The organism is Leeuwenhoekiella parthenopeia (assembly GCF_020782115.1).
Lineage (GTDB): Bacteria > Bacteroidota > Bacteroidia > Flavobacteriales > Flavobacteriaceae > Leeuwenhoekiella > Leeuwenhoekiella parthenopeia.
Genome location: NZ_JAJGMW010000002.1, coordinates 230686 through 340565, shown reverse-complemented (window position 1 = coordinate 340565; position 109880 = coordinate 230686). Strand labels below are relative to the sequence as shown.

Genomic DNA, 109880 nt, shown 5'->3' with positions numbered 1-109880 from the left:
GAGCCAAAGTCAAAGAAATCACTTTGGATATGGCTAATTCAATGAAGACCATTGCAAGAAAATGTTTCCCAAAAGCAATACAGGTTACAGACCGATTCCATGTACAGAAACTGGCACTGGAAGCCTTACAGGATATAAGGATCAAACACCGATGGGATGCTATAGATATGGAGAACGAACAAATTAAACAAGCCCGGTTAAAGCAGAAAAGTTTTACTCCCAAAACCTTTGACAATGGGGATACCAAAAAACAGTTATTAGCCAGGAGCCGTTATCTGCTCTATAAAGCACCTTCAAATTGGACAGAAAACCAATACCAGCGAAGTAAAATACTCTTCGAGCACTATCCAGATATAAAGTTGGCATTTAAGCTCACACAAAGACTTAGGGATATATTCAACAAAGCAAAATCAGTAGAAGTGGCTTATACAAAACTGGCTCATTGGTATAAAGATGTAGAGAACACAGGATTTAAGGCATTCAATACCATTGCTAATACCATAAACATTAATTATAGATCAATACTCAATTACTTTATAAACAGAAGTACTAACGCTTCAGCTGAGTCCTTCAATGCAAAGATCAAAGCATTTAGAAGCCAATTTAGAGGAGTAAAAAACATAGAATTCTTTCTATACAGATTAACTACAATTTTTGCTTAAACACAACAATTAGGATTGATCCTAAAAAAGGGCTCGGTTTAAAACACATCGAGATCATTTAATCCCATAAAAAAATCCGAACAGTTCTGTTCGGATTTTTTTGTTGGCCTACTAGGGCTCGAACCTAGACTCTTCTGGACCAAAACCAGACGTGTTGCCAGTTACACCATAGGCCATTGACCTGTATTCTTACAATCACCTGACTTGCGAATGCGGCTGCAAATTTAAAACAAACTTTGAGTTCACCAAACAATTTTTTCAGAAAAATTAGGTTTCCTGAAATTTTCGGGCATTTACCGCGTTAGCCCATTGCTGCCTTACCGCTAAAGGAGACTCTAAAAACGTATTGCTCAAATAAAAGGAAAACCATTAGCGTATTAATTCATAAATTCGCTGCTCGTTAAATTTGCCTTATGACACACTTCAATTTCCCGAAGTACAATAAAATTTTTGGCTGGCTTGCCTTTGCAATAGCCCTTATTTGTTATGCACTCACTGTTGAACCTACTGCCAGTTTCTGGGATGCCGGGGAATACATATCCACTTCATCCAAGCTAGAGATAGGCCACCCTCCCGGAGCGCCGCTATACCAGATGCTGGGTGCTTTTTTCTCTGTATTCGCTCCCGACACCACCTATATTGCCCTGTGTGTCAACTTTATGTCGTGCCTGGCTTCGGCATTTACCATACTCTTCATGTTCTGGTCAATCTCTTTATTAGTACGCAAATTACTGAAGCGCAATAAAGAGACTTTAACCACCACAGATCAAATGGCTGTTATTGCAGCCTCTTTTACAGGCTCGTTAGCATTTGCATTTACAGACAGTTTCTGGTTCAATGCCGTAGAGGCTGAAGTATATGCGATGGCGATGTTTATGCTTTCGGCTTTATTTTATATAGCACTGCTTTGGGAACGGGATATGTTTAAACCCCGTGGCAACCGCTGGCTGATGCTTATCTGCTTTATCATTGGTCTCTCTTTTGGGGTTCATTTTATGGCTTTGCTCACCATTCCGGCAATCGGATTTTTATATTTCTTTAAAAACTATAAGAAAATCACGGTTAAGAATTTCATTCTGGCCAATGTGATTGTGGTAGCCATCCTGATGTTTATATTCAAGTTTCTACTACCCTACACGCTTAGCTTTTTCGGCTATGCCGAAGTATTTTTTGTAAACACAATCGGACTTCCGTTTAACAGCGGGACCATTATCGCCGGCCTTGTATTTATTGCCATTTTTTATTTTCTGCTTAAATACACCCGTAAAAAATCGTATTACCAGCTCAACACCCTAATCCTTTCGATCCTGTTTATTTTTATAGGATTTTCGAGCTGGCTGATGCTTCCCATACGCGCTAACGCAGGAACTACCATCAACGAAAACAACCCGAATAACGCCCGGGAGCTTCTCGCCTATTACAACCGCGAGCAATACCCCGAAACCCACTTATTCTACGGCCCACAGTTTACCGAGATTTTTGGCGGACTCGATGCACAGAATCCCTATGTAGACGGCAAGCCCAATTACGAAAAAGATGAAGAAAGCGGCAAGTACATTATCGTAAACGAATGGAAAAACGCCGTTCAGAATTCTGAAGACCGTCATAAAGTATTTTTACCCCGTATGTGGAGTACCGATCATATTGCAAATTATATGCAATTTACCGGTCCGCTTGATTTTCAGGTAAAACCTGAATATGCAGACAATCAGGAGTTGCAGCAGGCCGTTGCCCAGTTTAAATCAGATTATGCTCAGGGGCGTATTGATAACGAAGGGTTTCAGTCTTTCCTGATGCGTATACGACAGTATGTTGATGTAGAACCGCCATCATTTGGGGACAATCTGGCCTATATGTTTGACTTTCAGTTTGGCTATATGTACTGGCGCTATTTTATGTGGAATTTCACCGGGCGTCAGGACGATATTCAGGGGAAATACGATGACATACACGGCAACTGGCTCAGTGGAATCCCTTTTGTTGATGAAGCCCGCCTGGGGCCTCAGGACAGTTTGCCTACTGATGCACTGGACAACAAAGCCCGAAATACTTATTTCTTCCTACCTCTTATTTTAGGTCTCTTAGGCCTGGTTTTTCAGGCCAGTAAAGACAAAAAAAGCTTCTGGGTACTTCTGGTTCTTTTCCTGTTTACAGGGATCGCCTTAAAGATTTACCTTAATGAGCGTGCCTTTGAACCGCGCGAGCGGGACTATGCACTGGTAGGATCATTCTACGTGTTTGCGATGTGGATTGGCTTTGGTGTTTATGCGCTTTATGATTTGCTTAAAGAAAAGGTGAGTTCTAAAGTAGTGCTACCCATAGTTACCGTATTCTGCCTGCTGGCAGCCCCCGTCATACTGGCTGCTCAGAACTGGGACGACCATGACCGCTCCGGGCGTAAAACTGCACTCGCAATGGCCAAGATGTACCTGGACAGTTGTGATGAAAATGCTATTTTATTTACCATTGGGGATAATGACACCTTCGCGCTATGGTATGTACAGGAAATTGAAGGCTATCGCCGCGATGTGCGCATTGTAAACACCAGCCTCTTCCAGACGGCCTGGTATATCGATGATATGAAGCGCAAGGCGTACGAAAGCGACCCCATCCCATCACAACTTACTCACGACAAGTATGTCGCGGGTAACCGGGATGCAGTCATTTATAATGAATTGAGACCCAATGACACCCTCGACATCAAGACCTGGATGAACTGGATTGCCAGCGACGACCCAAGAACTATGAGCGAGTTGCAAAGCGGAACCATGGTCCACACCTTCCCTACTAAATTTGTAAGGATACCCGTAGACAAAAACACCGTTATCGCTAAGGGCATCGTACCGCAAAAAGATGCAGATCTTATTGTTTCGGATATCGTTATTGAAATAAAAGATACCTGGCTTTACAAAAATCGCCTGCTGATGCTTGATGTGATTGCAAACAACAACTGGGAGCGTCCTATTTATTTTACGGGCGGAAGCTTTGGGGATGACGACTATTTGTGGATGAAAGATTACCTGCAGCTGGATGGCGTTTGCTACAAGCTAGTGCCGATTCAAACACCTATAGATCCGCAGGCGCCTTATGATATGGGACGTATTGATACCGAAAAATTCTATGATATCGCGATGAACTGGTATTGGGGCAATAGCGGTGATCCCGATATTTACCACGACACCGAAACCCGCAGAAATGGAATTACCTATCGCGGTAATCTCGCCCGCCTTATCGAAAAACTGATAGCTGAGGGGCAACTCGACAAAGCCAAAAATGTGCTCGATCTGGCCATGGAAAAAATGCCGGTAGATATTTTTGAGTACTACACCTTACTCGAACCTTATGTAAACGGTTACTACGAGGTTGGCGAACAGGAACGCGCCCGTGAATTGTGGAATCAGGTGGCCAAAAAATATCAGGAAAAACTCGATTACTGGAGCACGCTCGATCTTAACAGACAGTATCAGTATGCACAGGATATCATTACCGATATCGAGCGCTACCGCAGTCTGGTCGATCTGCTGATCATCAATCAGGATCAGGAGATTTTACCGGAGAAGGCACGCGAATTCAATACGTATCTGCGTAAGTTTAGCCAGTTTTACGGGGAAGATGAGACCGAACCGGAGACTGCTCCTTCTGTAGAGCCTACACGAGATACGTCTTTAGCAATTCCGGCAGAAACAGATACGCTTGAGTAAACTTTTTAAAATAGACTTACCCGTAAAGACGCCTAAGTGGCTTAAGCGTCTTTACCCGGGTTATGTCTGGGATCAAAAAGACAACCCGGAAACTAAAAGGCTGTACCTCACTTTTGACGACGGCCCCATCCCGGAGGTGACACCCTGGGTACTTGAAACCCTTAAAAGTTATAATGCAAAGGCAACGTTTTTTTGCATTGGCGAAAACATTACAAAACATCCAGAAATCTTTGAACAACTGCTTAAAAGCGGAAACAGCATAGGCAACCACACTTTTAATCATTTAAAAGGCTGGAGTACTAAAGAGGATGTTTATCTGCAAAACACCACGAAGACCGAAGCCCTGCTGGAGCAAGCCGGTATTCACAACAAGCTCTTCCGGCCGCCTTATGGCAAGATCAAACGCGGGCAGGCCAAAAGGCTGAAGAAATTAGGGCATCAAATAATTATGTATGATGCCATTGCATACGACTGGGACGCAACAATTTCGCCTGAGCAATGTGCCCTAAATATTATAAATAATGCAGAGCCCGGAAGCATCCTGGTGTTTCACGACAGTTTAAAAGCAGAAAAAAATATGAAAGCTGCACTAACCCGGGTTTTGGAGCATTTTAGCAGCCTGGGGTATACGTTTGCCCCGCTTAAATGAATTTTTGTACGATAGCAATCAGGGAGTTAGCATCCTGCTCTCCGCTTTGGCGCCACTTCATCTCGCCTTTTTTGTAAATCACAAGCGTAGGAAGTCCTTTAATACGTAAAGCTTCGGCCAGCTCCGGATTTTTGTCAATATCAATTTTGATAACCTTAGCCTTATCTCCCAATGCTGCAGCTACATCACGCATTACCGCGTGCATAGTATTCGATTCTTCATTCCATTCCGTATAAAAATCAAGAAGAACCGGAATATCAAGGTCAATGAGTGCTCCAAATTTTGACATAGTCACGCTCTTTAGTGCCCTAAATATAAGGTTAAAAGCCAAATTGCCATTGATTTAAGAAAATATTAATTACGCGGGGCGCTTATTTGATATTTACATTCAGCGAAAACACAACAATATTTGTAGCGCTATTAACTCCGCCTGTATTGGTAACCAGTCTTTGCCCCCATATCTCTATAAAATCATTTGGTGCAAGCTCAACCGTACCCGAGATAGAATTACTCACCACGTCTGCAGTTGTATTTACTCTCATAATGGTATTGGTTTCAGTAAGTGTCGTAGTGCCGTTCTTTCTGATAAAAAAAGCGTAGAAGCTTCCCACGTTATCATTGCCCCGAACAGAAAGCGAAGCATTTACCTGAAAAGTACGCGTTCTCTTCCCCATGTAGGTAAGCCGGTTATTTTGCGGCGAAGACATTCGGAACAAATTCACCGCAGTTGTTGAATTTGAATTGGAATTTCCCTGAAGATTGAAGGCGTTTTGATTATTTACCGTCTGGAGAAAACCTGTCGTAATAGTCCCGTTATAGTACACGTTTCCGGTTGCAACGTTGTCTGACTCCACAGGAATACCGGGACAATTTATGGTCCACGCATTGGTGAAGTTATATCCGGTATAAGACCCCGTTGTATACTTACTTACATAAGGATTTGAAGAAGTTCCCGAAAAAACAGTACTCAAAATAACGCCGTTGCTCACGGAAGGATTTGCACTTACATCAAAAGCTATGGCCGAACCGGCAACGGTGCTAAAACCACTTACTTTTTGAACCAGGCCAAATGTTCCGGTTAGTTTCTCAAATGTGCCGGCATTTGAACTAAACCATGCCTGATTATTAAGCAAAAGGTTCCCAACATTAGCGTAGGTTATTCCATTGCTGTTAGAAATAAACTGCACAACATTTCCAAAGAACAATCCTATATTTGAGATAGATCCCACGCCGGTGGTCATTCCGGCAATTACTGTATTTTGAAGTAAAATAGATTCTACACCGGTGCCGGTAATATCAAATGCTTTGGCACCGGTAAGCGTAACATTACGAATACTACCCCCTGAACTACCCGTAAAAATAGTTCCTCCGGGAAAGCTTAATACATCTTCAGTAGCATCGAGTCCCGAAATGTACGCACCGTTTAAATTTATTGATGCAGACAGATTTATCACACCATTAATCTCATAATAAGTGTTTTCATCAAGCGTTATGACACCCCCGGATACGGCGGGCAAATCAGTTACACTTTTTACCAGAATATAATTATCCCGAGCCATTGCCCCCTTAAGTTGAGACCATGCAGAACCCAAGTAGTAGTAAAAAGAAGACTCATCGGTATCATAAACCAATAAACCGGTAGCAGGAGCTGCTATTGCAAGACGTTGAGCGGTGGTTAATCTCGGCGTTAGGATTCCCTGAGTTTCAGATTGCATATCGAGCAATGCTGAGGGATCAGGAGCAGTGGTTCCAATACCAACCTGAGCCTGTGTAACGCAGTTAAATAATAAAATATTTAAGACGAAAAATACTCTAAAAATCTTCATAGGGGTCAGGTTTAGAACCTAACCAAAATATGCATTTAGAAGATATAAATAGTTCTTTCGTAGAACTTTAACACGATTTGAATTTATTACAAGTAAGAAATAGCTTACCTATTTTAATCGTCTGCGCAGCTCTATAACAGTCACCTCGGGCCAAATACCCACGCGTCCGGGGTAGCCTAAATATCCGAAACCACGATTTACATTAAGAACCTTTCCTGCTTCTTTATAGATTCCGGCCCAATTATCATAACGGTACTGTACAGGACTCCATCGAATAAAGCCCGGAATCTCAATACCAAACTGCATCCCATGGGTATGTCCGCTTAGGGTTAACTGGTAATTATTAGGATCATTTTTAAGTCGCTCTGACCAATAGGTAGGATCATGACTCATTACCACTTTAAAATCTTGAGGCATTAAGCCGTTTGAAGCTTTGTCAATATCGCCGGCCTGCTTAAACCCTGCACCCCAGTTTTCAACACCAACAAGAGCAATACGTGAGTTCCCCCGCTCTAAAAAAACGTGTTCATTGAGCAGCAGCCTCCAACCCATATCCCGCTGCAATTTATTAAGGGTATTCAGGTTTTCGGTCTTGGCAGCCTGAGATTCCCAGTCTGCATAATCGCCATAATCATGATTGCCCAAAACCGAATAGACCCCATCCTTTGCTTTCAGTTTTGAAAAAAGACCCGTCCAGTCTTTCATCTCGTGAGCAAAATTATTGACCAAATCACCTGTAAAAAGAATGACATCACTTTTCTGCTCATTAATAAGATCAATACCGTAAATGATTTTTTCGGCATCGTCAAAGCTTCCGCTGTGAATATCACTTATCTGAGTAATACGGTATCCTTCAAAAGCTTCCGGCAGGTCTTCAAATTCTAAGCTGTAACTCAATACTCGATAGCGGTACTTGCCCCGGTACATCCCATATATTAAAGACGCGAACGGAATGGCCGCAACACCCAAAGCGAGTGCGCTTATAAATTTTCGCCTGGATGGCAATTCAAAAGAGGTCTGCTCTGTAAAAAAGCGGTTGTAAGATGCAACAAGCAATCGCAGGATATCTTCACCAAACATGAGCAGCACCAGTATCAATTTCGGCACAAAAAAAGCCAGAAACCAACCCAGCATATACATCTCACGCACTTCGATACCCCTCGAGCGGTCGAGTGTGGAAAGTGTATAGATAAACGCAGCTAGAAAGGCTAGCGATATAAAAACATAAATGACGGAAAGAACGGCGCTTTTAGAAAAAGTTCTAATCGCCTGAAACGCATAGACATCTACTAAAATGTAGATCAAAATAAAAATGAACCAACGCATAAGAGTTGTTTAGGGCCCTAATATTACTGAAGTAAACCCGGAGATTCCCTAAATAAAACCTAATTTTTTATGCTCATTCCGCTGAAATTAATAGCAGGCTTAGTAAATTACACCCTCTTACAGCATTCACTATGAAAAGACGCAACTTTTTGACCTCAGGAGCATTAAATACGCTGGCCCTGGGTTTTGGGCTTTCGGGACTGGCCAAACCTAATTTAAACCTGTCTTCCTCATCAAAATCAAGAACCAAAAAATCAAAAGCTTCGGGACCTGTAGCTATTTGCACCTGGGAGTTTACCCAGGCTAATGCTACTGCCGGAAAATTGCTGGACGAAGGTTACAATGCCCTTGATGCAGTAATACAGGGGGTAGCGGTTGAAGAAGAAAATATTAAAAATACAACGGTTGGAAAAGGCGGCTCTCCAGATCGGGAAGGCAATGTTACCCTAGACGCCTGTGTAATGGATCATACCGGCAACTGCGGGGCCGTGATGTGCGTAGAAGATATTACACATGTGGCGGCACTGGCCCGCAAGGTGATGGAAGACACTCCGCACGTGATCCTTGCAGGAGAAGGCGCTAAAGAATTTGCGCTAAATAGTGGATTTGAAGCTGAAAATTTATTGACGGAAGCCTCTGAAAAAGCCTGGAAGGAATGGCTGAAAGAATCAAAATACCAGCCCATCATCAATATTGAGAATCACGACACCATTGGGATGCTGGCTCTTGATGCGAAAGGGAATATATCTGGCGCCTGCACCACATCGGGACTCGCGTATAAGATGAAAGGACGTGTGGGTGACAGCCCCATTATAGGAAGCGGACTCTTTATAGACAATGCGATAGGCGGTGCAGTCGCAACCGGAATGGGCGAAGAAGTTATCAAGACCGTAGGCAGTTTTTTAATTGTTGAATTGATGCGAAACGGGATGAGTCCTCAGGAAGCCTGCGAAGAGGCCGTGCGACGTATTGTGACTACCAATCCCAATCACGTGAATTTTCAGGTGGCCTATATTGCCATTAACAAGGAAGGAGAAACCGGTTGCTATTGCATACACCCCGGCTTTAAGATGATGAAGTACGAAAAAGGTGCTAATAATCCGATAGTTGCGGGAAGCTATTTACAGAAAAATTAATTTCCTCGATTTTAACTGTATTTGAACTAACTCTTTTTTAAAGTGCTAACTAATTATACTATGTTTGCACCGTGCTGAAAAGCGGAAAATATTTAAGACTGTTGTAATTGACTTGTAATAATCAATTATGATTTGGGGTGAAAGCCAGCTCTCAGAGCTGGCTTTCTTTGTTTATATGCCGTTACCCAAATCATAAAGGGGTGGCGAGCGAGGGTTAAACCCATTTTTGATCCTTTTACTGAATATCAAAACCCGAAGCGAGGGGTTTCTATCTTAAACCGAAGAACCGGATTTCTTTGTTTACATACTTCAACCCAAATCATAAAGGGGTGGCGAGCGAGGGTTAAATCCATTTTTAATCTTTTTACTGAATATCAAAACCCGAAGCGAGGCATTTTATCTTAACCCGAAGAACCGGATTTCTTTGTTTATATACCGTTACCGCAAATCAAAAGGGGGTGGCGAGCGAGGGTTAAACCTATTTTAGTCTTTTTACTGAATATCAAAACCCGAAGCGAGGGGTTTCTATCTTAAACCGAAGAACCGGATTTCTTTGTTTATATACCGTTACCCAAATCATAAAGGGCTGGCAAGCGAGGGTTAAACCCATTTTAATCTTTTTACTGAATACCAAAACCCGAAGCGAGGCGTTTTATCTTAAACCGAAGAAACGGATTTCTTTGCTTACATACTTCAACCCAAATCATAAAGGGTTGGCGAGCGAGGGTTAAACCCATTTTTGATCTTTTTACTGAATATCAAAACCCGAAGCGAGGCGTTTTATCTTAAACCGAAGAACCGGATTTCTTTATAGCGCTACATACAATGAACTTGAAGAAGAATGAGAAATTAAAGAATTCTACTTTTGAAGCAATTACAATCACCTTAAAAACTCCCGCTAAAGATTCTACATAACAGACCGACGGGATTCTGCAGTATTGTAAAGATGCAATACTATTCTGAGGGTATTATTTTTTCAGATACAAACATTCGTACTGATAGTCTATAACAGCCTTTCCCTGTTTTAATATATCTGCGCCAATAATTCCACTTACGGGCTGGGCCTTATGATTGGTCAATGCCGTATTAACATGAGATAAATCAAACAGAACAATAGAGGCCTTTTTGGTAGACCATTCTCCAATTTCGATTTTATTATTCTGCGATAATTGAGTCAGCATATCTATAGCACCGGCACCGGCAGCCTTAATATCACTATCTTCCGCAAACAGCTTAAAACGTTCCAGATCTTCAAAACCTATACATGTATTAGACGCACCTGTGTCTAAAATAAACTCGCCTGCGACTCCATTGATTCGTGCATCAAATTTAAGATGTCCGGTACCTACAGTTTTTAAGGGAACTCTTATGTAATCTTTTTTGGTAAGATGTCGGCGCAATGAACCCATTTTCAATATAGATTTTTTCAAACTTAGACTAAATAAAACAGGAAGGTTTTAAATATTCACTAAAGTTTTGTGCTTAGGCTTACCCGAAATTTTAAATTTGCCAACTTATGTTTATAGACACCCATACCCATTTATACAGCGAGTCCTTTAAAGACGATCGCGATGAAGTCATAGAACGTGCGCTTGAAGCCTCAATTAAAAAATTTGTGCTTCCGGCCATAGATTCTACTTACACAAAAGCCATGTGGGACCTCAAAGCACAATATCCGGAATCCATGCACCTTATGACCGGTCTTCATCCTACACATGTTGATTCCGAAACCATTCAGGCTGAAATGAAACATGTAAAAGAAGAACTCAATTCAAAATCCTATTGCGCAGTAGGTGAAATTGGCATTGATTTATACTGGGATCGCTCTACCGAAGCCCTGCAAAAAGAGGTTTTTGCCGAACAGATCCAATTGGCTAAACAATATGACCTGCCCATTGCCATACATTGTCGGGACGCATTTGACGAGGTTTTTGAAGTACTGGAAGCAGAAAAGAGTGATGCGCTTCGCGGAATTTTTCACTGCTTTACCGGAAACCGGGAACATGCCCAAAAAGCTATAGATCTTAATTTGCTGTTGGGCATAGGAGGCGTGGTCACATTTAAAAACGGGAAAATCGACCAGTTTATAAATGAGATTGATCTGGAGCATATCGTTCTGGAGACCGATGCTCCCTATCTTGCTCCCACTCCCTACCGCGGTAAACGCAATGAAAGCAGCTATCTTATTGAGGTTGCACAAAAATTAGCTGCTATTTATGATTTACCCGTTGGGCAAATCGCAGAACAAACAACCCATAATGCTAAAAAACTGTTTAGACTTGACTGATCCCTAAAATAGTTCGTTATTTACCCTAAAACAAAAGAGCACGTGTCACAATTTGACTCCATAAGACCGTATTATGATTCTGAAGTCCACGAGACTTTGCAGGAATTTCAGAAGCACCCGATGTTTCTGGCCTTACTTCAGTTCACATTTCCTGAAAAAACGGAACAGGAGATCAAAAGTATCCTGAATAGTTGTCATTCTATTTACGATTTTCAAACCCGCATCATCTATCAATCGATACAGCGGGTAATGGAAAAAAGCACCGATGGTTTTTCCACTTCCGGCTTTGATGACTTGGAACGCAACAAGGCCTACTTTTTTCTGTCCAATCACAGAGACATCATTTTAGACACATCGTTTATAAACGTGGCACTTTACGACCACGACTTAGTGATGACTGCGTCAGCTATAGGAGATAACCTTGTTAAAAAATCATTTCTACTGGCACTTGCCCGGCTCAACCGAAGCTTTATGGTGCAACGCAGCCTGAGTCCTCGGGAAATGCTGGTAAGTTCCAAGAAACTTTCTGAATACTTAGCCTATTTGCTTGAACAAAATCAGTCGATCTGGATGGCTCAACGGGAAGGCCGCACCAAAGACGGCAGCGACAAAACACAGCAAGGTGTTCTTAAAATGGCAGCAATGGCGCGGGGAAATGTACCGGTGATGACTTATTTAAAAAGTTTGAATATTCGTCCGGTCGCTATTTCCTATGAATTTGACCCTACAGACATATTAAAAGTACCCGAACTTATCGCAAAAAGCGAGGACATAGCCTACATAAAAACCAACAATGAGGACTTTAACAGCATCATGCGCGGCGCTTTGGGCAACAAAAAGAGAATACATATAGCAGCAGGTAAATTAGATTCTTCAATATTCGACAAATTAGAAGCCAGCGACCTATCTGACAATGATAAACTCCAGGAGCTTGCCAAAAAAATAGATCACGAGATTTATCGTATTTACAAGCTGTGGCCTTCCAATTTTGTAGCCTATGACCTTTATCACAAAACAACAGACTTTGCACACGCTTATACCGACCGTGATAAACGCAATTTTGAACGCCGTATAGAGCGCAGGGTAAATCCCGATAGCGCAATAGCGATGGAAAGCTTCTTACTTATGTATGCAAATCCAGTAATCAACAAGCTAAAGAGTCTTGAGCCAGCAAACTAAAATTCTTCTTATTTATACCGGGGGTACCATCGGGATGATTAAAGATTTTGAGACCGGTGCCTTGAAGGCATTTGACTTTAAAGATTTGCTCGAAAAAATTCCTGAGTTACGCCTGCTCGATTGCGAAATCAGCACAACCGGATTTAACAAGCCCATCGACAGTTCAAACATGAATCCGGCTTTATGGGTTCAATTGTGCCAGATCATAAAAGACCATTACGATTCGTATGATGGTTTTGTGATTTTGCACGGGAGTGACACTATGAGCTATACCGCATCGGCATTGAGCTTTATGCTCGAAAACTTAAGCAAACCCGTTATTTTTACCGGTTCACAACTACCCATTGGCGATTTGCGTACCGACGCTAAAGAAAATCTCATTACTGCGATCCAGATCGCCGGGCTCAAAAAAAGAAACCGTCCTTATATAAGTGAAGTATGTCTGTATTTTGAATATAAGCTCTATCGGGGCAACCGCAGTTCAAAGATAAGCGCTGAGCATTTTGAAGCGTTCAAATCGCCCAATTACCCACCACTGGCAACATCAGGTGTGCATTTAACTATCGAAGATGATAAGCTTTTGCCTTACAAACGGAAAAAACTTGTTGTTCATGAAGACCTGAAAACCGACATTTTGGTCCTGCACCTCTATCCCGGAATTCAAAAAGAACTGTTAACAGACACCTTTGAAAAGTTAAAGTTTAGCGGAGTGATTTTGCTCACCTTTGGCTCTGGAAACTGCTCTACAGAAGAATGGTTCTTAAAATTAATTCAAAAAAATATTCAAAAAGGGATACCTGTGGTTAACATTACACAGTGTACCTGGGGAAGTGTTCAAATGGGTAATTATGAGACGAGTACGACGCTTAAAAAAATCGGGGTTATTTCGGGAAGGGATTTAACCATTGAAGCAGCAGTAACCAAAATGATGTATCTAAATAGCCAAAACTTGTCATTAAAGGTCTTTAAGACTATATTTGAAACCTCTCTAAGGGGAGAGATGAGTTGACAGAAACAATGAGCCGTTGGTATAAAACCTTTTGGAAATCGATATTTTTTTTGTTAATTGGCTCCCCATTGAAGACAAAGGCTGCGGCCTACTAAAGAGAGGTGGCCGAGTGGTCGAAGGCGCACGCCTGGAAAGTGTGTATACGCCAAAAGCGTATCGAGGGTTCGAATCCCTTCCTCTCTGCTAATTTTTAATAATTGAATAATTAATTTTATATCTTTATCACTTTACTAACTAAATTTTTAAGATCAAAGCAATGAAAAGAGTATTTTCTATTCTAGTAATCACAGCTGTAATGGCGTTAAGCAACCTAACGGCTCAAGCAAATACTGCAACTCTAATGACTGCTAACGCAGCAGTGATTACAGCAGTTCAAGATGAACCGGCTGATGATGCAGCAGCACCGGCTGATGATGAAGCAGAATCAGTTTCTTTCACTCAAGAGTTAAAAAAGCGTTTTATTGAAGGTGGTCCTGGCTTTATGGGTATCGTACTTTTATGTTTGATATTAGGTCTTGCTATCGCAATTGAGCGTATTATTTATTTAAATCTTGCTACTACAAACACAACCAAACTAGCGCAGGATGTTGAAGACGCATTAAACAGTGGTGGTATCGAGGCTGCAAAAGAAGTTTGCCGCAATACCAGAGGCCCTGTAGCTTCTATATATTATCAAGGTCTTGACCGTGTAGACGAAGGCGTTGAAGCAGCTGAGAAAGCAGTTGTAGCTTACGGCGGTGTTCAAATGGGTCTTCTTGAGAAAAACGTTTCTTGGGTATCTTTATTTATCGCACTTGCACCGATGCTTGGTTTCATGGGTACGGTAATTGGTATGATCCAGGCATTTGATAAGATTGAGGCTGCCGGTGATATGCAACCATCTCTTGTTGCGGGAGGTATTAAAGTAGCACTTTTGACTACCGTATTTGGTCTTATCGTGGCGATTATTCTTCAGATTTTTTACAACTATATCATTGCTAAAATTGACAGCATCGTTAATGATATGGAAGATGCTTCTATCACTTTGATAGATATGCTTGTACGTTACAAGAAGTAATAATTCCCACTTTAAATACACAGACTCATTATGTTACATAAAATATTAAAAATTGTCGCTTTAATACTGTCGGTACTTGGAGCTATCTGGCTTGTAAGAATTCTATTGGCAGGTGATACAGCGATTACAGATTCAGCAGATTTACAGAGCAGTCTGGTAACTCCTATTATCTATATTGCTTACGTGACTATCGCAATAGCTATTGTCTTTGTACTGGTATTTGTTCTTAAAAACCTATTCAGTAGTGGCTCTTCCTTGAAGAGTACTCTGATAGGAGTTGGTGCATTTCTTGCAATAGTTGTTATCTCTTACGTTCTGGCTTCAGGAGAAGAAGTAACTATGCGTGATGGCGAAGTAGTATCTGCTAGTGCATCCCGATGGATTGAAGCAGGTATCTATATGTTTTATATTCTTGCTTTAGTTGCAATTGGTTCAATGGTATTTTCAGGAGTTAAGAAATTAGCTAAATAAGAAAAATTATGGCAAAAAGAGCAGCACCAGAAGTAAATGCAGGATCGATGGCAGACATTGCGTTCTTACTGCTTATTTTCTTCCTGGTAACCACAACAATCGAAACAGATAGCGGTATTAGCCGTAAACTACCTCCCGAGCAGGAAGAGAATCAACCTCCTCCACCTGTAATTAAAGAGCGTAACCTATTTACAGTAATCGTAAACAGCAACGACGAGTTGTTAGTTGAGGACGAGGTAATGCAATTAAAGGATTTAAGAGCTGCAGCAGTAGCATTTTTAGACAATGGAGCTGAAGATTGTTCCTATTGTCAGGGTGCCAAATCTGAGACCTCTTCTGTAAATCCACAAAAGGCCATTATTTCTCTGGTTAACAACCGCGGTACTACCTATAAAAGATATATCGCAGTTCAGAATGAACTCGTTGCAGCTTACAATGAGCTACGGGATCGTGAAGCACAAAGCAAATACGGAGAGTCTTTTGTTTCTATGGAAAAAAGATACAATGACCCCCGTACTTCAGAACGTGATAAGGAGCGCTTAAAGCCTCGTGTTGAGGAAATACGCGAACTCTATCCGGAGAAACTTTCTGAAGCTGAGCCTAAGAAAAACTAAAAACTTTTAAACCTATAATTTATGTCTAAGTTTAATAAGAAAAAAAGTGGTGATCTACCGGCTATTTCGACAGCTTCGTTGCCTGATATCGTTTTTATGTTACTTTTCTTCTTCATGGTTGCTACCGTAATGCGTCAAAATACCTTAATGGTTAAAAATGACTTACCAACAGCTAACCAGGTTGAGAAACTTGATAAAAAAGATCTTGTAATGTATATCTATGCCGGTGAGCCTGTAGAGCGTTATCAAGGTACTTATGGTACTTCTGCAAAAATTCAGCTTAATGATAAATTTGCAGATGTTTCTGAAATACAGGATTTCATCTATCAGGAACGCGCCAGCAAACGCGAGGAAGTAGTTCCATTTTTGACCACCGCTTTAAAAGTTGATGGGGATAGCAAGATGGGTCTTATTTCAGACATTAAACAGGAACTTCGCACAGCGAATGCATTGAAAATTAATTATGTTACCAAAAAAGGTGACGCTGTTGAAAACAACAATTAATACTCGATTAGATTTATTGCATATCTCTTAAAATTAATTTGAAAAAACGCTCTGTACTATTCAGAGCGTTTTTTTGTTATTTTATAGTATAGCGAAAACCCACAACATATGAGGCTTAATCATTTTCTTATTGTAATCGTCTTGCTGATGAATTCCGGTTTATATGCTCAGGAATCTATTGAAAATGATTCGACTCGCGTAGATGACCGCTATAGGGAAGATCAGTTCTATTTGGGGGTGACCTTTAACCTGCTCACCAACAAGCCTGAAGCGATGGAGCAAAACGGCTTCAGCGGCGGACTTCATTTGGGCTATATACGGGATATGCCTATTAATGAGGGTAGAAATTGGGCTATAGGAGTAGGCGCCGGCTTATCTATGAACACCTACAACCAAAACCTCTTCGTTGGGGAAATGCCTTCAGAAGAAACTATATTCCGAATTATTGATAATCAAATTGACTACGACAAGAACTGGTTTAGCACCTATCTGGTTGAAATGCCCATACAACTGCGCTGGCGCACTTCTACAGCCTCAACGTATAAGTTCTGGAGGATTTACAGCGGTCTGCAATTGGGATACGTTTACGCGTACAAATTCAATTTTGAGCAGCAGGGAAATCAGGTAATTCAGACCGATGTTCCCGAATTTGAACGCTATCGCCTGGGTTTAACCTTTTCCTTTGGGTACGACACCTTCAATTTTTTCTTTTACTACAACATCAATCCCTTTTTCTCTGATGCTGTAAGTCTTGAAGGAAGTCCGGTTGAACTAAACAGCTTAAAGCTGGGACTCATGTTTTACATCTTATAAAAAACAAAGAGCAGGATCTGCGGAAGTCCACCTACTACTAAACCCGCAAGTAACTCGGGCATCGTATGAGCCTTAGACTGAAGACGGGAAGCTGCTGTAAAGCCAATTGAAAGGACCAGGAAACCGATGAGCAGCAAAAAATTAGACTGGTACAGCATACTTAAGCCCATTACAAAGAGTAAAACACCACTCACCCCTATCATATGCAGACTTACCTTGAAGCGCAGTACAGCGCATAAAAATGCAAAAGCCGCTGCTATTAATATCCCAAAGAAAAACAAATAGAGTTCGGGAAACTCATAGCCATTGATGATCAGTTTTAAAATAAGCAGCGTAATGGCTACCTGTATCAATAAAGGTACACGTCTCTCTTTCACCAAAGCAAGTTCTTTGTCTGAGACCACATTTACACTTTCTAACAAAAAATAAAAAAGAACCGGCACTACGATAGTCAATATGCTCAACGCAAATAATTTGGCATACATAAAGGACTCGGGCACAAATTTTGGCGTAACATAAAAGTAAATCACCACTCCAAGAATAGGCATTAGGAGTGGATGCATCAGGTACGAAAAAAAACGAAGCACTATTCTCATTAAATTTCTTTACGCAAACGTGCCACCGGCAAATCAAGCTGTTCCCGGTATTTAGCAACTGTTCTCCTCGCGATGGGATACCCCTTTTCTTTAAGTATCTTAGCGAGTTTATCATCGGTAAGCGGTTTACGCTTATTTTCTTCCTGAATGGTAATCTCAAGGATTTTCTTGATCTCTCGTGTAGAAACTTCCTCGCCCTGATCATTGGTCATACTTTCGCTAAAGAATTCCTTGATCAGTTTGGTACCATAAGGTGTATCTACATACTTACTATTTGCAACCCTTGAAACGGTAGAAACATCCATATCAATCTCATCGGCTATATCCTTTAAGATCATTGGCCTTAAATTACGCTCATCACCGGTAAGGAAGTACTCCTTCTGATAGTTCATAATTGAGCTCATCGTGACGTAAAGCGTTTGCTGGCGTTGCTTAATAGCTTCAATAAACCATTTTGCGGCATCGAGCTTTTGTTTGATGAACATCACCGCATCTTTTTGCGATTTACTTTTCTCCTTCGCGGCTTTATAGCCTTTTAGCATATTGGTATATTCCTGCGAAACGTGCATTTCGGGAGCATTGCGGCCATTGAGCGTTAACTCGAGTTCTCCGTCGTTTATTTTTATGGTAAAATCTGGAATTACATGCTCAACAATCTTGGTATTTCCGGCGTATGAACCTCCCGGCTTTGGGTTGAGATGTTCTATTTCGTCAATAGCATCGCGAAGCTGATCTTCGTTGATATCAAACTTCGATAATAACTTAGTGTAATGTTTTTTGCTGAAGTGATCGAATGCCTCTTCCAGAATATCTATTGCCAAAGAAACCGCGGCGGTCTCGTCTTTTCGGCGGAGCTGAATCAATAAACATTCCTCCAGGCTGCGCGCCCCTACTCCTGCGGGATCCAGATTTTGAACCACCTTAAGGATTTTGGTCACCTGCTCTTCTGAAGTATAAATATTTTGAGTAAACGCCAGGTCGTCAACCAAATCAACCAGATCACGACGTATATACCCACTTTCATCAATGCTTCCAATTAAAAACTCGGCAATCTCCATCTGCTCATCAGTAAGCCTGTAGGTATGCAGCTGGCTCATCAAATGCTGGGTAAATGAGGTTCCACCTGCGTAGGGTATCTGGCGTTCCTCATCATCTGCACTGTAGTTATTGGTATTTAAGCGATAGCTGGGAATCTCATCATCAGAGAGGTAATCATCAACATCAATCTCTGTTTCAATCTTTTCTGAATCGTAGTCTTCTTCCCCACTGTTATCAAACTCCTCATATTCATCCTTTATCTCTTCCTTGCCACTATCCAGTGCAGGATTTTCTTCAAGCTCCTGCTTTACGCGCTGCTCAAAAGCCTGCGTAGGAAGTTGAATAAGTTTCATCAGCTGTATTTGCTGAGGCGAAAGCTTTTGAGATAATTTAAAATTGAGTTGTTGTTTAAGCATAAGTTATAGCCATCTGTACCTACAAAAGTAACGAAATTGACTTTAGAAAGATATATCAAACTTTTGTTAATACAGTGCCGAAGGGTTTTTAATATCCCCGGTTAGGGTACGAAAATCTTATTCTTAATCGCATAAATCACAAGACCGGTTCGGTTTTTAAGTCCTAGTTTTTGAAAAACAGACTCCCGATAACCTTCTATGGTCTTGGGGCTCAAAAACATAAGCTCGGCGATTTCCTTGTAGGTCATTTCGGTGCAAGCATGCTTTATAAATTCAAGCTCCCGCTCCTTTAAGGTAACTTCATCCTCATGCGCTGCCTCATTACGTTTAACCAGTTTTTCAACCGTATTGGTATAGTAAAAGCCGTGTGTCAACACCTCATTGAGCGCCTGCTCGAGGATCGCTTTACGCGTGTCTTTAAGCAAATACCCTTTTGCCCCGGCACGAATCATTTGCAACACTACACTCTCCTCCTCTTCTATAGAAAGCGCAAGCACTTTAATATCCGGATGGTGTTTGCTAAGGTGTGTAGTGGTTTCGACACCACCCATAACCGGCATATTTACATCCATCAGCACTATGTCGGGCTTAACTGCCTGATCGGAATTAAGGTAATCAACAAACTCCTTTCCATTTAGGCCAATATACACCACCTCAAAATTATCAAACTGACGTACCAGTCCGGCGATAGCTTCAGACAAAAGGGTGTGATCATCTACAAGGGCAACTTTATACATAGTTTTATTTTAATGGATAGGTTAACACTAAACGCGTACCGGCACCGGGAATAGAGCTTATCCTGGCTTTTGCTCCTATTAGTTCTGCGCGTTTATCAATATTACTCAGGCCGATACCTTTTTCAGCCAATTTATCGGCATCAAAACCCACACCGTTATCCAATGCGGTAATTTCAAGTGCTTCGACCTTAAACTGAACACTGATTTTAAGGTTTGCAGCCTTAGAATGCTTCATGGTATTGGTCATAAATTCCTGTACAATACGGAATAATACTATTTCTACTTTAGGATCCATGGCAATAGGATCGCCCAGCAACTCATAATCTGCAGAAAGGTATTTTAAACGATTAAAACGGGCTACCTCCACCTCCAGAGAATGAATAAGCGATTGACCGTTAATCGCTTCGGGATTAATAGACTTTGAAAGTGCGCGTAACTCGTTTAAACCTGTACCAATGGTTTCTGCTACCTCCAGCATTTCTTCGCCGCCTTCAATGTTTTGAGCTTTAATTTTGGCCAGGGTGAGCAACTGACCAATATTGTCGTGCAATTCCCAGCTGATGTTGCGCAGGGTTTCTTCCCGAATCTCGATCTGAGTCTCCGCAATGGCGCGCTCGTAGCGCTTTTCGGCTTCTATCTGCTCTCGTAACAGGGCATTCTTACGCTTCATAAACACCCAAAACAAAACAAATACGATGACCGCCAGTAAAAATAAGACCAGCAAAACCACTAAAATCACTAAAAGTTGCGTTCCCTGATCCATTTAACTTTTGACCTCTTGAGGTTTTGCCTTGTAAAAACCAAAAGCAAAAATGCCATACATCAAGGAGTAAGACCAGAAGCTAGTGTTTCTGATAATACTATAAAATGTATTTAGGCTATTAGAAACTTCTGTAAGGTTCAACCATCCCTTATAATTTATTATAGACACGGGAAGTTGTATAACCGTACTTATTAATAGTCCCACACTTATATAGATTAATGGCAGGTCTTGTATTCTACTGAGATCTGCATTTTTAATTGTTTCAATTAAATAAAACAGAATAATTATAATTAAGAAAAAATCACCCGTTACAGCGGAAAACACTGGTTTTTGTATCACAAAATTACTTGTCAGCACAAAATAAAAGAGAGTAATAAGCCAAGTAAAATATAGAACTACAACTGTTTGCTTATACAATTGATATTTTAAGTATTTATAATAAATCCAGTAAATAGCAGAGAAATAGAAAAGATATCTTAAATTATAAAATACAGTCGTTCTATTAAGAATTCCTGTCACGTTTATTGCGGCAGCGATCATTTCATTAAAGAAATTATAACCTAAAAAAATGATAAAAACTATTATTGGAGAACCAGTAAATTTTTTCCAATATGCTAATCCTGAAATAAATGCTAATAATTCAAAGATATTCATGGCAATCAAGGCATGATTACCTAAAATGAGATCTAATCTTTCTGTAGAAATCTGAATATCCAATTTATGTATTCAAAATTAGACTTATTAAAAGTCTTCAGAGCTTATTGGAGGAGGAGGCATCTCGTGACCTATGTTTTCGGATAATGAGGTGACATTTTCTTCACTTAGACCTGAGTCTGAAGTTAATCCGTTTAGAACAGAACCTACGGTTACAGCCTCTTTGCTTCCGTCAGCTTTATTAAGGATCGCAAAACTTACTGTATCTCGCGTGCCATCTGCCTTAACAAACTCAGTTGCAGGATTAAAAAATACGGTTCCTTTGTTTGATTTATTCTTATTCTTAGGATTCTTACCATATTTACCAAAATACACACGCAGTTCTGTGATCTCAACACCTGCAGAATCCGCCTGCTGCTCGATATATGCCATATATTTTTTCATCTCCGCAAATGAAAAACTAACCAGACGGGTGGCCTGTTTGTAATTCGCATCTTCTTTAGGGATGGTATCGCCTTCTTCGGTGATGTTTTCAGCCATTTCGATTAAAGAAACGCGGCTGTTACCGTAGTTTTTGTAGAGGGAATCTGCAACCTGTAAAGGAATAATATTACCCGGAACTCCGGCGGTTGGCTCCTCCAACTCCTGACAATCACAAGGTTTATCGCAGGAAGTGACTAAAAATGCAGCAAAAAGGGCTGCCGTAAAAAAAGTAATTTTTCGCATAAGGGTTTGTTTTAATGAATGGCTGAAATTAAGCATTATTTAACATAACCGTCTATTTCCCCTGAAAAAAGGGGGTTTATCCCCGTAACTTTTTTCGGCTGGAGCCAAAAAAACCCGATTGTTGAAATCGGGTTGTTCTTTAGTTTAGGTTTACCACTAGAATTCAGCATTTTGCGGAAAACGCGGATACGGAATCACATCCCTAATGTTTGTCATACCCGTGGCAAAAAGCACCAAACGCTCAAAGCCCAGGCCAAAACCACTGTGTACGCAGGTACCAAAACGACGCGTATCGAGATACCACCACAATTCTTCTTCGGGGATATCAAGCGCAGCCATCTTTTCCTGAAGTACTTCTAAACGCTCTTCCCGCTGTGAACCTCCTACGATCTCCCCAATTCCCGGGAAGAGAATATCCATGGCACGTACAGTCTTCCCGTCTTCATTTAAACGCATATAAAACGCCTTGATGTTTGCGGGATAATCAAACAGGATAACTGGGCACTTAAAGTGTTTTTCAACCAGAAAACGCTCATGCTCACTTTGCAGATCGGCACCCCACTCTTCAATGATGTAATTGAATTTTTTCTTTTTATTGGGTTTTGAATCCTTGAGAATATCAATCGCTTCGGTGTAGCTTACGCGTTTAAAGTTGTTTTCGAGTACAAACTTCAACTTTTCTCGAAGCGGCATAGGCGCGCGTTCTGCTTCTGGCTTGGCCTTATCTTCCTGAATGAGTCGGTTTTCTAAAAACTCGAGATCATCCTGCCCATTATCCATCACATACTGAATCACGTATTTGATGAAGTCTTCCGCCAGGTCCATATTGGCATCCAGATCGTTAAAAGCCACCTCCGGCTCAATCATCCAGAACTCAGCCAGGTGACGACTGGTATTGGAGTTTTCAGCTCTAAAGGTTGGCCCAAACGTATAAATTTGCCCCAAACCTAAGGCATAAGTCTCTCCTTCCAACTGCCCGGAAACCGTCAGATTGGTTTCCTTTCCGAAGAAATCTTTTTTATAATCGATGTTTCCGTCTTTATCTTTTGGCGGATTCTTAATGTCTAAGGCCGTAACTTTAAACATCTCGCCAGCACCCTCTGCATCACTACCGGTAATGATGGGTGTATTTACATAATAAAAACCTTCTCTTTGAAAATACTGATGCACGGCAAAACTCAGTTGCGAACGCAGACGCATCACCGCACCAAAGGTATTTGTACGCACGCGCAGGTGAGCCTGCTCACGCAGCTTCTCGAGTGTATGACGCTTGGGCTGCAAGATGGTGCGCTTTACCTCTTCAGGATCTGCATCGCCAAGTATTTTAACCTCCTTAACGTCAACTTCAACCGCCTGACCACCGCCCTGACTGGCTACCAAATTTCCGGTAACAGCGATTGCGGCACCTACCGTGATGCGTTTCAGTAAAGACGGATCTGTATTTTCGAAATCAACCACACACTGTAAATTATTGATAGTTGACCCGTCATTAAGCGCTATAAAGCGGTTTGCGCGAAATGATTTAACCCAACCTTTAACCGTGAGCTCCTGCTCTTTTGGTTCGTCTTTTAAAATGTGTACGATTGTTTTTTTCATCTAATTCTATTTTAGAAAGATCCCGCTAAGGTTCTTTTACTTTTAAGTTTAATTGTATTGTCGGCAAAGATAAATTTTACGGCAGTTCCAGTCAAAAAATGGGCTTTTAATTACTATCGCGATTAAACTCTTCCAGATCGTCCTCATCAACCTCGTCCAAAATTTGAATGGCGGGTTTCTTAAAGTCTTCTTTGTTGGCGATATTTCGCTCCAGCGAAAGCAATAAAGACGGCAGTAATACCAGATTGGAAAGCATGGCAAATATCAGCGTTACCGAAACCAAACCTCCCAGCGCTACGGTTCCCCCGAAGCTACTGATCATAAAGACCGAAAAGCCGAAAAACAAAACAATCGAGGTATAAAACATACTTACGCCTGCTTCTTTAACCGAAGCATAGACCGAACGCTTGATTTTCCAGCCGCTGCTGCGCAGTTCCTGACGGTATTTGGCCAAAAAGTGAATCGTATCATCTACTGAAATTCCAAACGCGATACTAAACACCAAAATGGTAGAGGGTTTTATGGGGACGCCCAAAAAGCCCATAAGTCCGGCGGTGATAAGCAGCGGCAACAAATTCGGGATCAGGGAAACCAAAATCATCTTAAGTGACCGAAACATAAAAGCCATAAACAGAGCGATAAGCAAAATAGCCAGCGAAAGGCTGATAACCAGATTATTGATCAAATAATCGGTGCCCTTCTGAAAAACCAACGCTTTACCGGTGAGGGTAACGTCAAACTTATCTTCAGGAAATAGGATATTGATCTTGTTGTACAGGTTTTCTTCAATGATTTCCATACGGTCTGTGCCGATGTCCTGCATAAAGGTCGTCATTCGAGCATACTGCCCCGTAGAATCTACATAACTGTCCAGCAAACCGGCTTCGTTTGAAAAACTCTGGGCGTAGGGCAAAATAAAATTGCGCTCGTTTGAAGTAGGCAATTGATAGTATTGCGGGTCGCCATTGTAAAACGCCTGCTTCCCGTACTTCACCAGATTCACTATTGAAACCGGCTTGGAAAGCTCCGGTGTTTCAGAAATCGTGGTTGCCAGTTCATCCATCCGTTTTAGGGTAGGCAGCTTCATCACGCCTTTGGGACGTTTGGTATCAATAAGAATCTCGAGCGGCATAATGCCGTCAAATTCGGTTTCAAAAAACTTAATATCCTTGTAAAACGCGGTTTTCTTCGGCATATCTTCAATAAGACTTCCCGAAACGCGAATGTTGTAAATCCCAATCATACTGGCGATAAGCAAAACCAAAGCCACACAGTACACGGTCACGCGCTTGTTGCGTACCAAATGCTCAATCCAGTTCACAAAACCTTCAATCCAGGTTTTACCCAGGTGTTTGAGGTGACGCTCTTTGGGCGGAGACATATAGCTGTAAATGATGGGAATGATCAACAGGCTCAGCAAAAAGATCGCGATAATATTGATAGACGCGACAATACCAAATTCCTTCAACAACGAACTTTGCGTCAAAATAAAGGTCGCAAAACCCGAAGCCGTAGTGATATTGGTCATAAGGGTGGCGTTACCCACTTTAGTAATCACCCGCTGCAACGCGCGAATTTTATTACCGTGATTTTTATATTCCTGCTGGTATTTATTGATCAAAAAGATACAGTTAGGAATCCCGATTACAATAATCAAAGGCGGAATCAGCGCGGTAAGAACCGTGATTTCATAACCTAAAAGTCCCAGAAACCCAAAGGCCCACATAACGCCAATTACCACCGTAATCATAGAAATAAACGTGGCGCGATACGATCTGAAAAAGAAGAAAAAGATAAGCGAGGTGACCAAAAGTGCACCACCTACAAAATAGCCGATTTCCCCAATAATGGTTTTGCTGTTGAGTGTGCGTATGTAAGGCATCCCACTCGTGTGAACCGTAATGCCGGTCTCGTCTTCAAAATCCTGAATCAGCGGGATCAGGTCATCAAGAATGAAATCTTTTCGCGCTGCGGTATTGACAATGTCTTTTTTAAGGTAGACCGCAGTACGTACCGTACCCGTCTCTTTGTTGTAGACGAGTCCCTCGTAAAAGGGCAGGTCTGTAAAGAGTTTTTTCTTTAAGGCTAACGCCTGAAGTTTGGTATTAATATCGCCTTCAATAAAAGGCTCCAGATCAAAACGCTGGGGGTCTTCTTCTTTCTGAAGGATTTTTAAATCTTTTAAGGAAACCGAAAGCGCGACTGCGTCAAATTGATTGATAGAGTCTGAAAGCGCATTCCATTTATTGAGAATTTCGGGCGTAAAAAGCGTGGAATCTTTTATACCGAAAACCACCAGATTGCCTTCTTCCCCAAACTGATCGAGAAAGCGGTTGTATTCGAGGTTTACCTCGTGATCATCGGGCAGCAGATTGGCCTCGGTATAGGTAAAGCGCATATACTGCCATTGCGTTCCCAGAAATACTGTAAAACCGGCAATAAGAAAAAGAATAAATAGCCGATTGCGTAAAATAAGACGCGCGACGCCGTTCCAAAATCCGTACCCCAAAAGCTTGGTCATCGTTCTAATTTAAGAGGGCGCAAAGGTACTCAATATAAGCCGATTTTAGCGCAAAGCAACAGGAAAAGAGGTGCTGCTAACAGCCAAAAGTGTTGATTGAATCACAATTGGAGATTGAAGGTGAATTTAAAAGCAAGATTGTCTGCAGTTCCGGGCAAATGATACGCTCCATATCTGTAGGTCAGACTGATACCAAAACCAAAGAGAATCTTATTGATCTCCAGGCCAGATTCGGTATAGCCTTTATTCAACCTGCCGAAACTAACATCCTGATGCCTTTCCATATTTGAAATATCACCTATAGCATAGCGTGTAATCAAAACCATTTCAGGTTTAAACTTTTCGCCTAAATCTAAAGGTCGCAAGCGATGTTTGATTTGCAAAGTCGCGAGACGATCTGAAAAGAACTCCCCAAAATACATCGTTTCAAAACTGTTTACCCCGGCCACCGAAAAGCGCTGCATTACCGTTTCTTTAGTTGGCGCATTCGGGTAAGCGTGAAATAAATGCGTTAGTGGCACCTCTCCAAAAGCCATCTTCCCCTCGATTAAAAATTCGGTGGTTGATTTATTAAGTCGTTCTACCTGATAAAAAAACTTGGCGCCTAAACGGGTGAAGTCAAAATCTCCATTAAGCAAGCCTGAGATTCCTCTGGAAACCTGTGCGGTTACCTTAGGATAGCCATCATAAATCTCAACCGTACCTTTTTCAGAGCGCATAATTTTGCTGGAAGGGCTCCAACGCAATCCAAAAGTAGCTTCGGTGATGTCGTATTCGCTATACGATTCATCATCGAGCACAAAGGTATAATCCTGAGTTTGCAGCACGTTTGTCTTGGCAAACTGAAACTCCGAAAGGATTTTTGGCGTGATTTGATATTCCTGATTCAGTCTTAGGGTTTTGTAGTCAAAAAACTGGGTGATGTTGACCAGCCGGGGCTCGAAAAGCGAATAGACACGACGGTCTGTAAGGTAATTGAAGCTTCCCACTTCCTGTAAATCGTCGTTGTAAGTGAGACTTAGCCATGCACCGTGCGATTTGTTGAGCATAATACCGCCACCTATACCGTATTTCCAGGTATGGTCTTTAAAACCATATGCAGTATAGCCTTCCAGCCGGAAACGCTCACTAAAATCGGCATTGGTGACGCCGCCCAAGCCCAGGCGCAAACCTTCGTAATTGTTGAATTTAACCGGATAGGTCAGATCAAAATCAAAGAAATCAAGCGTGTAATAACCGATCCCGAAATTGTTAATGACTGCGAGGCGACGCTCAATATTTTCAGTCTTGACAACATCATTCAGGTATTTAAAACTGTTCAAATCCCGCTGGGAAAGAGCCTGATCGCGGTATTCTTCCCAAAACGTTTCCGGTTTTGAGCCTGCATCTTCCAGTACTTCGATTGCCAGATTGGGGTGTGTGATTTTTTCGCTTTGCGAAAAGTTAAAAGCCGAATTGTACGAGGTAGATAAGAGATAGCGCCCTTCAATTGCTTCCTTAACCGGACTGTTTTCTAGCGTTCCTACGGAAATTTTACCTCTGAAAAAAGAAAGGCGTTTTGAAGTATCGCCTTTTTCGATGTACAGCTTATTGGACGCCGGCATATAAATATCCTCCTGTGCAAAGTAGCGGTATTCCTGCTCAATACGGGCTATCAATTCATCCTGAATCGCAATTTGCATTTTTTGAATGGCAAGCGTTTGAGCATCCAGATATAAAACTCCGCTCAGACCGGGAATGGTTTCAGGTCGCTGCGGCCAAAACTCGATCATCAAACTCGACCGGTTTAGAATCATGGTATCTTTTACAAAAGCGTAGTAGTAATTTTTGAGTCCGCGGGTAGATAAAGGGCCGGCGTAGCGGTAATTAAAAATCTCGTAATCTTCATCGTAAAATGAGCGGGATTGCAGGGTGATTCCCAAAACCTCATAACGCGGCTCAGTAAAACCGGCCATGTTAAACCCCAAAACTTCTTCCTTAAAACCAGCAGTCTCATCGTATTGATTTTCTGAAACCTTCTCTGCAAAAAAGGCGTGCGCATTGTTCTCGCGCTCGAGCGAATCGGTAATAATTGTTTTCTCGTACGTGGTATAACTAAAATACGGTAGTGCCTGCTGTGGATTGTTTTTTGAACGATTGGCAATCGCCTTTTTAATCACTGAATCTGTATAGGTCATTTGCTGTTGCGCAAAGCCAGAAGCCAGGCAGAGAGCAAAAAAAGAGCAAAAAAATAGGATTTTATGCATTACAGAACGGGCAGATTAGTGTGCATTACAGAGTGTAATTCAAGCCAAATGTCTAAAATTAGGATAAAAAAAGCGACCCTTGGGTCGCTCTTAGGAGTAGTTTAACGTCTGTTATACGGTAAGAATTTCTTTTTCCTTTACCGCAAGCAGCTCGTCTATTCTTTTAATATGAATATCGGTAAGCTCCTGAACATCTACTTCGGCATTACGGCATAAATCTTCTGCCAGACCTTCTTTCTCGAGTTTTTTAATCTCATTATTGGCATTCTTACGATCGTTACGCACCCCGATTTTAGAATCTTCGGCTTCTGCTTTGGCTTGTTTTACCAGGTCTTTACGACGTTCTTCAGTAAGTGGCGGTACGTTGATGATCACACTCTCCCCGTTATTCATTGGGTTAAAACCCAGGTTTGAGTTCATAATCGCCTTTTCAATTTCAGGAATCATCGCTTTTTCCCAGGGCTGAATAGACAACGTACGACCATCCGGAGTGTTTACGTTGGCCACCTGCGTAAGCGGAGTCTGGCTGCCGTAATAGTCAACCATCACACTACCCACCATCGACGGACTGGCCTTACCTGCGCGAATGTTTGCAAATTGCTTCTTCAGGTGAACGATGGCATTTTCCATCGCTTCTTTAGCCTCGTCTAGTATAAATTGAATGTCTTCGTTCATAGCTTTTAGAATTTTAGCTTTTTAAAAAAACCAGTCAAAAATAGTAAAATCATTTTGGTAATAACCGCTGCGCAAAAAAATGCACGGTTTTTAATTCGTGATTTGGCCTGTTAGAGGTTTACGGTAGTACCTATGTTTTCGCCCTCAACCACTTTAAGCAGATTGCCCTGTTTGTTCATATCAAAAACGATAATAGGCAATTCATTTTCCTGACTTAATGTGAATGCTGTGGTATCCATTACTTTCAGGCCTTTTTGCAGCACATCTTCAAAACTGATGAAGTCAAACTTCACGGCTTTGCTGTCTTTCTCCGGATCACTGGTATAAATACCGTCTACACGGGTTCCTTTAAGGATCACGTCTGCATTGATTTCTATAGCGCGCAATACCGCAGCAGAATCGGTTGTAAAATACGGGTTACCCGTACCCCCACCAAAAATCACCACACGTCCTTTTTCCAAGTGACGTATCGCACGACGGCGGATAAACGGCTCTGCCACTTCATTTATTTTTATAGCACTTTGCAGACGGGTTTGAATACCGGCTTCTTCAAGGGCGCTTTGTAAGGCCAAACCGTTGATTACGGTTGCCAGCATCCCCATATGATCGCCCTGCACGCGGTCCATCCCGCGGCTGGCACCGGCTACGCCTCTAAAGATGTTTCCGCCACCAATTACGATAGCCACTTCTACGCCTTTATCTAAAACACTTTTGATCTCATCTGCATATTCTGCTAAACGATCGGGGTCAATGCCGTACTGGCGTTTTCCCATTAATGCTTCACCTGATAATTTGAGTAGAATGCGCTTGTATTGCATGGCTGTAGAAAATTTTGGGCAAATATACGGTTAATTAGGCTTGTGGTAAAAGGGGTAATTGCAAACAAAAAAAGGCCGCCAATTGGCAGCCTTCTTAATTATATAATTTCGTCTAAACGAATTAAGCCAAGCTTACACGCTTAAAGCCTACAACTTCTGCATCACCCTGATCTTTTACGTACTGAGCAACATTCTTGCTGTCGTCCATAATAAATACCTGGTCTAGTAATGCTTTCTCATTGTCAAGGGTAGTGTTGTCTGCAACAAAACGCTCTAACTTACCGGGAACGATACGATCCCAGATTTGCTCAGGCTTGCCTTCTGCCTTCAACTCTTCTTTGATATCTGCTTCTGCCTTAGCCATAACTTCAGGAGTTAACTGAGACATAGAGATGTAAAGCGGTACGTTCTTTTTGGTTTTACCTAAACGTCCCAGCTCTTCATTTTCTTTTTCGATAGCTGCGATACGCGCTTCGGTTTCGTTAGCTACAAATTCAGGATCAAAATCTTTGTAAGACAACGTGGTTGCACCCATAGAAGCAACCTGCATAGATACTACTTTCGCAGTTTCTTCAGCATTGTCAGTAGCTTTAGAAAGACCGGTCAACGCACCGATTTTGTTTCCGTGCACATAAGAACCAACGAAAGGAGCTTCAAGCACTTCAAAACCGCCGATTTCTAATTTCTCACCGATAACACCGGTTTGCTCAATTAGTTTTTCAGAAACGGTCATTCCACCAAAATCTGCTTCAAGGAATGATTCTTTTGAGTCGTGGTTGATTGCGATTTCACCCAATTTTGTAGCCAATTCTACGTAGGTATCATTTTTCGCAACAAAGTCGGTCTCACAGTTTAAAGAAAACACCACACCTTTATTGTTAGCGTCGTTGATTTTTGCCACAACAACACCTTCGCTTGAATCGCGATCTGCACGCTTTTCAGCAACTTTCTGACCTTTCTTACGAAGTACAGCAATTGCTTTGTCAAAATCCCCGTCTGCCTCTACCAATGCATTTTTACAATCCATCATACCGGCACCGGTAGCCTGTCTTAGTTTATTTACTTCTGCGGCTGTTATTTTTGCCATGTTATTTACGTTTTATGAGTTAAAACAAAAGTCGCTTAGTTTAGTGCAGAATGCAATATACTAAACGACTTCAGCTATTATCAAATTGTTAAATACTATTCTTCTTCGTCGCTAGTTACTGCTTTAGCTTTTTTAGCTTTTGCAGGCTTGTCAGCTTTTTTAACTTTTGGCTTATCGTCTTTGTCTTTGTTTGCTTTACGCTCAGAAAGACCTTCTTCGATAGCGTCTGCTACGTTAGCGATGATTTTCTCAATAGATTTAGAAGCATCGTCATTAGATGGGATGGCGAAGTCAACCTGACGTGGGTCTGAGTTGGTATCTACCATCGCAAAGATTGGAATGTTTAATTTTTGAGCTTCTTTAATCGCAATGTGTTCACGCTTGATGTCAACTACAAATAAAGCTCCCGGAAGACGTGTCATATCTTCGATAGAACCTAAGTTCTTCTCGAGTTTGTCACGCATACGGTTCATTTGTAATTGCTCTTTTTTAGACAAGCTGTCAAAACGACCATCCTGCTTCATACGGTCTACGGTCTGCATTTTCTTAACCGCTTTACGTATGGTTACAAAGTTGGTTAACATACCACCCGGCCAGCGCTCTGTGATGTAAGGCATCTTAGCACGGCTTGCGTGATCTGCAACAATTTCTTTTGCTTGTTTTTTGGTAGCTACAAAAAGTATTTTTCTACCTGAAGCTGCGATTTTACTAAGTGCTTCTGAAGCCTCAGCAAGTTTTGCAGCTGTTTTGTACAGATTTATGATGTGAATACCATTGCGCTCCATATAGATATATGGTGCCATGTTAGGATCCCATCTTCTGGTTAGGTGACCAAAGTGTACACCAGCATCCAGTAAATCCTTTACATTTTCTGTTTTTGCCATTTTAAAATTCGTTTACGTTCCCGTTGTAGTAGCAATAGTTAAGTGGTTGGTTTTAAACCGCGCCTTAGCTATTTAGATGCTAAACTCATTTCCCGACGTATCGGGACAAGGACATTTATTAAATTAATTTCTTTTTGTTTTCAAAAACCAGACGGAAAATAAAATCCGCAAGGATTGAAAAACACGTTTTCTTAACGTTTTGAGAATTGGAATTTCTTACGCGCTTTCTTCTGACCGAATTTCTTACGCTCTACCATTCTTGGATCTCTGGTCAATAAACCTTCAGGCTTAAGGATAGCTCTGTTCTCTGCGTCTACTTCGCACATTGCTCTGGAAAGAGCAAGACGTACAGCTTCTGCCTGACCGGTAATTCCGCCACCGTATACATTTACTTTAACGTCAAAGTTTTTGTCATTCTCAGTCATTACTAATGGCTGGTGTACTTTGTACTGTAAAGTTCCTGTAGTAAAGTAGTCTTTAAGATCACGCTTGTTAATGGTGATGTTACCAGAACCAGGAGCTAAATAAACACGAGCAACGGCGGTCTTTCTACGACCAATTTTGTGAATTACTTCCATTTACTTGAGTTCGTTAATGTTGATTACTTTAGGTTTTTGCGCTTCCTGCCCGTGATCTGCACCGGCATAAACCTTTAAATTGCGATAGATCGCTGCACCTAATTTGTTTTTAGGCAACATACCTTTTACTGCATTTTCAACAAGACGCGCAGGGTCTTTGCTGTACATTTCTTTTGCAGTTAGGCTTCTTTGACCACCAGGATAACCCGTATGACGGATGTAAGATTTAGAATCCCACTTGTTTCCTGTTAAGTTGATTTTAGAGGCATTGATAACAATTACATTGTCTCCGCAATCAACGTGTGGTGTGTAGTTAGGCTTGTACTTTCCGCGCAAAAATTTTGCAACGATAGTAGACATGCGACCCAACGTTTGTCCTTCAGCATCAATAACAACCCACTCCTTATTAACGGTGTTCTTGTTGGCAGATACTGTTTTGTAACTTAATGTGTCCACACTGTTTTATTTAATTATTAAACATTCCATTTCCTGCTCCCGCGCTCACGCGTGAAAACAGGGCTGCAAATGTACAATTATATATTGATTTGACAAACGGGGCTTTGACTTAATTTTAAGACCTTAATCAGTTTGATTGTCAATACTCTATAAGACCCGTTTTAAAGAAGAATAAAAACCGGAGTACAGTCAAAAGGAATTTGAAGCCTAACCGGCGTTTTGATTGGCCAGTTCTACAAAAACATTAGGATCAGTTATAAACAAGACTGCTAATACAATTAGTACAAGAGCTACATACCAAAAAAGAAGAATTGCCAAGAAAAACAACGTACGCAGTAGAATACCCTTTACGCTCAATGTATAAAGGCGTTTAAAAATATATACATTATAAATGATATAAAGGGGAATAGTTAGCAACCCGAAAAGCAGGTAATTCATCCCCGTAATCAAAAAAACAATCCCAAGGATAGATCCCAAAATAGACAAATGGGAATAGCTATACATTTGAATAATTAAGTGCTCCGTATAGTTATGTTTCTTCAAAGTAAGAAACGTGAGCCAACCCATAAATGCCAATATTGGAATGGTCGAAAACATCACGACGGGTTGATATTCCATCGTTGAATTCTGAATCATTTCAGTTAACGCATTATTCTGACCATCCAAAGAACTCATCTCTTTAATGATATCAGGATAAAAACGCTTCAGTACAAATACCTGAAATCCCGAAATAGTAATCGCAATGGTAAAATAGCTAAAGGCATCGAGATATCTTTTGCGCAGGCCCGCGAGAAAACCACCAATAACTGCTTCCGGCTTCAAGAACAAATCTTTAAATGTGCGCAGAAATCTATTGTCTAAATTGAATATACGCTCTCCCGCTTCGTGCATCACCCGCCGAACCGTAAAGCGCTCTTCGATTTTTTTTGCTCCGCAGCCTCGACAAAAATGATCTTCGTTGTCAAACTGCATGCCGCAGTTGAGACAGGTATCTATAGGCTGAAAAGTTATTTGATTTGCAGGTAACATACTAGAATTATTTAAAACACTATTTCTGATTAAAGATCATTCTCTTCCACCAAAAAAAGCAACAATCAATCCTTGGCCAGACATAAAATATGTCTTCCCTTTATACCAATCAAAAATATAAATTAAACCAACTGCCTACCCTCCAAAAAAACACTAGTGAGAAAGAGCCTGCAACATTTAGACTACCGATGTATTCAATTTCTTCAAAAAAAAGCCAAAAACACATCCCTTTACACAAAAGTGTTATCAATACACTAATTATTAATTATTGAAATTTCATTAAAAAAAAAGGCTTTTTTAATAATTATTATTAAAAAACCAAAATATCGAAATCAATTTTTATGAATATTCAGTAATAATACACCTGACTGATTATTTAATAATCATTTAACTTAATTTCCGATTTATAACCAAAATTAATATTAAATGATAAAAAATTTATTTTTTATGATTTTGTTCAGCTTAAGTATGGCAGCTTTTGCTCAACAAAAAACCGTTACCGGAACTGTTACAACAGCTACCGGTATGCCCCTCCCGGGAGTTAGTGTAGTTGTAAAAGGCACCACTAGCGGAACACAAACCGATTTTGACGGAAACTATTCGATCCAGGTAGAATCAGGTCAAACGCTTGTCTTTTCTTATGTTGGTTTTGAAAAAAAGGAAACCACTGTAGGCGCTCAAAACCTAATAAACGTAACACTTCAAGAAGACACCGAAGCGCTTGATGAAGTTGTTGTTGTAGGTTACGGTGTTCAGCGCAAAAGAGACTTAACAGCATCAATCTCTCAGGTAAAAGGAGAAGACATCTCCAATTTGGTGACTTCAAGCTTTGATCAGCAACTAGCTGGCCGCGCTGCGGGTGTGCAGGTAACCACGCAATCTGGTATTATTGGGGAAACCCCTCGTTTTAGAATTCGAGGTATAGCTTCGATCACGTCAGGTACATACCCATTATTTGTAGTGGACGGAGTTCCTATTTACACCGGCGATCTTGGAGGTTATGCATCAAATAACGCCCTTGGAGATATCAACCCAGCCGACATTGAGTCTATAGAAATTCTCAAGGACGGATCTGCAACAGCGATTTACGGTTCACGCGCAGCAAATGGAGTAGTTCTTATCACCACCAAAAAAGGAAAAGAAGGTCGCATTGCTACCAATTACAACATGACAACCGGCTTTGCAAGACCTGTTAATAAATTTAGTTTATTGGGAGCAAATGATTTTGTGACCATTTCAAACGAAAAAAGATCCAATCGTGGACAGTCTGATTGGGCTGCCGGGACAGAATTCAATACAGACTGGCAGGATCTGGTTTTGAACGACAACGCTTTCCAACAAGATCATAACCTTTCCTTTACCGGAGGTACAGAATTTTTAAAATACTATTTATCTATAGGCTATACCGAACAGGAAAGTATTGCCAGACCTAACGAATTTAAACGCTTTAGCTACCGCGCAAATTTGGAACAAAAAATCAAGGACTGGGTATCTGTAGGCGTTAATGCTGGACTTACTCAATCTGAATATTTTGGGCTGAATACCGGAACCAACTCCCTATCAGGAAATATTTTCAATGCTACCCGTCAGCACCCTAACGTATCTCCATATGATCCTAACGACCCAACGGGATATAATTTAGATGACACATTTCCTGACCGCATGGGACGTGGTTCAAACCTGGAAACAGTAGGTGACAACATTCCAAATATTATTTTTGCCATCGAGAATAACGAATATTTCTCAAAAATCAACCGCTTAATCGGTAATGTATATGCAGATATTAAACCTATATCATCCGTTAATTTTAGAACTCAGGTAAGTATTGATAAAGCCAACACAAATGGCTTCCTTTTCTGGAGCCCAATTCATGGTGATGGTAATGGTTCAAACGGGCGTGTTCAAAGCAATAATACTGATTTAACCCGTTGGAACTGGCAAAATATTTTGAGCTATAACCAAACTTTTGCAGAGGCTCACAATGTATCCTTTACAGCTGTTAGCGAATACCAAAAACAAAGAAATCAAAGCTTCTTTGCTACAGGAACAGATTTAAGTAATGAATTTTTCGGTAAAGCTTTAGTAAGTGGTTCATATGGCGTCCAGGGATCTGGCGGTGGCTTGACTGAAAATGGCTTCATTTCCTTTGCCGGCAGATTAAACTATAATTACAAACAGCGCTATTATATTCAGGGAACTCTTAGAAGAGACGGTTTATCCTCATTACCTACCACAACCCGTTGGGGTACTTTTCCCGGAGCCTCATTTGGATGGACTATGAGCAACGAAGAATTTTTAAAAAACAGCGATGTTATTACAGATCTTAAACTGAGAGGATCTTATGGAAAAGTAGGAAATGTTGACATAGGCAATTATCCATACCTCGGACTGTATTCCCCAGCTCGTTATGCAGATAATAATGGTATAGCTTACAGTCAGTTTGGAAATAATAGCTTAAGATGGGAAACTAGCATTAAATATGATGGAGGTATTGATTTAGGACTATTTCAAAACAGATTTACACTTACAGCGGATTATTTCATAAATAAAACAGAAGATCTTATTCTTCAGGTTGAAACTCCACAGTCTTTCGGTATCCCTGGTAACAGTTATAATGCAAATATTGGAAATATTGAGAACAGTGGATTGGAATTTGCCGCTACTGCCCGGCTACTTGATAACGCTTTTAAATGGGAAGTATCAGCCAACGTTTCTTTTATAGACAACGAAGTTATAACTCTTGTTGATGGCGCTGACCGAATTAGCACTAATACAATTGTGAGAGAAGGCGAACCTATTAATTCTATTTATGGAATACGTTACTACGGTACAAACCCACAGAATGGAAACCCTGTTTATTATAAAGCAGATGGTAGCTTGGTACAGGGACTCTTACCCGGGGCCTCTTATGCAGTATTTGACCCCAACAACCCCGCAGACGTTTCTCAAGCTTCTTCTCTAAGCGCTGCTGATGATCGCGTTGTTTTAGGACAATCGCTTCCGAAATACTTCGGAGGTTTTAATTCAAATATGAACTTCAAAAACTTTGATTTAGGCTTTTTATTTAGATTTAGTGGAGGTAACAAGATCTTCAATGCTACACGCAGAGATTTATTAAACCAAAACTTTACCAATAATAGCACTGAGATACTAGGAAGATGGCAAAGTGTTGAAAACCCCGGAGATGGGTGGACACCTAGACTGTATGCCAGCACAAACACGACTACAAACCTCACTTCTTTAGCTACTTCAAGGTTCTTGGAAGATGGAGATTTTATTAAACTTGACAACATCACTTTAGGCTATACCTTCCCTACTGAGACTATAGAAAGACTTGGACTTTCCAGATTTAGGCTTTATCTGCAAGGACAAAACCTTTGGATCATCACAGACTATTCCGGGTTAGACCCTGAAATGGAATCTGCTGGGGTTGATCTGAACGGAACACCAAGGTCTAGTGTATTCTCGTTCGGACTTAACGTTGGATTCTAAAAATCAACATCATGAAAAGAAATAAAACAATAACGAAAATGAATTATAAATTAAAAAGTATTTCTGTCGCCATAGGATTGCTGCTTGTTTTGGCAGGTTGTAACGACGACAACTTGCTTAATCTAGAGCCGTACAATGACATCTCAGAAAATGCAGCCTTTTCAACTGCTGATCTAGTGGCACTTTCGGTAACCGGTATGTATAATGGTGCTCAAAGAGGAGATTATAACGGACAGGGAAGAGGTTACCCTTTTGGAGCCGCCTTTGTACAACAGGGTGACAATCGTGGGGAAGATGTGGTAAACGTAGCTACATTCTACCAATTAACCTATACGGCAACGTATGACCCTACAACTGCAAACAACGTGTTTTACTGGAGTGACACCTATCGAATGATTAACCGTACCAATATTGTGATTGAAGGTGTTGCTAGAGCATTGGAAAATGAAATTTTGACTCCTGAAGTTGCCCAAATTTACACAGGCGAAGCTAAATTTTTAAGAGCTGCAGGACATTTAGAGCTCTTGTTCCATTTTGCCAGACCTTATAATGACACTCCGGATGCAAGCCATTTGGGCGTTCCTTATCGTGATTTCGCAATTAACAGTATAGAAACCTTAGCAGCTGCTGAAGCTCAAGGTCGTAATACAGTTGCAGAATGCTATCAGCGTATTATTCAGGATTTAAATGATGCCGAAGCTGCTCTTCCTGCCGCAGGTGATCGTGCAGACGCACGTCAGGCTATTACCCGCGCTACCAAAGAAGCTGCAATAGCTTTCAAAACCAGAGCTTATCTGCATATGCGCAATTGGCCAATGGTAATTCAAGAGGGTGTAAAGCTCAATTCTAGATTTAGCCTTACAGACACACCTAATGGGCCTTTTGCTGGCGGATACGGGAATACAGAATCTATTTTTTCAATTGAAAATTCTGCTGTAAACAATCCCGGAGTGAATGCCGCATTAGCCTCACAGTATAACCGTCGTGGACTGGTTGTAATTAGCCCCATTATTTGGAGGAACCCTTCCTGGCTTGCCGATGATCTAAGACGTGAAGAAGGTACCTTAATTACCACAAGATCTGGAGTTAAGTATACTAATAAATATAAAGATCCTGTGAATTACACTGATCCCTCTCCTGTAATTCGTTATGCCGAAGTTCTTCTTAACATGGCTGAAGCCTATGCCAGAACCAATGCTTCAGGCAATGCTCTAACTGCTCTTAACCGTGTGAGAAACCGTTCTTTGGCAGACCCGGCTACACAAGCTTATGTGGCTGCTGATTTTGCAACTCCTGCGGCCTTGGTAAATGCCATCATAACTGAGAGAAGAATTGAATTTGTAATGGAAGGAAGACGCTGGCCAGATATTCATCGTTTGCAAAAAGATGATCTGGCTCCTATCGCCGGTATTCCTCAAAAAGTTGCTAATGGAACTCCACCTGCCGCTTCTTACACCTTAGGCACAGCTTACAACGGTCCTTATGGAGTAGATCCTGTACCGTATAATGATTTTCGCTTTCTGTGGCCAATACCTCAGCAGGAAATCAACAATAACCCTACCCTTGCTGCTCAACAAAATCCAGGGTGGTAGTCTCACAAAGATTTTGAGATTATAAATTTGAACTAGCCAAAAAACCCGCTTTAGATACCTAAAGCGGGTTTTAATTTTTATCGCTTTCAAGACTTAATGCGCCTCAAGCCAGTTCTCCCCTACACCCAGCTCTACATCTAAAGGCACATCCATCTTAAAGGCGTTTTCCATTTCAGATTTGATCATGACTTTTACCTGTTCCAATTCGGGTTTGTAGACGTCAAAGACCAATTCATCATGCACCTGAAGCAACATTTTAGTCTGTAGTTTTTCAGCTTTAAGTTTCCTGTGGATGTTGATCATCGCGATTTTGATGATGTCTGCAGCGCTTCCCTGTATGGGCGCGTTTACGGCGTTTCGCTCTGCGGCACCACGCACCACTGCATTGTTGCTGTTGATATCCTTCAAATAGCGACGACGGTCTAGCACCGTGGTAACATAGCCGTTTTCGCGCGCAAAATCTACCTGCTCGCTCATGTAATTGCGTAATTTGGGATAGGTCTTGTAATAGGTGTCAATCAAATCTTTTGACTCGCTTCGGGATAAATCGGTTTGATTGCTGAGCCCAAAAGCCGAAACCCCATAGATAATACCAAAATTTACCGTCTTGGCATTGCTACGCTGCTCGCGGGTCACTTCGTCAATAGGTACATTAAACACTTTGGCCGCGGTTGAAGTGTGAATATCTTCGCCATTTTTAAAAGCCTGCATCATCGTCTCTTCCTGACTTAGGGCTGCGATGATACGCAATTCGATCTGCGAATAATCGGCAGCGAGCAAGACATAATCTTCATTGCGCGGAATAAAGGCTTTACGCACCTGCCGCCCGCGCTCAGTACGGATTGGGATGTTTTGCAGGTTGGGATTGTTTGAACTCAAACGCCCGGTTGCTGCCACCGTCTGCATATAATCGGTATGTACGCGGCCGGTTTTAGGGTTTACCTGTTCGGGCAGGGCGTCTACATAGGTACTCTTCAATTTTGAAAGTCCGCGATAATCCAGCACATGCTGAATGATCTCGTGATCGGGAGCCAGATAGGACAATACATCTTCAGCGGTTGAATACTGTCCCGTACGTGTTTTTTTCGGTTTATCTACCAGTTTAAGTTTGTCGAATAAGATTTCACCCAATTGCTTCGGCGAACCGATATTGAACTCTTCGCCTGCTTCTTTGTAGATCTTTTCTTCCAGCGAAAGGATATCATTGTTAAGTTCTTCCGCCAGACTATTGAGAAATGCTTCATCGAGATTGATTCCTTCAAGCTCCATATCGGCAAGTACCTGCACAAGTGGAATTTCGATCTCGTTAAACAATTTTTGCGTATTAGCCTCGCCCAGTTCCTTTTCAAAATGCTCTTTGAGCTGTAGCGTCACATCTGCATCTTCCACCGCATATTCGGTCTGCTCTTCGAGCGGCACGTCTGCCATCGACTTTTGATTCTTACCCTTTTTACCAATGAGTTCTTCAATAGAAACCGGAGTGTAATTGAGATAGGTTTCGGCCAGCACGTCCATATTGTGACGCATATCGGGATTGATCAGGTAATGCGCAATCATGGTATCAAAGAGTTTTCCTTTGACCTCCACGTTGTATTTTGCCAGAACTTTGATGTCGTATTTTAAGTTTTGGCCTATTTTCTCAATGTTTTCGTCTTCAAAAAACGGGCGTAGTTCTTCAATTAAAGCCTGAGCTTCCTCTTTTTCAGCCGGGAATGGAAGGTAAAATCCTTTGGTTTTTTCCCAACTGAATGCAAGTCCTACCAACTCGGCCTGTAGCGGATCGAGATCAGTCGTTTCGGTATCAAAACACACCGAAGTTTGCTTCATTAGATTCTTCAAAAAGAGCTTGGTCCCCATTCCCGGAGCGACGCTTTGGTAAAAATGCTCGGTATCCTTAATCGTCTTGCGGGTATTGCGTTCTTCGATCTCCATCCCATCGCTTCCGTCTGCAAACAGATTGTATTGCCCGGCTCCTGCGGCGGCAGCTTTTTCAGAAGAAGAAACCAGTTTTTTAGCCGTTTCGGTATTGCTTACAGCGGCACCTGTATCGCTATCGGCTTCGCCGGAAAATATCTTGATAAACTGATCTTTAAGTCTTCGGAATTCGAGTTCGTCAAAAATCTCCTGCACCTTATCGGCATCCGGTTTTGAGAGTTCGAAAGATTCTGCATTGAACTTCACGTCACAATCGGTCATAATCGTCGCCAGCTTGTAGGAAAGTCTACCCAGCTCGGCGCTCTCGATCACCTTTTCTTTCATCTTACCTTTAAGATCATCGGTATTGGCCAGCAAACCTTCGAGTCCGCCATATTCTTTGATGAATTTCTTTGCGGTTTTGTCGCCTACTCCGGGTAATCCCGGAATATTATCAGACGCATCGCCCATCATTCCCAAATAGTCAATCACCTGCTCGGGACGCTCCACCTCAAACTTTTTCTGAACCTCAGGAATCCCCCAAATTTCAATACCATTCCCCATTCGGGCCGGTTTGTACATAAAGATATTTTCAGACACCAACTGCGCATAATCTTTATCTGGAGTTACCATAAAAACCTGATAGCCTTCTTTCTCGGCCTGCTTGGCCAGCGTACCAATCAGGTCATCTGCCTCTACCCCTTCAATCTCCAAACAGGGCACATGCATCGCCTTAAGAATCTGCTGAATGATAGGAACTGCAATACGTATCGCTTCGGGTGTTTCGTCCCGATTGGCTTTATAGTCTTCATACAGCTCTACACGCTCCGAGCTTCCGCCTTTATCAAAAGCAACCGCAAGATGATCGGGCTTCTCGCGTTTAATTACATCAAAAAGCGAATTGACAAAACCCATAATCGCCGAGGTGTCCTGGCCTTTTGAGTTTACCCTTGGGTTTTTAATAAGCGCATAATACCCGCGGAAAATCAAAGCATAGGCATCAAGCAGAAAAAGACGTTTTTGAGTGGACATATATGGAATGTGTTTGGTTCGAAAAATTCAGAACATCAAAAATAGGAATTAGTCTTTTGATATGGGTTTGGTTATCTTAAGCATTTTAAAATTTAGCTGAAAGCTTATGAAAATACCCGAGACCTATGCCGAATTTGAAGATTCACTTCAAACTTCAAAACCAGCCGCAAACTGGCCTGAATCTTTAAAAGCACTTTGGTTTATGGCCAAAGGAGATTGGGAAGCTTCTCACGATATCGCTCAGGACCTGCACACCACAATGGGTAGCCTTATTCACGCACATCTGCACCGGGTGGAAGGCGACGACTGGAATGCGAAATACTGGTATCGGAAGGCGGGGAGAACCCATACAGATATACCCTTTGAAGAAGAGCTTAGAAAGTTGATTGAAGAAGCCCTACAAGGCACTTCTTAAATCCCCTTTACATTTCAGAGATAAAACCCCAACGACCAAAGCATCAAAAACCCCTTGAATTTCAGTATTTTACCCTGCTTAACTAGATTTTGAAGTTGCTACTTTCCCTATTCATAAAAAATACAAGCAAATGGCAACACTACAATCTAGCTGGGCTCCCGAGCCCTTAGACCTTACCGAGTCTTTGAATGATGAAGTATGGACCGGCTCTTATGAAAATCAGATGGAAATTCCCGGTGGATTTCTTTGGGCAAAGAATGATGCAGAATTTTTATATATGGCCGTTGATTTCGTTGAAGACACTCAAAACGACCCCGGTACCGGCGATTATTTCTGGCTCACTTTTGACACCAACCGCAATCGCGCTATAACCCCTAATAGTGATATCAATTACGGAGTTTACCCTAATCAACCCAACAAGATGGGTAAGCAATTGTACTTAGGACCCGGCCGTTGGACAGGCTTACTCAACACTCCTTCTGATTCGGCTTGCAGATACGACTTTGGCGCATCACCAAATTCGACAACGCCTCACCGCATCTGGAAATTGAAATTAGACCTCAGCGAACTCAATGTTAGCCTGGCGACCTGGTGGTATTTGCCCTATACTTTTTTTGGTTTACGTATTCATTCTTCTGCTCCTAATCTCAACTACGATACTCCGGCAAATTTTTACACCTCGTTCAGCAATCTGCATCGTATTCAGTTTTCGAGAAAACCTACTATCGCGCAGTCTTTACAAGGACCCGAAATTGGAAGTGTTGGACTCATCCCTGCTACCCAAATAGATACGACTACAGGAAGGGCGACAACAGCAAGCACTTATTATGTAAAAACAAATAATCACGCCTTTGGCGGAACACTCAACCTTATCGGAAACCGCCTTAAAATGCAGGCTGTATCTGATATGGCCGGCTCGCAATATTACCGCGTTCTACACAGAGAAGGAACCAGCGGAAGTTTTGAAAACTTCACTTCAGGATGGACTAATTACCGCCTTGTAGACACGAACTACATCCCGGTAAACATTGCACCAAACAGCGACGGATATTACTTCTTGTACAACCCGTCGAGCTATGATTTTTCGATAGATGATTTACTGATGCAGTTTGATTCCAGACTTTTAGCAACCGGTTTACATCAATTTCAGGTGGAGTTTTACTCGTATGGCTCGGGAACATATTCAAAAGTTTCAAATGCTATTCAAACATTGACTCTTTATATTGACAATAATGTGCCACAGGTAAGCATTGACGCCATAATGCACGGATCCCAGCAGGTAAACGCCTGCGGAATTGTAAATCTAAATGGTAATACAACCGGTGGTATTAAAGTCAAATTTGATGCTTATGACGGTGAGGGTAATTTGCTAAGCTATAATGTATATGCAAAATACGGCGAGGGTCATACGCAAAGCCTGCGCAGTGCAACGCACGCAGATTCGGGTATCGCACTCTGGCAGGGCGCTAATAACCTCGAGGCTCCGTCAAGCGGTGTTTACATACCGCCGGTTACCTGCGCCTATTCCTTTAATGTTGTCGCTCACGCACGTACCACTAATGGCTACGGACAAATAGGCCACAACAGCGCAAGTAGGTTTATAACCATACTCAAGTAAATAAAAAACGGGTCTCAAATTGAGACCCCGTTTTTTATTAAATGCTATGCCTAAACTTAAAGTTCAAGAGCTTTAAGCACATTATTATCCATCAACAATTCTTCGGGATTTTCCAGCGCTTCTTTAACAGCAACTAAAAAGCCTACCGATTCTTTCCCGTCAATAATACGGTGATCGTAAGAAAGAGCAACGTACATAATAGGTGCAATTGCGATAGCCCCATCTTTAGCGATAGGACGTTCTACGATGTTGTGCATACCTAAAATAGCCGATTGTGGAGGATTGATGATTGGTGTAGAAAGCATACTGCCAAATACTCCACCATTTGTAATGGTAAAGGTACCACCGGTCATCTCATCAACGGTGATCTGACCGTCACGGGCGCGTAAAGCCAAACGCTTCACTTCAGACTCCACACCACGGAAACTGAGGTTTTCGGCATTTCTGATTACCGGCACCATAAGTCCTTTTGGTCCTGATACAGCAATTGAAATATCTTTAAAGTCGAAAGACACCATTTCTTTCTCGTCGATCATCGAGTTTACAGCAGGGTACATATCTAAAGCACGCACACAAGCCAGGGTAAAGAAGGACATAAAGCCAAGACCTACACCGTGCTTAGACTTGAAGTCTTCTTTATATTTTTCGCGAAGCGCAAAAATAGCAGACATATCTACCTCGTTGAAGGTAGTAAGCATCGCGGTTTCGTTTTTCACGGTAACTAAACGCTCTGCTACTTTACGACGCAACATAGACATTTTAGAACGGCTCTCTCCACGGCTTCCGGTTCCCGGAGTACCCATAGAAGGCTTGGCGTTTACCGCATCATCTTTGGTAATACGACCATCACGACCGGTTCCTTTAACGTCTTTAGCATCAATTCCTTTTTCATCCAAGGTCTTTTTAGCCGCAGGCGAAGGTGTTCCTGTCGCGTAGCTCTTTTTATCCTGAGACTGAGACGGAGTGCTTGATTTTGAAGGCTCTTCTTTTTTAGCCTCACCTTTTTCGTTGGTGTCAGCTTTTTCAGAATCTTTTTTAGCAAGTTCTTTTTCGGCATCACCGCCACTACCTTCATCTCCTGAAGCTTTCTTGTCACCACCTCCCGGTTTTGGAGCATCGGTATCAATAAGGCAAACCACTTCACCTACCGCAACTGCATCACCTTCTTCCGCTTTTAGGGTAATTATACCACTTGCTTCTGCAGGCAACTCAAGGGTTGCTTTATCACTGTCTACTTCGGCTATTGCCTGATCTTTTTCAACATAATCCCCGTCTTCTACAAGCCACTGGGCAATTTCAACTTCGGTGATCGATTCTCCCGGTGAAGGGACTTTCATTTCTAAAGCCATAATTCTTCTTTGTTAACTTTTATGCTTTCGCGAAAGCGAAAAATCTTTTTATTGGTTATTTGAGTTTTTGTCAAACACGTCGTCAATAACGCGCTGATGTCTGCGTTTGTAGCGTACAGAACTACCTGCGGCAGGTGCACCATAAAATTTACGACTGCAAATTCTGAATTTCTGAGCCTCCGGTAAATGCATCAACAGGTGCCCGTAAGCCCCCATATTGCGCGGTTCTTCCTGAGCCCAAACCACATCATCTGCATTCTTGTATTTTTCAATAGCCGCTCTGATTTCTTTTTTAGGCAATGGAAATAATTGCTCGACACGCACCAAAGCCACGTCTTCACGGCCCAGTTCTTCACGCTGCGCAAGCAGGTCGTAATAGAACTTTCCGGTTACGAAAACCAGCGTTTTCACCTTTTCTACATCAACCGAATCATCATCAATCGTCATCTGGAAACTTCCGTTTGCCAGTTCTTCTTTCGTAGAAACCACTTTAGGATGTCTTAGCAAACTCTTTGGCGTAAATACGATAAGTGGTTTTCTAAAATTGGTTTTCAGCTGGCGGCGTAACAAATGGTAAAAGTTTGCCGGCGTGGTGCAGTCTGCAACATACATATTATCTACGGCACAAAGCTGTAAATAGCGCTCCATACGTGCCGAAGAGTGTTCTGCTCCCTGACCCTCATACCCGTGAGGCAGAAGCATTACAAGTCCGTTTTGAAGTTTCCATTTGTCCTCAGCGGCAGAGATGTATTGATCTAACATGATCTGCGCACCATTGCTAAAGTCACCAAACTGCGCTTCCCAAATAGGCAGGGTTTGTGGGCTTGCCATGGCATAACCATAATCAAAACCTACAACACCGTATTCTGAAAGCAGCGAGTTGAAAATATAAAAATGACCCTGCTTCCCTTTCAGGTTATTGAGCAGTACGATTTCTTCTTCGCTTTCTTCTACTTTGGTTACCGCGTGACGGTGGGAGAAGGTACCGCGCTCTACGTCCTGACCGGTCATACGCACGTCAAAACCTTCTTTTAACAGCGAACCGTACGCCAATAATTCGGCAAGACCCCAGTCAATTTTATTATCTTCAAAGTACATCGTGCGACGCCCTTCGATAATCTTAACGATCTTACGCATAAACTTTTTACCCTCGGGAAGCTGAGTAATGGTCTCTGCTATTTCCGTCAGGGCATCCAGATCGTAAGTCGTATCTATAGGCTGCATCATCTCATCTTCGGTGGCGGGTTCAAAACCTTCCCACTCATCCTGCATGATTGCGGTGATGCGCGTTGTGTCTTCTTCACGTGATTTTTCAAGCTTTTCTTCGAGCTTCTCTTTATACTCTTCTTCAAGCTTGCTCACATAATTCTCATCGATTATGCCTTGTTTGATAAGCTTTTGGGCATAAATATCCCGGGCATTGTCGTGTTTTGAAATCGCCTTATAGAGTTTAGGCTGCGTAAAACGAGGCTCATCACCTTCGTTATGCCCATATTTACGATAACCCAGCAGGTCTATAAATACGTCGCGGCCAAATTCCATTCTAAAATCTAATGCAAATAGAGAGGCGTGCACCACAGCTTCAGCATCGTCTGCATTTACATGCAGTACCGGTGAAAGCGTAGTTTTTGCCACGTCTGTACAATAGGTTGAAGAACGTGCGTCCAGATAGTTTGTGGTAAAACCAATCTGGTTATTGATCACAATGTGAATGGTACCTTTGGTAGTGTAGCCATCCAGTTGTGCCATTTGTATTATTTCATACACAATACCCTGACCGGCGATTGCAGCATCCCCGTGCACCACGATAGGCAATACCTCGTTAGGCTTGTCAAAATGATGACGGTCTTGTTTTGCCCGTGCAATACCTTCAACCACAGCTCCCACAGTTTCCAGGTGAGATGGGTTTGGGGCGATGTTTATATTGATTTCTTTTCCGTTATCGGTTTTGCGACTTGATGTCCAGCCCAGGTGGTATTTTACGTCTCCGTCAAAAACTTCCTGATCGTAGTCTTTACCGTCAAATTCGCTAAAGATATCCTTTGCGTTCTTGCCGAAAATATTGGTAAGTGTGTTGAGACGACCCCGGTGAGCCATACCCATCACAAACTCTTTAACCCCCCGGTCTGCAGCTGCTTCAATAATCGCATCTACAGCAGGGATAAAACTCTCTCCACCTTCTAAGGAAAAACGCTTTTGCCCTACATATTTGGTATGTAAGAAAGTTTCAAAAGAAACCGCTTCATTGAGTTTTCTTAAGATTTTCTTCTTGGTGTCTGCAGAAAAATCAGGATGGTTGTCATTGACGTTAAGCTTATCCTGAATCCACTGAATTTCTTCAGGCTTTCTGATAAACATATACTCCACACCTATCGAATCGCAATAGATCTTTTCAAGATGGGCTACAATTTCTTTCAGGGTCGAACTGCCAATCCCCAAAATTTCACCGGCTGAAAACGTGGTATCCAAATCGCTCTGGCTGAGTCCGAAATTTTCCAGAGCCAGAGTTGGCGTGTATTTACGACGCTCGCGAACCGGGTTTGTTTTGGTAAACAAATGCCCGCGGGTACGATAGCCGTCAATAAGTTTTACAACCTGAAATTCCTTTTGTAAACGATCGGGGACTGCCTCATGTGCAGGAGCTGCATCAGGCTGCGAGTCAGAGAAGTCTGCGACAATACCGCTTTCTTCAATACCGAAGTCAAAGCCCTGGAAAAATGCTCTCCAGCTAGGCTCCACACTGTCAGGATGTTGGAGGTATTTATCGTAAAGTTCTGCGAAATATGCAGTATTAGCTGCATTGAGAAATGAAAATCTATCCATTTTATATATTAAATCTGTCGATTTTTTAAGCAATAATTGGGCAAAAATACAATATTTACCATCCATTTAGGTGCTGCATTTTCAATTTATACATATCCTTAACATTTAGGAACGCCAGAAAAAACGTATTTTTTCGTATACCGAGTCTTCTTAATCGTAAACTATGAAAATTCTTAACCTCATTTCTGTATTTGTGCTGTGCTTATTCCTGTCTAATGAGAGTCTTAAAGCCCAATCGCTGGAGGCGGGTTTTTGGGACAGGGTGCAATATGGGGGTGGATTTGGGCTTAATTTTGGAAGCAATTATTTTGCCCTAAACGTCGCACCCAGTGCCATTTACAACTTCAACGAATATTTTGCCCTGGGACCCGGACTGAGTTACTCGTACATCAAAAATGGTGCTTTTAAGACTTCGATAACCGGAGGAAGTGTCATTGCACTTTTCAACCCCTTGAGTCAGATTCAGCTTTCAGCCGAACTGGAAGAGTTATACGTAAGTCAAATTCAGGAACTGGACGGCGGAAACCGCAACAGGGATTTTTGGAATACCGCGCTATTTCTGGGAGCCGGTTATCGCAGCGGCCCCATGACATTTGGTGCTCGCTACAACCTGCTGTTTGACGACACTAACGGGATCTATGCCAGTGCCATACAACCCTTTATCAGGGTTTATTTTTAAACGAAATTTTTAAAAGTTCGCGCTCTAAAATCAGAGCACTTACGACCCCGGTAAGTTCGTGCACCTCCATTGGCGGCAGAGCTTTGATTTTTGCTTCGGAAACATCTATGGTGTAAAGCAGGGTAAGGTAGGTTTCAAAATCAGATAAAATCTGATCGTACAGAGTAGCCTGCAGACTACGCGCCAAAGCTTCCGGCTTTATAAGCTCATCAAACTGTTCTGAAAGACCCGCTCTCAGAAAATCCTTATTGAGTTGACTGATCAACGCATCATATAAACCACCGGCTTTTGCCTTCTCTAAAATCGCTATAGCTTCCACCTTTAAACCGTGCGTCGCATCAGCGCGTGCGCAAATTTGCGCAGCACCTCTTTGCCTTCCTCCTTGATTTCCATAGTATCGAGAACGCCCAGTGCACGATGGGTATAGGCTTCTATCTCTTTCTGAATTTTAGCAGCAGCACCAGAATCCTGAAATAATTGCTTAACCGTTTCTATTTTTTCGGAAGGATCCTGCGGATTTACACTAAATAAATGCCGAAGTTGCACACTTTGCTCCGGCTCGAGATCTTCTAAAGCCGTTAGGTATAAGAATGTCTTCTTGTTCTCAATAATATCACCCCCCACCTGTTTACCGAAAGTTTCCGGATCACCAAACGCATCCAGGTAATCATCCTGAAGCTGGAAAGCGATGCCCAGGTCGCGGCCAAACTCGTAAATACGCTCGCAGTTAGACTCTGTAGTCTCTGCCACGATCGCTCCCATTTTAAGAGCGGCACCTACCAGAACGGCTGTTTTGTATTCAATCATTTTGAGATATTCGGGCAGGGTGACGTCATCCCTGCTTTCAAAATCAATGTCGTATTGCTGTCCCTCACAGACTTCAATGGCCGTTTTACTGAATAATTTGGCCAGTTTTCTAAAGGTTTCGCCCTCATAATTCTCAAAAAGCTGATAGGCATTAATCAGCATCGCATCACCCGATAAAATACCGGTGTTGATATCCCATTTTTCATGCACGGTTTCCTGCCCGCGACGTAAGGGTGCATCATCCATAATATCATCGTGTACCAATGAAAAATTGTGAAACACCTCAACGGCCAGCGCTGCATCCAATGCTTTTTTATAATCGCCTTCAAATACCGAAGTAGCCATCAGGGTAAGCACCGGGCGCAAGCGTTTGCCCCCTAACTGCAGGATATAACTTATGGGCTCGTAGAGGTTTTTAGGCTCTTTAGCAGTGATTTTTTGATTGAGATAGTCGGTAAAAAGACGGGTATATTGATCAATTGGCAGCATGCGCGATTTAATTTTCCGCTAAAATAAAACACTCTGAGCGAACACAAACGACAATACTTAAAGAAGGTCTTAAAAGGATTTGTTAAGGAAATATTAAATGTAGAATAAACCGAGGAAACTATTTTAGTTTTTAAAGTTTCCGCCGTAGGTTTGCACGGCAATGAAAGACGAAATTTTAAAACATTCCAGCGAGCTTTTTTTAACCCAGGGGTTTAAAAGTGTAACAATGGACGATATCGCCACACATATGGGCATATCTAAAAAAACGATTTATACCAGCTTCACCAATAAAACCGAATTGGTGCGCGAGGTAGGTTCAAAAATTCTTGCAGATTTAAAGCAAACCATCGAATGTCTTGTAGGTGAGCATATGAATCCCATAGAAGAACTGTATGAGATTAAAAAATATGTGATGCACTATCTGAAGGGTGAGCGCAGCTATCCCATTCAACAGATGCAAAAATATTATCCTGCTATCTATGATGAACTTAAAAATGACCAGTATGAGTTTATGCAACGTTGTGTGCTTAGAAACCTAAATCACGGTCTTGAAAAAGGGCTCTATCGCACAAATATTGATCCTGAATTTATTTCCCGAATCTACTTTTTAGGAATCACGGGTATTAAAGATCAAAGTCTATTTCCCATAGAGCAATTTGCACCTGCCAAACTGCACGAAACCTATCTGGAATATCACCTGAGAGGTATTGTCACCCCCGAAGGGCGTAAAATTCTTAATAACCTAATCCAATCAAACGAAGACTAATGCAATTTAAATCAACATTTCTCCTCCTGTTTTTAAGTCTGGGCTTTTTTGCTAATGCTCAGGACAGCACGGCAGTTGAGACTTACGCGCTGAGTCTGCAGGATGCCATTATATATGGTCTGGAAAATAACTACAGTGCAAAAAATGCACAAACAGACGTGGCTATTGCACTGAAACAAAAATGGGAAATCATCGCTCAGGGTTTACCCCAGATAAGCGGTGAAATCACTTATCAAAATCAGCTCATTCAGCCTACATCGTTTATCCCTGCTCAATTTTTTGATCCGGATGCAGCCCCCGGAACTTTTACTCCGGTGCAATTTAGCCCCAAGCAAAGTGCTTCGGCTACCGCTACCTGGAACCAGCTCATCTTTGACGGGTCCTACATAGTAGGGGTTCAATCTGCGAAAACACTATTGCAAATTTCAGAAAATGCCAAGGTCAAGACAGATCTTGAAGTCAAGCAGGGCATTATTGAAGCTTACGGAAACGTGCTTCTGGCCGAAGAAAGCGTACGCATTCTTCAGAAAAACCTGGAGACTATAAATAAAAACCTGTTTGATACACAAAAGATCTTCGAAAACGGACTTACCGAAGAAGAAGACGTTGAGCAACTGCAAATCACCGCACTCGATCTGGAGACCCAACTGAATAATACAGTACGCCAGCTCGCTATCGCTTATGATATGCTAAAACTAACATTGGGCATCCCCATTGACAGCAAGTTGCGCGTGACCGATCAACTTCAGGATCTTGCGATGCAATATTATGACCTCAACCTGCTTGCAGCTAGTGTAGACCCGGAGAACACCATCGATTTCAGGATTGCTCAGGATCAGGCTAATCTGGCAGATATTCAGGTAAAGCTGGAGAAAAGTAAAGCACTCCCCAGACTTACCGCGTTTGTGAATTATGGAACAGCCGGTGCGAGCAACGAGTTTACCTTTTTCAGCAATGAGCAACGCTATTTTGAGCAGTCGGTCGCCGGAGTTTCGCTTGCCGTACCCATTTTTAGCAGCGGTATGCGCGCGGCGCGTACGGCGCAAAAAGAAATGGCCTACCAGCAGAGTCTTGAAGATCTGGAGCAGGCACGCAATCAGGCAAAACTGCAAATCGCTTCGGCCCGCAACGATTACCAGTTTGCCCTTGATAATTTCGCCACACAGGAAAAAAATCTGGAACTCGCAGAACGTATCGAAAACAAGAATTCCATCAAATTCTTTGAAGGTATTGCAAGCAGTTTTGAGCTAAGCGAAGCCCAGACCCAACTCTATCAGGCTCAGCAAAATTATTTACAAGCCATGTACGAAGTTATCGCGAATAAAGCCGCTCTCGAAAAAGTACTGGACACCTCTATATATCAACCAAAAAACGATTAAATCATACACCTGTCATTTATGAAAAATATAGTTACACTCATCATGCTAAGTCTTTTGATTGTTTCCTGCGGAAACAAAAAAGACTCTGTTGAAGATATTATTGAAAACGGAAGTCTTGACGAGATGCGAGCCAAGAAAACCGAATTGCTTCAGGAGCAATCCAAGCTTAAAGTGAGCATTGATTCCCTTACAGCGGCTATTGAAGCGAAGGACACCAGCAAAAAAGCAGCTTTGGTAACCACAACTACCCTGAAAGATACCTTGTTTGAGCATTATTTTGAAGTGCAGGGCAATGTGGAAACCGATCAGAATATCGTGCTTTATCCCGAATATACCGGAGTATTGACTCAGGTTTACGTTAAAGAAGGCCAACGCGTTGCTAAAGGCCAGCGTCTGGCCCGTATAGATGATGGCGGTTTGGGCAGCGAACTTGCACGTCAGGAAGCTCAGCTTGCTTTGGCTAAAACTACTTTTGAGCGTCAAAAACGTCTTTGGGACCAAAAAATTGGTTCAGAAATCAGTTATCTGGAAGCTAAAACAAACTTCGAAGCTATGCAGGCGGCTACAAACCAGATGCGCTCCCGAATTTCCAAAACCGTGATTACCGCTCCATTTTCAGGTGTGATTGACAATCTTATCGCAGATCAGGGACAGGTAGTAAATGCCGGTCAGACTCCGGTGATCCGACTTATAAACCTGAGCGATATGTACGTTAACGCTTCGATCCCTGAAGCTTATTTGGGTAAGGTAAACGAAGGTACCGATGTAAAAATCAGACTGGCTTCCATAGGCAAAACCTACGAGGGTAAAATCAGACAGGTTGGTAATTTTGTAAGCCCCGATAACCGGACTTTCGACGTGAAAGTGGCCCTGCCAAACGCAGACAGCGCGATCAAACCAAACCTTATTGCTACCGTTATGGTTAACGATTACACTTCAGAGAATGCTATTGTAATTCCTGAAAACACCATTCAGCAAAATGCAGCCGGCTACAGTATTACTTATATCTACGTACCTCAAGGTGATGGCGCTATTGCAAAACAGGTACAGATCGAAAAAGGCTATACCGCAGATAAACAGGTCGAAATTATTTCAGGCTTAAAAAGCGGAGATCAGCTTATTATTGAAGGGGTACGCACCCTGAGAGACGGGCAGGAAGTGACCTTAGAAAATCAAAATTCAAACAACCAGTAACATGGCAAAAAACAATTATAAAGAATTTGGCATCTCGTCATGGGCGATAGACAACCGGATGACGGTGTATGTAATTACAGCCATCATTCTCATAAGTGGTCTTGCAGCCTATTACAGTATGCCCCGTGAGGCGTTTCCCGAGATAATTGAGACCAAAATTTACGTAAGCTCGGTAAACCCGGGTAATGCTGCCGAGGATGTAGAAAAATTCATCACCGAACCTCTTGAAGAAGAATTTAACGACATAGGCGGGGTTAAGGAAATTACCTCTACCACCCTTCAGGATTACAGCATCATCATCGTAGAATTTGAAGAAGATGTAGATGTTAACGTAGCCAAAACCAAGGTAAAGGATAAAGTTGATCTGGTTAAAGCCGAGACCACCTGGCCTACCCTCGATAACGGTGCCAAGGTTGAGCCTAACATCTTTGACCTGAATATTTCAGAAGAACAACCCATTCTCAACATCAACCTAACCGGTGACTTCCAGGTGCAACAGCTTAAAGATTATGCAGAGCACCTTCAGGATAAGATTGAATTGCTTCCGCAGATCAAAGAAGCAACCATACGCGGTGCCGAAGAACAGGAAGTTGAAGTAGCTGTTGATATTTATAAAATGACGGCTTCGCAGGTGAGTTTTGATAACATTCTCAATGCGATCAGGGCCGAAAACAACACCATTTCTGCAGGTAACGTAATTACCGACGGCTTGCGAAAAAACATCCGCGTTTTAGGCGAAATTGAGAATCCGGAGGAGCTTAATGACATTGTGGTGAAGCGCGATGGCGGAAACATTTTCCTGAAAGATATCGCTACCGTTCGTTTTAAAGAAAAAGACCCCACCACGTTTGCCCGGGAGTACGGAAAGCCGGTTGTGATGCTCGACGTTAAAAAACGAGCTGGTAAAAACATGATCGAAGCGGTAGAATCGATCAAAAAAATTGTAAAAGAGGAAGAAGCCAATTATTACCCGGAATCTTTAAAGATAAGCCTTACCAACGACCAGTCTGTTAAAACCGAAAGTCAGGTTGATGACCTGGTAAACAACATCATCTTTGGGGTGATTCTGGTGGTTGTGGTCCTGATGTTCTTTTTGGGCTTTAGAAACGCGCTTTTTGTAGGTTTTGCGATTCCGCTTTCGATGTTTATGTCCCTCACTATTCTTTCGGTGCTGGGCTTTACGCTTAATACGATGGTGCTTTTTGGTCTCGTAATGGGACTGGGAATGCTCGTAGATAACGGGATTGTGGTGGTAGAAAACGTGTACTCCCTGATGGATCAGGGCATGTCGCGCATTAAAGCGGCCAAACAAGGTATGGGCGAGATCGCCTGGCCTATTATCGCTTCAACAGCGACTACGCTGGCGGCATTCTTCCCGCTGGGTCTGTGGCCGGGTACGATAGGTAAGTTTATGATTTACTTCCCCATAACCCTTTCGGTCGTGTTGAGTTCGTCACTCTTTGTGGCGCTTATTATCAACTCGATGCTTACCTCACGTTTTATGAAAACTGAAGAGGAAGAGCTTTCGAAGAAAAAATTGATACGCTATAGCCTGATTCTTGCCGGTGTAGGTATCATCGCTTTGGTAAGCGGTTTCATTACCGATTCAGGCGGACTGCGAGGTATTGGTAACCTGATGTTGCTTCTTGCAATATTACTTTGGGCTTACAAATATTTTCTTGCCCGTGCTGTGCGCTACTTTCAGTACAAATCACTTAAAGATCTGGAGAATTTCTACGAGCGCTTTTTAAAGTTTGCGCTTCGCGGAAAACGGGCCTATGCGTTTTTCTTCGGAACCCTTCTGATGCTGGTTCTTTCGTTTATACTAATTGGTATCGTGCAACCGAAGGTTCTGTTCTTCCCGGAAAATGAACCTAACCAGATCATCACGTACATCGAATATCCTGAAGGAACCGCAATTGAAAAAACAGACGCCCTCACCAAGGAAATTGAGCAACGTGTTTTTGACGCCATTAAAAAATATGAAGATCCTGATGGATACAACTTTATGGTAGAAAGCGCCATCTCACAGGTGGGTCAGGGTGCCGGAAACCCACAAACCGATGGTGGGCAAAGCAACGAGATGCCGCATAAAGGTAAGATCACGCTTTCTATGCGTGACTTTAAACTGCGCCGGGATGTAAAAAGTAGCACCGTGCTTAGTGAAGTGCGTAATGCGGTAAAAGGATTTCCCGGAGCTTCGGTAATTGTGGAAAAAGATGCTGCCGGTCCTCCGGTAGGATATCCTATCAATATCGAAATAAGCGGTGAGGACTATGAGGAGATGCTTCTCGCTGCCGAAGACATGCGTACCTACATTGAAGATCTGGGCATAGGCGGTATTGAAGAACTCAAACTTGATGTAAACCGCTCCAAGGCCGAACTGGGTGTCACGGTTAATCGTGAAAAAGCGGGTCAACTGGGTATCTCTACTGCCGCGATTGGACAGACTTTGAGACGTTCGGTTTATGGTGAAGAAGCTTCGACTTATAAAGAGGGAGATGATGATTATGAGATCAATGTGCGCTTTAATGACGAGTACCGCTACGATGAAAACGCGCTGTTCAATCAGCCCGTTACCTTTAGAAACAATCAGGGTCAAATTGTTCAGGTACCTATTTCGGCTCTGGTAGATAAAAAAGCATCTTCAGCCTTTAGTGCGATTAAACGAAAAGAACTGAAACGCGTAATCACCCTGTATTCTAACGTGCTTACCGAGCAGGGCTACAACGCCACCGAGATTGTGGGTCAGCTTAAAGAAGAATTGAGCGGCTACAATACTCCGGCCGGCATTTCATACAGCTTTACCGGAGAACAGGAAGAGCAGGCAGACAACCTTAATTTCCTGTTGATGGCACTGGGTATTGCGATGGGATCTATTTTATTGATTCTTGTTGCGCAGTTTAACTCACTGTCAAAACCCATTATCATTTTGATGGCAGTAATCCTGAGTTTGGTTGGGGTATTCCTGGGTCTGATCATCTTCCAGATGGACTTTGTAATTCTGATGACGATGATGGGTATCATCTCGCTTGCGGGTATCGTGGTGAATAATGCGATTGTATTAATCGATTATACGCAGATTCTTATAGATCGTAAAAAAGAAGAATTGGGTGTTGAAGACGAAGATTATCTTACCCGTGAAGAATACTTCAGACTTACGGTTGCCGGAGGTAAATCACGTCTAAGACCGGTATTGCTTACTGCGATTACTACGGTATTGGGCTTGATTCCACTTGCGGTAGGTCTTAATATTGACTTCTTTGGTTTATTTACCGATTACGATCCGGGAATTTACATAGGTGGTGATAACGTGATTTTCTGGGGTCCACTGGCCTGGACGGTTATTTTCGGATTGGTTTTCGCGACCTTCCTGACTTTGGTAATCGTACCGGTGATGTTTTATCTGACCAATCGTGCCAAGGTAAAATTTGCAGACAAGCGCAAAGCCCGTGAAGAAGAGAAAAGACTGGCAAAAGCCGAAGCCTCAAACTAAAGTAAACTGCCTCGTGGAAACCACGGAGGAATCCAGGCACTACTTTCAAGGCTAAACCCGAAATATTAAACCTTTTGGCCTAGCCGCTAAAAATCATTTGATCCAAATGCCCCGCTCATACCGGGGCATTTGTAGTTTAAAATAGATCGTTCTATCTGCCCGGAGTTGGTATTCGTCGAAAAGTGTTTTTCATATTCTTAAAATAATTCTAAATTATGACGGTATTCTAATCCGCATTCCATGCAAATAATCGAAGATGCCACGTTCTACGATGCCATAATCGTAGGTTCGGGCGCCGGTGGCGGTATGGCCACCAAAATACTCTCTGAAGCAGGTCTTAAAATCGCCGTGGTTGAAGCCGGCCCATTCTTTGACCCTGCAGATCCCGATCAGCGTACCCAATTGCGCTGGCCTTATGAATCCCAGCGACGCGGTCGCGGAAAAACCCGCCCTTTTGGGGAGTTTGATGCTGCCTACGGCGGTTGGGAAATTGAAGGTGAACCCTATACCCACAAAGACGGCACCGAGTTTGACTGGTTCCGGTCGCATATGCTGGGTGGGCGCACCAATCACTGGGGGCGTATTTCGCTGCGCTTTGGCCCAAAAGATTTTAAACACAAAGATGTTGACGGTCATGGTGAAAACTGGCCCATCTCCTATGATGACATCAAACCCTATTACGACCGGGTAGATAAACTCATCGGCGTTTTTGGCACCAACGAGGGTCTGCCTAACGATCCCGATGGTTTCTTTTTACCACCACCCAAACCGCGTCTTCACGAACTTTTCTATATCAAAGGAGCTCGTAAGACCAATTTGCCGGTTTACCCCTCGCGCATGTCTATGCTTACCAAACGCATCAATAACGAGCGCGGGGTATGTTTTTACTGCGGGCAATGTGGACGGGCATGTTCGGCTTATGCTGACTTTTCCGCAGGAACCTGTTTGGTTTTTCCGGCGCAAAAAAGCAAAGGCCAGGTTGACCTCTTTGTAAATTGTATGGTGCGTGAAGTCACCACCAATGAAGAAGGGAAAGCCACAGGTGTTTCGTACATCAATAAAGAAGACCGCAAAGAATATAAACTTAAGGGACGTGTTGTAATTCTTGGCGCTTCAGCCTGTAGTACCGCACGTATTTTGCTCAACTCCAAGAGCAAACAACACCCTAACGGTCTGGGCAACAGCAGCAATCTGGTAGGTCGTTATCTGCACGATTCGACCGGTGGGGATCGTATGGCATTTGTGCCCGATTTGATGAACCGTAAAGTTTCATACAACGAAGACGGTGTGGGGGGAATGCACGTGTACACACCCTGGTGGGGCGATAACTCCAAGCTCGATTTTGCCCGCGGTTACCACATTGAAGTCTGGGGTGGTATGGGAATGCCCAGCTACGGTTTTGGCTTCAATGTAAATGATTTCAATAAATTCTTTGGTACTCAGGCCGGTGGCTATGGGGATATTTTACGCAGCGATGCCAAGAAATATTATGGTGCCATTGTGGGTATGAGCGGCCGTGGTGAGTCTATCGCACGTTATGAAAATTACTGCGAAATCGACCCGAATGTGGTTGATCAATACGGTATTCCCGTGTTGCGTTTTCACTACAAATGGTCTGATCAGGAGCGCAACCAGGCCAGGCATATGCAGGATACTTTTGAGGAAGTACTTACCAATCTGGGCGGAATTCCATTAGGTGACAAACCGGGGAAAGAGCAGGATTACGGCTTGCACAAACCCGGAAGAATCATTCACGAAGTGGGAACGACGCGCATGGGTGACGATCCTAAAACTTCGGTAACCAATAAATTTCAGCAGCTGCACGATGTGGACAACGTGTTTGTAGTAGATGCTGGCGTATTTGTCTCGCAGGCAGATAAAAACTGTACCTGGACCATTTTGGCTTTATCGATGCGCGCTTCCGAATATATTGTTGACCAACTTCAAAAACAAAATCTCTAAGCTATGGATAGAAGAGACAGTATAAAATCTATGGTGCTGGCTTCTCTGGCGGGAGGTCTCGCACTTCAGGGTTGCAAGCCAGATGTTGAAGCGCCGGCACCGGTTGCAACAAAACCGGCAGAAGGTGTTAAATGGCGTACCGCAGCAGAAAATGCAGGCATTGAAGAAATCAAGGAAGGTGAATTTCTCAATGAGCACGAGCGCGAGAGCCTGAGTGTAATTTGCGATCTTATTTTGCCTAAAAGCGATGCATTTGCCGGCGCTTCAGACGCAGAGGTAGTTGAATTTATCGAGTTTACAGCATTAGATGTTCCGGAAATGCAAAACCCGCTGCGCGGTGGTTTGATGTGGCTCGATCATGAGTCGAACTCCAGATTTGATGCCGAGTTCAAAAAAGCTACCGCAGACCAGCAAAAAGAAATCCTGGATGATATCGCCTTTTACGACCCCAACAAACCGCAAAGCGAGCGTTCGTTTCAGGTGAACTGGTTTTCGCTGGTGCGCAACCTCACGATGACCGGTTTTTACACTTCAGAAATCGGTATAAAAGAAATAGGTTATAAAGGAAATCTGCCCAATGTTTGGGATGGTGTGCCTCAGGATGTACTCGATCAGCATGGCGTTGCTTACGAAGAAGAATGGCTGGCCAAGTGTCTTGACCCCACTAAAGCCGGCGATATTGCCGAATGGGATGAGAACGGTAATTTGATTACCTAATCCGCTCGTTTTAGAAAATTCTGATAAAAAATCAGGCTTCTCCTAAGTAGCCTGATTTTTTTTGCCTGAACCCCAGCCTTTCTTTTGGCGCTGCCAAGCTATTTTGTGTGTATTTAAGTCCAAATACAGCCTTATCTTCTTAAATTTGCAGCTTCAAAATAGCAAGCATGTACAGAACGCATAACAATGGCGCATTACGCGCCAGTCACATAAATGAAACGGTTACCCTTGCAGGTTGGGTACAAAAAACCCGCGATAAGGGATTTATGATTTGGGTAGACCTGCGCGATCGCTACGGGATCACCCAACTTATTTTTGATGAAGAGCGTACTCCCAAAGACGTGATGGAACGTGCTAAAACCCTGGGGCGCGAATTTGTGATTCAGGTGACCGGTAAAGTGATTGAGCGCGAATCTAAAAACCCAAAAATGCCTACCGGTGATGTGGAGCTATTGGTAGAAGAACTCAGCATTCTAAACGAGGCCAAAACGCCACCTTTTACTATTGAAGACGCGACAGACGGCGGCGAGGATTTGCGTATGAAATACCGCTACCTCGACATTCGTCGTAATCCGGTAAAAGAGAAGCTCATCTTTAGACACAAGGTAAGTATTGCCGTGCGCAACTACCTTTCTGAAAAAGGCTTTATTGAAGTGGAAACCCCATACCTCATCAAATCTACGCCTGAGGGTGCCCGTGATTTTGTAGTGCCCAGCCGTATGAATGAAGGCCAGTTTTATGCGCTTCCACAATCGCCACAAACCTTTAAGCAATTGCTTATGGTGGGTGGAATGGATAAGTATTTTCAGATTGTAAAATGCTTTAGAGACGAAGATTTACGCGCCGACCGCCAGCCGGAGTTTACGCAGATTGACTGCGAAATGGCTTTTGTGGAGCAGGAAGATATTTTGAATGTTTTTGAGGGCTTAACCAAACACCTCCTGAAAGAAGTGGTTGGTTTTGAGATCGAAAACTTTCCGAGAATGACCTATGACGAGGCGATGGCCAAGTACGGTAACGATAAGCCGGATATTCGTTTTGGGATGGAATTCTGCCCCCTAACCCCCAAAGGGGGAACCACATTCGGATTTGGCGTTTTTGACGATGCCGAATTGGTAAACGCAATTAACGTTGAAGGTTGTGCGGAGTATTCACGCAAGCAAATTGACGAGCTCATCAACTGGGTGAAGCGTCCTCAAATTGGCGCCACTGGTTTAATCTGGATAAAATATAATGCAGACGGAAGCTTAAGTTCTTCGGTCAATAAGTTTTTTGACGAAGACTACTTAAAACATTTCGCAGAAGAGGCACAATCAAAACCCGGTGACCTTATTTTGATTATGGCGGGAGAAACCCACAAAACCCGCACGCAGCTTAGTGCCTTGCGTATGGAACTGGCCAACCGCCTGGGTCTGCGTAAGTCAGACGAGTTTGCACCGCTTTGGGTGGTAGATTTCCCACTTTTAGAATGGGACGAAGAAACCGAACGTTATCACGCAATGCACCACCCATTTACCTCGCCCAAACCCGGCCAGATGGAATTGCTGGACACCAATCCCGGCGATGTAAAGGCAAATGCTTACGACCTTGTTTTAAACGGAAATGAAATAGGCGGTGGTTCTATACGTATTCACGATAAAGAGACGCAGTCTAAAATGTTTGACTACCTCGGCTTTACCAAAGAAGAGGCTCAGGCACAGTTTGGCTTCCTGATGGACGCCTTTCAGTACGGCGCCCCGCCACACGGTGGTCTGGCTTTTGGTCTTGACCGTCTTGTGGCTATCTTAGGTGGTCAGGAAACCATACGAGACTTTATCGCCTTCCCTAAAAACAATGCCGGCCGTGACGTGATGATTGATGCTCCGGCTAAGATTGATGACGAGCAGCTTAAGGAGTTGAATTTGAAAGTTACTGTATAACTCACACAACCTTAAACACCAACAAAAAAGTAGGCTCTTTTCAGAGCCTACTTTTTTATGTCTTATTGGTATGAAAAACAAAAACCCCGAACATTAGGTTCGGGGTTTTATAATAGCTAATTCAAATAAAGCTTATCTGGTCCAACCGGTTCTCCAGCTGGCATAATCAGTACCTGTACCGTCACCATCTCCGGTGATAAAATCACCGATAGTAAACTCAAAGGTGGTATCATTTTTCATTTTTGTAGTTACGTTAGTAAATAACACATCGGTAACCTGTAGTTCATCATCAAGAACTCCCTGACCTGTAGGGCTGTTTCCTTTATCTCCATCAAGGTCAAAACCTTCTTCAAAACCATCGATTAAAACATTGGTGAAGATTCCCTGAGTTCCTGCACGCAAACGTACAGCTTCGGTATCTGGAGTATTACCCTGGCCTATGATAGTTAGGTTTCTTACGTTAGGAGCAGAAAAATAAACAGGATTTGAGTTATTACCTATATCAGTATTATAACCATCAGCCTCAATACCTTTATCGTGTGCAGCTCCGTGCTGAATATAAATGTTGTTCAATGTACCTGAATAACCTTCTGTCCAGTCAACTGAATCATCTTCAGCATCAATAACAGAAATAAAGCTTACGTTAACGGTACCTCCAAAGAATTCTACACCATCATCTTTACCTTTAAAAGCCTGAATGTGATCTACAACAGTACCATTACCTACACCGTAGAATGAAAATCCGTTGTTTTCAGACTGACCGTCAGCAGCACCTCCAGAATATTCTACACGTACGTATTTAATAACACCTGAGTAGTCTGAAGCGTCTCCACCGCCGTAAGGAAGAGCTCCGATTTCTGAAGTTGAAGTAGCTGAACCACTTGTAGAATTTATAGGTGCTCTACCTAAAAGTATTAATCCTCCCCAGTCACCTGCTGCAGGAGTAGCTGCTGCAGAAGTAAGAATGATAGGACTGTTTGCAGTACCCTGTGCATCAATCTCTGCACCCTGAGAAATAGCGATATACACATTAGCTCCGTTGGTAGCTCTAATTGTTGTACCGGCAGGAATGGTAAGCTTCGTATTACGCGCCATAATCAACGCATCGGTAAGGGTATAATCCTGACCTGCCGTAAGGGTAAGGTCTGAAGTATAGGTTCCCTTTAATTCTGTTCCTACAACCGGGGTTTGTGTACCTCCATTACCGTCAACATTAATAACGATATCAGCTGTATCATCGGCTTCACAAGATGCGAAAAGTATCGCAGCCGCCAGTAAGCTTGAAAATAAATAATTAGTCTTCATTGTATTTAAGTGTTAAGTGTAAATTTTTTGGTTACTTTTTAGAATGAATATTTTACGGAAAGACCCAGATCAATACCTCTCTTATAATTAGAGATTACGATATCTCCTGTAGGCTCTGCTCTGAAATACTGAATATCCGGGTCTAACAGGTTTTTAGCACTAAGGTTTAATTCCCAGTTATTACCCAACTCATTGCGCAAAACAAAGTCAAGATTATGTACGCCTTTCTCAATAATATTACCCAGCTGACCAGATCCTAAAGCTTCAATACGATCATCAAAGTAAGAGTAGATAAGGTTTGCTACGGGTTTGTAACTACCTAAAGTAGGACTGTAGCTTAAGTCTGCATTTATAAGATAAGGGGAAGCTCCCTGAAGTTCGTCGGTACGATCAAGAGTTGAAACAAACGAACCGTTAGAACTCTTCAGCTTTTGCTCTGTTTTCATTACAGTCGCATTGAGACCAGCGGCTAAAACCGGTTGCTCATCCTCATTGGTAAGTAAATTTTTACGCAGTTCAAATTCAACACCATAAACTGTTGCCTTATCCCCGGTTCTGAAATAACGCTGTGTTCCTGTCGCGTCGTTTGCAATCACCTTATTCACAGGATCATTTATTTCTTTACCAAAACCTGAAAGGGAAAGCAATTCACCTTTGCCAAAAAACCATTCGTATTTAAGATCCAGGTTGTAGATATTAGAAACCGCAGGATCATTAAGCAAATCTGGGTTACCTCCTACGCGCTGAGTTACATCCTCATATACAAAGGGTGCAACCTCTTTAAATTCTGGGAAAGAAACTGTTTTTGAGGCTGAAAAACGCAGGTTTGAGTCATCATTTACCGCATACTTAACATTCAAACTGGGCAGGTAAAAGTTTTTATATGCTGCAGACTCACCAATACCGTTGCTTCCGAGGTTGATCACATCATAAGCGATAGATTGTCTGAACGATTCTACGCGGAAACCGGGCACAAACAACCACTTTCCGGTAGTAATTTCAGCATTTACATATCCCGCATGGATATCTAGCTTCCCATTATAGGTGTTTTCATAATTACCAGGGAAATTACGGTTATCGATACCATACTCAGGAGCCAGTGGTCTAAAAACAAAGGTGTCGTAGATAGTTCCCAAATTTTCAAGATTGAAAACACCATCCAGGTTATTGATATCCGATACTTCGGTACGAGGTTCAAGTAGATCGTAACCATAACGAATATTTTTGAAATCACGAGTCTTGGTTCTTCCATTGTAACCGAAATTCAATTTTATAGCTTCTGAAGCTTTGTATTCCAGATTCAAACGGCTGTTAATTTCCTCGTCTTGGATATCCTGAAAATAACGCTGATTATCGAAGTTGGTATTGTTGAAAAATGAAGGATTGGTATTAGGATCGTTATCCAGTGCCAATTGATAGTTTTCTAAGGTAAAACGCTTACGGTCAGGCTGTCTTGCAAAAACACGATTATAACCTACACCCCAGCTCAATTCGAGCTTGTCATTAAATTGATGATCCCCTGAGAGCTGGTTTACGAAAATCATATCCTGAGTGAATAAAATATTTCGAACAAAGAAGCCCTCATCTATACTAATAATACCATCACGGTTTGTTCCGTTTCCGTCAACACCATAATCTCCTACTTCATCTGAAGAACTGTTCAGGAATAAGGAGTTATATGAAATACGGTGCTTGCTGTTGATGCGATAAATGAGATTTGCCATCGCGGTGGTGGTGGTTGAATATTCAAATTCCTCAACATCATCAAAGCGTTGCTTGTACTCACTGGTAAAGTCTGCCTTAGAACCTCTTCGGTATTCAAAATCATTTGCAAATGAAGCAGTCGCAAAAACACTTAAACGGGTCTCATTACCAAAGTCAAAAGAGGTACCACCGCTTATGCTTCCGTTTAGATTAATAGGCTGGCCGCCATCTACGGGATCGACCGGTTGAGAAAGAACAACTGCGAAGGGGTTATTATCATAACGATTATAAAAACCGAAGTAACCTGTACCTTCACTACGCACAAAGTCTTTTCCTGCTGCACGCGTGTTGATTCCACTACCCAATGAAATGTCTAAAAAGCCTTTTCCTTTATAATCCTTAGCGATTACATCTACGTTTGAAGCAGCAAAGTCTCCGTAGAACTTTGTTGAATAGGCCTTACTTACAGCTACATTCTGAATAATATCAGATGGAAAAAGATCAAGATCAATGTTTTTACGCTCAATATCATTTGAAGGAAGCGAAAGCCCATTGTAAGTAGTGTTCAAATAACGATCTCCCAGACCACGCACATATACATTACCCGATCCGCCCGATTGTTTTGAAACCCCGGAAATTTTTGCAATCGCAGCCGCAGCATCACTAACCCCTTTACGGGCAAGTTCATCTGCACCAATAGTTTGCTGAATCGCCGTGGCATTCTTTTGTTCTAAAAGTAAGGCTACCTCAGATTCACGTGATACGGTGGTTGTAATTACAACCTCATCAAGTGCCGCAGCTGTTGCGCCTAAACCGGTATTGATTGTGGTCACCTTTCCGGCTTCAACAACCACATTAGGAATTTCTACAGTCTCATAACCTACGAAACTAAATACTACAGTATAAGTACCTGCATCAACATTAGCTATCTCATATAAACCATCAAAATCTGTCGTGGTTCCTTTTGTTGTACCTTTTAATTGAACAGTTGCAAAAGGCAAAGGTTCGTTATTCATTTCTTTATCGCTCAATACGCCTACTACACTCCCTGTACCCTGAGCGAATGCTGCAGAAGTAAATATAAGTACTAGTAAAACCAGATAAATTTGTTTCATTTTATGCTTTTATTTGTCGCTGCAAAGATGTCCCTAATGTTTCGCCGGGGGGTTAATGCAGTGTTATCAATTCGTAAGCTGGGGGTTACTTCATGGTTACCTAAATGTTAAGAGATTTTCAGCCAGCTGAAAATCAGCCACTTTAAAAGGGCTTAAAAATACTCTTGCCTTCCCAACAGGGTCAACTGCACTATTTCATTTTAAAGTTTTGAGCCAATAGTAGTTTTAAGGCGTTTTCAGTCAGTATCGGTCAAAAAATGTAACTTGCCGTAAAACTTGAGATTATGATGAACTGGGAGCAGCTCCTCTCTTTAAAGAAGTTTGGCGACACTTCAAAACGACTGCGCAGCGAGCAGGATGATATACGCCTGGGCTTTGAAGTTGACTACGATCGTATCATTTTTTCTTCTGCCTTCAGGAGTCTGCAGGACAAAACTCAGGTGATTCCGCTTTCAAAAACCGATTTTGTACATACCCGCTTGACGCATAGTCTGGAGGTTTCAGTTGTAGGAAGGTCTTTAGGAAGAATGGTTGGAAGGCGCATTTTAGAGAAACACCCACATCTGGAACAAATACACGGGTATAAGTTTAATGACTTTGGAGCAATTGTAGCCGCGGCCGCTCTGGCCCATGATATAGGCAACCCTCCTTTTGGACATAGTGGCGAAAAAGCCATTGGCGATTTCTTTAAAAACGGCTACGGCAAGCGCTATAAAGAAAGCCTTACGGCGAAAGAATATCAGGACCTCATTAAGTTTGAGGGAAATGCAAACGGCTTTAAGATTTTAAGCCAAAGCAAACCCGGCGCAGGAGGCGGACTAAGACTATCCTACGCGACACTTGGAGCGTTTATGAAATACCCGAAAGAATCCCTGCCTCACAAACCCACCAGCGACATCAGCGATAAAAAATATGGCTTCTTTCAATCTGAAAAAATCTTTTTTGAAGAAGTCGCCGCCGATTTAGGCCTGCTGCAACGAAGCTCAGGACAGGATTTAAGCTGGTATCGTCATCCCCTTGCTTTTCTCGTGGAAGCGGCAGATGATATTTGCTATACAATAATAGACTTTGAAGACGGCATCAATCTGGGTCTGATTCCCGAAGAATATGCACTCGAATATATGGTAAAGCTTGTGGGTAAAACCATTGACCGAAGCAAGTACAATGCTCTTTCTCAAACATCAGACCGCGTAAGCTATCTGCGGGCATTAGCTATTAATACCTTAATTAACGAAGCGGTAGAAACCTTTATGGAGCACGAGGATGAGATCCTAAACGGTACTTTTCATCATTCGCTTTTAGACAAAAGTGCTTATCAGGCACAAATCACCGATATTATCAACCTCAGTATAGAGCGTATTTACAACAGCCGGGAAGTAATTGAAAAGGAGATTGCAGGATACGAAATCCTATCAACCCTTCTCGAGGCAGGCTGCAAGGCCCTTGATGACAATGAAAATCATTTTAATCGCCTCATTCAAAAACTACTGATTAACGAATTTAATCCAGAAAACACGCTGTATCAAAATCTCATCCAGATTTGCCTGCACGTCTCTACAATGACCGACGGTAAAGCCCTGCGCAACTACAAAAAAATCAAAGGTTTAGATGTTAAATAATCTAAACTATATATTGAGATAGCTCCCTAAATTAGATATTTACAGGGTTGACTTTTTTGCTATGAAAAAAAATTACCTGTATCTAATTCTGGGGTTCTGTTTTCTATGTACCCCTTTTGTCCTGCGTGCGCAAACCGATTATAAATCAATAATCGATGCTTATCTAAATTCACAACAAAACAAAGCCAGCTCTGTAACTGCAGAATGGAAGGTTGTTGCAGCTTCAACACAAAACAACCTGACTCAGGTTGTGGGTCAACAGGTATATAAAGGCCTACCCGTATTTAAGGCAGTAAGCTCCTATACACTTAATTCTAAGAAAGAGGTGGTATATGCAATTGATTCCTATACACCTACGTTCGACACAAAACAAGCCGAATCAACAGATCAGGGTGTTTTAGCAGCAGTAAAAAATGCAGCAGCTAACTTAAAGCTGGGTAACATTCAAAATTTAAAAGTACTTGAGCAGCACGAAGATTTCTCGTATAAACTCAATTCAGCAGGCATTTCGCTTGATCCCATCACCGCTCAGAAAGTATATTTTCCTACAGAAACAGGGAGTCTAAAAAAAGCTTACGCAATTAATATCCATGAACCGAAAGGTATACACTGGTGGAGCGCAGTAATCGATGCTTCAAACGGAGAACTTTTAAACCTAAATGATCACCTGCTTACGTGTAACTTTGGGAATCATACCGCATATCATTCAGGTAAGAATACCTCCAGAAAACTCAGTTTTGAAACTTCAAAATCCCCAAATGCAAACGCGCTTGCCGGTGAGCGCTATCTGGTTTTCCCGCTACCATTAGAAAGTCCGGCAGAAGGTGATCAACAAGTCGTAACTGAGCCTCAGAATCTGACCGCCTCGCCCTTTGGCTGGCATGATGATAACGGTGTGGAAGGTGCCGAATATAACATAACCCGGGGAAACAATGTTTATGCATTTCTTTTGGAGCCCGACTTTTCAATTGGCGATTCTCCCAGTGGCGGTGATGATTTGGATTTTAATTTCCCATTCGCAGCAGACTCCCAGCCTCAGGAATATACCGATGCTTCATTGACAAATCTGTTCTACGTTAACAATAAGCTTCACGACATCCTGTATTTTTATGGCTTTGATGAAGCCGGTGGAAACTTTCAGGCCAATAATTACGGGAGAGGTCGCACAGAAGTAGTCAATGGAAATACAGAAACGATAGGTGATGGCGACCCTGTTTTTGCATCGGGTCAGGATCCCAATGGGTTTAATAATGCAACTTTTGGTACCGATCCCGATGGGGAAATCGCAATTATGCAGATGTTTCTGTGGTCAGCAATTGGTCCCGCCGGTGAACCCCTTTCTATAAACAGCCCCACGGCACTTGCAGGTTCGTATACAGGTTACCCGGCAGGCTTTGGACCTTCCCTCCCACAAGCGCCCATTAATGCAGCATTAGTTTTAGGCAGAGATGACAATAGCGGCGATTCATTAGATGAATTTGACGGCTGTGATCCCTTAACAAATGCTTCGGCACTAAACAATAAAATTGCGGTTTTCAGAAGAGGCGGCTGTAATTTTACAGAAAAAGTAATTCTTGCCCAAAATGCAGGGGCTTTGGCCGTAATCATCGTCAACAATGTAGATGATCCCATCTTTCAAATGGGTGGAAGCGATCCCGAAATAACCATTCCCTCGATAATGATTTCTAAAGCAGACGGAGATCAAATCATCGAGGCGCTTATAGCAGGCACTACAGTTAATGGATCTCTGGTTGATGTGGGCCCATACAGACGTGACGGTTCTTTAGACAACGTGATTATTGTACATGAATACGGTCACGGCGTCTCCATGCGTCTTACAGGAGGACCTGAAACAGTTGATTGCCTGGAAACCTGTACGCAGCGTGATGCAGATGGCAACTGCGTGAGCGGGACTTTTACCGAGCAAATGGGAGAAGGCTGGTCTGATTATTTGGGGCTTCTGCTTACGATGCAAGCTTCAGACACTCCCCAGCAGTCACGCCCCATTGGTAATTATGTTGTACAGGGAGAAAATGACGAAACTTTAGGAATCAGACCTTTCCCCTATAGCACCGATTTATCTGTAAACCCTGTCACATACGGCGATACTAATAATACTGCTCAATTTTCGGCTCCACACGGAGTAGGCAGCGTTTGGGCTTCTATGCTTTGGGATTTAACCTGGGATCTTATAGATATTTACGGCTTTACTAGTGATGTTTATTTAAGTGAAGGAGGTAATACCATCTCTCTTAAACTGGTTATGCAAGCTCTGAAAATGCAGCCCTGTCAACCCGGCTTTGTCGATGGCCGTGACGCTATTTTAGCGGCAGACGAAGTGCTTTATGGCGGAAAACATGCCTGTTTAATCTGGAAAGCCTTTGCTCGCAGAGGTCTCGGAGTCAATGCACGGCAAGGGAGTTCGGAGTCCAGATTAGATCAGATAGAAAATTTTGACGTCCCCGCAGAATTTCAGGGAAATTGTGTTTTAGGTGTTGAAAATGTAAATGATACGAACAAAGCCTTCTTCCTGTTTCCAAATCCTTCCAGAAATCAGGTTAATGTGTTTATCAATGGCAACTTCGGGGAAGGAAACATCACTATTTTTGATCTTAACGGCCGTAAAGTGCTAACACAAAAACAAATACTTTCTGACCAGATAGAAATCAATACCTCGTCGTTGTCGCAGGGCGTTTATATCCTGCAGGTTAAGAATGATACGGTTTCTGCCAGCAGGAAACTCATCATCAACTAGCTTATTCCGCTAATAACTCGTGGATTTTGGATTTCAGCTGAGCCTCTGTTAACCCGATAGATTGATACAGTTCTTCTGTACTTCCCTGTTCGATAAACTCATCAGGGATACCAAGGCTGGTTATGCTGCCCTTATAATTTGAAGAAACTGCTGCTTCAGCTACAGCACCGGCCAGACCGCCTTTAAGCACTCCGTCTTCAAGGGTAAGGATGTTGTGATACGTACTGAAAACGTCCTGAAGCGTTTCGGTATCCAAAGGCTTTATAAAACCGAAATAATACACCGCAATGCTTCCGCTGAAGGATTCTGCTAGTTTTAAAGCCTTCTCCGTGAAATGGCCGGTCACAATCAAGGCTAGCTGATCGCCTTCGGTGAGCTTTTCGGCTTTGCCTAATTCTACCTTCTGAAAAGGTTTTTTCCAATCTATAACGGTACCTCTTCCTCGTGGATAGCGTATGGCAATCGGCAAATCGAGACCTGCCTGAGCCGTAAACATCATATTCCGCAGGCTTTCTTCATTTCGCGGAGCGTAAATTATAAGATTAGGAATACACCTCAAGTAGGCCAAATCAAATACCCCGTGATGGGTTGCCCCGTCTTCTCCTACCAGTCCGGCACGGTCAATACAAAACACCACCGGTAGTTCTTGCAAGGCCACATCGTGAATCAACTGGTCATACGCCCGCTGCAGGAAAGTCGAATACACAGCACAAAAGGCTATACCGCCTGAAGCTGCGATTCCGGCTGCCAGGGTTACTGCGTGCTGCTCAGCAATCCCTACATCAAAAGCCCTTTCGGGAAAGGCCTGCATCATATATTTCATCGAACTCCCGGTAGGCATCGCCGGTGTAATCCCGACAATTTTTGGATTCTTTTTAGCCAGTTCAACCAGGGTTAAACCAAAAACATCCTGATATTTGGGAGGTTGGGGTGTTTCTTTAGCCGGACTCAACTCGCCGGTCAGCGCGTCAAATTTTCCGGGAGCGTGGTACTTAACCTGATCCCTTTCTGCCTGCTTCAAACCTTTTCCCTTTGTGGTAATCACGTGAAGAAATTTTGGCCCTTCAATCTTTTTCAAAGTTTTAAAAATCTCCAGCAATTTATCGATATCGTGCCCGTCAACCGGCCCAAAATACTTAAAGTTTAAAGCCTCAAAAATGTTTACACTGCGCTGACTTCCGGTTTTGACCTGAGTCAGGTAATTTTTTAAAGCCCCCACACTGGGGTCAATTCCTATCGCATTATCGTTTAGAATCACGAGAATATTGGCCTTGCTGTCCCCAGCGTGGTTGAGGGCTTCAAAGGCCATTCCGCTGGCGATAGAAGCGTCTCCTATCACCGCAATATGCTCTCTTTTTGAATCGCCCTGCAATCTCGAGGCAATCGCCATTCCCAACGCCGCAGAAATCGAAGTGCTGCTGTGACCGGTACCAAAAGCGTCGTATTCACTTTCGGCCATTTTCGGAAATCCGCTAATGCCCTTATACTGTCTGTTGGTATCAAAAACGCTGCGCCTTCCGGTTATAATTTTATGCCCGTATGCCTGGTGGCCCACATCCCAAATAAGTTTATCATAGGGTGTATTAAACGCATAATGTAAAGCCAGGGTGAGTTCTACCACACCCAGACTGGCGCCCAGATGTCCTTCTTTGGCTGCTACCGCTTCAATGATAAACCGGCGCATTTCGGCAGCAAGAGCTTCAAGCTTATCAACAGGAAGTTCACGTAAATTGGAAGGAAAATCTATGGTTTCTAGCAAGGGATACTTCATAAGACAAAGTTAGCCGAAATATTTAGTCGGTACGTCTTAAAATGAATCCTCAAAACTTTATATCTTGTCCGTATTAACCGCCGCATTTCAATAATCCTACAAAAATTTTAAATGGCTTTATTAGACCCTTTTGACGATACCTATTTTATGAAACGCGCTTTGCAGGAAGCCGAGGCCGCTTTTGATCAGGGCGAAATACCTGTAGGAGCGGTAATTGTCACCAACAACACCATCATTGCCCGTGCGCACAACCTTACCGAGCGCCTTAATGATGTCACCGCACATGCCGAAATGCAGGCCATTACCGCCGCAGCTAATTATCTGGGCGGAAAATACCTGCGCGACTGCACGCTGTATGTAACCCTTGAGCCCTGCCAGATGTGTGCCGGCGCTCTTTACTGGAGCCAGCTGGCCCGCGTGGTCTATGCCGCACCAGACCCTAATCGCGGTTTTATAAAAATGGGTACTCAGTTGCATCCTAAAACCGTCTATACCGGCGGTGTGCTCGAAGCTGAGGCCGAAACGCTTTTAAAACGTTTCTTTATTGAACGCCGTAATCTGAATTAAGCCCAGAATTGATGAAAAACACCATTGCAGAACGCGTAGCCGATTTTTTAAAAGACTACCCGCCATTCCAGTTTCTGAGTTCCTCGAGTTTGCTTAAAATTTCGGGTGAAGTACAGGTCTTGTATTACGAAAAGGACAAAGCCATATTTAAAGAGGGTGAAAAAAACACAGGCATTTTTTATGTAGTTAAAGACGGTGCTGTAAGACTCTCGCGTACCGAAGAAAATGAACCCAAAATCGTGGATATTTGCGATGAGGGTGATCTTTTTGGCCTTCGGCCTTTGATAACAAAAGAAGATTACGAACTATCTGCTTCGGCCAATGAAGAGACTATCTTATACGGCATTCCCATAGACCTCTTTTTGCCCATTGCCCTGGAGCACAAAGAAGTGAGTAACTTCCTTATCGCCTCTTTTGCTTCCAATGTTCAGGATCCCTACTCGCTTGAAGAAAGCGGAAAATTGTTTACCGAATATTCCGTAGAGCGCAACAGCGAAATTTTCGATCTGCAAAAAGCTAAATATTCTAAAAACATACTCACCTGCACGCCCGAAACGCTGATCAAAGTGGCTGCAAGCAAAATGAGCCACCGCAACGTGGGCTCTATCATCGTCACGGAAGACAATAAGCCAAGAGGCATCATAACCAACAAGGATTTGCGGGATAAGATCGCGACGGGCGCATTTGATATTACCGATCCGGTAACCCAAATTATGACCCGGCCGGTGCGCTGTTTTCATAAAGACCCCACCGTGGCACAGGCGCAGCTAATCATGCTCAAAAACGACATCAGTCACCTGTGTATCACCGAAGACGGCACGCCAGACTCTAATTTGCTGGGGCTTATCACCGAGCACGATATCGTGGTTTCCTTTGCTAACAATCCGGTGGTGCTTATGAAAGAGGTAAAACTGGCTAAGCGCACCAAAAGATTGCGTAATGTAAGACTCAAAGTCTCTCAACTGCTCAAAAAGTATCTGGCTCAAAACCTGCCTCTGTCTCAGATTCTAAATATTCTGAATGAAGTAAATTACGCAATCACCGTTAGGGTCATTGAGCTTTCACTTCAAAAAATGGAGGTATCCCCACCCTGCAAATTCGCATGGCTGGCATTGGGTAGTCAGGGCCGTAAAGAGCAACTCTTACTTACCGATCAGGATCACGCCATTGTATTTGAAAATGTAGCTCCTGAAGATTATGAGGCAACCCAGACTTACTTCATTAAACTGGCTCGTCACATCACCCGTTCCCTGCATAAAATAGGTTATGATTACTGCCCCGCAGATATGATGGCGAGTAACCCGCGCTGGTGCCAGTCTGTGCAGGAATGGAAAAATCAATACGACATCTGGATCAAAGACCCTACGCCTGAAAGTCAGTTGCTCTCTGCAATTTTCTTTGATTACAGCTATGTCTATGGTGATACCGAACTCGTCACCCGCCTTTCTGATAATATTTTAGACACCCTTGACCAGAACAACATGTTCTATCGGGTTATGGCCAAAGATGCGATACGCAGCCCGTCACCTTTAGGATTTTTCAGGCAGTTTCTGGTTGAAGAAGACGGCGAGCATAAAGATTTTTTTGACATTAAGTCCCGCGCGTTAATGCCGCTTATTGATGCTGCCCGCGTATTGAGCCTGCATCATAAATTGCGCAACATTAACAATACTGCTGCCCGTTTTGAACGTCTTGCTGAAATTGAAACCAATAATAAGGAGATTTACGAAAGCTGCTCGTATGCGTTTAAAGCCCTCCTGAAATTTAGAACCCGACAGGGTATTCTGCACGGTGACTCCGGGCGTTTTATAGAACTGGCGACTTTAAGCAAAGCCGAAAAACTAAAACTGAAACGCTGCTTTAAACCCATTCAGGATATACAGGAAATATTGACGGTTCGCTACCAACTCAAATAAATCGGGTTGGCGTGAATTAAGAATGCCTTATCCTGCTGATTTTAATCGCTATGAGAATTCCATTTTTTCAGAAAACACCAGATCCGCCCGCCTTTTACAAGGAGTATGCTGTGCTGTTTACGGGCCTCGAAGATCCTGCTCCCGAAGATGCACGCTTTGTGGTTTTTGATACCGAAACTACAGGACTCAATAAACAAACAGACCGTATCCTCAGTGTAGGGGCCGTTGAATTGCGGGGTAACCGCATAAACCTGTCAAACAGTCTTGAGCTCTATGTCGAACAGGAAGTTTTCAGTAAAGACGCCGTGGCCATACACGGCATTTTAAAAGAGAACAGTAAATACCAAAAAATCAGCGAAGAAGAAGCCGTAAAGCAATTTCTTAATTATATCGGGAATTCCGTGTTGGTAGGACATCACATAGGTTTTGATGTAGGTATTATAAATTATGCACTTAAAAGACTGGGAGCTCCTAAACTTAAAAACAAAACCATAGATACCGGAGTTTTGCATAAACGCACGGTACATCTTGTAAATATCACAAATCCTGATAAGGTTTACAGCCTTGACGAATTGTGCGAAGAACTCAATATTGCCCGTACAGACCGGCATAAGGCCATTGGAGATGCGTACATTACAGCTTTGGCTTTCCTGAAGATTTTGTCCAGACTAAAAAAACCCAAACGACTAAAAGACCTTACCCGTTAATTTAGGTTTTGAGACTTCCGCAATTTATTTACCAGATTATCGTGGTCTCCAAGGGTTTCAAAATCCAGACCTTTAGATTGGCTTAAAAGCTTTTTTATTTTTTCCAGATAAGGGATTTTTGCATCGGTAATTAGCGCCTGCATGTGAAACTGAAAAGCAGAGTATAACAACAGATGCAATCTGGATTTATGCGGTGTGGCCTGATACTGCCTCATAAATTTTTTACAACAGGACAACAGCAACAAGGGATAATCTACAAGCGTATTTACCACGGTACCAAAATAATCCAAAACATCCCGCCCGTGATTTTCTTCAGACACGATAACGATATCGCCTTTTATCTCAGTTTCCTGAAAAAGCCATAGATTTTTAGTAATAAAAGCAGAGCAATCCTGCTGATGACTGTAATATACATCAAGACCCAGACCCGTACTTATTACAAAAACATCAGAACCCAGTGCATTGATAAGAAATCTCGAAAAGTCCTTTTCCTGATCGGGGTTTAATACCGATTTTGAGCCTAAGCCGGGTTTTCTAAATCGAATGCTATGCAATTGATCTAAAGGATCAGCCTGCATCTTCCAGTATTTTTTCGATCTGATTGAGGCCTTGCATACGGGCGTGGTCAACCGCCTTAAGCCCTCTCCCGTCCTGAAGGTTTACATCTGCATTATAAGAAAGCAACAGTTCAACCAACTCTTTTTGATTAAAAGTAGCAGCATAAATCAAAGCCGTCGCCCCGTTAAAATTCTGAACGTTTACATCAGCACCCTTCTCTACCAGAAGTTGGGCTACTTCGGTATAGCCTTTAAAGCAAACGCCCATTAAGGCAGTGTTACCGCTTGCATCTTTAGCGTTGATTTTAGCCCCGCGTGCGATAAGTTGCTCACAAACATCGCGATGGCCGTAGTAACTGGCCAGCAATAAAGGGCTTGACCCGCGTTGATCTACTGCATCTACAAGCTGTGGCTGCGCTTCTAAAATTTGGTTGATTTGTATGCCATCGCCGGTGCGTATGGCATTAAAAAGCGTTTCAGAATTCATATTATTAGGGTTAGATGTATTTCAAGTTTTGATTAAACAACGAGATTGGCAACATCGCTTAAACTCAATACGTACCGGGCAAGATACCCTTAAGTTTGTGATATAAACGTGTATCAACATTGCATATTTGAATTTAACAATAAGTCAAACCTATATCCCAGTACCTAACACATAAATAAAGCTAATTTCAAAAAAACTATAATAGCAAAATGTTAAAATAATTTGCTGTGAAAGAGCTGTTAAACCAGCGTTCTACTACCTCGTGTCTTTATAAATTTAAACCAAAATCCAATACTATGAGTAATGCTGTAGAAGCCTGGTTAGAAAAAGATTCATTTTCTTCTAATGTGACCAGAGGTTTAATATCCGGTGTTTTAGGCGGGCTTGCCGGCACACTGGTTAAAACCGCAATTGAGAAAGTACTTCCTGTACGTAAACCCAACACGCGGTCTGCTCAGGTTAAGCTGGTAGATGATCTTTCGGTCAAACTTACCGGTGAACGCATAAGTGAGACCAATCACGAGCTGGCAGAACAATTAATAAACATACCTTTTGGAGCCAGTCTGGGTGCTACTTACGGCTATGCCAAAAGGGATAAAGGTGAAATAAGTATTCTTGAAGGCGCTGCATACGGCGCTACAACCTGGATAGGTACCCACGAGACCTCGCTGCCTCTATTAGGATTAAAAGATAAACCCACAGATATACCCCTGAACATTCAGGTTAATGAACTCATAGCGCATGTTGCCTTTGGTATAACAACCGAAGTTATTCGCGGGTATGTAGCCCGAAGATTGAAAGAGTAGATTTTATAAAATAAGAAAACCCGCTAATTCCCTAATCTTAGCGGGTTTCTATTATACGCAAAGCACTAACCACTTTACGTCACCAATTTTCGTTAGGATTTTAAAAGCCTGACCTCACCTGCAGCAAGAGCATCTTCCAAATCGATACTCACCTCACACACCACATTAAAAAACTTCTTGCCATCTTTCAGTTTTACTTCAATCTGAGCAACGCATCCGTTTTCCATTTTTACTTCGGTTACCTCAACCTCTTTGTTGATTAGCGATTTATGATTGGCTATCCCCCCTCGCTTGATGATAAAATTACTTTTGGGGAAGTTGATGTGCGAGTAGGTAGCGTGTGAAGGGCTTGCGATCTTAATCACATCACCTGCTTTCAATTGCGGGGTTTCACACGTGTTTTGTGCCTGTACAGTTGTTAATCCCAGTGCCATTGCGGCAATTGCTATAAATGTTTTCATACGACTATTTTTTAAGGTTACTTACTAGATGTAATACCATCTAATGAGCAAGCCGTATGCCACTGCCTGGGCCATTTAGCCGAATAAAATTATAACTTATTGAATTTCAATTACTTATTTTCAAATAAGTTGAAAACGGAATGAGCAGCCGGTGCGTAAAAAAGATCCGGCCGGGTAAGAATTACCCGCTATTCCTTGAGCTTTTCGCGTAGTGTTTTTCGGGTAATCTGAAGAATTTCTGCAGCTCTGGTTTTGTTGTTTCCGGTAGCCCGAAGCACTTTTTTGATGTACTTACGCTCCATTTCTGCGAGAGAGCTAAGTACATCTTCCGGCATATCAATAGCATACTTTAAATGATCGGGAAGGTCTTTAACCTGTATGCTTTTATCACACATAATCACTGCGCGCTGTACCACATTCTCAAGCTCCCTGATGTTGCCCGGCCAGGAATAGCGTTTCAGTACCTCCAAAGCATCAGGTTCAATTTTCAGGTAACGGTCTTTGTATTCTAAACCGTATTTGAGCAAAAACTTATCTACCAGTAGCGGCAGGTCTGTCATGCGTTTGCGCAGGGGCGGAATATGGATCTCCACCACTCTCAGGCGGTAATATAAATCTTCTCTAAAGGTTTCTTTTCTGATCATCTCGGCCAGGTCATTATTTGTAGCTGCGATGACCCGTACATCAATTTTTTCGGGTTTGTGCGAACCCAGCGGAGTCACCTCCTTTTCCTGTAAAACCCTAAGCAAACGGGCCTGCACAGCCAATGACGCATTCCCGATTTCATCTAAAAAAATAGTCCCACCCTGTGCGGACTGGAATGCGCCTTTACGGTCTTTTTCTGCCCCGGTAAATGCTCCTTTTTTGTAGCCAAATAATTCAGCTTCCAGTAAAGTCTCGGGGATTCCGCCGCAATTCACAGGTACAAAGGGAGCCGCGGCAAACTTACCCTGATAATGTACGGCACGGGCAACCAGTTCTTTTCCGGTGCCGCTTTCGCCACTAATGTAGAGCGTAGCCTTATTGTCTTTAACCCGGTCAACCACCTCAAGAACCTCGTTCATTTCTTCGGAAGAACCAATGATTTCACCATACGCATCACGCTGCACCGGTTGAGTTGGTGTTTTAGGTTTTGCCCGGGAAGCCGAAAGTGCTTTAGTCACGGCCTCTTCGAGTTCGTCGCGTGTAAAAGGCTTGGTCAGATATTCGGCCACACCAGACTTAATAGCCTTGAGGGAATCCTGTACCGAAGGAAAGCCGGTCACTATGAGCTTGGGCAAATCGGGATAATGTTCAGAGACAAATTTGATGAGTTCAAAGCCGTCTATCTGCGGCATTTTTAAATCGGTGATCAACAAATCGACCTGCGAATCCCGTAGAATATTCACCGCTTCCTTAACCGAAACTGCGCGATAGGTATGGTAATTCCAGCGGTGCAGATGCCGCTGAAGCAGTTCTAAAATATGCAGATCATCGTCTACAATCAATATGTTTTCTTTATTTAATCGCATATTCGTCTTTGGGCAGGCGCACGGTAAAAAGCGCACCTTGATCTGGCCTGTTTTGAGCCGTTATACTTCCGTTATGGCTGGTTACAATCCCGTGCACCACACTTAAACCAAGACCCGAACCTTCACCCGTGGGCTTGGTGGTAAAAAAGGGCTGAAAAACTTTCTCCAGCGCTTCCGGGCTGAGCCCCGGTCCTTCATCGCTGATTTCAAAAACCACGTTTTCATCCTGCTGTGTAATCTTAATGCCTACGAGGCCCTTTTTAGGCGAAAAGTAAATCGCGTTAATCACCAAATTTATGATTATTTGAGTCAGCTGCACCGCATCTACTTTAAGCTTAATGGGATCCTGTTCTGTATAAAAATCATAACGTACCTGTTCTTTTTTAAACGCGGCATCCAGTAAATCGAGTGCATCCCGTACTACCGGGATAATGTTCACTTCCTTTTTTTCCTGCGGAATGGCGTGCGCAAAAAACATCAGTTTTTTAACCACTTCACGAGAAAACATAGCGTTTTTGATGATTTTATCTACGTCGGAAACAGCAGGATCGTGATCACTCAGGTTATCGCGTAACAATTCGGCGAAGCCCAGAATATTTGCAAGCGGCGTATTTAACTCGTGTGCAATACCGGCGGTGAGTTCGCCAATAATCGTAAGCCGGTCTGCGTGCTCCATCTGCTGCCGCAGCAGCAACTCGTTTTGTTTAATCGCCAAACGCTCGAGATAATCCCCTATTTTTAAAGCAATGTTGTCTATAAGCGGCTGCTCTTCCGGTAAAAAATCAAGTTCGGTTTTGTTGAGATATACACAGATGGAACCGGCCTCTTTTTTAAAAAGCTGAATGGCACTGCTGAGTTTTTTATCGGTTTTTACGCTTCCGGTCTTTACGGAGAACGTCCCCTGCTCAATGACCACTTCGGTATCTTCTGGATATTGAAATCCAATTTTAATACTTTGTGCGATACTGCTGTAGGTTTCCTCGTGATTGGTTTCGTCGGCATTAACCAGAATGGAAGAAACCTCATACAGGCAGGTCAATTCTTTTATACGTTCTTTCAAAGCTGCTTCTACGCTGTTCATAAGCCGATCTTAGAGATCGTCTAAGTTAAACATCCTGTTTGTGTAAGACCAAAACTTTAGCCTTAAAATACCCGCGTGCTACAATCCTAAGCAGCGCTTTGTTTCGCGAGCTTTTTCGATTTATAAAAAATAAGTACCTGCAGGGCGATCCCGATGACGATCAAAAAGAAAATCTCCAGATTCGCCAGCAGATTACTTACATCAAGCGATTTTTGAGACTCGCGGGTGAGGCGCCTGCTTTCGCGTACCTGAATTTCACTCAGCTCCAGCAAATTTTGCTGAAGGGCAGCGAGTTGGTCACTTTTTCGTTTCCGGAGTTCAACATTATTCTGTGTTGAAGGATTTCGATCCAGCCCTTCCAGAGTATTGAAATCGTTTTTAAACTGTTTAAGCAGATTGTATTCGGCCGGTGTAAGCTTGGTCGCTTCAAATTTGGAGAGAATCTGAGAAACGCTCTCTGTTTGTTCAGAACCTGAATTCGTGGTTTGCGGCACAGTATCGTAGAGCTTGAGTTGCCTGGTATGCAATTCCCGCGAAATTGAAAAAATGTAATCCTGCACCAGCACCCGGTCTTCAAACACCTCATTCATATTGGTCTGAGCGGTTTTAAAATGATACTGATCAATGCGATTTGTAGCCAAAACGAGCAGGAAAACCACAGCCAGTGCCAGAATGGTATTGATACGACGGGCGGTATTTAAAGACTTAGCCATTACTTAGAGATTTGAGTTACTCATTAGTTAGCAACTATTCCTCCAAAAGAACGCAGGAACTTGAAATTCATAATAAAATACTGATTATCAAAACTTTAAAAAATGCTTATTCCTATACCGAATAATCAACCGGGTAATTGCTATGCGTATCGGGTAAATTTTACCCGGAAAATACAGCTGCTATTTTTAACCCTTAGAAGCTTTGTGCTTATAACTGAAGGTTTTCAAATTAAGTAGATAAGGCCCTCAAGCGGTATACTTCCACCAAAAACTCAATTACAGACCGATTTCTTATCAATTCTGTAAAACCTGCCCGTAATTTTTTAGAAATCAATACGTACTAAAATAAGTATTTATACTTATATTTGAACTTTAAATACGTAGCTCATGAAAAAAGTCATCGTTATTGGTAATGGAATGGTAGGGTATAAGTTTTGCGAAAAACTAGCTGCACATCCTGATTTTGAGGCCTTTCAGGTCGTTGTTTTTGGAGAAGAGCCGCGTCCTGCTTACGACCGGGTTCACCTTAGTGAATATTTTAGTGATAAAACCGCAGACCAGCTCCTCCTCGCCGGCAGGGATTGGTATGCTTCTAAAGGAATTGCACTTCACACCTCAGAACTGGTTACCGCCATTGATCTGGAGGCTAAAACGGTAACGACTCACAAGCAGGCCGTATATGAATACGACAACCTCATCCTGGCCACAGGCTCAGCGCCATTTGTTCCACCCATAAAAGGAGCAGATAAAAAGGGCGTGTTTGTCTACCGTACCATTGAAGATCTCGATGCGATGAAGGCTTACGCTGCCAAACTTAAGTCGGGTGCTAAGGCTGCTGTTCTTGGGGGCGGACTTTTAGGTCTTGAGGCGGCAAACGCCGCTAAAGAACTGGGGCTTGAGGCCCATGTGATTGAGTTTGCACCACGCCTGATGCCACGCCAACTGGACGATGCCGCAAGCGCGATGCTTCAGGCTAAAATAGAAAGTCTGGGTATAGGCATTCACCTCAGCAAAGCCACCCAGCAAATTGCCGGGGACGAAGCTATAGCACGTATGGAATTTGCAGACGACACCCATCTGGATGTTGATATGCTGATTATTTCTGCGGGGATTCGACCACGGGATGAACTGGCACGCGCCTGCGGCATTCAGGTAGGTGCACGGGGTGGCATTGTGGTTAATGAAAAAATGAAAACCTCAGACCCCCACGTATTTGCAATAGGCGAGGTAGCTCTGTACAATGACGGTATTTACGGGCTGGTTGCTCCCGGTTACGAAATGGCCGATGTTGCGGTGCACCAGCTTACAGACGGCAGCAAAAGTATGGCGGCCTCCATTGATATGTCTACCCAACTCAAACTCATAGGCACCGAAGTGGCGAGCTTTGGTGATCCCTTTATTGAAAATGAAGAAGTAGCAGCTATCACCTACGTTAACAAACGCAGCGGCATTTACAAACGCATCAATGTTGCCCGCGATGGTTCGCGTTTGTACGGTGGTATCTTAGTTGGCGACTCTTCCGATTACAACAGCCTGTTTCAGATTTACTATAATGCGATGAAGCTGCCCCAGAATCCCGAAGATCTTATTTTGGGTTCCCGCGGTGGAGACAGCAATATTCTGGGAAGTGTACTCGATTTGCCCGATACTGCTCAAATTTGTTCCTGCGAAAGCGTTTCAAAAGGAAGTATATGCAAGAGTATTGAAGAAGGTACCTGCTCTGATCTTAAAGACGTGATCAAATGCACCAAAGCCACCACCGGCTGCGGCGGCTGCAAGCCTATGGTAGTTGACCTCGTCAACGAGACCCTAAAGTCTTTGGGCAAAGAAGTAAAAGATACCGTTTGCGAGCATTTTAAATACAACCGCCAGGAACTTTATGATCTGGTCAAAATCAAACAGATCAAGACCTTCGAAGAAGCCCTTGCCCGTCTGGGCAGCGGCTGCGGTTGCGAAATCTGCAAACCCGTAATGGCGTCGATTTTCTCGAGTGTTTATATGGATACCGCAAACAAACAACCGGTGATTCAGGATTCTAACGACCGTTTTTTGGCCAATATACAGCGTAACGGGACCTACTCGGTAGTTCCGCGTGTTGCCGGTGGCGAGATCAGCCCCGAGAAACTCATCGTTTTGGGCGAAGTAGCCAAAAAATACAACCTGTACACCAAAATCACGGGCGGTCAGCGTATTGACCTCTTTGGAGCGCGCCTTCACGAGCTTCCGCTAATCTGGAAAGAACTTATAGAAGCCGGCTTTGAAAGCGGTCACGCCTACGGAAAATCGCTGCGTACGGTTAAAAGTTGTGTAGGCTCAACCTGGTGCCGTTACGGTATGCACGAGTCGGTCTCCTTTGCTATCGAGATTGAAAACCGCTATCGCGGCCTACGCTCTCCGCATAAACTGAAAGGCGGCGTAAGCGGCTGTATTCGCGAGTGCGCCGAAGCCCGGGGCAAGGATTTTGGACTCATCGCGGTAGATGGTGGATGGAATCTTTACGTATGCGGTAATGGCGGGGCAACTCCCAAACACGCCATTTTACTGGCCGAGCAACTGGATGACGCAACCTGCATTAAATATCTTGATCGTTTCCTGATGTTTTACATACGCACAGCAGGTCCTTTAGTGCGTACAGCACCCTGGCTTGAAAAACTTGATGGAGGTATCGAGTACCTGAAACAGGTAGTTATTGAAGACAGTCTGGGTATCGCCGAAGAACTCGAAACCGAAATGCAGGGACTTGTAAACAAGTACGAATGCGAGTGGAAACAGGCTATTGAAGATCCTAAACTGGCCTCCCGATTTAAACATTTTGTAAACTCAGACGACGTAGACGACACCCTAGAATTTGTGTCGCTGCGGGATCAAAAAATGCCACGCCCCTGGTAATAATCTCAAGCTTTTAACATGGAAGAATTACTAAATAACTATACCAGCGTTTTTCCTGACACCGCCACGAGCTGGGTCAAGGTAGGTCATACTTCAGATTTCCCCGAAAATGGAGGAGCCTGCGTAAAACATGGAAAACTTCAAATCGCGGTTTTCAATTTCAGCCTGACTTCAAAATGGTATGCCTGTCAGAATTTGTGTCCGCACAAACTCGAGATGGTCTTATCCCGGGGGATGACCGGTGATGCAGACGGCATTCCCAAAGTGGCCTGCCCCCTTCACAAAAAAACCTTTTCACTCGAGGACGGTTCTAACCTTAATGGCGAAAGCTATCAAATTGCAACCTATCCCGTAAAAATTCAGGATAATATGGTGTATATTGGTTTTAGTGATAAATAAACCAGGCCCATGACAGTATTGGAGCAGGCATTTGCCGCCATAGACGCTAAAAACGCAGAAGACCCTAACTACGAACTCGTTGACGGAGAGCAGGTCCCCAAAGAACTGCTCTACTCGCGGCGTATGAGCGCACGTTTGCAGGATTTTGACCCCGAGGCTCCTGAAACCTTGCAAATCGCAGCCCGCGCCCAGCATATTTGCCGCTGGCAGATACCCCGGGACTCTTATCCTATGAATCGTACCGGATATCTTAAATGGCGCGAAGACCTCAAAAAGATGCACGCTTCTATCACCACCGCTATTCTTGAAAACCTTGGCTTTACTGAAGAATTCCGGGATCGCGTGGCCTTTTTGATCCGCAAGAAACTGCTCAAAAAAGACGAGGATTCTCAAAAACTTGAAGACGTAATCTGTCTGGTTTTTCTGGACTATTATTTTGAAGATTTTGCCAAAGGACATCCGGAAGAGAAAGTAATTGATATCCTTCAGAAAACCTGGGCCAAAATGTCTGAAGCAGGCCACAAAGCTGCGCTTTCCCTCGACCTGAGCCCAAAGACCCGCGAACTCGTAACCAAGGCCCTGACTTAAAAATCAAAAATGGCCACGTTAGACCAAAAAACTTTTTCCAAACTCCGGAAGCTTTACATCATCGCACTAAGCCTTATTGCGCTATCGGTAGTGGCAAGCCAGGTTTTGGTTCGTAAATTTTTAAACGATCAAACGGCAGACTCTACCGTCATCAACATCGCAGGGCGCCAGCGTATGCTGAGTCAAAAGATTACTAAAGAAGCCCTGCTCCTCACCCGCCCCGGTAACAGCGCGAAGATTCAGGCCCTGCAAGACAGTCTGAGCGCCACCCGCACGCTTTGGCACAACAGCCATCTCGCACTGCAAAACGGCAGTGACAGCCTGCATATTCCGGCAGTCAATACAGCCCGCATCAACCAGCTTTTTGATCAGATCAATCCCTATTTTGAGTCGGTGTACGCAGCTTCGGCACAATTGCTTTCCGCAGAAAATACTACAGATGTAACCAGTCTCGGCGCTTTAAACACCATTTTGGCCAATGAAGCCCCGTTTTTAAGGCTGATGGACCGTATTGTAAATCAGTACCAGTATGAGGCCGATGCCAAGATTGAGCGGTTGCGCACCCTTGAGGTCCTGCTAATGGGACTTACCCTGCTCCTGCTTTTGGCTGAATTCATTTTTATTTTTTGGCCTACGGCGAAAGCGGTACGCACCGGGATGTTTGATCTTATTACCGCAGAGCGAAAGGCTCAAAAAATGGCCCGTGACGCCGACGCTTTAGCCGAATCTAAAGAAAAATTACTTTGGGAATACCAGGCACTAAGCCAGGCGATGGACCGTACCCTGTTTTTTGTACGCACAGACCTCAACGGAAACATTCTGCACGCGGGCGACCCGTTTATCAAACTCTTTAAACCCAAAAATCTCGAAACTCAATCCAGACTTTCTGATGTTATCTCTACCCACGAGCCCGAAAAGCAGCGTCTGGAGCAACTTTTAAACGAACACAAACGCACCGGCTGGCAGGGAGAGATCAGCGCCACCCCAAAAGAAGGGAACCGTCGTTATTTTGAAATGTCATTGCTTCCGTTTTTAAAACATAAAGAAAATCATCAGTTACTCATAATTTTTATAGACATCACCAAGCGTAAAGAGGCACATGATGAGATTGAACGGCTTACCAAATCCCACTTTGAAGAGCGCATCAGCCAGCAGAAAAACGTTTCGCGCCAAATCATCGAGAACCAGGAGCGTGAGCAAAACCGCATTGCGCGTGATCTGCACGACGGCATTGGCCAGATGCTTACGGGGCTTAAATTTACCCTCGAAAGCATAGACCTTAAAGACCCTGAAAAGGCACAGGCCAAAATCACCCATCTTAAAAACCTTTCGCTGGATATTATTAAAGGCATACGCACCGCCACCTTTAACCTTACTCCGCCTGAGCTTACAGACCATGGGCTTATTCCCGCTTTGGCAAAACTCACAAAAGAACTCAGCAACCTCACCGGCAAGCACATCCAATTGCACAACAAGACCGATTTTAACCTGCGGCTAGACAGTCTGGTGGAGATTAACACCTACCGCATTACCCAGGAAGCAATCAACAACGCCTTAAAATACGCAGGCTCTAAAATTATTATGGTAAGCGTTAGGCACAGCAAAAGCATGCTCAGCATTAACATAGACGACGACGGCAAAGGTTTTGACCCTTCCGGAATTGACCTTGAGAACCGCGAAGGTGGCGGAATGGGTATGACCTTTATGCACGAGCGTATGAACTACATTAACGGAAGACTTTTCGTAAATTCGGAGCCGGGAAAGGGAACACGCATTGTGCTCAACATCCCCATAGATTAAACGCTCAATATGGAAACCGAGAAGCTCAAAGTCGTACTTGCAGACGACCACGTCCTGGTACGCGACGGCATTAAAGCACTGCTTGAAGACCAGCAGGATATTCTGGTAATTGATGAAGCTTCAGACGGCAGGGAAGCCCTTGAAGTCGTGCGCAAGCAAAAACCCGATTTACTCATTGTCGACATCCGAATGCCCGGGCTTAATGGTATTGAAGTCGTACAGCAACTGCGCGATGAGGGACTTGATCTCAAAACCCTGGTGCTTTCTATGCATGACAGTGAGGAGTATGTGCTACAGTCTATACAGGCAGGTGCAGACGGGTATTTGCTTAAAGGTTCGAGCAAGGAAGAATTTTTAAAAGCCCTGCACACCTTACAACAGGGGGATAAGTATTTTGCCGGGGAGCTGTCTTCTATCATCATCAACAATTTTGTGACCGGCAAGGCCCCAGCTCCGGTTCAAAAACCCAAAGCCTCTATTGTTGATGCCTACAGCCTTACCAAACGCGAGCGCCAGATCCTGGGACTGGTACTTGAAGGCAAAAGCAACAAGGAAATTGGCGAAGACCTCAACATCAGTAAGCGTACGGCAGAAGTTCACCGCTTTAATTTGATGAAAAAGCTTGAGGTTAAGAATCTTATGGAGCTGGCAAACAAGGCTTCTGAATTCAATTTGATGTAAATCTCTAACTATTTCAATCTGCATTTTCAGAAATCAATAATAAAACGGATTGAAATTTTAATATTCGTATTTCTTCAAGACTACGTATTATAATTAAGTATTACTACTTATTTTTGTAAGTATAAACACTTAATTATGACACGTACATTCACTTCCGCAAAGGCAACCCGCCTTAATTTGAAAGATTTTACCAGCGTTCCTATGCGAACGTTTTGGATTACTTCGGTGGCATTCTTTTTATGCTTCTTCGCATGGTTTGGTATTGTTCCTTTTATGCCCGATGTCGTACGGGATCTGGGGCTTTCTCCCAATCAAAAATGGAATTCTGTGATTCTGGCCGTTGCAGGTACTGTATTTGCCCGTTTGCTAATAGGTAAACTTTGCGACAAATACGGCCCTAGATTGTGCTATACCTGGTTGCTCCTGCTGGGTGCAATACCCGTTATCCTGTGCGGACTGGTACAAACTCCGCTTCAGTTTTTAATCTGCCGGTTATTTATAGGCTTTATCGGCGCCAGCTTTGTAATCACACAGGTACATACCTCGCTTATGTTTGCCTCTAACATCGTAGGAACCGCCAACGCCACTTCGGCAGGCTGGGGTAATCTGGGTGGTGGTGCAAACCGTCTGGGGATGCCGCTTATTGCAGCTGCCGTGATCGGTATGGGTGTTGCTGAAGCAGACGCCTGGAGGTACTCGCTTATCATCGCAGGAATTATCTGCTTCCTGATGGGCATTGTCTATTACTTCTTTACTCAGGATACGCCCGAAGGTAATTTTAGCGAACTGCGCGCAGCCGGTAAAAAAGTAAAAGCCGGTAAAAAAGACGAAGTAGGCTTTATGGAAGCTTTAAAAGATTACCGCGTGTGGATTCTCTTTGTGGTTTATGCCGCCTGTTTTGGTATCGAATTAACCGTTTACGGCACTATGGATGACTACCTTCAAAACACCTTCAGTCTTGATCGTATCACCGCCGGTAATATCGTGCTTTCTTTTGCCCTGATGAATATTTTTGCCCGTACGCTGGGAGGCTATTTTGGAGATAAATTTGGTAAGCTGAAGGGATTGCGCGGCCGGGTGCTCTTTTTGGTTGCTATTCTTGCCCTGGAGGGAGTTATGCTGGTTACCTTTTCGGCCATCACAAGTTTAATTGTGGGTATTGTCTTTTTGGTAGCCTTTAGTCTTTCGGTACAAATGGCTGAAGGAGCAACCTTCTCGGTAGTACCGTTTATCAACAAAAAAGCTATAGGTTCTATTTCAGGTATTGTTGGTGCCGGGGGTAACGTAGGTGCATTTCTCGCCGCCCTGCTCTTAAAATCGAAAGCCGCCGTGGCTGAGCAGGCAGCCATAAATGCCAATGCCGGTGCAGCTGAAGAAGTGGTAAAACTGGCTCAGGCAGAAGCAGCAGCAACAGCCGTATCAAGCGGTTACTTTCTCATTGGTATTTTAGTATTTCTAGCGGGAGTCTTAGCACTTGCCATACGCTTTTCAACCGCTGACGAAAAATCTGCAGCCGAAGATCTCAGCTACGATTTACCCGAGCAGTTAGTGCCATCAAATGCATAAAATTAACCTGCTTAAAATCCGTTTTCTGCATTTTTTCTGAATCAGATTCCATTTTTCGTAAATCACAATCTGCTGCTTTGATTATCTGGAAAAAACAATAAACTTAGAGTTGGCCGGGGGCTTCAGCAGGCAAAGCGAAAAGCTGCTGCTGAAGCCTTCAGGCTCTATAAATATCCTGTAAGTACACAAACCATGCCCGAAAAAGTCTTAAAATCTACCTGTTCGTATTGCGGCGTGGGCTGCGGTCTGCTCATCACCAAAGACGCCAAAAACCGCATTCAGGTAGACGGTGATCCCGATCATCCTGTAAACCGCGGGATGCTTTGCTCTAAAGGCCGCAACCTGCATTATGTGGTAAATGATACTTCAGACCGGTTGCTGTACCCACAAATGCGCTGGAGCCGCTCACACCCGCTGGAGCGCGTAGACTGGGACACCGCTCTGGACCGTGCCGCCCAGGTTTTTAAAAGCATTATCGAAAAGCACGGACCCGATAGTGTGGGCTTCTACGTTTCGGGACAGTGTCTTACCGAAGAATATTACATCGCAAACAAATTAGTCAAGGGATTTCTGGGCACAAACAATATTGACACCAACTCCAGGTTGTGTATGAGCAGCGCGGTTGTGGGCTATAAAAAAACCTTCGGGGAAGATTCTGTACCTATTTCGTATGCAGATATTGAACTGGCCGATTGCTTTTTAATAACCGGTGCTAACCCGGCTTATTGCCATCCTATTCTCTACCGCAGGCTTGAGCAGCACAAAGAGAAAAACCCCGATGTGCGGGTTATCGCAGTAGACCCGCGGCTTACCGATACCGCTGCAGCCGCAGATTTGCACCTGCAGCTCATACCGGGAACAGACATCATTTTATACAATGCGATAGGCAGGCGCCTGCTTCAGCTGGGGCTGATTGACAAAGACTTTATAAACAACCATACCGAAGGCTTTAATCAATACAAAGAGCAGGTAAACAAGTTGTCGCTTCGGGAAGCTTCAAAACTTTGTGGCGTTCCTATGGCAGACATTAAAAAAGCCGCAGACTGGATTGGAATCTCCAAAGGATTTATCAGTATGTGGGCGATGGGCCTTAACCAAAGCGTAGTAGGAACCAATAAAAATTTCGCTTTGCTTAACCTCTCCCTCATCACCGGACAGGTAGGAAAACCCGGTTGCGGACCTTTTTCACTTACCGGGCAACCCAATGCCATGGGTGGCCGTGAAGTGGGCGGAATGGCCAATCTGCTGGCGGTACACAAAGACCTTACGAACCCGGAGCACCGGAGTGAGGTCGCACAATTTTGGGGAGTAGAGTCTATCTCACCCAAACCGGGCTACACCGCTACTCAAATGTTTGAAGAGCTCGAAACAGGAAAACTCAAAGCTATTTGGATCATCTGCACCAATCCTGCAGTAAGCCTGCCCGATGTAAACCGGGTAGAGAAAGCCCTGAAAAATGCCCGCTTTGTAGTCGTTCAGGATATCTCTAACCGTTCTGATACGTTGGCCTATGCAGACCTGGTGCTTCCGGCGGCAGGCTGGCTCGAAAAAGAAGGCACCATGACCAATTCTGAACGGCGCATCACCTATTTACCCAAAGCAGTCAATGCGCCGGGAGAAGCCCGTCCTGATGTAGAAATTATATGTGATTTCGCCCAAAAAATGGGCTTCAGAGGTTTTAATTTTTACAATACCGAAGAGATTTATCAGGAATACTGCACCATGACCCGTGGTACCAGTATCGACATTTCGTATCTTAATTACGACCGGCTTAAAACCGAAGGAAGCTTTCAATGGCCGGTAAATGAATACCGCCATCCCGGGACTCCGCGCCTTTTTGAAGACCGCAAGTTTTACACGCCCTCACAGAAGGCCGTTTTTAATATTCCGGCAACGGTAACGAACCGTTCGATAAAACCCAGCGCGGCTTTTCCGTTTATACTTACCACGGGCAGGGTGCGCGATCAATGGCATACGATGACCAAAACGGGCAAGGTTTCCCGCTTACGTACCCATTATCCCAAACCCGTGCTTGAAATTCATCCCGCTGATGCTTTCGCCCTCAACATACGCGAAGGCAATCTCTGCGAAGTAAGCAGCGAGAACGGTAACGTACGGGTGACCGCCCGGCTTACCGACAGCATACGCAAGGGAGTTGTATTTTTACCGATGCATTGGGGTAAAAAACTCAACTCCAGTCTCAACCGCACCAACAACCTGACTCAGAATATGGTTGACCCGCAGAGCAAGGAACCCGATTTTAAGTTTACGGCGGTGAAGGTTGCCCGATACCAAAAGAAACCGGAGAAAATTGTGGTGGTAGGCTCGGGAGCCGCTGCGTTTCGGTTTGTACAGAATTACCGCGACCTGAATAAAGACGATCAAATAAGCGTTTTTTCGAAGGAAGAGCATCCGTTTTACAACCGTGTTTTACTGCCCGAATACATCACCGAAGCACTCAGTTGGGAACAACTCCTCAAGGCCAAAAGTCATCAGCTCAAAGCCCTGAACATTAAAATCCATTCCGGAAACCCGGTCGTACAGATTGACCGGGAATCCCGAACCCTAAAAGACAGCCGCGGCATTTACCACACCTACGACAAACTTATCCTGGCTACCGGAAGCCGTGCTTTTGTTCCGCCTGACGCACGCCTGGATCTGGAGGGTCGCTTTACGATGCGCGATAAGGAAGATGCCGACCGTTTTAAGGATTACCTGGCGAAAACAGGCATTCCGCCGGAGCAGCAGCGTGTGGTCCTTGTAGGCGGCGGCCTCCTTGGGCTCGAACTGGCAGCCTCATTAAGACATAAACAGGTAAATATTACCATCGTGCAACGCTCCTCCTACCTGATGGAACGCCAGCTTGACACCGTTGCCAGTCGCTTGCTGGCTCTTGATGTGCAGCGGCGCGGTATATCGGTCTATTTTGACAACGAGGTAAGCACCGTTTTTCCGGGCGACGAACCCAAAACCCTCGAGGTGACCCTAAAGAGCGGTAAGCTGATCGAAGCGCACGCCATTGTCTATGCCATTGGCACCCAGCCCAACATTGAGATTGCCCGCAAAGCCGGTCTTGTTATGGGACGGGGCGTAAAGGTCAATGAATTTTTGCAAACCTCAGATCCTTCGGTTTTTGCACTGGGGGAAATAGCCGAGTTTCGCAATCAGACTTTTGGGATCACCGCTGCTGCCGAAGAGCAGGCAGCAATCCTGGCCAATTACTTATCCGGTGATATCAGCACTTCCTATGAAGGTTCGGTGCCTATGAACATCCTTAAATTTGAAGATCTTGATCTCTGCAGCATTGGCACTATCAGCATCCCTAAAAACGACCCCGATTATGAGGAGGTAATTTTTATGGATGTGGCCCGCAATTATTACAAAAAGTGCATCATCAAAGATGATTTGCTGGTGGGCGCTGTGCTTATGGGCGATAAGAAAGAATTTGCCGAATTTAAAAACCTGATTGACAGCAAAATTGAACTTGCCGAAAAACGCGATCAATTGCTGCGCGGCAGTGCCAAACAAGCTCCGGTCCTGGGGCGCCTGGTGTGCTCGTGCAGTCAGGTGGGAGCAGGCAATATCGCCGATGCCATCGCAGGCGGCTGTACCGATTTTACGGCACTTTGCAACAAAACCGGCGCCGGCCTGGGCTGCGGAAGCTGCAAAACAGAAGTTCGCGAACTCTTAACCGAATCAACCCAATCTGTGTCATGAAAAACTATTCCAGAGTCATCGTAAAAGGCGGGGTGCTTGCCCCGGGTGAATTAAAGAGCATTCTTGAAGTGGCTGAGCGCAACGGCTTATCTACAATTGCCTTTGGCTCCCGGCAGGACATTTTGTTTCTGAGCGAAGATCAAAAAAAAGATTTCAAAACCGAAAATCTGGAAGTCGTACCCGCACACAGCGAAGGTGTTGAAAACATTGTGTCTTCGTATGTCTCAAGCGGAATTTTTGGCAGCACAGCATGGCTTACCGCAGACCGGTATTTGTATATTCTGGAGCAGTTTCAGGACAGCCCAAAACTTAAGATCAATATCACCGATCCCCGGCAAAGGCTCGTTCCGCTGTTTACGGGGCATCTTAACTTTATCGCTTCAGAACACGAAGATTACTGGTACCTGTACCTAAGGTTACCGCATTGGGAAGAACAGCAACTCTACCCGGTTTTGATTTACAGCTGGGATCTGGCCCGCATTGCTCTAACTATAGAAAAACTGCTGCGCGAAGAACCCGGTAACGCCACCATGGTATTTGATCTGGTGATCGATTCGATAAGCCTAAACAGCAGAACCATCTCTCAGGCACTGCAGGTAGACTTTCAGCCTTTTCCCTATTACGAGGGAATGAACCGATTGGCTTCGGGCAATTACTGGCTGGGTTTGTACTGGAGAAATAACCGCTACGATATCGCTTTTTTAAAAGCCCTTTGCGATTTATGTACCGAATCTCAAATAGGTAAAATCTCGCTTACTCCCTTTAAATCCTTTATTGTAAAAGGAATTCCTGCAGAGGATAAGCTGAAATGGGAAAAATTTCTGGGTCTTTTCGGTATAAATGTACGCCACAGTATGCTTGAGCTTAACTGGCATGTGCCTGTGGCCAATGATAAAGCCCTTCGGCTGAAGGAATTTTTGGTCAACGAATTCAACAAAAACGACATCAGCACCTACGGATTGACCTTTGGCATAACCGAATACCTAAGTAGTAAATACTACTTTACCTCGATTGTTATTGAAGTTAATAAAGCTGAAAACATCCCGGCAGACTTTGCCTACCGCGACACCTTTAACATCACCTATGCGCGGGATTTTGACCCCAATACCCGCGAATACGTCGTTTACGTTCAGGATGTGGATCAGGCAGAATTGCCCGGTTTGCTTATGGAACTAAGCCGGCTTTACTTTGAAAATCTGGGCAACACCACACGTACCGAAAAACCTGAAATTACAGATGAAAAGCCCAAAACTGAAGTCGAGGTTTACCAGTGCAATGCGTGTATGACGCTTTACGATGTACGCTATGGAGATGCGTTGCAAAATATAAAGCCCGGCGTAGCATTTGAGTCGTTGCCCGAAGATTACCGGTGTTCGCTATGTGAAGGGCCAAAGGATGATTTTGTAAAAATCACCCAGCTGACCGAAGCGCTCTAAACCTGCACGCTCAACTCCTGCTCCTGAAGCAGGTTTTGAAGTTTAGCCCGGTGAGCTACCACATGCCCCAAAACAATGATTGCAGGATTACCCAGCTTTAGATTTTGATAAACTTCGGCTATGGTTTGTACAGTTCCTATTCCCACCCGTTCGTCTTTTCGCGTTCCGTTTTGAATGATGGCAACCGGCAGATCATGCTTGCCTTCCGCTTTAAAAACCGCAACAATCTCATCGAGTTTGGCTGTGCCCATAAGCACAATTACCGTGGCATTGCTTTTTGCGGCCAATTTGATATCGTCTGAAAGGCTGTGGTCCCGGGTGGTTCCGGTAATTACCCAGAAGCTTTCGGCCTGCCCGCGTTGCGTAAGCGGAATATTCTGCAGTGCCGGTACCGCCATACTTGAAGATATGCCCGGTATAACTTCGACCTCTAACTTGTGTTGTAAAGCAAACTCCTGCTCCTCAGAGCCTCTTCCAAATACAAAAGGATCACCTCCTTTTAAGCGCACCACCAGCCCTTTGGCATAAGCGCGTTGCACAATAAGCTCGTGTATCTGATCCTGAGCATAGGCATAACAGCCCTTGCGTTTACCCACAAAAATGAGTTCGGCTTCGGGTTTTGCATAGTCTAAAAGCTCCGGATTTACCAGGGCATCGTAGAGGATCACTTCGGCTTCTTTGAGCGCCTTAACGGCTTTTAAGGTAATGAGTTCGGGATCACCGGGACCGGCACCAATTAATACAAGTTTGGGAATCTTCATGACGATACTACTTAAAAGTTATATTGTAAATATATAAAAAACTACGTATTAATACGTTTATATACGTAATTAATTAGTCTTTATTTAGGTGTTTTCATAAAAATACGGTTTGATAGAACATTTTATTAAGTATATATACTTAATATTTGATTTCTTGAATATCTTTGGTCGCACAAAAACACCTGAAAGCCATGAGAACATTAAAACTTGTATTCTTCTTTTTATGTCTAAGCCCCATAAGCCTGACTGCACAGGAATTTAAACTGGACGCCGATTTGAGGCAGCGCTTTGAATACCGACATGGTTTTGGAAGCCTTTTTCCAGACGATGCCGAGCCAGCAGCTTTTGTAAGACAACGTGCGCGGCTTAACTTCAGCTATGACGCAGAAGCCCTTAAACTCTTTGTGGCTTTTCAGGATGTGAGCACCTGGGGCGATACCCGCCAGATTTTGCCATCAGATGGCAACGACTCCTTTATGCTTTTTCAGGCCTGGGCAGAACTTAAACTGGGGACCAACTGGTCGACCAAATTGGGAAGACAGGTTATTGCCTATGACGACCAGCGCATATTTGGCGGTCTCGACTGGGCGATGCAGGGACGTTTTCACGATGCCGCACTATTAAAGTATAAAAAAGAGGGGCTTATGCTTGATTTGGGTTTTGCATTTAGCCAGCAGGGCGAACCCTTTCTGGGCAACGTCTATGATGTTCCCGGTTACTTTACCTACAAAAGTCTTCAATACGCCTATTTTAAGAAAAGCTGGGAAAAATCGAGCTTAAGTATTCTGGCTCTTAACACCGGTTTTCAGGGGTTTAGTGATATCGAACGCACCCAGCCCGATGGCGTTTACTATACCCATACGCTGGGTACCTATTTCAGTTTTCCTATACAAGCGCTGGCTATAACCGGAAGCGCTTACTATCAATTTGGTGATGCCTATCCCGTGGATCAAAGCCTGTCTGCCTATCAGCTTGCACTTGATGCAGCTTATAAGACCGGCAAAACGACTCTTGGGATAGGTGCCGAATTGTTGAGTGGCTCAGATCAGGGCAGTACAGACCGCCGTTCTTTCTTCCCGCTGTATGGTACCAACCACAAATTTAATGGTCTGATGGACTATTTTTATGTGGGCAACCATGCCAATTCGGTAGGTTTAAACGATTTGCACGCGAGTGCTACCTTTCAAACCGGAGAACAGTCTAATCTAATGCTTGCCGCCCATTATTTTGCCGCTAATGCAACGCTTGCTAATGATGCCGATTCGTATCTGGGGACCGAAATTGATTTGGTTTACACCCAACCGCTTCTTAAAAACGTCAAGCTGCAATTGGGGTATTCACACATGTTTGCTTCAGAAAGCATGAGCCTCATTAAAGGTGGAACGACTGCCGACAATACCAACAACTGGGGCTGGGCGATGCTGGTAATTAATCCGGAATTATTTAAACACAGTTTTAAAAACTAAATTCCTCATTACCTTACGAAGAGCGCAAATGTTCGGATTCGTCCTGATTGAAGCTTCATATATCCGGCATCAATCAGGATGAGTCATTTTAAGAGAAGTTATTGTAGCCTCACCAGCCCCGAAGTCCCGATGCGTCGGGAGGGGAACCTGGATCTTTGTAGCCTCACCAGGGATAGAACCCAAGCCCCAGACCTGCATAATCATAAGGGATTGTCACATTAGTCCATTTTCTGTTGACGATGTGCGAATTTGCAGGCATCTGATTACCAACTTTCAAAACAAATTTAAACATTTTAAAATAACGGATAACTTAAATCCCTCAATCAAGACACTGGTACACTAAAAATACAAGCAAAAGGATTTAGTCATCAAAGTTTATTTCATAGCGTTTACTGTGTTCTAAGCCCCTCGTCTTAAAATACAAAGGATTTTTAGCTGCTAAATCCTAAGAGTAATCAATTGCTATTGCCTAAAGTATTTTATTCGTTTGTAGTTCATTTCATTTTGAACTTTTCCAGTTCTTCATAAAACATATTGTTGATAACCTATTACAACTAGTAATTGAGCAAATTTTCTGTAACACTTTTGAAAGTAAGCCTTTTTAAATTGAAAGAGACAAACTCCTCTATTCGGATGGAATTTTCAAAACAATATTGACTAAATGAACATAAACTACATAATTTAATAACCTACTTTATAAGTTTTTGAGACTTATAATAAATTATTATGACCTCCTTTGGATCAGCTTAAAAGATTAGCTTCAATTTCAATAGTATAAATACATATCACTATGCTATTCTTCATTTTACGAATTGAACTTAATTAACTTACTATCAGGGATTATAGACTTAAAGCTCTTTTTGGATATAATTTTTAGAAGAAATCACATATAATTTCTGTTATAAGCGCAGAGAAAAAATATATAAAACCATTTCAAACCTATCCAGCGTATTAAACTCGATTATATCAATACAACAAGTCCATTTATTTGAGAGATCATTTTTGCTAAAGAATAGGCCATTGTAGAATAAATCAAACAAATAATATCTCTTATTTTATATATTGATATAGGATTCGTACATCCCAAATTTAATTTAAACGTAGCTTTTCAACGCAATTAATTGTTCACTGCTGGCTTGATTTTATTCAAACAGAAAGTTAATTTAATGATACAATTTCATCAGCTCAGGAAATGTCCTTCTCTTACAAATTAGACGTAACTTTTAAAAGCTTTTAGATCAATACTTCATTTTGTTTATTCGCTGCAAGAATTATTTTTTCGAATAAATTTCTACTTATGTAAAATAGTAACTTAGATAATAATTCGACGTATTTACAGAACAAGTATTTTTGAACATTTCCCAAAAAAAATCCTTAGTTTACTACTTCAGCACTTTGCCTCTTCTGAAAAGCCTACTAAAGATTAAAAATAAAATTCCGCAACTGATCCACGCGGGTAAGGTGAGGAACGACAGGAATACATCGTATTCCAGCGAAATAAAATAGAAAACCCCAAAACTCAATGCCCAGGCTGCAAAAACCGCCCAATTGAATTTGATTCCGCTTTTTTCTGCGTAAAAGGATTGGATTCCGGCTTGTTTGCCAAAGAAGTACTCAAACACGATGATGGCTCCTATGGGTGCCAGAATAAAGCCGTAGAGGGCGACAAAGCCCAAGAGTTTCATGGCAAAGGCGGGAAACAGACCGGCGATGGTTGCAACCGTTCCGGCGATAATGGTTACCCAAAAGGTAGACAGTTTGGGGGTAATGGCCTGAAAGGCAAGACCGGCACGGTAAATCGTGGGATTTGCGGTGGTCCAACCCGCAAGGATTACGGCAATAATGCCAAAAATTCCAATGGCGTTATAGGCTAACGGACCGGGAGCTACCGAAGGTGCTTCCCCACCGCTCAGCATCGCTTGGGCTTCGGGTGATTTAAGATAAACGGCATACAACAGAGCTGCGGCGATCCAGGCAACGTAATGGCCTATGTAAATTCCGGCAGCGGTCGTCCAGCCTGAGCTGGCTTTTTTCGCAAAGCGAAACACCGAAAGATCAGACATCCCAATGTGCATCGCGGCATTGGCAAACCAGGACCACAAGACTACATGCCAAAAGGTATATTTAATTTGCCCCGGAAATGGCTCACTGCCTTCGCCCCAGATATTCCAAAAATCGGTAAAACTGCGTACTTCCAGTTGGCTGAGTGCCACCACCCCGCAGGCGATAAACGCCAGTACGATTACGGGCGACATCCAGTTTGCCGCTTTAGCCACCGTATTGTAGCCTTTTGCAGCAATAATCGAAATCACCGCGCCTATGGCAATCACAATGACGACCCAGGTGAGACTGTTGGGCGTGGTATCGGTAAGTTTGGGCATTTCCATATCAAAAGGGATCCCAACCGCGGTGGCCGATACGGTGATCATCGCCCCAGCCAGGAAACAAAACAGGACTCCGTTTGCCAGATTATAGGCGGTCACCAGACGGGTACCGCAAATTTTCTCCAGATGAAAATAAAGCGTGTATCTGAATTTGGTACCGATTTCCGCCGTTAAAAAACGCCAGCTCAGCACAGCCATAAGGTTACCTATGAGCAAGCCCACAATCAGGTCAAAAGCGCTTACACCGGTAGTTAAAAACAAGGGTCCAATAACAAACTCGGTACCTGCCGCGTGCTCCCCGGCGTACATTCCTAAAAAGGCTTTCCAGCTTTGAAGTTTAGACTGGGGTACGCGTTCGCGTTCAAATTCGCCGCCGGCAATGGCCTCAATGGCTTCTTCTTCCTGGTTGTATTGTGACATAGATTAGGTTATTAGGTGTTTGGGCAGGTCTTCGACTCGCTCGCAAACCAGTTGATCCATTACTTGTTTAAATTGGGTTTTGAGCATACTTATGGTATGATCGCCACCTTTATCACCCAAGGCGCCGCAACCGTACATAAAGGAGCGGCCCATAAAGGTAAATTTGGCACCGCAAGCCATCGCACGAGCGATATCGGGACCAGAACGCAGGCCGCTGTCCATCATCACCTCGATCTGATCGCCATAGGTTGCGGCGATTTCCTTTAAGGAGTTAATGGTAGATTGGGCTGCATCGAGCTGGCGGCCACCGTGGTTGGAAACGATAATACCGTCAAAGCCCATACGTATTGCATCCTGAGTATCCTGTAGGGATTGCACCCCTTTTAGCACCAGTTTACCCTTCCAGCGGTCGCGGATGGGTTTGATTTTTTCTTCGTTGAGTTTCCCCGAAAAGGTGCGATCCATAAAGGCTCCCAGTTGTTTTAGATTTAAACCTTCGGGCGTGTAGGGTTTAAGGTTTTCAAAAGAAGGCTGCCCGTATTTGAGCGTATTGTAGGCCCATCTGGGTTTACCCAGAATTTGCATAATGTTGCGCACAGACATTTTGGGCGGAAGCGCTAATCCGTTTTTAAAATCCCGCGGGCGAAAACCAAAAGTAGGTACATCACACAACAAGACCAGAACCGGGCAACCTGCTGCCTGCGCACGGTCTATAATATCGTTGCGGACTACATCTTCAACCGGATTGTAAAGCTGAAACCAGGCATTACCTTCGGTGAGTTCGCTGGCTTTTTCAATATCCATCGTTGTTACCGTACTCAGGATAAACGGAATATTATGCTTGTGGGCTGCTTTAGCCAATATCGCGGGCGAATTGGGCCACATCAATCCCTGCAAACCTACCGGAGCGATCCCAAAAGGCGCGTCAAACTCCATCCCCAAAACTTTGGTTTTGGTAGAACTTTCGCCATAATTATTGAGGTAACGTGGCTGCAATTGTACCTCGCGAATTTCAGAGGTGTTGCGCCTGATGCTCACGTCTTCATTGCAACCTCCGTCCAGATATTCAAAGGCAAAAGCGGGAACTCGGCTTTTTGCTTTGGTTCTTAAATCGTCAACAGAAGGATAGGCTGTATCAAAGGAATTTGCCATAGTTTTTAGTTTACGATAAAGGGGGTATGCTTCTTCATCGAGTAGTTTTTCTTCAAAAATTTTGAATTCAATTGCGTATCTGAAATGCAAATCGCAGCTCCCAGAGCAGATCCCAGCGAGGAGTCTGTGGTACGCAGTTCCATCGTTCTAAAATGATGCGAAAGCAGTTGTATATACACCTCGTTGTCGCTAAAACCGCCATCCACAAAAAGCTTTTCAATAGCCATCGCGCCTTTGGCGCTTTTGATACTCGCAACCTGCAACAACACGAGCTCCATCATAAGATGATGATAGGCGTGCTCAAAAGTGGTGTAGCGCAACACGGTTTTGGGAGGCATATTTGGGTCTGCAATCGTTTCCCAATGAAACAGGTTTTCAAAGTCTTTATGAATCTCGTAGTGCATCTCGGGGTCAAAGACGACCTGCTTGTGATAGTCTGCATCTACCCCATAATGTTTGGCCAGTTTTTCAACCTGTATGCTGTATTCTTTCCCCAAAAATAAACGCGCCGATTTAACGGGTTTTCCGTTGATACGCATATAATTGATGCAATCGTCTGCAACATCCTGTTTGGTAAGCAAGCTGTCGGTAAAGGGATTAAGCGAAATGCTCCAGGTACCGGTTGATATGAGTATAAACGGTTTGTTCAGGCTACGCACATAGGGCAAAAGGGCCGCACTGCTGTCGTGAATACCCACCCCGATTTTAATACGCTTGCCGTTGTAATTCATATTGATGCTCGTTTCGGTAGAAACAATCGGCGGAAGCAGTTGATCTATTTTTTCGGCATAGACCCAGTCGTGATAGTCCTTTTTCTCAAAGTCCCAAAGGCCGGTATGACAGCCTATGCTGGTGTATTCACTCAGCGGAATTCCCGTAAACACATAACTGAGGTATTGCGGTAAATGCAGGCTGTAGCGTATTTTAGCAAACACTTCAGGTTTTGTGTGTTTCATCCAATACAATTGCATCCCGGCATTGAGCATTCCGGCGCTTGAAGTGCCTGTTTTTTGGTGAAACTTCGCTTCGGGTCCGTATTTTTCGTAAAACGAATCGATGATTTCCTGCGGAATGCTTTTGGTATAATTATACATCGGGAAAATCACCTCGCGGTTTTCGTCCAGATGCACCAGACTGGCCCCATAAGACGAAAAGTTTATCGCCCTGATGTCGTAGTTTTCGGTTTTTAGAATACGGTCAAAAACACTTTTCAGCCAATTGCGCAAAGCGGAAAGATCTTCGGTAGGATGCCCGTCTTCATCTTCAATTTCTTCAAACTGAACATACTCGCGATACACCTCCTGAAAGTCTTCATCAAAGAGAAAAAACTTCTTATTGGTTTTACCTATGTCAAATATGGCCGTTACCGTTTTCTTCATCAGGATGCTGTTGCAGATTAAAGTCCGGTTGCTACCGTTTTATTACCCCGTTCTTTAATTAGGTTTTTACGTACGTCGAGTGCGCGATAGGCATCAATAGGATGAAGCGCGCCACCGTGACGCAAACGGGCCTCACGAATAAGCGGGCGCACATCGGTACGGTAGGCGTGTTGTAAAAGTTCCTGGCAGGCCGTCACATCGTGTGCTTCCTGAGCGGTTTTTAAAGCCTGTTGATCGATAAGCAAAGCTTTAGCATAAGCTTCCTGAATGGCTTCCAGCGATTGTATTAAATCTTCTAAGGGGTCTTTTACGTTGTGACTGGCATCGATCATCCAACCCAATTCCGGGTTTTGGGTGTTGTTTTGCATCCCGTACACGAGTTCATTAAAAATGAGGAACAGTGCATACGGTTTTATGCTGCCCACGGTAAGATCGTCATCGCCGTATTTACTGTCGTTGAAGTGAAAACCACCCAGTTTGCCTTTCAGCATCAATACCGAAACGATTTGTTCGATATTGGTATTGGGCAAGTGATGGCCCAGATCTACCAGGGTATAAGCCCGGTCGCCGCAGCCGTTTGCCAGCATCAGCGAAGTACCCCAATCCTGAATAACGGTACTGTAAAAATTAGGCTCGTAAGGTTTGTATTCGATATAGAGTTTCCAGTCTGCTGGCATATCCTCGTAAATCGAAATCAGGCTGTTTTGGGTATGCGTAAGTGCGGTCTGGAAATTGTTTTGCCCCGGAAACGACGAGCCGTCAGCAAGCCATACCGTAAGCGCTTTAGAACCTAATTTGTTGCCAATCTCAACTACTTCCTTGTTGTGAGCAATGGCTTGCTCGCGTACTGCTGCACTGGTATTGCTTAGCGAACCGTATTTGTAAGATTCCTTTTGATTTTTTTGGTCCTGAAAGGTATTGCTGTTTACCGCATCAAATTTGATCTTGTGGTTTGCAGCGAGTTCTTTAATCGCATTGTAATCGTTTGGCACATCCCACGGAATATGTAAAGACACGGCCCCGGCCGTTTGCGTAAGACTGTGTATAAGCCCTATATCTTCGATCTTTTGATCCAGTGAGGCAGGCTCACCGCTGAATGAAAATCGACCAAAACGGGTGCCACCGGCGCCTAAAGCCCAGCTGGGAATGGCCACCTGAAAATCGGCCAGTTTCCCAATTACCGAATCTACCTTAACGCCCGATTTCGATAACGATTGAGCTAAAAAATCGAAGTGTGAAGTATGGTTTTCGAGACCCTTTTTATTGAGGTCTTCGAGTTGCTGTTTTTGAATCTTCATAAGTAAAGTTTTAGCTTAGGTTGGTTAGGAACCTCAAAGTACTTAAGATTCCTAACCTTCTAAACCATTCAATTAAAATTTAACGTACAAAAGCATTGGCCATACCACCATCTACGTTGATGGTATTTCCGGTACTTTTTTGAAGCACCCCTACACAGGCAAAAACGCCATCGGCTATATCATCTGGCAGGATGATTTCATTAAGCAGGTTGCGTTTGGCATAGTGTGCCGGCAGGTCTTTTACGTCGATACCATAGGCTTTGGCGCGGCCTTCGGCCCAGGCGCCTTCCCAGATTTTACTACCCACGATTACGCCGTCTGGGTTTACGGTGTTTACGCGAATTTTATCTTCGCCCAGTTCGGCAGCCAGAAGTCGGGTCATATGTTGCTGCGCGGCTTTGGCAGTACCATAGCCCACGTTGTTAGGCCCTGAAACCAGACCATTTTTACTGGCGATATTCACAATATCACCGCCCAGACCTTGCTTGCGCATGATGGCAACCCCTTCCTGAGCCATTAAAAACTGACCTTTTACGAGTACATTTTGCAGTAAATCCCAATCTTTTTGAGAGGTTTCTTCCAAAGGTTTTGAAATGGCCAGACCGGCAGAATGAATGATGATGTCAACACCACCAAATTCTAAACAGGCCTTTTTATAGGCTTTTTTAATGGCTTCTTCACTGGTAACATCACATACAGCGCCTGCAACCTGATCTTTTTTATAGGTGGCAACGGCTTCCTGTAAAGCTTCCTCACTCATATCGGTTAGGACCACATTAGCTCCTTCAGCCACCAGTTTGTCGGCGATTGCTTTACCAATTCCACCGGCGGCGCCGGTAACGATAGCTACCTTGCGCGAAAGCGGTTGTTCTTTTGGCATACGTTGCAGTTTAGCCTCTTCAAGCAACCAGTATTCAATATCAAAAGCTTCCTGACGCGGCAGGGAAGTATAATTGGTGATGGCTTCGGCACCGCGCATCACATTGATGGCGTTGATGTAAAACTCACTGGCAACACGTGTGGTTTGTTTGTTTTTCGCAAAGCTGAACATTCCCACTCCCGGGTAAATAATGATCACCGGATTGGGATCACGCATAGCAGGGCTGTTGTCGTGCTTGCAGTTCTCGTAATATTCCCGGTACTCCTGGCGGTATTTTTCAAATGCCGGATTGAGTTGGTCTAAAACGGACTGCGTATCATCGAGGTTTGCGTTTTTATCTAATTCTAGCACCAAAGGTTGAATTTTGGTACGCAAAAAGTGATCGGGACAGGAGGTACCCATAGGCGCCAAACGCTCCAGATCGTTGCTGTTTATAAATTGAAGTACGGTATTGCTGTCTGTAAAATGGCCTATCATTCGGCTTTCTGAAGAAGCGAGACCGCGTAGGAGCGGCATCAGTTTTGCAGCCTGATCTTTACGCTGCGCAGCCGGTAAACTTTCTACCTTTTGACCGCCAAAGACACTGCCATTTTCTTTTACTTTTTGTTCTATATAAGCCGAAGCTTTTTCAATTACCTCCAGGCTGTTGATGTAGCATTCGTAAGAAGTGTCGCCCCAGGTGAAAAGACCGTGACTGCCTAAAACAATACCGCGAATACCGGGATTTTCGTTAAGACATTTCTCGAGCTGAAGTCCCAGATCAAAACCGGGACGCTGCCAGGGCACCCAACCCATAGTATCTCCCCAAATTTCTTTGGTAATGCGCTCGCTGTCTTCGGCAGCTGCAATGGCGATAAGCGCATCGGGGTGTAAATGATCTATATGTTTAAAAGGTAATAGGCCGTGAAGCGGCGTATCAATCGATGGCGCTTTAGAATCCAGGTCATAAATACAATGGTTGAATAAGCCTACCATGCGATCTTCATCTTCCAGACCTCCGTAAACGTTTTTTAAGTTTCTAAGACGTTTGGTGTACAGGCCGGCAATCCCGGCTCGGGTAAGCGTGCCGATATCACCACCAGAACCTTTTACCCACATGACTTCTACCTCTTCATTGGTAAGTGGATCTTTTTCCAGGGTTTTACAGCTGGTGTTACCTCCACCGTAATTGGTAATTCTAAGGTCTGCGCCCAGAATATTGGAGCGGTATAAAAAAAGTGCGACCTGGTCATCGCCCAAAGCTGCAGCATGTTCCTCATCCCACAAGTAATCTACGTGATTAAAAGTTTTTTCCATTCTATTTTATCTTGATTAAACGCATCTGTAACCAAAAATAGATGTTGAAAACAAGGAGTGCATCCTGTGCTGTACTGTAAGATAATATTTCATTAAGTGTATCTTTTGTCTAATTTTACTGGAAGCACTATGCTGTACAGTTAGGGCGCTTTTAAACAGAAATTTACAACTAACCACTGAAGCCAATTTATGTCAACAGGTATTGAAATTTACATTAATGAAGATTCAAGAATCCCCAAATACAAACAAATTGTAGATTCAATAATACAGGACATATCTAGCGGCAAGTTGAAAGTTGGGCAAAAAATACCTTCTATCAACGAGCTTGGCGAATCGGCCTATCTAAGCCGGGATACTGTTGAAAAAGCCTATAAAATACTCAAGGAGCGAAAAATCATCATCTCTGTAAAAGGCAAAGGTTATTATACCGCAAAAACCGATTTGATTTCTAAAATCAATGTGTTTTTCTTAATCAACAAACCCAGCTCCTACAAGATGATGATCTACAATCATTTTGTAAATGCGATGGGGATCAATGCCCACGTAAACCTGTTTATTTACCATTGTGAAGAGTCGCTTTTTGTAAATGCCATCGAGAAAAATGTGGGGGCCTACAATTATTATGTGATTATGCCGCATTTTAAAGACAGCGACCTCAATCACGTGAGTTACACTCCAGAAGTATTAAAAGCGCTCGAATTAATACCAAAAGATCGCCTGCTCATGGTAGATAACATAAAGCCTGAAATCAAAGGAGATTACGGCGCGATCTATCAGGATTTTAAAGAAGATATTTTTAGGGCTTTGGAAGAAGGTATCGAAAAGATAAAAAAATACGACCGCCTCATTCTGGTCTATCCTTCCAAAAGTATTCATCCCTACCCACGCCGCATTGTACACGGGTTTAAACACTTCTGCCAGAAATACAACTTTGACTTTGAGATTCTCGACGAACTCTATGAAGACATGGAATTTGAGAGCAAAGACGTGTATATTATCATTGAAGAGATGGATCTGGTTAATCTGGTGCGTCAAATACGCGCCCGCAATCTTACGATGGGTAAAGACATTGGCGTTATTTCTTATAATGAAACGCCGCTCAAGGAGTTGCTGGGTATAACCGTAATCAGCACCGATTTTAAAGCTATGGGCGAGACAGCTGCATATATGGTGCTTAAAAACAAAAAAGAGCGGGTCAAAAATGTGTTCAAATATGTAGAGCGCAATTCGGTTTAAATCGAAAACGTAACAAGACAGCACAGGATACAAATCCTGCCGGGAAAGGTTATTTTAGAGAACAACTAAAATAATCTGTATGCGCGGCTTACTCTCTCTTGGCATTTTTCTTTTTCTACATCTGGCCTGGTCTCAGGATGCTGGTCTGGCTTTACAACTCAATCTCAATCAGACTCACGAGTTATCGGTGACCGAGGATGCATCGGTTTATGAAATTACCACCACAGGCTCTGATCCCTATATTGTGTCATTACCTCTTACTCAGGGGTTAGAGGCCAATCAAAATCAACTTGCGTTTGAGTATTTCTGTCCTACCGGGATTGATGTTTTGCAGGTTTACACCTATCCCATAAATCCGGGAGAAGAGCCCGTCACCCTACGCGACATAGGCTCTACAGAAGGCTGGGTGCCAATTAGAATAGACCTCACCGAAAAAATCAGCAACTGGGGGAAAAAAGGCGATTCGTTACGAATTGATTTTGGAACCGCTCCCGGACTAACCATTCAAATTAGAAACCTCCAAATACGTGCGCAATCGGAGCGCGAGAAGGCGATTGAGGCAGAAAAACAGGCCAAAAAACAGCAGGAACTTCAATTACAGGCAGCTATAGAAAGTTACCTCAACACCAGCTATGAAGGCCAGATCACACAGGTACTCGCCAAAGAGGAGGTCATAGAAATCACCGGAACCATCTCCGGAAAAGCAAAGGTTTTATTGGCTGAAATTCCGCTGCACGAACATGTTACCGATTTTAAAACAGCGCATTTCACTAAAATAATAAGGCCCAATAATGGCATTTTTAAAGCTGAAATTCCCCGCTATCATAAAGTAGCCGGAGCGCTTCAGGATCGATTGCTGTCCCGTTGGATTTTAGTAGAACCCACAACAGCAAACCCGCTTTCTCACGCGCGATATACCGATTCGGTCGTGCCGCAATACACTTATGACTACTTAAAACCCAAAACCATTAAAGGTCTGGGCGGTTACAGTGCAGATCGCCAGGCGCCTTCTTCAGACCTGGAAGATCTGGGCATCAATAGTGTTACGGTAAATATTTGGATTAACGGACTTTTTAGATCCCAAGCTTCCGCAGAAAATGTGCCTTTTGAGTATTTGGGGAAAACCTATTACGTTAACAAAGAGCAGCTCGATAAATACGACCGCACGATGCAAAAAGCATTCGCGCTCGATATTGAAGTTTCTGCAATTCTGCTTGTTGCCAAAGCAAGCCAATCCCCCGATAAAAAAATTGGGGAAGCCCTGCAGCATCCCGACTGCGATCCGGCCGGGATTTATGCGATGCCAGACGTGACCAGTGCCCAAGGCATCACCTACTACAGTGCCATCAACGACTTTCTGGCCCAGCGCTACAGCAGACCAGACGGTAAATTTGGTCGCATTCACCACTACATCATTCACAATGAGGTTGACGCCGGGTGGGTATGGACCAATGCCGGTGATAAAACCAAAACTGTTTTTATGGATTTGTATCACAAATCGATGCGCCTTACCTACCTGATCGCCCGCAAATACAATCCCAATGCTCAGGTGTTTATTTCGCTTACACATTACTGGAACTGGACCTCCAATAATATGTTTTACCATTCTAAAGACCTCTTGAATCTTTTGGTAAGCTACTCTGATGCCGAAGGAAATTTTGAGTGGGCTATCGCGCAACATCCCTATCCCGAATCGCTAAGGGAACCCAAGACCTGGCTCGATAAAAAAGTGAGTTTTGATTTTAACACCCAACTCATCACCTTTAAGAATATTGAAGTTTTGGCAGCCTGGGCCAAACGGCCCGAAATGCTTTACAAAGGCAAAACGCGCATCATTTACCTTTCTGAGAATGGAACGAACTCGCCCACTTATTCCTCTCAGGATCTTGACGAACAGGCAGCAGGAATGGCCTATGCCTTGAAAAAAATTAAGTATCTGGATGCGATTAAGGGCTTTCAATATCACAACTGGCAGGACAATCGTAGAGAAGGCGGCCTGCGTATTGGTTTGAGACGCTTTCCGGATGATGAAGAACAGCCCGGCGCGAAAAAACCGGTTTGGTTTGTGTATCAGGCTTTTGGCACAAACCAGGAAGATGCGGTTTTTGACCCTTATAAAAAACTGATTGGTATTGAAAACTGGAACGAAATACGCTACGAAAAACCCATAACCGAATGAAAGCAAAGCATAACTTCCTTATTTATTTGCTCCTGGTATTTGTTTCGTGTCAAAATACCAACAGGCAGGAAGCGCAAACGGAAAATACCATTACTCTACGGCCAAATATTATTTTGATTCTGGCAGATGATTTTGGTATTGTAGATGCTCAGGCTTATGCGCAGTATTTTACCAAAGTAGATACAGCCGAGATGTATTACGAGACGCCAAATCTGGATCGCCTAATCGCGGAAGGCACCGCTTTTTCACAAGCCTATGCAAACCCCTTATGCTCGCCTACCCGGGCCAGCATACTTACCGGCAAATATGCAGCCCGTTTGGGTTTTACCACTGCAATGCCGCTTAGACCGACGTATTACAATCAAAATCTACCGGTACCGGAAGGATATTATGCACACGATGTTTTAGCTCACGAAGATGCCATAAGCATCGAGCAAGCCTGGAAAAACGCCACCTCTAATGCCGCATTGCCTACAGGAACGACTATTGATGATAGCAAAGATGAAGTCACTTTTGCCGAAGCGCTCCCTTCCTACACTTCGGCATTTATAGGGAAATGGCATATTGGCGGATTTGGTGCCAAAGGTTACCAGCCTGCTGATAATGGCTTTAAAACCCTGGCTTATTTTGACGGCGGGGGTTCGGCCTATTTCAACTGGCGTGCAAACTGGGACAATACCGCAACCCGGGCATTTCCAAAAATTCCGCAGGAAATCTGGGAGATTGGAGATTCAGGAACCCATACGGGTGAAGACTATCTTACCAATGATCTTACGCAGCAGACCTTAAACTTTATTGAGGAGCAGGCACATGCAAGCCAAAAACCCTTTTTGCTTTACTTTTCGCATTTTGCGGTACACGCACCTTATCAGGGAGAGACCGATGCTGTTGATTATTTTAAGTCGAAAAGTACCCGGGGTTGGAACAATCACAAAGATCCTGTTTATGCCGCAATGGTAAAAAGTATGGATCGCTCTGTGGGCGCAATTTTGCAAAAGCTGAAAGAAACCGGTCTTGAAGAAAACACCCTGGTAATATTTATGTCAGACAATGGCGGGATTGATTCAAAGCTTACGCCCAAGGGTGATGGTACAGACAACGCTCCTTTTTTAGGCGGAAAAGCTATGCTTACGGAAGGCGGAATACGGGTTCCCCTGGTTTTTAGGTGGAAGAATCACATCCCCGCCAACCAATGGGTCAGCACGCCGGTAGATGTGACCGATATCTTCCCAACTTTGCTTGAAGCGGCTCAGCACGAAATCCCAAACCTCAGCGAGCTCGATGGGCAAAGCCTCTGGGGCTTACTGAAAGATCCCAACAATAGGGAAAACACCTATACCAAAACAACACACTACTGGCATTATCCTTTTAATGTCATTTACAACAGCCCCTACGACAAATTGCCGCTCACACCACATTCTGCAGTGCGCAAAGGCGATTATAAATTGATATTTGACTGGTACGGCCGCCTGCACCTGTACAATCTGGAGCAGGATCCCTATGAACAAAACGACCTGGCCCAACTGGAACCGGAACGGGCGCAAAGCTTGTTTCAGGATCTAAAAAACTGGCTGAAGCAAA

At 43.4% G+C, this 109880-nt stretch carries 82 protein-coding genes and 2 tRNA genes (1 of these 84 running past the window's edge); 43 read left to right on the top strand and 41 right to left on the bottom strand.

Annotation, left to right across the window (positions count from 1 at the left end; genetic code table 11):
- The coding region (locus tag LLW17_RS02660; protein ID WP_228228717.1) for an ISAon1 family transposase at positions 1 to 662 on the top strand (662 nt) is incomplete at its 5' end.
- Between the two features lie 103 nt (positions 663 to 765).
- Here LLW17_RS02660 and LLW17_RS02655 read toward each other — a convergent pair.
- Positions 766 to 838: transfer RNA gene (locus LLW17_RS02655), tRNA-Gln, on the bottom strand.
- Between the two features lie 237 nt (positions 839 to 1075).
- Between LLW17_RS02655 and LLW17_RS02650 the strand changes: the two genes are divergently transcribed.
- Together LLW17_RS02650 and LLW17_RS02645 are read left to right on the top strand one after the other, a co-directional pair.
- Complete coding sequence (locus LLW17_RS02650; RefSeq protein WP_228228716.1) at positions 1076 to 4363, top strand: protein O-mannosyl-transferase family; 3288 nt, start codon at positions 1076 to 1078, stop codon at positions 4361 to 4363.
- On the top strand, positions 4356 to 5012 hold the full coding sequence (locus tag LLW17_RS02645) for a polysaccharide deacetylase family protein (RefSeq protein ID WP_228228715.1): 657 nt from the start codon (positions 4356 to 4358) through the stop codon (positions 5010 to 5012). Before LLW17_RS02650 ends, LLW17_RS02645 begins: the two co-directional genes overlap by 8 nt.
- Here LLW17_RS02645 and LLW17_RS02640 read toward each other — a convergent pair.
- The 3 genes from LLW17_RS02640 to LLW17_RS02630 form a co-directional block, all read right to left on the bottom strand.
- Positions 5005 to 5307, bottom strand: a complete 303-nt coding sequence (locus tag LLW17_RS02640) for a thioredoxin family protein (RefSeq protein ID WP_350355191.1) — start codon at positions 5305 to 5307, stop codon at positions 5005 to 5007. The two genes, LLW17_RS02645 and LLW17_RS02640, sit on opposite strands and share 8 nt — an antisense overlap.
- 76 nt (positions 5308 to 5383) lie before the next feature.
- On the bottom strand, positions 5384 to 6838 hold the full coding sequence (locus LLW17_RS02635) for a phage tail-like protein (protein ID WP_228228714.1): 1455 nt from the start codon (positions 6836 to 6838) through the stop codon (positions 5384 to 5386).
- A 108-nt stretch (positions 6839 to 6946) separates the two neighbouring features.
- Positions 6947 to 8164: a metallophosphoesterase gene (locus LLW17_RS02630; protein ID WP_228228713.1), complete on the bottom strand. Its 1218-nt coding sequence runs from the start codon at positions 8162 to 8164 to the stop codon at positions 6947 to 6949.
- Positions 8165 to 8295: 131 nt separating this feature from the next.
- On the opposite strand from LLW17_RS02630, the gene LLW17_RS02625 reads away from it, so the two are divergent.
- The gene (locus tag LLW17_RS02625; RefSeq protein ID WP_228228712.1) at positions 8296 to 9300 is read left to right on the top strand and encodes an isoaspartyl peptidase/L-asparaginase family protein; all 1005 of its coding nucleotides are present in this window, start codon (positions 8296 to 8298) and stop codon (positions 9298 to 9300) included.
- A 968-nt stretch (positions 9301 to 10268) separates the two neighbouring features.
- Here LLW17_RS02625 and LLW17_RS02620 read toward each other — a convergent pair.
- The gene (locus LLW17_RS02620; RefSeq protein ID WP_228228711.1) at positions 10269 to 10709 is read right to left on the bottom strand and encodes a retropepsin-like aspartic protease family protein; all 441 of its coding nucleotides are present in this window, start codon (positions 10707 to 10709) and stop codon (positions 10269 to 10271) included.
- A 107-nt stretch (positions 10710 to 10816) separates the two neighbouring features.
- On the opposite strand from LLW17_RS02620, the gene LLW17_RS02615 reads away from it, so the two are divergent.
- The 9 genes from LLW17_RS02615 (at position 10817) to LLW17_RS02575 (ending at position 17234) form a co-directional block, all read left to right on the top strand.
- A complete protein-coding gene (locus LLW17_RS02615) occupies positions 10817 to 11587 on the top strand; it encodes a TatD family hydrolase (RefSeq protein ID WP_228228710.1) in 771 nt (256 codons plus the stop codon).
- Between the two features lie 42 nt (positions 11588 to 11629).
- The gene (locus LLW17_RS02610; RefSeq protein ID WP_228228709.1) at positions 11630 to 12766 is read left to right on the top strand and encodes a 1-acyl-sn-glycerol-3-phosphate acyltransferase; all 1137 of its coding nucleotides are present in this window, start codon (positions 11630 to 11632) and stop codon (positions 12764 to 12766) included.
- Positions 12750 to 13775 carry an asparaginase gene (locus LLW17_RS02605; protein WP_228228708.1) on the top strand — a complete coding sequence of 342 codons (1026 nt, stop codon included), beginning with the start codon at positions 12750 to 12752 and terminating at the stop codon, positions 13773 to 13775. Before LLW17_RS02610 ends, LLW17_RS02605 begins: the two co-directional genes overlap by 17 nt.
- A 95-nt stretch (positions 13776 to 13870) precedes the next feature.
- Positions 13871 to 13958: transfer RNA gene (locus LLW17_RS02600), tRNA-Ser, on the top strand.
- Positions 13959 to 14031: 73 nt separating this feature from the next.
- Positions 14032 to 14832, top strand: a complete 801-nt coding sequence (locus LLW17_RS02595; RefSeq protein ID WP_228228707.1) for a MotA/TolQ/ExbB proton channel family protein — start codon at positions 14032 to 14034, stop codon at positions 14830 to 14832.
- A 30-nt stretch (positions 14833 to 14862) separates the two neighbouring features.
- The gene (locus tag LLW17_RS02590) at positions 14863 to 15303 is read left to right on the top strand and encodes a hypothetical protein (protein WP_228228706.1); all 441 of its coding nucleotides are present in this window, start codon (positions 14863 to 14865) and stop codon (positions 15301 to 15303) included.
- An 8-nt stretch (positions 15304 to 15311) separates the two neighbouring features.
- Entirely contained in the window at positions 15312 to 15917 is a 606-nt protein-coding gene (locus LLW17_RS02585) for an ExbD/TolR family protein (protein ID WP_228228705.1), read from the top strand.
- Positions 15918 to 15938: 21 nt separating this feature from the next.
- Positions 15939 to 16421 carry an ExbD/TolR family protein gene (locus LLW17_RS02580; RefSeq protein WP_228228704.1) on the top strand — a complete coding sequence of 161 codons (483 nt, stop codon included), beginning with the start codon at positions 15939 to 15941 and terminating at the stop codon, positions 16419 to 16421.
- Between the two features lie 108 nt (positions 16422 to 16529).
- Entirely contained in the window at positions 16530 to 17234 is a 705-nt protein-coding gene (locus LLW17_RS02575; protein WP_228228703.1) for a porin family protein, read from the top strand.
- Here LLW17_RS02575 and LLW17_RS02570 read toward each other — a convergent pair.
- From LLW17_RS02570 to LLW17_RS02495, 16 genes are all read right to left on the bottom strand, one after another.
- The gene (locus tag LLW17_RS02570; RefSeq protein ID WP_228228702.1) at positions 17222 to 17830 is read right to left on the bottom strand and encodes a hypothetical protein; all 609 of its coding nucleotides are present in this window, start codon (positions 17828 to 17830) and stop codon (positions 17222 to 17224) included. The genes LLW17_RS02575 and LLW17_RS02570 overlap by 13 nt on opposite strands.
- A complete protein-coding gene (gene rpoN / locus LLW17_RS02565; RefSeq protein WP_228228701.1) occupies positions 17830 to 19284 on the bottom strand; it encodes an RNA polymerase factor sigma-54 in 1455 nt (484 codons plus the stop codon). Before rpoN ends, LLW17_RS02570 begins: the two co-directional genes overlap by 1 nt.
- 101 nt (positions 19285 to 19385) lie before the next feature.
- A complete protein-coding gene (locus LLW17_RS02560) occupies positions 19386 to 20021 on the bottom strand; it encodes a response regulator transcription factor (protein WP_228228700.1) in 636 nt (211 codons plus the stop codon).
- 4 nt (positions 20022 to 20025) lie between these two features.
- Positions 20026 to 20784: a sensor histidine kinase gene (locus LLW17_RS02555; RefSeq protein ID WP_228228699.1), complete on the bottom strand. Its 759-nt coding sequence runs from the start codon at positions 20782 to 20784 to the stop codon at positions 20026 to 20028.
- Positions 20785 to 21501: a hypothetical protein gene (locus LLW17_RS02550; RefSeq protein WP_228228698.1), complete on the bottom strand. Its 717-nt coding sequence runs from the start codon at positions 21499 to 21501 to the stop codon at positions 20785 to 20787. It lies immediately after the preceding gene.
- A gap of 24 nt (positions 21502 to 21525) precedes the next feature.
- Positions 21526 to 22164, bottom strand: coding sequence for a hypothetical protein (locus tag LLW17_RS02545; protein WP_228228697.1), 639 nt, complete (start codon positions 22162 to 22164; stop codon positions 21526 to 21528).
- 156 nt (positions 22165 to 22320) lie between these two features.
- Positions 22321 to 23760, bottom strand: coding sequence for an asparagine--tRNA ligase (gene asnS / locus LLW17_RS02540; protein ID WP_228228696.1), 1440 nt, complete (start codon positions 23758 to 23760; stop codon positions 22321 to 22323).
- Between the two features lie 106 nt (positions 23761 to 23866).
- Entirely contained in the window at positions 23867 to 26281 is a 2415-nt protein-coding gene (locus tag LLW17_RS02535; RefSeq protein WP_228228695.1) for an efflux RND transporter permease subunit, read from the bottom strand.
- A gap of 101 nt (positions 26282 to 26382) precedes the next feature.
- Positions 26383 to 28458, bottom strand: coding sequence for a DUF5686 family protein (locus LLW17_RS02530; RefSeq protein WP_228228694.1), 2076 nt, complete (start codon positions 28456 to 28458; stop codon positions 26383 to 26385).
- Positions 28459 to 28638: 180 nt separating this feature from the next.
- The gene (gene frr / locus LLW17_RS02525) at positions 28639 to 29202 is read right to left on the bottom strand and encodes a ribosome recycling factor (protein WP_228228693.1); all 564 of its coding nucleotides are present in this window, start codon (positions 29200 to 29202) and stop codon (positions 28639 to 28641) included.
- A 110-nt stretch (positions 29203 to 29312) separates the two neighbouring features.
- Positions 29313 to 30020, bottom strand: a complete 708-nt coding sequence (gene pyrH, locus LLW17_RS02520; RefSeq protein WP_099644638.1) for a UMP kinase — start codon at positions 30018 to 30020, stop codon at positions 29313 to 29315.
- Positions 30021 to 30141: 121 nt separating this feature from the next.
- Positions 30142 to 31107, bottom strand: coding sequence for a translation elongation factor Ts (gene tsf, locus LLW17_RS02515; RefSeq protein WP_228228692.1), 966 nt, complete (start codon positions 31105 to 31107; stop codon positions 30142 to 30144).
- A 95-nt stretch (positions 31108 to 31202) separates the two neighbouring features.
- On the bottom strand, positions 31203 to 31991 hold the full coding sequence (gene rpsB / locus LLW17_RS02510; RefSeq protein ID WP_228228691.1) for a 30S ribosomal protein S2: 789 nt from the start codon (positions 31989 to 31991) through the stop codon (positions 31203 to 31205).
- 191 nt (positions 31992 to 32182) lie between these two features.
- Complete coding sequence (gene rpsI / locus LLW17_RS02505) at positions 32183 to 32569, bottom strand: 30S ribosomal protein S9 (RefSeq protein WP_228228690.1); 387 nt, start codon at positions 32567 to 32569, stop codon at positions 32183 to 32185.
- Positions 32570 to 33025, bottom strand: a complete 456-nt coding sequence (gene rplM, locus LLW17_RS02500; protein ID WP_228228689.1) for a 50S ribosomal protein L13 — start codon at positions 33023 to 33025, stop codon at positions 32570 to 32572.
- 207 nt (positions 33026 to 33232) lie between these two features.
- Positions 33233 to 34054: a DUF3667 domain-containing protein gene (locus LLW17_RS02495; protein WP_228228688.1), complete on the bottom strand. Its 822-nt coding sequence runs from the start codon at positions 34052 to 34054 to the stop codon at positions 33233 to 33235.
- 426 nt (positions 34055 to 34480) lie between these two features.
- On the opposite strand from LLW17_RS02495, the gene LLW17_RS02490 reads away from it, so the two are divergent.
- Positions 34481 to 37546: a SusC/RagA family TonB-linked outer membrane protein gene (locus LLW17_RS02490; protein ID WP_228228687.1), complete on the top strand. Its 3066-nt coding sequence runs from the start codon at positions 34481 to 34483 to the stop codon at positions 37544 to 37546.
- Positions 37547 to 37584: 38 nt separating this feature from the next.
- Entirely contained in the window at positions 37585 to 39138 is a 1554-nt protein-coding gene (locus tag LLW17_RS02485; RefSeq protein ID WP_228228686.1) for a RagB/SusD family nutrient uptake outer membrane protein, read from the top strand.
- Between the two features lie 93 nt (positions 39139 to 39231).
- On the opposite strand, the gene polA is transcribed toward LLW17_RS02485, so the two are convergent.
- Complete coding sequence (gene polA / locus LLW17_RS02480; RefSeq protein WP_228228685.1) at positions 39232 to 42084, bottom strand: DNA polymerase I; 2853 nt, start codon at positions 42082 to 42084, stop codon at positions 39232 to 39234.
- Positions 42085 to 42190: 106 nt separating this feature from the next.
- Here polA and LLW17_RS02475 point away from each other — a divergent pair, with 106 nt between their 5' ends.
- Positions 42191 to 42499, top strand: coding sequence for a hypothetical protein (locus tag LLW17_RS02475; RefSeq protein WP_228228684.1), 309 nt, complete (start codon positions 42191 to 42193; stop codon positions 42497 to 42499).
- 130 nt (positions 42500 to 42629) lie between these two features.
- A complete protein-coding gene (locus tag LLW17_RS02470; RefSeq protein ID WP_228228683.1) occupies positions 42630 to 44117 on the top strand; it encodes a hypothetical protein in 1488 nt (495 codons plus the stop codon).
- 56 nt (positions 44118 to 44173) lie between these two features.
- Here the strand turns inward: LLW17_RS02470 and odhB are convergent, their stop codons facing one another.
- The gene (gene odhB / locus LLW17_RS02465) at positions 44174 to 45466 is read right to left on the bottom strand and encodes a 2-oxoglutarate dehydrogenase complex dihydrolipoyllysine-residue succinyltransferase (RefSeq protein WP_228228682.1); all 1293 of its coding nucleotides are present in this window, start codon (positions 45464 to 45466) and stop codon (positions 44174 to 44176) included.
- Between the two features lie 48 nt (positions 45467 to 45514).
- A complete protein-coding gene (locus tag LLW17_RS02460) occupies positions 45515 to 48289 on the bottom strand; it encodes a 2-oxoglutarate dehydrogenase E1 component (RefSeq protein ID WP_228228681.1) in 2775 nt (924 codons plus the stop codon).
- Positions 48290 to 48452: 163 nt separating this feature from the next.
- On the opposite strand from LLW17_RS02460, the gene LLW17_RS02455 reads away from it, so the two are divergent.
- On the top strand, positions 48453 to 48968 hold the full coding sequence (locus tag LLW17_RS02455) for a hypothetical protein (protein ID WP_228228680.1): 516 nt from the start codon (positions 48453 to 48455) through the stop codon (positions 48966 to 48968).
- Here the strand turns inward: LLW17_RS02455 and LLW17_RS02450 are convergent.
- The gene (locus LLW17_RS02450; protein ID WP_228228679.1) at positions 48952 to 49287 is read right to left on the bottom strand and encodes a hypothetical protein; all 336 of its coding nucleotides are present in this window, start codon (positions 49285 to 49287) and stop codon (positions 48952 to 48954) included. The two genes, LLW17_RS02455 and LLW17_RS02450, sit on opposite strands and share 17 nt — an antisense overlap.
- Positions 49288 to 49289: 2 nt before the next feature.
- Positions 49290 to 50264 carry a polyprenyl synthetase family protein gene (locus tag LLW17_RS02445; protein WP_228228678.1) on the bottom strand — a complete coding sequence of 325 codons (975 nt, stop codon included), beginning with the start codon at positions 50262 to 50264 and terminating at the stop codon, positions 49290 to 49292.
- A gap of 226 nt (positions 50265 to 50490) precedes the next feature.
- On the opposite strand from LLW17_RS02445, the gene LLW17_RS02440 reads away from it, so the two are divergent.
- From LLW17_RS02440 to aspS, 7 genes are all read left to right on the top strand, one after another.
- Complete coding sequence (locus tag LLW17_RS02440) at positions 50491 to 51030, top strand: TetR/AcrR family transcriptional regulator (RefSeq protein ID WP_350355190.1); 540 nt, start codon at positions 50491 to 50493, stop codon at positions 51028 to 51030.
- Complete coding sequence (locus tag LLW17_RS02435) at positions 51030 to 52409, top strand: TolC family protein (protein ID WP_228228676.1); 1380 nt, start codon at positions 51030 to 51032, stop codon at positions 52407 to 52409. The genes LLW17_RS02440 and LLW17_RS02435 overlap by 1 nt, the downstream gene beginning before the upstream one ends.
- Positions 52410 to 52427: 18 nt before the next feature.
- On the top strand, positions 52428 to 53603 hold the full coding sequence (locus LLW17_RS02430; RefSeq protein ID WP_228228675.1) for an efflux RND transporter periplasmic adaptor subunit: 1176 nt from the start codon (positions 52428 to 52430) through the stop codon (positions 53601 to 53603).
- A 1-nt stretch (position 53604) separates the two neighbouring features.
- On the top strand, positions 53605 to 57099 hold the full coding sequence (locus LLW17_RS02425) for an efflux RND transporter permease subunit (protein ID WP_228228674.1): 3495 nt from the start codon (positions 53605 to 53607) through the stop codon (positions 57097 to 57099).
- A 240-nt stretch (positions 57100 to 57339) separates the two neighbouring features.
- Positions 57340 to 59061: a GMC family oxidoreductase gene (locus LLW17_RS02420; RefSeq protein ID WP_228228673.1), complete on the top strand. Its 1722-nt coding sequence runs from the start codon at positions 57340 to 57342 to the stop codon at positions 59059 to 59061.
- 3 nt (positions 59062 to 59064) lie between these two features.
- A complete protein-coding gene (locus LLW17_RS02415; RefSeq protein ID WP_228228672.1) occupies positions 59065 to 59778 on the top strand; it encodes a gluconate 2-dehydrogenase subunit 3 family protein in 714 nt (237 codons plus the stop codon).
- 167 nt (positions 59779 to 59945) lie between these two features.
- Positions 59946 to 61697, top strand: coding sequence for an aspartate--tRNA ligase (gene aspS / locus LLW17_RS02410; protein WP_228228671.1), 1752 nt, complete (start codon positions 59946 to 59948; stop codon positions 61695 to 61697).
- A 132-nt stretch (positions 61698 to 61829) separates the two neighbouring features.
- On the opposite strand, the gene LLW17_RS02405 is transcribed toward aspS, so the two are convergent.
- Together LLW17_RS02405 and LLW17_RS02400 are read right to left on the bottom strand one after the other, a co-directional pair.
- Positions 61830 to 63002: a beta-helix domain-containing protein gene (locus LLW17_RS02405; RefSeq protein ID WP_228228670.1), complete on the bottom strand. Its 1173-nt coding sequence runs from the start codon at positions 63000 to 63002 to the stop codon at positions 61830 to 61832.
- Between the two features lie 38 nt (positions 63003 to 63040).
- Positions 63041 to 65821 carry a TonB-dependent receptor gene (locus tag LLW17_RS02400; RefSeq protein WP_228228669.1) on the bottom strand — a complete coding sequence of 927 codons (2781 nt, stop codon included), beginning with the start codon at positions 65819 to 65821 and terminating at the stop codon, positions 63041 to 63043.
- Positions 65822 to 66108: 287 nt separating this feature from the next.
- On the opposite strand from LLW17_RS02400, the gene LLW17_RS02395 reads away from it, so the two are divergent.
- The gene (locus tag LLW17_RS02395; RefSeq protein ID WP_228228725.1) at positions 66109 to 67440 is read left to right on the top strand and encodes a deoxyguanosinetriphosphate triphosphohydrolase; all 1332 of its coding nucleotides are present in this window, start codon (positions 66109 to 66111) and stop codon (positions 67438 to 67440) included.
- Positions 67441 to 67501: 61 nt separating this feature from the next.
- Positions 67502 to 70195: a T9SS-dependent M36 family metallopeptidase gene (locus LLW17_RS02390; protein ID WP_228228668.1), complete on the top strand. Its 2694-nt coding sequence runs from the start codon at positions 67502 to 67504 to the stop codon at positions 70193 to 70195.
- A 1-nt stretch (position 70196) separates the two neighbouring features.
- On the opposite strand, the gene dxs is transcribed toward LLW17_RS02390, so the two are convergent.
- Positions 70197 to 71966 (bottom strand): 1-deoxy-D-xylulose-5-phosphate synthase, encoded by a 1770-nt coding sequence (gene dxs, locus LLW17_RS02385; RefSeq protein WP_228228667.1) that lies wholly within the window; start codon positions 71964 to 71966, stop codon positions 70197 to 70199.
- A gap of 111 nt (positions 71967 to 72077) precedes the next feature.
- Here dxs and LLW17_RS02380 point away from each other — a divergent pair, with 111 nt between their 5' ends.
- From LLW17_RS02380 to LLW17_RS02370, 3 genes are read left to right on the top strand one after another with little or no spacing between them, the layout of a single operon-like run.
- A complete protein-coding gene (locus tag LLW17_RS02380) occupies positions 72078 to 72533 on the top strand; it encodes a nucleoside deaminase (RefSeq protein ID WP_228228666.1) in 456 nt (151 codons plus the stop codon).
- A gap of 11 nt (positions 72534 to 72544) precedes the next feature.
- Entirely contained in the window at positions 72545 to 74449 is a 1905-nt protein-coding gene (locus LLW17_RS02375; RefSeq protein ID WP_228228665.1) for a DUF294 nucleotidyltransferase-like domain-containing protein, read from the top strand.
- A gap of 50 nt (positions 74450 to 74499) precedes the next feature.
- Positions 74500 to 75156, top strand: coding sequence for a 3'-5' exonuclease (locus tag LLW17_RS02370; RefSeq protein ID WP_228228664.1), 657 nt, complete (start codon positions 74500 to 74502; stop codon positions 75154 to 75156).
- Here the strand turns inward: LLW17_RS02370 and LLW17_RS02365 are convergent.
- Both LLW17_RS02365 and LLW17_RS02360 read right to left on the bottom strand, forming a co-directional pair.
- Positions 75153 to 75734: a hypothetical protein gene (locus LLW17_RS02365; RefSeq protein WP_228228663.1), complete on the bottom strand. Its 582-nt coding sequence runs from the start codon at positions 75732 to 75734 to the stop codon at positions 75153 to 75155. The genes LLW17_RS02370 and LLW17_RS02365 overlap by 4 nt on opposite strands.
- Positions 75724 to 76200 carry an ankyrin repeat domain-containing protein gene (locus tag LLW17_RS02360; protein ID WP_228228662.1) on the bottom strand — a complete coding sequence of 159 codons (477 nt, stop codon included), beginning with the start codon at positions 76198 to 76200 and terminating at the stop codon, positions 75724 to 75726. Before LLW17_RS02360 ends, LLW17_RS02365 begins: the two co-directional genes overlap by 11 nt.
- A gap of 296 nt (positions 76201 to 76496) precedes the next feature.
- Between LLW17_RS02360 and LLW17_RS02355 the strand changes: the two genes are divergently transcribed.
- Positions 76497 to 77006 carry a DUF1440 domain-containing protein gene (locus LLW17_RS02355; protein WP_228228661.1) on the top strand — a complete coding sequence of 170 codons (510 nt, stop codon included), beginning with the start codon at positions 76497 to 76499 and terminating at the stop codon, positions 77004 to 77006.
- Between the two features lie 92 nt (positions 77007 to 77098).
- On the opposite strand, the gene LLW17_RS02350 is transcribed toward LLW17_RS02355, so the two are convergent.
- The 4 genes from LLW17_RS02350 to LLW17_RS02335 all read right to left on the bottom strand — a co-directional run bounded on the left by LLW17_RS02350 (position 77099) and on the right by LLW17_RS02335 (position 80772).
- Positions 77099 to 77467, bottom strand: coding sequence for a hypothetical protein (locus tag LLW17_RS02350; protein WP_228228660.1), 369 nt, complete (start codon positions 77465 to 77467; stop codon positions 77099 to 77101).
- A 188-nt stretch (positions 77468 to 77655) separates the two neighbouring features.
- Positions 77656 to 78978, bottom strand: coding sequence for a sigma-54-dependent transcriptional regulator (locus LLW17_RS02345; RefSeq protein WP_228228659.1), 1323 nt, complete (start codon positions 78976 to 78978; stop codon positions 77656 to 77658).
- Positions 78965 to 80059: a sensor histidine kinase gene (locus LLW17_RS02340; RefSeq protein ID WP_228228658.1), complete on the bottom strand. Its 1095-nt coding sequence runs from the start codon at positions 80057 to 80059 to the stop codon at positions 78965 to 78967. Before LLW17_RS02340 ends, LLW17_RS02345 begins: the two co-directional genes overlap by 14 nt.
- A gap of 86 nt (positions 80060 to 80145) precedes the next feature.
- Positions 80146 to 80772: a hypothetical protein gene (locus tag LLW17_RS02335; protein WP_228228657.1), complete on the bottom strand. Its 627-nt coding sequence runs from the start codon at positions 80770 to 80772 to the stop codon at positions 80146 to 80148.
- Positions 80773 to 81159: 387 nt separating this feature from the next.
- Here LLW17_RS02335 and nirB point away from each other — a divergent pair, with 387 nt between their 5' ends.
- The 8 genes from nirB to LLW17_RS02295 all read left to right on the top strand — a co-directional run bounded on the left by nirB (position 81160) and on the right by LLW17_RS02295 (position 93848).
- Complete coding sequence (gene nirB, locus LLW17_RS02330; RefSeq protein WP_228228656.1) at positions 81160 to 83661, top strand: nitrite reductase large subunit NirB; 2502 nt, start codon at positions 81160 to 81162, stop codon at positions 83659 to 83661.
- An 18-nt stretch (positions 83662 to 83679) separates the two neighbouring features.
- Complete coding sequence (gene nirD, locus LLW17_RS02325; RefSeq protein WP_228228655.1) at positions 83680 to 84060, top strand: nitrite reductase small subunit NirD; 381 nt, start codon at positions 83680 to 83682, stop codon at positions 84058 to 84060.
- A gap of 9 nt (positions 84061 to 84069) precedes the next feature.
- Positions 84070 to 84648, top strand: a complete 579-nt coding sequence (locus tag LLW17_RS02320; protein WP_228228654.1) for a DUF4202 domain-containing protein — start codon at positions 84070 to 84072, stop codon at positions 84646 to 84648.
- A gap of 9 nt (positions 84649 to 84657) precedes the next feature.
- Entirely contained in the window at positions 84658 to 86448 is a 1791-nt protein-coding gene (locus LLW17_RS02315; protein ID WP_228228653.1) for a sensor histidine kinase, read from the top strand.
- A gap of 9 nt (positions 86449 to 86457) precedes the next feature.
- Positions 86458 to 87129, top strand: a complete 672-nt coding sequence (locus tag LLW17_RS02310; RefSeq protein ID WP_228228652.1) for a response regulator — start codon at positions 86458 to 86460, stop codon at positions 87127 to 87129.
- A 135-nt stretch (positions 87130 to 87264) separates the two neighbouring features.
- Positions 87265 to 88695: an MFS transporter gene (locus LLW17_RS02305; RefSeq protein WP_228228651.1), complete on the top strand. Its 1431-nt coding sequence runs from the start codon at positions 87265 to 87267 to the stop codon at positions 88693 to 88695.
- 192 nt (positions 88696 to 88887) lie between these two features.
- Positions 88888 to 92412 carry a nitrate reductase gene (locus LLW17_RS02300; protein WP_228228650.1) on the top strand — a complete coding sequence of 1175 codons (3525 nt, stop codon included), beginning with the start codon at positions 88888 to 88890 and terminating at the stop codon, positions 92410 to 92412.
- A complete protein-coding gene (locus LLW17_RS02295; protein WP_228228649.1) occupies positions 92409 to 93848 on the top strand; it encodes a rubredoxin in 1440 nt (479 codons plus the stop codon). The genes LLW17_RS02300 and LLW17_RS02295 overlap by 4 nt, the downstream gene beginning before the upstream one ends.
- On the opposite strand, the gene cobA is transcribed toward LLW17_RS02295, so the two are convergent.
- The gene (cobA, locus tag LLW17_RS02290) at positions 93845 to 94609 is read right to left on the bottom strand and encodes a uroporphyrinogen-III C-methyltransferase (protein WP_228228648.1); all 765 of its coding nucleotides are present in this window, start codon (positions 94607 to 94609) and stop codon (positions 93845 to 93847) included. The genes LLW17_RS02295 and cobA overlap by 4 nt on opposite strands.
- 191 nt (positions 94610 to 94800) lie before the next feature.
- On the opposite strand from cobA, the gene LLW17_RS02285 reads away from it, so the two are divergent.
- On the top strand, positions 94801 to 96075 hold the full coding sequence (locus LLW17_RS02285) for an alginate export family protein (RefSeq protein ID WP_228228647.1): 1275 nt from the start codon (positions 94801 to 94803) through the stop codon (positions 96073 to 96075).
- 1382 nt (positions 96076 to 97457) lie between these two features.
- Here the strand turns inward: LLW17_RS02285 and LLW17_RS02280 are convergent.
- From LLW17_RS02280 to LLW17_RS02260, 5 genes are all read right to left on the bottom strand, one after another.
- Complete coding sequence (locus LLW17_RS02280) at positions 97458 to 98879, bottom strand: purine-cytosine permease family protein (protein ID WP_228228646.1); 1422 nt, start codon at positions 98877 to 98879, stop codon at positions 97458 to 97460.
- Between the two features lie 3 nt (positions 98880 to 98882).
- Entirely contained in the window at positions 98883 to 100031 is a 1149-nt protein-coding gene (locus tag LLW17_RS02275; protein WP_228228645.1) for an alpha-hydroxy acid oxidase, read from the bottom strand.
- A gap of 5 nt (positions 100032 to 100036) precedes the next feature.
- The gene (locus tag LLW17_RS02270; RefSeq protein ID WP_228228644.1) at positions 100037 to 101410 is read right to left on the bottom strand and encodes an FGGY-family carbohydrate kinase; all 1374 of its coding nucleotides are present in this window, start codon (positions 101408 to 101410) and stop codon (positions 100037 to 100039) included.
- A 17-nt stretch (positions 101411 to 101427) separates the two neighbouring features.
- A complete protein-coding gene (locus LLW17_RS02265; protein ID WP_228228643.1) occupies positions 101428 to 102708 on the bottom strand; it encodes a sugar isomerase in 1281 nt (426 codons plus the stop codon).
- Positions 102709 to 102787: 79 nt separating this feature from the next.
- Positions 102788 to 104884 (bottom strand): bifunctional aldolase/short-chain dehydrogenase, encoded by a 2097-nt coding sequence (locus LLW17_RS02260; protein WP_228228642.1) that lies wholly within the window; start codon positions 104882 to 104884, stop codon positions 102788 to 102790.
- Between the two features lie 189 nt (positions 104885 to 105073).
- On the opposite strand from LLW17_RS02260, the gene LLW17_RS02255 reads away from it, so the two are divergent.
- From LLW17_RS02255 to LLW17_RS02245, 3 genes are all read left to right on the top strand, one after another.
- On the top strand, positions 105074 to 106120 hold the full coding sequence (locus LLW17_RS02255) for a GntR family transcriptional regulator (protein WP_228228641.1): 1047 nt from the start codon (positions 105074 to 105076) through the stop codon (positions 106118 to 106120).
- 79 nt (positions 106121 to 106199) lie between these two features.
- Positions 106200 to 108299 carry a DUF5722 domain-containing protein gene (locus LLW17_RS02250; protein WP_228228640.1) on the top strand — a complete coding sequence of 700 codons (2100 nt, stop codon included), beginning with the start codon at positions 106200 to 106202 and terminating at the stop codon, positions 108297 to 108299.
- Positions 108296 to 109880 carry the 5' portion of a sulfatase gene (locus LLW17_RS02245; RefSeq protein WP_228228639.1) on the top strand. It continues 92 nt past the right edge of the window, so only the first 1585 of its 1677 coding nucleotides appear in the window; its start codon is at positions 108296 to 108298; its stop codon lies off the right edge, out of view. The genes LLW17_RS02250 and LLW17_RS02245 overlap by 4 nt, the downstream gene beginning before the upstream one ends.

Coding starts and splice junctions, on each gene's coding strand:
- LLW17_RS02650 (WP_228228716.1), top strand. CDS start 1,076: ATGACACACTTCAATTTCCCGAAGTACAATAAAATTTTTGGCTGGCTT.
- LLW17_RS02635 (WP_228228714.1), bottom strand. CDS start 6,838: ATGAAGATTTTTAGAGTATTTTTCGTCTTAAATATTTTATTATTTAAC.
- LLW17_RS02630 (WP_228228713.1), bottom strand. CDS start 8,164: ATGCGTTGGTTCATTTTTATTTTGATCTACATTTTAGTAGATGTCTAT.
- LLW17_RS02625 (WP_228228712.1), top strand. CDS start 8,296: ATGAAAAGACGCAACTTTTTGACCTCAGGAGCATTAAATACGCTGGCC.
- LLW17_RS02620 (WP_228228711.1), bottom strand. CDS start 10,709: ATGGGTTCATTGCGCCGACATCTTACCAAAAAAGATTACATAAGAGTT.
- LLW17_RS02615 (WP_228228710.1), top strand. CDS start 10,817: ATGTTTATAGACACCCATACCCATTTATACAGCGAGTCCTTTAAAGAC.
- LLW17_RS02595 (WP_228228707.1), top strand. CDS start 14,032: ATGAAAAGAGTATTTTCTATTCTAGTAATCACAGCTGTAATGGCGTTA.
- LLW17_RS02590 (WP_228228706.1), top strand. CDS start 14,863: ATGTTACATAAAATATTAAAAATTGTCGCTTTAATACTGTCGGTACTT.
- LLW17_RS02585 (WP_228228705.1), top strand. CDS start 15,312: ATGGCAAAAAGAGCAGCACCAGAAGTAAATGCAGGATCGATGGCAGAC.
- LLW17_RS02580 (WP_228228704.1), top strand. CDS start 15,939: ATGTCTAAGTTTAATAAGAAAAAAAGTGGTGATCTACCGGCTATTTCG.
- LLW17_RS02575 (WP_228228703.1), top strand. CDS start 16,530: ATGAGGCTTAATCATTTTCTTATTGTAATCGTCTTGCTGATGAATTCC.
- LLW17_RS02570 (WP_228228702.1), bottom strand. CDS start 17,830: ATGAGAATAGTGCTTCGTTTTTTTTCGTACCTGATGCATCCACTCCTA.
- rpoN (WP_228228701.1), bottom strand. CDS start 19,284: ATGCTTAAACAACAACTCAATTTTAAATTATCTCAAAAGCTTTCGCCT.
- LLW17_RS02560 (WP_228228700.1), bottom strand. CDS start 20,021: ATGTATAAAGTTGCCCTTGTAGATGATCACACCCTTTTGTCTGAAGCT.
- LLW17_RS02555 (WP_228228699.1), bottom strand. CDS start 20,784: ATGGATCAGGGAACGCAACTTTTAGTGATTTTAGTGGTTTTGCTGGTC.
- LLW17_RS02545 (WP_228228697.1), bottom strand. CDS start 22,164: ATGCGAAAAATTACTTTTTTTACGGCAGCCCTTTTTGCTGCATTTTTA.
- asnS (WP_228228696.1), bottom strand. CDS start 23,760: ATGAAAAAAACAATCGTACACATTTTAAAAGACGAACCAAAAGAGCAG.
- LLW17_RS02535 (WP_228228695.1), bottom strand. CDS start 26,281: ATGACCAAGCTTTTGGGGTACGGATTTTGGAACGGCGTCGCGCGTCTT.
- LLW17_RS02530 (WP_228228694.1), bottom strand. CDS start 28,458: ATGACCTATACAGATTCAGTGATTAAAAAGGCGATTGCCAATCGTTCA.
- frr (WP_228228693.1), bottom strand. CDS start 29,202: ATGAACGAAGACATTCAATTTATACTAGACGAGGCTAAAGAAGCGATG.
- pyrH (WP_099644638.1), bottom strand. CDS start 30,020: ATGCAATACAAGCGCATTCTACTCAAATTATCAGGTGAAGCATTAATG.
- tsf (WP_228228692.1), bottom strand. CDS start 31,107: ATGGCAAAAATAACAGCCGCAGAAGTAAATAAACTAAGACAGGCTACC.
- rpsB (WP_228228691.1), bottom strand. CDS start 31,991: ATGGCAAAAACAGAAAATGTAAAGGATTTACTGGATGCTGGTGTACAC.
- rpsI (WP_228228690.1), bottom strand. CDS start 32,569: ATGGAAGTAATTCACAAAATTGGTCGTAGAAAGACCGCCGTTGCTCGT.
- LLW17_RS02495 (WP_228228688.1), bottom strand. CDS start 34,054: ATGTTACCTGCAAATCAAATAACTTTTCAGCCTATAGATACCTGTCTC.
- LLW17_RS02490 (WP_228228687.1), top strand. CDS start 34,481: ATGATAAAAAATTTATTTTTTATGATTTTGTTCAGCTTAAGTATGGCA.
- LLW17_RS02485 (WP_228228686.1), top strand. CDS start 37,585: ATGAATTATAAATTAAAAAGTATTTCTGTCGCCATAGGATTGCTGCTT.
- polA (WP_228228685.1), bottom strand. CDS start 42,084: ATGTCCACTCAAAAACGTCTTTTTCTGCTTGATGCCTATGCTTTGATT.
- LLW17_RS02475 (WP_228228684.1), top strand. CDS start 42,191: ATGAAAATACCCGAGACCTATGCCGAATTTGAAGATTCACTTCAAACT.
- LLW17_RS02470 (WP_228228683.1), top strand. CDS start 42,630: ATGGCAACACTACAATCTAGCTGGGCTCCCGAGCCCTTAGACCTTACC.
- odhB (WP_228228682.1), bottom strand. CDS start 45,466: ATGGCTTTAGAAATGAAAGTCCCTTCACCGGGAGAATCGATCACCGAA.
- LLW17_RS02460 (WP_228228681.1), bottom strand. CDS start 48,289: ATGGATAGATTTTCATTTCTCAATGCAGCTAATACTGCATATTTCGCA.
- LLW17_RS02455 (WP_228228680.1), top strand. CDS start 48,453: ATGAAAATTCTTAACCTCATTTCTGTATTTGTGCTGTGCTTATTCCTG.
- LLW17_RS02445 (WP_228228678.1), bottom strand. CDS start 50,264: ATGCTGCCAATTGATCAATATACCCGTCTTTTTACCGACTATCTCAAT.
- LLW17_RS02440 (WP_350355190.1), top strand. CDS start 50,491: ATGGACGATATCGCCACACATATGGGCATATCTAAAAAAACGATTTAT.
- LLW17_RS02435 (WP_228228676.1), top strand. CDS start 51,030: ATGCAATTTAAATCAACATTTCTCCTCCTGTTTTTAAGTCTGGGCTTT.
- LLW17_RS02430 (WP_228228675.1), top strand. CDS start 52,428: ATGAAAAATATAGTTACACTCATCATGCTAAGTCTTTTGATTGTTTCC.
- LLW17_RS02425 (WP_228228674.1), top strand. CDS start 53,605: ATGGCAAAAAACAATTATAAAGAATTTGGCATCTCGTCATGGGCGATA.
- LLW17_RS02420 (WP_228228673.1), top strand. CDS start 57,340: ATGCAAATAATCGAAGATGCCACGTTCTACGATGCCATAATCGTAGGT.
- LLW17_RS02415 (WP_228228672.1), top strand. CDS start 59,065: ATGGATAGAAGAGACAGTATAAAATCTATGGTGCTGGCTTCTCTGGCG.
- aspS (WP_228228671.1), top strand. CDS start 59,946: ATGTACAGAACGCATAACAATGGCGCATTACGCGCCAGTCACATAAAT.
- LLW17_RS02405 (WP_228228670.1), bottom strand. CDS start 63,002: ATGAAGACTAATTATTTATTTTCAAGCTTACTGGCGGCTGCGATACTT.
- LLW17_RS02400 (WP_228228669.1), bottom strand. CDS start 65,821: ATGAAACAAATTTATCTGGTTTTACTAGTACTTATATTTACTTCTGCA.
- LLW17_RS02395 (WP_228228725.1), top strand. CDS start 66,109: ATGAACTGGGAGCAGCTCCTCTCTTTAAAGAAGTTTGGCGACACTTCA.
- LLW17_RS02390 (WP_228228668.1), top strand. CDS start 67,502: ATGAAAAAAAATTACCTGTATCTAATTCTGGGGTTCTGTTTTCTATGT.
- dxs (WP_228228667.1), bottom strand. CDS start 71,966: ATGAAGTATCCCTTGCTAGAAACCATAGATTTTCCTTCCAATTTACGT.
- LLW17_RS02380 (WP_228228666.1), top strand. CDS start 72,078: ATGGCTTTATTAGACCCTTTTGACGATACCTATTTTATGAAACGCGCT.
- LLW17_RS02375 (WP_228228665.1), top strand. CDS start 72,545: ATGAAAAACACCATTGCAGAACGCGTAGCCGATTTTTTAAAAGACTAC.
- LLW17_RS02370 (WP_228228664.1), top strand. CDS start 74,500: ATGAGAATTCCATTTTTTCAGAAAACACCAGATCCGCCCGCCTTTTAC.
- LLW17_RS02365 (WP_228228663.1), bottom strand. CDS start 75,734: ATGCAGGCTGATCCTTTAGATCAATTGCATAGCATTCGATTTAGAAAA.
- LLW17_RS02360 (WP_228228662.1), bottom strand. CDS start 76,200: ATGAATTCTGAAACGCTTTTTAATGCCATACGCACCGGCGATGGCATA.
- LLW17_RS02355 (WP_228228661.1), top strand. CDS start 76,497: ATGAGTAATGCTGTAGAAGCCTGGTTAGAAAAAGATTCATTTTCTTCT.
- LLW17_RS02350 (WP_228228660.1), bottom strand. CDS start 77,467: ATGAAAACATTTATAGCAATTGCCGCAATGGCACTGGGATTAACAACT.
- LLW17_RS02345 (WP_228228659.1), bottom strand. CDS start 78,978: ATGCGATTAAATAAAGAAAACATATTGATTGTAGACGATGATCTGCAT.
- LLW17_RS02340 (WP_228228658.1), bottom strand. CDS start 80,059: ATGAACAGCGTAGAAGCAGCTTTGAAAGAACGTATAAAAGAATTGACC.
- LLW17_RS02335 (WP_228228657.1), bottom strand. CDS start 80,772: ATGGCTAAGTCTTTAAATACCGCCCGTCGTATCAATACCATTCTGGCA.
- nirB (WP_228228656.1), top strand. CDS start 81,160: ATGAAAAAAGTCATCGTTATTGGTAATGGAATGGTAGGGTATAAGTTT.
- nirD (WP_228228655.1), top strand. CDS start 83,680: ATGGAAGAATTACTAAATAACTATACCAGCGTTTTTCCTGACACCGCC.
- LLW17_RS02320 (WP_228228654.1), top strand. CDS start 84,070: ATGACAGTATTGGAGCAGGCATTTGCCGCCATAGACGCTAAAAACGCA.
- LLW17_RS02315 (WP_228228653.1), top strand. CDS start 84,658: ATGGCCACGTTAGACCAAAAAACTTTTTCCAAACTCCGGAAGCTTTAC.
- LLW17_RS02310 (WP_228228652.1), top strand. CDS start 86,458: ATGGAAACCGAGAAGCTCAAAGTCGTACTTGCAGACGACCACGTCCTG.
- LLW17_RS02305 (WP_228228651.1), top strand. CDS start 87,265: ATGACACGTACATTCACTTCCGCAAAGGCAACCCGCCTTAATTTGAAA.
- LLW17_RS02300 (WP_228228650.1), top strand. CDS start 88,888: ATGCCCGAAAAAGTCTTAAAATCTACCTGTTCGTATTGCGGCGTGGGC.
- LLW17_RS02295 (WP_228228649.1), top strand. CDS start 92,409: ATGAAAAACTATTCCAGAGTCATCGTAAAAGGCGGGGTGCTTGCCCCG.
- cobA (WP_228228648.1), bottom strand. CDS start 94,609: ATGAAGATTCCCAAACTTGTATTAATTGGTGCCGGTCCCGGTGATCCC.
- LLW17_RS02285 (WP_228228647.1), top strand. CDS start 94,801: ATGAGAACATTAAAACTTGTATTCTTCTTTTTATGTCTAAGCCCCATA.
- LLW17_RS02280 (WP_228228646.1), bottom strand. CDS start 98,879: ATGTCACAATACAACCAGGAAGAAGAAGCCATTGAGGCCATTGCCGGC.
- LLW17_RS02275 (WP_228228645.1), bottom strand. CDS start 100,031: ATGGCAAATTCCTTTGATACAGCCTATCCTTCTGTTGACGATTTAAGA.
- LLW17_RS02270 (WP_228228644.1), bottom strand. CDS start 101,410: ATGAAGAAAACGGTAACGGCCATATTTGACATAGGTAAAACCAATAAG.
- LLW17_RS02265 (WP_228228643.1), bottom strand. CDS start 102,708: ATGAAGATTCAAAAACAGCAACTCGAAGACCTCAATAAAAAGGGTCTC.
- LLW17_RS02260 (WP_228228642.1), bottom strand. CDS start 104,884: ATGGAAAAAACTTTTAATCACGTAGATTACTTGTGGGATGAGGAACAT.
- LLW17_RS02255 (WP_228228641.1), top strand. CDS start 105,074: ATGTCAACAGGTATTGAAATTTACATTAATGAAGATTCAAGAATCCCC.
- LLW17_RS02250 (WP_228228640.1), top strand. CDS start 106,200: ATGCGCGGCTTACTCTCTCTTGGCATTTTTCTTTTTCTACATCTGGCC.